106 protein-coding genes (2 of these 106 running past the window's edge) are annotated in these 111,448 nt (G+C 68.2%); 54 read left to right on the top strand and 52 right to left on the bottom strand.

From position 1 onward, the window contains the following. The 5 genes from ahbB to BLW83_RS08910 form a co-directional block, all read right to left on the bottom strand. Window positions 1-747, bottom strand: the 5' portion of a protein-coding gene (ahbB, locus tag BLW83_RS08930; RefSeq protein WP_090847812.1) for a siroheme decarboxylase subunit beta. Its footprint begins 234 nt before the window's first position; the window shows 747 of its 981 coding nt (coding positions 1-747); its start codon is at window positions 745-747; its stop codon lies off the left edge, out of view. After that, window positions 744-1,907: a cytochrome D1 domain-containing protein gene (locus BLW83_RS08925; RefSeq protein ID WP_090847810.1), complete on the bottom strand. Its 1,164-nt coding sequence runs from the start codon at window positions 1,905-1,907 to the stop codon at window positions 744-746. Before BLW83_RS08925 ends, ahbB begins: the two co-directional genes overlap by 4 nt. Next, window positions 1,904-2,191: a c-type cytochrome gene (locus BLW83_RS08920; RefSeq protein WP_245728787.1), complete on the bottom strand. Its 288-nt coding sequence runs from the start codon at window positions 2,189-2,191 to the stop codon at window positions 1,904-1,906. Before BLW83_RS08920 ends, BLW83_RS08925 begins: the two co-directional genes overlap by 4 nt. A gap of 58 nt (window positions 2,192-2,249) precedes the next feature. Beyond that, complete coding sequence (gene cobA / locus BLW83_RS08915) at window positions 2,250-3,035, bottom strand: uroporphyrinogen-III C-methyltransferase (RefSeq protein WP_090847808.1); 786 nt, start codon at window positions 3,033-3,035, stop codon at window positions 2,250-2,252. Window positions 3,036-3,118: 83 nt separating this feature from the next. Further along, window positions 3,119-5,035, bottom strand: a complete 1,917-nt coding sequence (locus tag BLW83_RS08910; protein ID WP_090847806.1) for a nitrite reductase — start codon at window positions 5,033-5,035, stop codon at window positions 3,119-3,121. 167 nt (window positions 5,036-5,202) lie between these two features. Here BLW83_RS08910 and BLW83_RS08905 point away from each other — a divergent pair, with 167 nt between their 5' ends. The 9 genes from BLW83_RS08905 (at window position 5,203) to BLW83_RS08865 (ending at window position 15,285) form a co-directional block, all read left to right on the top strand. Next, entirely contained in the window at window positions 5,203-7,515 is a 2,313-nt protein-coding gene (locus BLW83_RS08905) for a NosR/NirI family protein (RefSeq protein ID WP_090847804.1), read from the top strand. Beyond that, window positions 7,512-8,714, top strand: coding sequence for an NnrS family protein (locus tag BLW83_RS08900; protein ID WP_090847802.1), 1,203 nt, complete (start codon window positions 7,512-7,514; stop codon window positions 8,712-8,714). Before BLW83_RS08905 ends, BLW83_RS08900 begins: the two co-directional genes overlap by 4 nt. Next, the gene (locus BLW83_RS08895) at window positions 8,711-9,607 is read left to right on the top strand and encodes an FAD:protein FMN transferase (protein ID WP_090847800.1); all 897 of its coding nucleotides are present in this window, start codon (window positions 8,711-8,713) and stop codon (window positions 9,605-9,607) included. Before BLW83_RS08900 ends, BLW83_RS08895 begins: the two co-directional genes overlap by 4 nt. Window positions 9,608-9,744: 137 nt before the next feature. Further along, window positions 9,745-10,197, top strand: coding sequence for a c-type cytochrome (locus tag BLW83_RS08890; protein ID WP_090847798.1), 453 nt, complete (start codon window positions 9,745-9,747; stop codon window positions 10,195-10,197). A 16-nt stretch (window positions 10,198-10,213) separates the two neighbouring features. Beyond that, entirely contained in the window at window positions 10,214-11,602 is a 1,389-nt protein-coding gene (locus tag BLW83_RS08885; RefSeq protein ID WP_090847796.1) for a cbb3-type cytochrome c oxidase subunit I, read from the top strand. Between the two features lie 4 nt (window positions 11,603-11,606). Then, the gene (locus tag BLW83_RS08880) at window positions 11,607-12,416 is read left to right on the top strand and encodes a CbbQ/NirQ/NorQ/GpvN family protein (protein ID WP_090847794.1); all 810 of its coding nucleotides are present in this window, start codon (window positions 11,607-11,609) and stop codon (window positions 12,414-12,416) included. A 66-nt stretch (window positions 12,417-12,482) separates the two neighbouring features. Then, the gene (locus BLW83_RS08875) at window positions 12,483-14,441 is read left to right on the top strand and encodes a nitric oxide reductase activation protein NorD (RefSeq protein ID WP_090848154.1); all 1,959 of its coding nucleotides are present in this window, start codon (window positions 12,483-12,485) and stop codon (window positions 14,439-14,441) included. Continuing rightward, the gene (locus BLW83_RS08870) at window positions 14,438-15,004 is read left to right on the top strand and encodes a cytochrome c oxidase subunit 3 (RefSeq protein ID WP_090847790.1); all 567 of its coding nucleotides are present in this window, start codon (window positions 14,438-14,440) and stop codon (window positions 15,002-15,004) included. Before BLW83_RS08875 ends, BLW83_RS08870 begins: the two co-directional genes overlap by 4 nt. Then, a complete protein-coding gene (locus BLW83_RS08865; protein WP_090847788.1) occupies window positions 15,001-15,285 on the top strand; it encodes a hypothetical protein in 285 nt (94 codons plus the stop codon). The genes BLW83_RS08870 and BLW83_RS08865 overlap by 4 nt, the downstream gene beginning before the upstream one ends. 25 nt (window positions 15,286-15,310) lie before the next feature. Here BLW83_RS08865 and BLW83_RS08860 read toward each other — a convergent pair whose 3' ends face one another. Further along, window positions 15,311-16,009: a Crp/Fnr family transcriptional regulator gene (locus tag BLW83_RS08860; protein WP_090847786.1), complete on the bottom strand. Its 699-nt coding sequence runs from the start codon at window positions 16,007-16,009 to the stop codon at window positions 15,311-15,313. Window positions 16,010-16,098: 89 nt separating this feature from the next. Then, complete coding sequence (locus BLW83_RS08855) at window positions 16,099-16,803, bottom strand: glutathione binding-like protein (protein WP_090847784.1); 705 nt, start codon at window positions 16,801-16,803, stop codon at window positions 16,099-16,101. Window positions 16,804-16,896: 93 nt separating this feature from the next. On the opposite strand from BLW83_RS08855, the gene mscL reads away from it, so the two are divergent. Both mscL and BLW83_RS08845 read left to right on the top strand, forming a co-directional pair. After that, window positions 16,897-17,340, top strand: coding sequence for a large conductance mechanosensitive channel protein MscL (gene mscL, locus BLW83_RS08850; RefSeq protein WP_090847782.1), 444 nt, complete (start codon window positions 16,897-16,899; stop codon window positions 17,338-17,340). Window positions 17,341-17,391: 51 nt separating this feature from the next. Further along, on the top strand, window positions 17,392-17,853 hold the full coding sequence (locus BLW83_RS08845; protein ID WP_090847780.1) for an Lrp/AsnC family transcriptional regulator: 462 nt from the start codon (window positions 17,392-17,394) through the stop codon (window positions 17,851-17,853). A gap of 83 nt (window positions 17,854-17,936) precedes the next feature. Here BLW83_RS08845 and rpsU read toward each other — a convergent pair whose 3' ends face one another. Beyond that, complete coding sequence (rpsU, locus tag BLW83_RS08840; RefSeq protein ID WP_011748553.1) at window positions 17,937-18,143, bottom strand: 30S ribosomal protein S21; 207 nt, start codon at window positions 18,141-18,143, stop codon at window positions 17,937-17,939. Between the two features lie 98 nt (window positions 18,144-18,241). Here rpsU and BLW83_RS08835 point away from each other — a divergent pair, with 98 nt between their 5' ends. After that, a complete protein-coding gene (locus BLW83_RS08835; protein ID WP_245728742.1) occupies window positions 18,242-18,901 on the top strand; it encodes a COQ9 family protein in 660 nt (219 codons plus the stop codon). Next, the gene (locus BLW83_RS08830) at window positions 18,901-19,890 is read left to right on the top strand and encodes an NAD(P)H-quinone oxidoreductase (protein ID WP_090848152.1); all 990 of its coding nucleotides are present in this window, start codon (window positions 18,901-18,903) and stop codon (window positions 19,888-19,890) included. Before BLW83_RS08835 ends, BLW83_RS08830 begins: the two co-directional genes overlap by 1 nt. 328 nt (window positions 19,891-20,218) lie before the next feature. Here BLW83_RS08830 and BLW83_RS08825 read toward each other — a convergent pair whose 3' ends face one another. After that, the gene (locus tag BLW83_RS08825) at window positions 20,219-20,851 is read right to left on the bottom strand and encodes a ribonuclease T2 family protein (protein ID WP_090847778.1); all 633 of its coding nucleotides are present in this window, start codon (window positions 20,849-20,851) and stop codon (window positions 20,219-20,221) included. A gap of 160 nt (window positions 20,852-21,011) precedes the next feature. On the opposite strand from BLW83_RS08825, the gene BLW83_RS08820 reads away from it, so the two are divergent. Further along, entirely contained in the window at window positions 21,012-21,746 is a 735-nt protein-coding gene (locus BLW83_RS08820; protein ID WP_090847775.1) for a DUF1013 domain-containing protein, read from the top strand. A 15-nt stretch (window positions 21,747-21,761) separates the two neighbouring features. On the opposite strand, the gene mutS is transcribed toward BLW83_RS08820, so the two are convergent. Beyond that, window positions 21,762-24,389: a DNA mismatch repair protein MutS gene (gene mutS, locus BLW83_RS08815; RefSeq protein ID WP_090847773.1), complete on the bottom strand. Its 2,628-nt coding sequence runs from the start codon at window positions 24,387-24,389 to the stop codon at window positions 21,762-21,764. Window positions 24,390-24,575: 186 nt separating this feature from the next. On the opposite strand from mutS, the gene BLW83_RS08810 reads away from it, so the two are divergent. Further along, window positions 24,576-26,858, top strand: coding sequence for an NADP-dependent malic enzyme (locus tag BLW83_RS08810; RefSeq protein ID WP_090847771.1), 2,283 nt, complete (start codon window positions 24,576-24,578; stop codon window positions 26,856-26,858). Window positions 26,859-26,997: 139 nt separating this feature from the next. Here BLW83_RS08810 and trhO read toward each other — a convergent pair whose 3' ends face one another. Next, complete coding sequence (gene trhO, locus BLW83_RS08805) at window positions 26,998-27,897, bottom strand: oxygen-dependent tRNA uridine(34) hydroxylase TrhO (protein ID WP_090847769.1); 900 nt, start codon at window positions 27,895-27,897, stop codon at window positions 26,998-27,000. 116 nt (window positions 27,898-28,013) lie between these two features. Here trhO and pncA point away from each other — a divergent pair, with 116 nt between their 5' ends. Both pncA and pncB read left to right on the top strand, forming a co-directional pair. Continuing rightward, window positions 28,014-28,604 (top strand): bifunctional nicotinamidase/pyrazinamidase, encoded by a 591-nt coding sequence (gene pncA / locus BLW83_RS08800; protein ID WP_090847767.1) that lies wholly within the window; start codon window positions 28,014-28,016, stop codon window positions 28,602-28,604. After that, on the top strand, window positions 28,601-29,908 hold the full coding sequence (gene pncB, locus BLW83_RS08795) for a nicotinate phosphoribosyltransferase (protein ID WP_177172531.1): 1,308 nt from the start codon (window positions 28,601-28,603) through the stop codon (window positions 29,906-29,908). Before pncA ends, pncB begins: the two co-directional genes overlap by 4 nt. Before the next feature lie 21 nt (window positions 29,909-29,929). Here pncB and BLW83_RS08790 read toward each other — a convergent pair whose 3' ends face one another. Beyond that, complete coding sequence (locus BLW83_RS08790) at window positions 29,930-31,564, bottom strand: NAD+ synthase (protein ID WP_090847764.1); 1,635 nt, start codon at window positions 31,562-31,564, stop codon at window positions 29,930-29,932. Window positions 31,565-31,802: 238 nt separating this feature from the next. On the opposite strand from BLW83_RS08790, the gene BLW83_RS08785 reads away from it, so the two are divergent. Beyond that, window positions 31,803-33,410: an MORN repeat-containing protein gene (locus BLW83_RS08785; RefSeq protein ID WP_090847762.1), complete on the top strand. Its 1,608-nt coding sequence runs from the start codon at window positions 31,803-31,805 to the stop codon at window positions 33,408-33,410. 28 nt (window positions 33,411-33,438) lie between these two features. Here BLW83_RS08785 and uvrC read toward each other — a convergent pair whose 3' ends face one another. The 8 genes from uvrC to BLW83_RS08745 all read right to left on the bottom strand — a co-directional run bounded on the left by uvrC (window position 33,439) and on the right by BLW83_RS08745 (window position 42,340). Next, window positions 33,439-35,322: an excinuclease ABC subunit UvrC gene (gene uvrC, locus BLW83_RS08780; RefSeq protein WP_090847760.1), complete on the bottom strand. Its 1,884-nt coding sequence runs from the start codon at window positions 35,320-35,322 to the stop codon at window positions 33,439-33,441. A 299-nt stretch (window positions 35,323-35,621) separates the two neighbouring features. Further along, a complete protein-coding gene (locus BLW83_RS08775; protein ID WP_281245535.1) occupies window positions 35,622-36,401 on the bottom strand; it encodes an SDR family oxidoreductase in 780 nt (259 codons plus the stop codon). Window positions 36,402-36,505: 104 nt separating this feature from the next. Continuing rightward, entirely contained in the window at window positions 36,506-37,312 is an 807-nt protein-coding gene (locus BLW83_RS08770) for a S49 family peptidase (protein WP_090848149.1), read from the bottom strand. A 463-nt stretch (window positions 37,313-37,775) separates the two neighbouring features. Then, entirely contained in the window at window positions 37,776-39,281 is a 1,506-nt protein-coding gene (locus tag BLW83_RS16080) for a cytochrome c1 (RefSeq protein WP_281245534.1), read from the bottom strand. Window positions 39,282-39,293: 12 nt separating this feature from the next. After that, entirely contained in the window at window positions 39,294-40,619 is a 1,326-nt protein-coding gene (locus tag BLW83_RS08760) for a cytochrome b (RefSeq protein ID WP_090847756.1), read from the bottom strand. A gap of 11 nt (window positions 40,620-40,630) precedes the next feature. Continuing rightward, on the bottom strand, window positions 40,631-41,203 hold the full coding sequence (gene petA / locus BLW83_RS08755) for a ubiquinol-cytochrome c reductase iron-sulfur subunit (protein WP_090848148.1): 573 nt from the start codon (window positions 41,201-41,203) through the stop codon (window positions 40,631-40,633). 250 nt (window positions 41,204-41,453) lie between these two features. Next, window positions 41,454-41,993, bottom strand: a complete 540-nt coding sequence (locus BLW83_RS08750; RefSeq protein ID WP_090847754.1) for an ATP-binding protein — start codon at window positions 41,991-41,993, stop codon at window positions 41,454-41,456. Beyond that, window positions 41,990-42,340, bottom strand: coding sequence for an STAS domain-containing protein (locus BLW83_RS08745; RefSeq protein WP_090847752.1), 351 nt, complete (start codon window positions 42,338-42,340; stop codon window positions 41,990-41,992). Before BLW83_RS08745 ends, BLW83_RS08750 begins: the two co-directional genes overlap by 4 nt. A gap of 81 nt (window positions 42,341-42,421) precedes the next feature. Here BLW83_RS08745 and BLW83_RS08740 point away from each other — a divergent pair, with 81 nt between their 5' ends. Further along, the gene (locus BLW83_RS08740; RefSeq protein ID WP_090847750.1) at window positions 42,422-43,582 is read left to right on the top strand and encodes a thiolase family protein; all 1,161 of its coding nucleotides are present in this window, start codon (window positions 42,422-42,424) and stop codon (window positions 43,580-43,582) included. A 159-nt stretch (window positions 43,583-43,741) separates the two neighbouring features. Here the strand turns inward: BLW83_RS08740 and BLW83_RS08735 are convergent, their stop codons facing one another. Both BLW83_RS08735 and BLW83_RS08730 read right to left on the bottom strand, forming a co-directional pair. Next, window positions 43,742-45,220 (bottom strand): NAD-dependent succinate-semialdehyde dehydrogenase, encoded by a 1,479-nt coding sequence (locus BLW83_RS08735; protein ID WP_090847748.1) that lies wholly within the window; start codon window positions 45,218-45,220, stop codon window positions 43,742-43,744. Between the two features lie 113 nt (window positions 45,221-45,333). Further along, a complete protein-coding gene (locus BLW83_RS08730; RefSeq protein ID WP_090848147.1) occupies window positions 45,334-46,308 on the bottom strand; it encodes a P1 family peptidase in 975 nt (324 codons plus the stop codon). Window positions 46,309-46,537: 229 nt separating this feature from the next. Between BLW83_RS08730 and msrA the strand changes: the two genes are divergently transcribed. Together msrA and BLW83_RS08720 are read left to right on the top strand one after the other, a co-directional pair. Then, window positions 46,538-47,203, top strand: coding sequence for a peptide-methionine (S)-S-oxide reductase MsrA (gene msrA, locus BLW83_RS08725; RefSeq protein ID WP_090847746.1), 666 nt, complete (start codon window positions 46,538-46,540; stop codon window positions 47,201-47,203). Next, complete coding sequence (locus tag BLW83_RS08720) at window positions 47,203-48,084, top strand: 50S ribosomal protein L11 methyltransferase (RefSeq protein WP_090847744.1); 882 nt, start codon at window positions 47,203-47,205, stop codon at window positions 48,082-48,084. Before msrA ends, BLW83_RS08720 begins: the two co-directional genes overlap by 1 nt. 38 nt (window positions 48,085-48,122) lie before the next feature. Here the strand turns inward: BLW83_RS08720 and BLW83_RS08715 are convergent, their stop codons facing one another. The 3 genes from BLW83_RS08715 to ubiA form a co-directional block, all read right to left on the bottom strand. Then, window positions 48,123-48,443 (bottom strand): hypothetical protein, encoded by a 321-nt coding sequence (locus BLW83_RS08715; RefSeq protein WP_090847742.1) that lies wholly within the window; start codon window positions 48,441-48,443, stop codon window positions 48,123-48,125. A 152-nt stretch (window positions 48,444-48,595) separates the two neighbouring features. After that, window positions 48,596-51,013 carry an OmpA family protein gene (locus BLW83_RS08710; protein WP_090847740.1) on the bottom strand — a complete coding sequence of 806 codons (2,418 nt, stop codon included), beginning with the start codon at window positions 51,011-51,013 and terminating at the stop codon, window positions 48,596-48,598. A gap of 63 nt (window positions 51,014-51,076) precedes the next feature. Next, entirely contained in the window at window positions 51,077-52,042 is a 966-nt protein-coding gene (ubiA, locus tag BLW83_RS08705) for a 4-hydroxybenzoate octaprenyltransferase (protein ID WP_245728739.1), read from the bottom strand. Between the two features lie 31 nt (window positions 52,043-52,073). Here ubiA and BLW83_RS08700 point away from each other — a divergent pair, with 31 nt between their 5' ends. Continuing rightward, on the top strand, window positions 52,074-52,817 hold the full coding sequence (locus tag BLW83_RS08700) for a 16S rRNA (uracil(1498)-N(3))-methyltransferase (RefSeq protein WP_090847738.1): 744 nt from the start codon (window positions 52,074-52,076) through the stop codon (window positions 52,815-52,817). Between the two features lie 285 nt (window positions 52,818-53,102). Beyond that, complete coding sequence (locus BLW83_RS08695) at window positions 53,103-53,297, top strand: DUF1127 domain-containing protein (RefSeq protein WP_090847735.1); 195 nt, start codon at window positions 53,103-53,105, stop codon at window positions 53,295-53,297. Between the two features lie 166 nt (window positions 53,298-53,463). On the opposite strand, the gene BLW83_RS08690 is transcribed toward BLW83_RS08695, so the two are convergent. The 3 genes from BLW83_RS08690 to smpB form a co-directional block, all read right to left on the bottom strand. Further along, window positions 53,464-54,648 carry an amino acid aminotransferase gene (locus tag BLW83_RS08690; protein WP_090847733.1) on the bottom strand — a complete coding sequence of 395 codons (1,185 nt, stop codon included), beginning with the start codon at window positions 54,646-54,648 and terminating at the stop codon, window positions 53,464-53,466. Beyond that, window positions 54,649-55,518, bottom strand: a complete 870-nt coding sequence (gene sseA, locus BLW83_RS08685) for a 3-mercaptopyruvate sulfurtransferase (RefSeq protein ID WP_245728737.1) — start codon at window positions 55,516-55,518, stop codon at window positions 54,649-54,651. Window positions 55,519-55,603: 85 nt separating this feature from the next. Further along, complete coding sequence (gene smpB, locus BLW83_RS08680; RefSeq protein ID WP_090847729.1) at window positions 55,604-56,077, bottom strand: SsrA-binding protein SmpB; 474 nt, start codon at window positions 56,075-56,077, stop codon at window positions 55,604-55,606. A 239-nt stretch (window positions 56,078-56,316) separates the two neighbouring features. Between smpB and BLW83_RS08675 the strand changes: the two genes are divergently transcribed. Beyond that, window positions 56,317-57,414 carry a pyridoxal phosphate-dependent aminotransferase gene (locus BLW83_RS08675; protein ID WP_090847727.1) on the top strand — a complete coding sequence of 366 codons (1,098 nt, stop codon included), beginning with the start codon at window positions 56,317-56,319 and terminating at the stop codon, window positions 57,412-57,414. An 83-nt stretch (window positions 57,415-57,497) separates the two neighbouring features. Here BLW83_RS08675 and BLW83_RS08670 read toward each other — a convergent pair whose 3' ends face one another. Together BLW83_RS08670 and dapA are read right to left on the bottom strand one after the other, a co-directional pair. Next, complete coding sequence (locus BLW83_RS08670; RefSeq protein ID WP_090847725.1) at window positions 57,498-57,827, bottom strand: DMT family transporter; 330 nt, start codon at window positions 57,825-57,827, stop codon at window positions 57,498-57,500. 8 nt (window positions 57,828-57,835) lie between these two features. Then, window positions 57,836-58,711, bottom strand: a complete 876-nt coding sequence (dapA, locus tag BLW83_RS08665) for a 4-hydroxy-tetrahydrodipicolinate synthase (protein ID WP_090847723.1) — start codon at window positions 58,709-58,711, stop codon at window positions 57,836-57,838. Between the two features lie 116 nt (window positions 58,712-58,827). Here dapA and BLW83_RS08660 point away from each other — a divergent pair, with 116 nt between their 5' ends. Further along, entirely contained in the window at window positions 58,828-61,203 is a 2,376-nt protein-coding gene (locus BLW83_RS08660) for a lytic transglycosylase domain-containing protein (protein ID WP_090848145.1), read from the top strand. Here BLW83_RS08660 and BLW83_RS08655 read toward each other — a convergent pair. From BLW83_RS08655 to BLW83_RS08640, 4 genes are all read right to left on the bottom strand, one after another. After that, window positions 61,154-62,044 (bottom strand): DMT family transporter, encoded by an 891-nt coding sequence (locus tag BLW83_RS08655; RefSeq protein WP_425433945.1) that lies wholly within the window; start codon window positions 62,042-62,044, stop codon window positions 61,154-61,156. The genes BLW83_RS08660 and BLW83_RS08655 overlap by 50 nt on opposite strands. Before the next feature lie 225 nt (window positions 62,045-62,269). Next, window positions 62,270-63,061 carry an inositol monophosphatase family protein gene (locus tag BLW83_RS08650; protein ID WP_090847721.1) on the bottom strand — a complete coding sequence of 264 codons (792 nt, stop codon included), beginning with the start codon at window positions 63,059-63,061 and terminating at the stop codon, window positions 62,270-62,272. Between the two features lie 74 nt (window positions 63,062-63,135). Beyond that, window positions 63,136-63,948, bottom strand: a complete 813-nt coding sequence (locus tag BLW83_RS08645) for a glycosyltransferase family 25 protein (RefSeq protein WP_090847719.1) — start codon at window positions 63,946-63,948, stop codon at window positions 63,136-63,138. A 168-nt stretch (window positions 63,949-64,116) separates the two neighbouring features. Beyond that, window positions 64,117-65,028, bottom strand: a complete 912-nt coding sequence (locus BLW83_RS08640; protein WP_090847717.1) for a LysR family transcriptional regulator — start codon at window positions 65,026-65,028, stop codon at window positions 64,117-64,119. A gap of 81 nt (window positions 65,029-65,109) precedes the next feature. Between BLW83_RS08640 and metF the strand changes: the two genes are divergently transcribed. Beyond that, window positions 65,110-65,973 (top strand): methylenetetrahydrofolate reductase [NAD(P)H], encoded by an 864-nt coding sequence (metF, locus tag BLW83_RS08635; RefSeq protein ID WP_090848143.1) that lies wholly within the window; start codon window positions 65,110-65,112, stop codon window positions 65,971-65,973. On the opposite strand, the gene BLW83_RS08630 is transcribed toward metF, so the two are convergent. Together BLW83_RS08630 and BLW83_RS08625 are read right to left on the bottom strand one after the other, a co-directional pair. Then, window positions 65,961-67,070 carry a DUF2235 domain-containing protein gene (locus BLW83_RS08630; RefSeq protein WP_177172530.1) on the bottom strand — a complete coding sequence of 370 codons (1,110 nt, stop codon included), beginning with the start codon at window positions 67,068-67,070 and terminating at the stop codon, window positions 65,961-65,963. The genes metF and BLW83_RS08630 overlap by 13 nt on opposite strands. Before the next feature lie 61 nt (window positions 67,071-67,131). Next, window positions 67,132-68,289, bottom strand: coding sequence for a type III PLP-dependent enzyme (locus tag BLW83_RS08625; RefSeq protein ID WP_090847713.1), 1,158 nt, complete (start codon window positions 68,287-68,289; stop codon window positions 67,132-67,134). A 150-nt stretch (window positions 68,290-68,439) separates the two neighbouring features. On the opposite strand from BLW83_RS08625, the gene BLW83_RS08620 reads away from it, so the two are divergent. Beyond that, on the top strand, window positions 68,440-68,871 hold the full coding sequence (locus tag BLW83_RS08620; RefSeq protein ID WP_090847711.1) for an Lrp/AsnC family transcriptional regulator: 432 nt from the start codon (window positions 68,440-68,442) through the stop codon (window positions 68,869-68,871). 62 nt (window positions 68,872-68,933) lie between these two features. Further along, on the top strand, window positions 68,934-71,996 hold the full coding sequence (locus BLW83_RS08615) for a valine--tRNA ligase (RefSeq protein ID WP_090847709.1): 3,063 nt from the start codon (window positions 68,934-68,936) through the stop codon (window positions 71,994-71,996). 65 nt (window positions 71,997-72,061) lie between these two features. Here the strand turns inward: BLW83_RS08615 and BLW83_RS08610 are convergent, their stop codons facing one another. Then, complete coding sequence (locus BLW83_RS08610) at window positions 72,062-73,099, bottom strand: NAD(P)/FAD-dependent oxidoreductase (protein WP_090847707.1); 1,038 nt, start codon at window positions 73,097-73,099, stop codon at window positions 72,062-72,064. A gap of 67 nt (window positions 73,100-73,166) precedes the next feature. On the opposite strand from BLW83_RS08610, the gene mnmC2 reads away from it, so the two are divergent. Then, window positions 73,167-73,808, top strand: a complete 642-nt coding sequence (gene mnmC2, locus BLW83_RS08605) for a tRNA (5-methylaminomethyl-2-thiouridine)(34)-methyltransferase MnmC2 (protein ID WP_090847705.1) — start codon at window positions 73,167-73,169, stop codon at window positions 73,806-73,808. Here the strand turns inward: mnmC2 and BLW83_RS08600 are convergent. The 6 genes from BLW83_RS08600 to BLW83_RS08575 form a co-directional block, all read right to left on the bottom strand. Further along, a complete protein-coding gene (locus tag BLW83_RS08600; protein ID WP_090847702.1) occupies window positions 73,805-74,533 on the bottom strand; it encodes a rhomboid family intramembrane serine protease in 729 nt (242 codons plus the stop codon). The genes mnmC2 and BLW83_RS08600 overlap by 4 nt on opposite strands. A gap of 122 nt (window positions 74,534-74,655) precedes the next feature. After that, on the bottom strand, window positions 74,656-75,513 hold the full coding sequence (locus tag BLW83_RS08595; protein WP_090847700.1) for an alpha/beta hydrolase: 858 nt from the start codon (window positions 75,511-75,513) through the stop codon (window positions 74,656-74,658). Further along, on the bottom strand, window positions 75,510-76,307 hold the full coding sequence (locus BLW83_RS08590; protein ID WP_090847698.1) for a crotonase/enoyl-CoA hydratase family protein: 798 nt from the start codon (window positions 76,305-76,307) through the stop codon (window positions 75,510-75,512). The genes BLW83_RS08595 and BLW83_RS08590 overlap by 4 nt, the downstream gene beginning before the upstream one ends. 4 nt (window positions 76,308-76,311) lie before the next feature. After that, entirely contained in the window at window positions 76,312-77,238 is a 927-nt protein-coding gene (locus tag BLW83_RS08585) for an AEC family transporter (RefSeq protein WP_090847696.1), read from the bottom strand. 69 nt (window positions 77,239-77,307) lie between these two features. Next, window positions 77,308-77,577, bottom strand: a complete 270-nt coding sequence (locus BLW83_RS08580; protein ID WP_090847694.1) for a sulfurtransferase TusA family protein — start codon at window positions 77,575-77,577, stop codon at window positions 77,308-77,310. 7 nt (window positions 77,578-77,584) lie between these two features. Continuing rightward, a complete protein-coding gene (locus tag BLW83_RS08575; protein WP_090847691.1) occupies window positions 77,585-78,082 on the bottom strand; it encodes a DUF2478 domain-containing protein in 498 nt (165 codons plus the stop codon). A gap of 94 nt (window positions 78,083-78,176) precedes the next feature. Between BLW83_RS08575 and mobA the strand changes: the two genes are divergently transcribed. Both mobA and BLW83_RS08565 read left to right on the top strand, forming a co-directional pair. Then, window positions 78,177-78,782: a molybdenum cofactor guanylyltransferase MobA gene (mobA, locus tag BLW83_RS08570; protein ID WP_090847689.1), complete on the top strand. Its 606-nt coding sequence runs from the start codon at window positions 78,177-78,179 to the stop codon at window positions 78,780-78,782. 13 nt (window positions 78,783-78,795) lie between these two features. Beyond that, window positions 78,796-79,692 carry a DMT family transporter gene (locus tag BLW83_RS08565; RefSeq protein WP_090847687.1) on the top strand — a complete coding sequence of 299 codons (897 nt, stop codon included), beginning with the start codon at window positions 78,796-78,798 and terminating at the stop codon, window positions 79,690-79,692. Between the two features lie 62 nt (window positions 79,693-79,754). Here BLW83_RS08565 and BLW83_RS08560 read toward each other — a convergent pair whose 3' ends face one another. Together BLW83_RS08560 and gyrB are read right to left on the bottom strand one after the other, a co-directional pair. Beyond that, window positions 79,755-80,444 carry an outer membrane protein gene (locus tag BLW83_RS08560; protein WP_245728734.1) on the bottom strand — a complete coding sequence of 230 codons (690 nt, stop codon included), beginning with the start codon at window positions 80,442-80,444 and terminating at the stop codon, window positions 79,755-79,757. A 260-nt stretch (window positions 80,445-80,704) separates the two neighbouring features. Continuing rightward, window positions 80,705-83,143, bottom strand: coding sequence for a DNA topoisomerase (ATP-hydrolyzing) subunit B (gene gyrB / locus BLW83_RS08555; protein WP_090847685.1), 2,439 nt, complete (start codon window positions 83,141-83,143; stop codon window positions 80,705-80,707). Window positions 83,144-83,401: 258 nt separating this feature from the next. Here gyrB and bioB point away from each other — a divergent pair, with 258 nt between their 5' ends. The 5 genes from bioB (at window position 83,402) to BLW83_RS08530 (ending at window position 86,385) form a co-directional block, all read left to right on the top strand. After that, window positions 83,402-84,463, top strand: coding sequence for a biotin synthase BioB (bioB, locus tag BLW83_RS08550; RefSeq protein WP_090847683.1), 1,062 nt, complete (start codon window positions 83,402-83,404; stop codon window positions 84,461-84,463). Between the two features lie 217 nt (window positions 84,464-84,680). After that, window positions 84,681-85,040, top strand: a complete 360-nt coding sequence (locus tag BLW83_RS15915) for a hypothetical protein (protein WP_245728732.1) — start codon at window positions 84,681-84,683, stop codon at window positions 85,038-85,040. A 19-nt stretch (window positions 85,041-85,059) separates the two neighbouring features. Then, window positions 85,060-85,344, top strand: coding sequence for an I78 family peptidase inhibitor (locus BLW83_RS08540; RefSeq protein WP_090847681.1), 285 nt, complete (start codon window positions 85,060-85,062; stop codon window positions 85,342-85,344). Between the two features lie 233 nt (window positions 85,345-85,577). Next, entirely contained in the window at window positions 85,578-85,913 is a 336-nt protein-coding gene (locus tag BLW83_RS08535; protein ID WP_090847678.1) for a DUF2794 domain-containing protein, read from the top strand. Window positions 85,914-86,031: 118 nt separating this feature from the next. Beyond that, window positions 86,032-86,385 (top strand): hypothetical protein, encoded by a 354-nt coding sequence (locus tag BLW83_RS08530; RefSeq protein ID WP_090847676.1) that lies wholly within the window; start codon window positions 86,032-86,034, stop codon window positions 86,383-86,385. Here BLW83_RS08530 and BLW83_RS08525 read toward each other — a convergent pair. Further along, the gene (locus BLW83_RS08525; RefSeq protein ID WP_090847674.1) at window positions 86,382-88,247 is read right to left on the bottom strand and encodes an extracellular solute-binding protein; all 1,866 of its coding nucleotides are present in this window, start codon (window positions 88,245-88,247) and stop codon (window positions 86,382-86,384) included. The two genes, BLW83_RS08530 and BLW83_RS08525, sit on opposite strands and share 4 nt — an antisense overlap. A 284-nt stretch (window positions 88,248-88,531) precedes the next feature. Between BLW83_RS08525 and BLW83_RS08520 the strand changes: the two genes are divergently transcribed. Continuing rightward, the gene (locus BLW83_RS08520) at window positions 88,532-89,314 is read left to right on the top strand and encodes a 3-hydroxybutyrate dehydrogenase (RefSeq protein WP_090848141.1); all 783 of its coding nucleotides are present in this window, start codon (window positions 88,532-88,534) and stop codon (window positions 89,312-89,314) included. A gap of 45 nt (window positions 89,315-89,359) precedes the next feature. On the opposite strand, the gene BLW83_RS08515 is transcribed toward BLW83_RS08520, so the two are convergent. Genes BLW83_RS08515 through BLW83_RS08505 form a run of 3 tightly spaced genes read right to left on the bottom strand, consistent with a single transcriptional unit; the run spans window position 89,360 to window position 91,792 of the window. Beyond that, window positions 89,360-89,986 carry an ATP-binding cassette domain-containing protein gene (locus BLW83_RS08515; RefSeq protein ID WP_090847672.1) on the bottom strand — a complete coding sequence of 209 codons (627 nt, stop codon included), beginning with the start codon at window positions 89,984-89,986 and terminating at the stop codon, window positions 89,360-89,362. After that, on the bottom strand, window positions 89,976-90,779 hold the full coding sequence (locus tag BLW83_RS08510; protein ID WP_245728730.1) for an ABC transporter permease: 804 nt from the start codon (window positions 90,777-90,779) through the stop codon (window positions 89,976-89,978). The genes BLW83_RS08515 and BLW83_RS08510 overlap by 11 nt, the downstream gene beginning before the upstream one ends. Next, the gene (locus tag BLW83_RS08505) at window positions 90,776-91,792 is read right to left on the bottom strand and encodes an ABC transporter substrate-binding protein (protein ID WP_090847670.1); all 1,017 of its coding nucleotides are present in this window, start codon (window positions 91,790-91,792) and stop codon (window positions 90,776-90,778) included. Before BLW83_RS08505 ends, BLW83_RS08510 begins: the two co-directional genes overlap by 4 nt. Window positions 91,793-91,974: 182 nt before the next feature. Here BLW83_RS08505 and BLW83_RS08500 point away from each other — a divergent pair, with 182 nt between their 5' ends. From BLW83_RS08500 to BLW83_RS08470, 7 genes are all read left to right on the top strand, one after another. Beyond that, window positions 91,975-92,703 carry a response regulator transcription factor gene (locus tag BLW83_RS08500; RefSeq protein ID WP_090847668.1) on the top strand — a complete coding sequence of 243 codons (729 nt, stop codon included), beginning with the start codon at window positions 91,975-91,977 and terminating at the stop codon, window positions 92,701-92,703. A gap of 55 nt (window positions 92,704-92,758) precedes the next feature. Then, window positions 92,759-93,865: an FIST N-terminal domain-containing protein gene (locus BLW83_RS08495; protein WP_245728728.1), complete on the top strand. Its 1,107-nt coding sequence runs from the start codon at window positions 92,759-92,761 to the stop codon at window positions 93,863-93,865. Further along, window positions 93,865-95,190, top strand: a complete 1,326-nt coding sequence (locus BLW83_RS08490; RefSeq protein WP_090847665.1) for an ATP-binding response regulator — start codon at window positions 93,865-93,867, stop codon at window positions 95,188-95,190. The genes BLW83_RS08495 and BLW83_RS08490 overlap by 1 nt, the downstream gene beginning before the upstream one ends. A gap of 74 nt (window positions 95,191-95,264) precedes the next feature. Continuing rightward, a complete protein-coding gene (locus BLW83_RS08485) occupies window positions 95,265-95,963 on the top strand; it encodes a hypothetical protein (RefSeq protein ID WP_177172529.1) in 699 nt (232 codons plus the stop codon). Further along, complete coding sequence (locus tag BLW83_RS08480; RefSeq protein WP_342707512.1) at window positions 95,960-96,310, top strand: hypothetical protein; 351 nt, start codon at window positions 95,960-95,962, stop codon at window positions 96,308-96,310. Before BLW83_RS08485 ends, BLW83_RS08480 begins: the two co-directional genes overlap by 4 nt. Window positions 96,311-96,392: 82 nt before the next feature. Continuing rightward, window positions 96,393-97,175 carry an SDR family oxidoreductase gene (locus BLW83_RS08475; protein ID WP_090847663.1) on the top strand — a complete coding sequence of 261 codons (783 nt, stop codon included), beginning with the start codon at window positions 96,393-96,395 and terminating at the stop codon, window positions 97,173-97,175. A gap of 73 nt (window positions 97,176-97,248) precedes the next feature. Next, window positions 97,249-97,491 (top strand): plasmid stabilization protein, encoded by a 243-nt coding sequence (locus BLW83_RS08470; RefSeq protein ID WP_090847661.1) that lies wholly within the window; start codon window positions 97,249-97,251, stop codon window positions 97,489-97,491. A 96-nt stretch (window positions 97,492-97,587) separates the two neighbouring features. On the opposite strand, the gene dalA is transcribed toward BLW83_RS08470, so the two are convergent. Next, window positions 97,588-98,103: a divisome-associated lipoprotein DalA gene (dalA, locus tag BLW83_RS08465; RefSeq protein WP_090847659.1), complete on the bottom strand. Its 516-nt coding sequence runs from the start codon at window positions 98,101-98,103 to the stop codon at window positions 97,588-97,590. A gap of 153 nt (window positions 98,104-98,256) precedes the next feature. Continuing rightward, on the bottom strand, window positions 98,257-98,739 hold the full coding sequence (gene iscR / locus BLW83_RS08460; protein ID WP_090847657.1) for a Fe-S cluster assembly transcriptional regulator IscR: 483 nt from the start codon (window positions 98,737-98,739) through the stop codon (window positions 98,257-98,259). Between the two features lie 225 nt (window positions 98,740-98,964). Here iscR and BLW83_RS08455 point away from each other — a divergent pair, with 225 nt between their 5' ends. The 9 genes from BLW83_RS08455 (at window position 98,965) to BLW83_RS08415 (ending at window position 110,501) form a co-directional block, all read left to right on the top strand. Then, window positions 98,965-99,624: an alpha/beta hydrolase gene (locus BLW83_RS08455; protein WP_090847656.1), complete on the top strand. Its 660-nt coding sequence runs from the start codon at window positions 98,965-98,967 to the stop codon at window positions 99,622-99,624. A 183-nt stretch (window positions 99,625-99,807) separates the two neighbouring features. Further along, window positions 99,808-101,022 (top strand): NADP-dependent isocitrate dehydrogenase, encoded by a 1,215-nt coding sequence (locus BLW83_RS08450; protein ID WP_090847654.1) that lies wholly within the window; start codon window positions 99,808-99,810, stop codon window positions 101,020-101,022. A gap of 64 nt (window positions 101,023-101,086) precedes the next feature. After that, entirely contained in the window at window positions 101,087-101,512 is a 426-nt protein-coding gene (locus BLW83_RS08445) for an EamA family transporter (protein WP_090847652.1), read from the top strand. A gap of 79 nt (window positions 101,513-101,591) precedes the next feature. Next, a complete protein-coding gene (gene purQ, locus BLW83_RS08440) occupies window positions 101,592-102,260 on the top strand; it encodes a phosphoribosylformylglycinamidine synthase subunit PurQ (protein WP_090848138.1) in 669 nt (222 codons plus the stop codon). Window positions 102,261-102,358: 98 nt separating this feature from the next. Beyond that, window positions 102,359-104,164 (top strand): sensor histidine kinase, encoded by a 1,806-nt coding sequence (locus tag BLW83_RS08435; protein WP_090847650.1) that lies wholly within the window; start codon window positions 102,359-102,361, stop codon window positions 104,162-104,164. A 15-nt stretch (window positions 104,165-104,179) separates the two neighbouring features. Further along, window positions 104,180-105,508, top strand: coding sequence for a sigma-54-dependent transcriptional regulator (locus BLW83_RS08430; RefSeq protein WP_090847648.1), 1,329 nt, complete (start codon window positions 104,180-104,182; stop codon window positions 105,506-105,508). An 83-nt stretch (window positions 105,509-105,591) separates the two neighbouring features. Next, window positions 105,592-106,437 (top strand): hypothetical protein, encoded by an 846-nt coding sequence (locus tag BLW83_RS08425; protein ID WP_143042795.1) that lies wholly within the window; start codon window positions 105,592-105,594, stop codon window positions 106,435-106,437. Between the two features lie 474 nt (window positions 106,438-106,911). After that, a complete protein-coding gene (locus BLW83_RS08420) occupies window positions 106,912-109,674 on the top strand; it encodes an Rne/Rng family ribonuclease (protein ID WP_090847644.1) in 2,763 nt (920 codons plus the stop codon). An 89-nt stretch (window positions 109,675-109,763) separates the two neighbouring features. Then, complete coding sequence (locus BLW83_RS08415; RefSeq protein ID WP_090847642.1) at window positions 109,764-110,501, top strand: cytochrome c biogenesis CcdA family protein; 738 nt, start codon at window positions 109,764-109,766, stop codon at window positions 110,499-110,501. Between the two features lie 21 nt (window positions 110,502-110,522). Here BLW83_RS08415 and BLW83_RS08410 read toward each other — a convergent pair whose 3' ends face one another. Further along, complete coding sequence (locus tag BLW83_RS08410) at window positions 110,523-111,314, bottom strand: enoyl-CoA hydratase (protein WP_090847640.1); 792 nt, start codon at window positions 111,312-111,314, stop codon at window positions 110,523-110,525. Between the two features lie 59 nt (window positions 111,315-111,373). Between BLW83_RS08410 and BLW83_RS08405 the strand changes: the two genes are divergently transcribed. Continuing rightward, window positions 111,374-111,448, top strand: partial view of a PaaI family thioesterase gene (locus tag BLW83_RS08405; RefSeq protein ID WP_090848137.1) — the 5' portion only. Its footprint extends 336 nt past the window's final position; 75 of the gene's 411 nt are visible here — the first part of the coding sequence; it begins with the start codon at window positions 111,374-111,376; the stop codon falls past the right edge of the window.

Here is a 111,448-nt window from a genome sequence, read left to right as displayed (position 1 = left end):
CGGTTCGATGGCGTGGTCGGGCAGTTGCCAGACCACCATGGCATTTGCGGCCCAGCCCAGCGCGCGGTGGCGCACGATGACGCCGACGCGGGTCAGGATGCGGGCGTCGGCCAGCGCTGTGATGCGGGCGATGATGTCGGTTTCGCTGCGGCCCAGTTGCCCGGCCAGTTTGGCAAAGGGCTGCGCCACCAGTTCCAGCCCGTCCGACAGCGCCTGCATGATCGGGCGGTCGTCGTCGCGCAGCGCGCTCAGATCGGCGTCGCGGTCCAGCCCCAGTGCGACGCGCGGCCCGCGCAACCGAAAGCCAAGGTCGATGTTGAACGGCCGCACCAGCGGCAGCGACAGCACCGGCAGACGCGATTCCGCCTCGATCCGCGCCAGCGACTGCGCCAGTTCGGCGTCCGAGGGCGCGGTGGCGACGAACCACAGGTTCCAGGAATCCTCGCGCAGGTAGGAATGGTTCACGCCCGGCTCGGCGCCCACGATCGCCGCGACTTCCTCGATCCGCGCTTCGGGAATGGCCAGCGCGGCAAGGGTCGAGGCACCGGCCGTGTTCGGCCGGCAGGTCGCGCCCACGCGGCTGATCCGGCCGCAGTCCTGCAAGCGTGCCAGTCGTGAAAGCACGTCGGCTTCGGTCGTGCCCAGCCGCTCGGCCATGGCGGCAAAGGGGCGCGGGACCAGCGGCAGATCGCGCTGGAATTCATCCAGCAGCCGCGTGTCCAGACAGTCGGGCGCCAGTTCCGTCATAGCCCGGTCCGATGCGCGCGGGCGGTAAAGAAGATGCCGGACGGCGCCTGCGCCTCGATCTCGGCCAGTTTTTCATAGGTGCGGCTGTCGTAGATCACCACGCGGTCATCGTCGCGGGCCGACAGCCAGACCTCGCGTCCGCGGGGGGTGAACTCCATGTGCAGGATGCCGTTGCCCGGCTCAAGCGTCTGCTTGACCTCATGCGTCATGCTGTCGATCACCTGCACCTTGCCGTTGTCGGGCGGCGCAAAGTTCACCCACAGTTCGCGCCCGTCCGGGCGGGCGGTGACGAACACCGGCTGGCCCGCGACATCGGTGCGGCCGGTTTCCTGACCCGAGGCCGCGTCCGCCCACAGCACCTGATGCAGCCCCACTGCCGGCAGCGCATAGGTGGCGCCGGCCAGCGTCCAGCCTTGCAGATGCGGCATTTTGTAGACCGGCAGGTCGGGTTCGTTCTTGCCGTAATCGGGCAGGATGCGGCGGGGCGTGGGCGGGTCGGCCCACAGGTCGATGGTGGTCAGCCCCTTTTCCCCGAACAGCCCCACGATATAGGTGCGCCCGTCCGAGGTCAGCAGCGCGTCATAGGGGTTCGCGCCCACGTCCGGGATACGGGTGATCTGCGGGTTCGCGGGGTCCGCGGAATGGTCCAGCAGCCACGCCTCGCCATCGTCCCAGGTGGCGACGATAAAGCGGGAACCGGGCACATCGGCCAGCCCCACGGTTTTCGATCCCATCGGGATTTCCGCCACCGGCGCCAGCGTATCGGCGTCGAGCACATTGACGCCGCCGGGTTCGTAATTCGACACCGCGACCAGCCGCCCGTCGTCGGAAATCGCCCCGCCGATGGAATTACCGGCCTGGATCACGCGGTTTTCCAGCGTGCAGGCGAGGATATCGACCTTGGACAGCCCGCCGTCGCGGCCGAACACATAGGCGTAACGCTCGTCTGGGGAAAAGGTCAGCGAGGCATGGGACAGGTCGCCCAACCCCTCGACCCGGCACAACGCGGCGCGGTCCGACTGGTCCACCACCAGCACCGAGCCGGTGGCGCGTTCGATCACCACGCCCAGATCGCCGGTGCCGCGCAGGGTGGTGCCGTCCTGCGCCAGCGCGGCGGCGGGCGCGATCAGGGCAAGGGCGGTCAGCGTCAGGCGGATCATTCGGTCTTTTCCTTCATCAGATATTCGGCGATCCACAGCGCCTCGGGTTCCGAGATCAGCGGCCGCCACGGCGGCATCGCCGTGCCCGGCACCCCGTCGAGGATGATCAGCGCCAGCCCCTCGGGGTCAAAGCCGGCAAGATCGCCGGGGGTGATCGGTTTGCCAAGCCCCCCCTTCATCGTCAGCCCGTGGCACGAGCCGCAATCCTGGATCACCATATGTTCCAGCTGTGCCTGCCGGGCCGGGGAAACCGCCTGTCCGGCAGGGGTGACCGCGGCGGTCATCGCCGTGGCCAGCCCGACCGACATCACCACTGTGATGGCCGCGGCGATAAGCCCCGTGTCAACCATTGCTGACCACGCGCAGATGGGCGCTGCGCAGGTCGCGGGGCAGCGGCAGCGCCGCGGTCTCATACAGCCCGGCGACGCGGCCGATCATGAACAGCACCGGCGCCTCCATCGGGGCGCGGGCAAGATCGGCGCCGATCTGGGTCAGGTCCGACAGCAGCCGCGTTTCGCGCGGGGTGGTGGCGTGGGACACGGCCAGCACCGGCAGGTCGACGGGCATCCCCGCCGCGATCAGCCGCGCGGCGATTTCGGCCATGTTGCCGGCACCCATATAGACCACCAGCGTGGTGTCGGGGTCGGCAAGGCTTTCCCACGCCAGATCCAGCGTCGCATCCTGCGCGCGGTGGCCGGTGACATAGCGCACGCCGGTCGCCAGCCCGCGATGGGTCAGCGGCACCCCGGTCGAGGCCGACGCCCCCTGCGCCGCGGTGATGCCGGGGATATAGCTATAGGGGATGCCGGCGGCGGCCAGCGCCTCGGCCTCTTCCGAGCCGCGGCCGAAGATCAGGGGATCGCCGCCCTTGAGGCGGATCACGCTGTGGCCCTCAAGCGCCAGCTCGACCAGAATTTCGTTGATGCGGTCCTGCGGGACCGAATGGAACCCGGCGGACTTGCCGACCGGGACGCGGCGCGCGGCGCTGGGCACCAGCGCCATGATTTCGGGGCTGACCAGCCGGTCATGGACGACCAGCTCGGCCGATTGCAGCAGCCTCAGCGCGCGGACGGTCAGCAGATCGGGGTCGCCCGGCCCTGCGCCAATCAGATAAACCTTGCCTGCCATGTCCGTTTTCCCTTGCCGTGCCTGCTGGGGACTGGTGGGGCGCGCAGGCGGTTGCCCGCGCGCCCGGTTTCGCATTCCGACGATCAGTAGACGTCGTTTTGCGTGTTGTAGACGTTGAACTTGCCCGTCGGCGTGATCAGGCGTTCGTCCTTGATCACCTTGACCAGATCAAGCGTCTTGTCGTCGATCACCACGATCGCCGATTCCTGATCCTTGCCGTTCCACAGCGAGAACCAGATCTCGGTCCCTTCCTTGTTGTATTCGCCCTGCACCACGCGCGGCTGTCCGTTGGTGATCTCGGCCATTTCAGCAAGGTTCAGGGTAATGAACTCGGGGTCTTCGTCGGCCTTCATCTCGTCGATCTTGAACACGGCGACCGAGCCCGAGATGTCGGCTTCGGGGTTCAGCGTCGCGTCCACATACAGGTGGTTCGATCCGGGGAAGGTCTTGACGAACAGCGAACCGCCGCCAAGTGCCGGGAAGCTTTCCACGATTTCCCACGCCTGATCCGGGTGCCCTTCGGGGTCGGTCCCGATCAGCGCCACGGAATCGTCGCCCAAGTGCGAGGTCGCCCACACCGGACCATGGTCCGGGTGTTCAAAGTTCGCGCCCCGGCCCGGATGCGGCGTTTCGCCCCCGGTGTCGGTGATCGCTTCCAGCTTGCCTTCCTTGGTGTCGATCACGACCAGCTTGCCGCGCGCGTTCGCTGCGGTGATGAAATAGCGCTTGGTCGAATCCAGGCCACCATCATGCAGGAAACGTTCGGCCTCGATCTCGGTGATCTTGAGGTTCTTGAGGTCGGTATAGTCGACCAGCTGGATCTTGCCGGTTTCCTTGATGTTGACCAGGAATTCCGGGCGGTAATGCGACGACAGGATCGCCGCCACGCGGGGTTCCGGGTGGTAGGTCTGTTCGTCATAGATGTTGCCGCGGGTCGAAACGATCTTGAGCGGTTCGAGCGTGGCGCCGTCCATGATGACATACTGGGGCGGCCAGTATCCGCCGGCGATGGCGTATTTGTCCTCCCAGCCCTCCATCTTCGAGGTCTCGACGGAACGCGCCTCCATGCCGATCTTGATGGTGGCGACGATGGACGGGTCTTCCATCCACAGGTCGATCATATCGACCTTGGCGTCGCGCCCGATCACCAGCAGATAGCGCCCCGAGGCCGACAGGCGGCTGATGTGGACGGCATAGCCGGTGTCGATCACCTTCTTGATCTCGTAGCTGGCGCCGTCGATCAGGGCGATCTGGCCCGCGTCACGCAGGGTGACCGAGAACAGGTTCTCGATGTCCCAGTCGTTCATCTTTTCGGTCGGGCGCTCTTCCGGCGGGACCAGGACTTCCCAGGTGTTGCGCATTTCCGGCATACCCCATTCGGGCGGGCTGGCCGGATCCAGCAACAGATAGTTCGCCATCAGCGTCACCTGTTCCTCGGTCAGGTCGCCCGAGGTGCCCCAGTTGGGCATCCCGGCCGGAGAGCCGTAGGTGATGAAGCTGTGCAGATAGTCAAAGCCCAGTTCGCGCGTCAGGTCCGGCGTCAGTGCCTTGCCGGTGGCGCCGTTGCGCAGCACGCCGTGGCAGCCTGCGCAGCGTTCGAAATAGATCTTGTTGGCGTCGTCGTATTCGGCCTGGGTCAGCGTCGGGACGCCCTCGGGCGAACCGGGAACCGGGATCGATTCCTGAGCCAGCGTGGTCAGCGACGGCTCATACTGGTCCTGCGGCTTCGAGGCGTGGTCCTCGACCTCGCCTTCGGTCGCGGCCTGTTCCGCGGTGGTCTTTGAGGCGCCCGGGGAACGGGGCAGCTCTTTGACCTCGGTATCGGGGCCGGCCTTGGGGCCGCTGACCGCGTTCGGATCCGAATCGGACGCTGCCACTTCGGCCGATTCGGCGGGTGCGGGATCGGCGGTCTGTGCCGACGCGAAACCCGCGGCGAACAACAGTGCCAGTGCCGCAGAGGCCAGGAGCGATGACCTGGCTGTATGGGCTGGGAACTTCATGAAGTCTCTCCGTTTAGCTGGTGAGGCGAAAGGAACTATAACGTTGGCGTGTGCGATGTCCTTGACTTCAGTTAAGGTGAGACCAGCCTGTTGGCGGCACGTTGCATTCGCGTGACGCCGTCCACCATGCCACGGTCGGCGCTGTCTGCAACCTTGACGGAGCATCCATGCAACTACCAGTCCTGCCGCGCATTTTATTCCGTGCCGCCGCTGCAATCCTGCTGGCGGCGCTGGTCTGGGCGGGGTTGTGGGCAGCCGCGGCGCGCGCCGAAATCCCGGCGGCCACGGGGCGGGGGCTGGGTCTTGCCGCCGAAACCGTCGCACCCGCCGTGCCCGATGCCGCGCTGGCCGCAAGGCTGTTCGGGCTGCCCGCGGACAGCCGCATCGTCGTCACCCGGCAGCAATCCACGGCCCCGTCGTGGCGGGTGGATCTTGACGGACGCACGCTGGGGTTGATCGGCTCGACCTGGGAGCTGGCGACTTCCACCGGCTATTCCGGCCGTCCGCTTGAGGTTCTGGTCGCCGTCGCCCCGGATGGCGTGATCGCCGGCGCGCGGCTGATGCGCCATAACGAGCCGGTGCTGACGCTGGGCATCTCGGATGCCGACATCGCGGCCTATGTGGACGGTTTCGCGGGGTATGACACCGCGCAGGCCGCCACCCGCGCCACGGGGCTGCCCGATGCGATTGCGCGGGCGACCGTGTCCACCGGGGTGATCCGCGACGGCATCCTGCGCAGCGCGCGTATCCTGGCCGCGGCGCAGGGCGGGGGCGGGGTGATCGACCGCGTGGCCTATGCGCCCGCCGACTGGGCGGCGCTGGAAACCATGGGCGCGCTGTCGCACGTGCGGGTGACCATGGCCGACGCCGCCGGGGCGCTGGCGGGCGCGCGTCAGCCGGTGACGCCCTCGGACGCGCCGTGGCTTGAGCTGTGGGCGGGGATCATCGACACCCCGACCGTCGGGCAGAACCTGCTGGGCGCGCAGCGGCTGACCGAGCTTGCCGGCGGTCTTGGCCCCGGTGATGCGCTGCTGGCGGTGATGTCGCGCGGGCTGCAATCGCATCGCGGCACGGAATGGCGCCGCTCGGGAAGGTTCGAGCGGATCGAGATCACCCAAGGGTCCGTGACGCTGGTGCCTGCGGCCGAGGATTATACCCCGATCGCCGGTCTGTCGGCCGAGGGCGCGCCCGAGCTCAAGGAAGCCAGCGTTTTCCGCGTCAACGCCGACCCGGAATCCGGCGGGCTGGACCTGACGCGCCCCTTTGCCGTCACCGTTCTGACCGCGCGCGCCGGCCGCGACGGCGATCTGCTGGTCCTGCCCGTCACCGCCGAGGTCGCGCTGCCCGAGCCGTTCCGCGTCACTCCGCCCGCGCCCGAAGAGCCGCTGTGGTTGCAGGCGTGGCAGGAAAAGCAGCCGCAGGTCGTGGTCGTGGGAGTGATGCTGGCGGTGCTGGGGCTGATCCTGTTCGCGCAGGAATGGATCGTGCGCCGCAAGCGGCTGTGGCTGGGGCTGCGGCTGGGGTATCTGGCCACCACGCTGGTGGTGCTGGGCTGGTGGCTTGGCGCGCAGCTGTCGGTGGTGCAGGTGATCGCCTTTATCCACGCGGTGCTGTCGGGGTTCCGCTGGGAAACCTTTCTGGTCGCGCCGCTGATCTTTGTGCTGTGGTCGGCGGTGGCGCTGGGAATGCTGTTCTGGGGCCGGGGCGTGTTCTGCGGCTGGCTGTGCCCCTTTGGCGCGTTGCAGGAACTGGTCAACCAGGCTGCGCAGCGGCTGGGCGTGCGCCAGATCGCCGTGCCGCAGGCGCTGCACGAACGGCTGTGGGTCGTCAAGTATTCGCTGTTCGTCGGGCTGGTGGCGCTGTCCTTTTATTCGATGGAGCAGGCGCTGATCCTGGCCGAGGTCGAACCGTTCAAGACCGCGATCTCCATGCGCTTTCTGCGGGCGTGGCCGTTCGTGCTGTATGTGGTGGCGCTGCTGGGCGCGGGGCTGTTCATCGAGCGTTTCTATTGCCGCTACATGTGCCCTCTGGGCGCCGGGCTGGCGCTGCCGGCGAAGCTCAAGATCTTTGACTGGCTCAAGCGCCGCCCGCAATGCGGCCGCGAGTGCCGGCTGTGCGAGACGAAATGCACCGTCGGCGCCATCGACCCGCTGGGCCGCATCAACGCCAATGAATGCGTGCTGTGCCTGCGCTGTCAGGTCATCATGAACGACGAACACACCTGCCCCGTGCTCAAGCGCCGGGCGCGCGGGGCCGGTGGTGGGGCGGGCGGCGGCGCCGGTGGAGGCATGGGCGGCAGCTTTACCGCGCCGCCGATCCCGCCTGCGCCCTCACCTTCACCCGCGCTTGCGCCCGCATCCCCGCCCGCGCCGCCCCCCGTCGCGCCCACGCAGGTGCCGGCCTCGGCCCATGCGGCCTCGGCCGGGGTGGCGGGGCCGCTGCAACCCCCTTCGTTCCGCTCGCAACAGGAGAGGACATGACCGCCGTGTTCAACGAAAAAACCACCTCTGGCCGCTCGATCATCCTGCAAGAGGGGTGGCGCGTGTTCTTCATGGCCGCCGGGCTTTATGCCGTGGTGGCGCTGGGGGTGTGGCTGGTCTGGGCCAGCGGGCTGGCCGACCTGCCGTTTGCCCCCGGACCCATCGCCTGGCACGCGCATGAGATGGTGTTCGGCTTTGCCTTTGCCGCCATCGCCGGGTTCTTTCTGACCGCGGTGCCGAACTGGACCGGCGCGCAGCCGGCGTCGCCGCGGCTGATCACTGTGCTGGCCGGGTTGTGGCTGGCGGGGCGCGTGGCCGTGTGGTTCGCGATGGTGCTGCCGGCGTGGCTGGTGGCGCTGGTCGATCTGGCGTTCCTGCCGGTGCTGGCCGCGACCATGCTGGGGCAGCTGATGGTCCGGCCCAAGCCGCAGAACCTGATGTTCCTGGGCGTGCTGACGCTGGCCTGGCTGGCTGATCTGCTGGTGCATCTGGACTGGATGGGGCTGGCCGGCACGGAATCTCAGGGCATCCGCGGCGGGCTGCTGACGGTCTGCGCGATGATCGCGGTTCTTGGCGGCCGCGTCACCCCTGCCTTTACCCGCAATGCGCTGCTGCGCGCCAATCCGGGCGCGGCGGTGCCGGTGTCGCGGCCCCGTATCGACATGGCGGGCATCGTGCTGGCGCTGCTGACGGCGCTGCTGGCAACCCTGGGCGCGCCGGACGCCCTGACCGGCTCCGTGGCCGTGGCCGCCGGGCTGGTGGCGCTGCTGCGCCTGTCGGGCTGGAGGGGGTTTGACACGCTGCGCGATCCCATCGTGTGGACCATGCACGCGAGCTACCTGTTTCTTGCGCTGGGCCTGCTGGGCTGGGGGCTGTCGCTGCTGGGGCAGGGGTCCGAGATCGCCGGGCTGCACCTGCTGGGCGTGGGCGCCGTCGGCGGCATGACCCTGTCGATCATGAGCCGGGCGAGCCTTGGCCATTCCGGCCGCCCGATCGTCGCCACGGCCCCGCTGATCTGGGGCTACGTGCTGCTGCCCGTGGCGGCGGGCCTGCGCTGGGCGGCCTCAAGCTGGCCCGAGATGTTCCATTTCATCGGAACCGTGGGGGCGGGGGCGCTGTGGATCGCGGCCTTTGCCCTGTTTGTGGTGGCGCTGTGGCCGGTCTGGACCACGCCGCGCGGCGGAAAGGAAGCGATATGAGCACGACCAGGAACATCCCCCGCCGCCGCTTTCTGGCGCTGGTCGCGAGCGCGCTGGCCCTGCCGGGCGCGCTGGCAAATGCGGCCCCCGCCCGCCATGTCTGGCGCGGCGTGGCGCTGGGCGCCGATGTCGAGCTGACGGTCGAGGGGGGCGATGCCCGCGACGCCCGCGCCTTTTTCGTGAAATCCGAACAGGCGCTGCGCATGTTCGAGCGCAAGTTTTCGCTGCATACCGGGTCCGAGCTGACCCGGCTGAACGCGCTGGGGCGGCTGGCGCACCCCTCGGGCGACATGCTGTCGCTGCTGCAACTGGCGGGCCGGGTGAATCAGGCCACCGGCGGGGCCTTTGACCCCACCGTGCAGCCCCTGTGGCAGGCGCGGCGGCTGGGCCGGGATGAAACCGCCGCAAGCGCGCTGGTCGGCTGGCAGGACGTGCGGGTCACCCCGCAGGAAATCCGCCTTGCCCGCCGGGGCATGGCGCTGACGCTGAACGGAATCGCGCAGGGTGCGGCCACCGACCGGCTGGCCGCGCTTGCCGCCCGCCACGGGCTGCGCGACGTGCTGATCGACGCCGGAGAGATCCGCGCGCTGGGTCCGCGCGACTGGCGCACGCGGATCGAGGCCCCCGGCGGGCAGCCGCTGCGCGAGCTGGCGCTGCGCGACCGCGCGCTGGCGACCTCGGCGGCGCTGGGGACGCGGATCGGGCCCGCCGGCCAGCCGCATATCATGGGTCCGCGCGGGCAGGCGCCGCAATGGGCGTTGGCATCCGTCAGCGCGGACAGCGCCGCGCTGGCCGATGCCCTGTCCACCGCCGCGGTGCTGCTGGACCGCGCCGCCATCGACGAGGCGCTGGCGCGGTTTCCCGGCACAAGGCTGGAGGCTCTGTCCACCTGACCCCCCGGCCGCAACGCCCCCGCCGGATTTCCGACAGAATAAATTTGGAAATGCGCGCCGGTTGACTTTGGGCAAGGTCAGGGGCCACGGTATCGTTATCGTGACCACAGTAGAAATAGCTCGAAGGGACCGCCGCCATGAGCGACGTCATGACCAAGAGCATGGCCCGCAACGTCTTTTACGGCGGGTCATTGTTCTTTATTGCCATATTCGTGGCAATGACCGTGCACAGCCACATCTACGCCGTGAATGTGTCCACCAATCAGGCCACGCTGACCGACGAGGTTGCGGCCGGAAAACACATCTGGGAACGGCATGCCTGCGTCAATTGCCACTCGCTTCTGGGCGAAGGCGCGTATTTCGCGCCCGAGCTGGGCAATGTCATGGTGCGCTGGGGGATGCAGGATGATCCCGAAGGTGCGGCCGATGCGCTGAAAAGCTGGATGCAGGCCATGCCGTCGGGCATCGAGGGCCGGCGCCAGATGCCGAACTATCCGCTGACCGATCAGGAATTCCGCCAGCTCAGCGATTTCCTGGTGTGGGTCAGCACCATCAACACCCAGAACTGGCCGCCGAACGACGCGGGCTGAGCGAGGGACGAAAACAATGAAATATCGGACTCAGAACATAGCCTTCGCCTATTTTGTCGTCGCGATGGCACTGTTTGCCGTTCAGGTCACCATGGGCCTGATCATCGGCTATATCTATGTGCAGCCCAACTTTCTGTCCGAGCTGCTGCCCTTCAACACGGCGCGGATGCTGCACAGCAACAGCCTGGTCGTGTGGCTGCTGCTGGGGTTCTTTGGCTCGGCCTATTACCTTGTTCCCGAGGAAGCCGAGCGCGACATCCATTCGCCGACCCTCGCCTATCTGCAGCTGGCGATCCTGGTGCTGGGCACCGCCGGCGTGGTCGTGACCTATCTGTTCGACCTGTTCAACGGCAACTGGCTGCTGGGGATGGAGGGGCGCGAGTTTCTTGAACAGCCCAAGTGGGTCAAGGTGGGCATCGTCGTCGCGGCGCTGATCTTTCTCTACAACATCACGCTGACGGTGTTGAAAGGGCGCAAGACCGCGATCTCGAATGTGCTGCTGCTGGGGCTCTGGGGTCTGGCGCTGCTGTTCCTGTTCGCATTCTACAACCCCGCCAACCTGGTGCTGGACAAGCAGTACTGGTGGTGGGTCATCCACCTGTGGGTGGAAGGCGTCTGGGAACTGATCATGGCCGCCATCCTGGCCTTCCTGATGCTGAAGCTGACCGGCGTGGACCGCGAAGTCGTGGAAAAATGGCTGTATGTCATCGTCGCCACGGCGCTGTTCTCGGGCATTCTCGGGACCGGGCACCACTATTACTGGATCGGCCTGCCGGCGTATTGGCAGTGGGTCGGCTCGATCTTTTCGAGCTTCGAGATCGTGCCGTTCTTTGCGATGATGGCGTTCGCCTTTGTCATGGTCTGGAAGGGCCGCCGCGACCACCCGAACAAGGCCGCGCTGCTGTGGTCGCTGGGCTGCACCGTGCTGGCGTTCTTCGGCGCCGGGGTCTGGGGCTTCCTGCACACGCTGCACGGGGTGAACTATTACACCCACGGCACGCAGATCACCGCGGCGCACGGGCACCTGTCCTTCTACGGCGCCTATGTCTGCCTGGTGCTGGCGATCATCACCTATGCGATGCCGATCATGCGCAACCGCGACCCCTATAACCAGGTGCTGAACATGGCGGCGTTCTGGCTGATGTCGGGCGGGATGCTGTTCATGACCTTTACCCTGACCTTTGCCGGCACCGTGCAGACCCATCTTCAGCGGGTGAACGGCGAAGGCTTCATGGACGTGCAGGACCAGCTGGCCATCTTCTACTGGATGCGCTTTGGCTCGGGCGTGGCCGTGGTGCTGGGGGCGCTGCTGTTCATCTATTCGATCATGGTGGTGCGGCGCGAGATCTTTACCCCCGGACCGGTGCAGGCCCACAAGGACGGCCATATCGAGCCGGCGGAGTAAGACGATGAACGCTCATGCAACGACAACGAAGGAGGGGGCGGCAGCCCCCTTCTACCTTCCGCAGCGCGACGAGATCGAGATATTCGAGGCCGCGGCCCGCAACGACCTGCCGGTGCTGCTGAAAGGCCCGACCGGCTGCGGCAAGACCCGTTTCGTCAGCCACATGGCGGCGCGGCTGGGGCGCAAGCTTTACACGGTGGCCTGCCACGACGACCTGTCGGCCTCGGACCTGATCGGGCGCTATCTGCTCAAGGGCGGGGAAACCGTCTGGGTGGACGGGCCGCTGACCCGCGCGGTGCGCGAGGGCGCGATCTGCTATCTCGACGAGGTGGTCGAGGCGCGCAAGGACGTGACCGTGGTGCTGCACCCGCTGACCGACGACCGCCGCATCCTGCCCATCGACCGCACCGGCGAAGAGCTGGAGGCCGCGCCCGGCTTCATGCTGGTGGCGTCCTACAACCCCGGTTATCAAAATATCCTCAAGACGCTGAAACCCTCGACCCGCCAGCGCTTTCTGGCGATGGAGTTCGATTTCCCGCCGCCCGAGCAGGAAAAGACCATCGTGATCGAGGAAAGCGGCATCGACGAACGCCGCGCCGCGATGCTGGTCAGGCTGGCCGGCAAGCTGCGGGCGCTGAAGGGGCAGGACCTGGAAGAGGGCGTGTCCACCCGGCTGGTGGTCTATGCGGCGACGCTGATCGCCGGCGGGATGGCGCTGGACCGCGCCATTGCCGCAGCGATGATCGAGCCGCTGACCGACGACGCCGACATCAAGCGCGGGCTGGCCGATCTGGTCGTGGCGGTGCTTGGCTGAACCGATGGGACCGGGGGCCAGCCCCCGGACCCCCGGGATATTTGGATGATGAAGAAAGGCGCAATCATGGCCGCGCGTTTGGACTGGCGCGAGATCGAGCCGTGGGAGCCGGAAGAGACCATCGGCAAGCTGTGGCACGGCTGGGCCAGCGGTTTCGAGGCGATTCCCGAACATGAGGATGCGCGGGTGGCGCTGTCCGAGGTCGCCGGCCGGCTGGCGGTGCTGTTCCGGGGCCTGGGCGGCGATCACTCGATCGAGATGCGCCCGACCGCCGACCGGGTCAGCCGGCACCGGCTGAGCTGGCTGCGCCGGCTGGGGACCGAGGCCGAGGCCGTCCCGCAGGCCGAGTTCGACGGCGGCATTCTGCGGCTTCCAGCCTCGCTGGCGATCCTGCCTGCGGCCGAGGCCAACGGGGCGCTGTATCTGTGGCTGGCCGCCCACGCCGCGCATCTGGTGCTGCCGGAGGATGTGGGCGACGACCCGCTGCGGCGGGATCTTGCGTGGCTGGGATCGGTCCGCGCCACTGTGGCGCGCGTGGCCGGATCGGCGCCGGGGCTGATGCCGCTGTATGACGAGCTGCGCGCGCTGTTGCTGGCGGCGCGGCCTTTGCCCAAGCTGCCCCCGGACGAGGCCGCGGTCGAGGGGGTGGCGCGGCATCTGTTGGGCGACCCCGCGGCGTTGGACGGGCGCGCGGCCGAGATGCTGGCGGCGGTCAATTCGGGCGATCTGTCCGGTTTCGCCGCGGCGCGCGGCTATCAGCCGGTGCGGCCGGTGACCCTGTGGGTCGCTGCCGGCGACGCCAGCGTTTCATCTGAACGGGTTGCCACGCGCGATGCCGACGACGCCGGCGAGGAGCCCTCGGTCGAGGCAGGCGAAAAGACCATCCGCGCGCGCCGCCGCAAGGCCGACGAGGCCAACCGCACCGACAGCCTGATCATCAACAAGTTCGAGGCGATCCTGAGCTGGGCCGAGTTCCTGAACCTTAACCGCCGGGTCGAGGATGACGACGACGACACCGCCCGCAAGGCGCTGGACGATCAGGACGAGCTGGGGCTGGGCCAGATCAGCAAGGCCCCCGCCACGCGGCTGAAGCTGCATCTGGACCTTGCCCCCGAGGACGTGGACCGCGAGGCGATTTCCGGCGTCTTTACCTATCCCGAGTGGGAGGCGCGGACGGGCCGCTATCTGCCATCGCACGCGCGGGTGCTGGACAGCGAACCCGAAACCCCCGCCGACGCCCCCGCGCCCTTTGACGAGGCCGCGCGCCGCCGCATCCGCGCCGTGCGCCGCCAGTTCGAGGCGATGCGGCCGGGGCGTGTGATCACAACCGGCCACCGCGACGGCGAAGAGCTGGACCTGGACGCCACCGTGCAGTCGCGGGTGGGGCTGCTGGTGTCGGGCGACGGCTCGGACCGGATCTGGAAACAGTCGCGCCCGCAGAACCGCGATCTGGCCGTTTCCATCCTGCTGGACGTCTCGCGGTCCACCGAAAGCGCCGTCACCGGCCGCGCGGTCATCGACATCGAACGCGAGGCGCTGGCCGCGCTGGCCTGGGGGCTGGATGCCTGCGGCGATCAGGTGGGGATCCAGGCGTTCTGTTCGCTCAAGCGCGACCGGGTGTTCGTCCATACCTGCAAGCGTTTCGACGAGCCGATGGGGCCCGCCGTCGAGGCGCGGATCGCCGGCTTGCGCCCGGGGTTCTACACCCGGCTGGGGGCCGGCATCCGCCACGCCAGCGCCACGCTGGCCGCGCAGGCGCGCCGGCGCCGGCTGCTGCTGGTCATCACCGACGGCAAGCCCAACGACCTTGACCACTACGAGGGCCGCCACGGCATCGAGGACAGCGCCATGGCCGTGCGCGAGGCGCGCCGGGCCGGGCATTCCGTCTTTGGCATCACCGTGGACCGCAACGGCAAGTCATGGTTCCCGCGTATCTTTGGGCAGGGTGGCCACGCGCTGATCCCGCATCCCGACCGCCTGCCCGAGGCGCTGCCGCAGATCTACCGGCAGTTGATCGGCGCATGACCGAGGCCGTGGACATCCGTCGCAATCCCGGCGGCCTGCCGGGCGAGTTGATCATGTGGGTGCTGATCGTCAGCGAGCTGGCGGTGTTCGGCGCGGCGCTGCTGATCTTTCTGGTGCTGCGGCTAAGCGATCCGCAGGGGTTCGCCGAATCGCAGGCGCAGCTGCACCGGCTGTCGGCGGGGATCAACACCATGGTGCTGGTCAGTTCCGGCTTTGCCGCGGCGCTGGCCGCGCGGGCGGCGGAAACGGGCACCGCCGGCGCCCGGCGCGCGGTGCGCTGGCTGCTGGCAGTGGCGATCGTGCTGGGGGGCGTGTTCCTGCTGCTCAAGGGTATCGAATACGCCGATGCCGCCCGCCGCGGGCTGGGGCTCGAGGCACATGTCTTTTTCACGTTTTACTGGCTGCTGACCCTGTTTCACGCGGCCCATGTGGTGGCGGGGATGGTGATTCTGGCCATCGTCTCGATCCGCGCCCACGCCGATGCGGTCGAGGCATCGGCGCAATTCTGGCATATGGTGGACTTGGTATGGGTGATCCTGTTCCCCGTGATCTATCTGTTGTGAAGCTGTCGTGGTCCGATCCGCTGGTGCGGGCCTGGGTGGCGCTGATGGCGCTGTCGCTGGCGGCGACGGCGGTGGCGATCCTGCGGCCGCAATCGCCGGCATGGGCGGGAACGGCGGCGGGGGCGGTGATCCTGGGGTTTGCCTGGCTCAAGGCGCGGATCATCCTGAACCGCTATCTGGGGCTGGCGTTCGTGCCCGCCGCGCGGCGCGCGTTTGGTGCGGGTCTGGGCGGCTTTGCGGTGGCGGCGCTGGTGCTTTATGCGCTGGGGCAGGCGGGCTGAGCGCGCGAAAGCCTGGGCGGGCGGTTCAGCGCAGCCACGCCTTGGCCGGATCCTCGGCGGTCAGCTGGCGCAGGCGGTCCATGTCCTCGATATGGGCGCGGGCGGCGTCGATGCGCACCCCGTGTTCGCGCAGCCGGGCAAAGGCGCGCGACAGGGTTTCCGGCTTCATCCCCAGCCGCCCGGCAATCAGCGCCTTGTTGTAGGGCAGGGCGACCGAACACTCGCCCTCGGTGCAGGGGGCGAGGTCCAGCAGGAACTCGGCCACGCGCTGCACGCCCGAACGCGCCTTGAGCCCCTCGATCTGCTCGACGAGATGTTGCAGATGCACAAAGGTCGCCGCCAGCATCGAGGTCGCCATCACCGGGTCGCTTTGCAGGTGGTGGCGGATGCGCAGCGCATCCAGCCGCAGCAGCCGGCTGGGGGTGATCGCCTCGGCCGCGACCGGATAGGACAGGCCCCGCAGCGCCACCGCCTCGCCAAAGCTGCGGCCGCGGGTCATGACGCTGACCACGGCCTCGGTTCCGTTGGCGGCGATCCGGTAAAGCTTGATCCAGCCGTCCAGCACGATGAACAAGGCATCGGCGGGTTCGTCCTGCAAGAACAGGGTCTGGCCGGTGTCGGCGGTCTGGATCTGCGAGCCTTCCAGCATCTTTTCCTGCAACGGCGGCGGCAGGTTGCCCAGGACGGCCGATTTCCGGGCGGTTTCCAGTTCGGCAGGCGTCATGGGAACTCCGGCAATGGCAGGGGCGGCGGCAGGGGGCTGCGGGCGGTTCATAGCGGTGCCGGCCCGGCACCGCAACCTTTGCAGGGCGGTCAGGCCGCGCCCACCACCATGCCCCGCTGCACCGCCGGCCGGGCCAGAAAGCGCTGGACCCAGGCGTCGACCACCGGGAAATCCGCATAGCCCACCAGCTCGCCCGCGTCGTAGTTGCGCAGCAGGTTTTCGACCCATGGCGCGGTGGCGATGTCGGCGACGGAATATTCGCCGGTGATCCAGTCGCGCCCCGCCAGCTGGCGTTCAAGCACACCCAGCAGGCGCCGCGATTCGGCCGCGTAGCGATCGCGCGGGCGCTTGTCCTCGATTTCGGCGCCGCGGTAGCGGTGAAAGAAACCCAGCTGCCCGAACATCGGCCCCACGCCCCCCATCTGGAACATCAGCCATTGCAGGGTCTGGTAACGCGCCGCCCCATCCGCGGGCAGCAGCCGCCCGGTCTTGTCGGCCAGATAGATCAGCATCGCGCCGCTTTCCCACAGCCCCATGGGCTGCCCGCCCGGCCCGTCGGGGTCGATCATCGCCGGGATCTTGTTGTTAGGGTTCAGCGACAGGAATTCCGGCGTCATCTGGTCCTGAGGGTCGATGATGCCGATGCGGTGGGCGTCATAGTCCAGCCCCAGCTCTTCCAGCATGATCGAGGCCTTGACCCCGTTCGGCGTGTTCAGCGTGTAAAGCTGGATCACGCCCGCCCGCCGGGGCGGCCAGCGTCGGGTGATCGGAAAATCGCGCAGCAAGTCGGCCATGGTGGCTTGTCCCTTTCGTGGCAATTGCATGGTTTCGCGTCCCTGTGCTAGCCCGAAGCCATCGGCCTGCGGGCGTTCACAAGGGACAGTGTCATGATCAAGGAGTTTCGCGATTTCATCGCCAAGGGCAATGTCATGGACATGGCCGTCGGCATCATCGTGGGCGCGGCCTTTACCGCCATCGTCACCTCGATGGTGGCCGACATCATCAACCCGATCATCGGCATCATCACCGGAGGCACCGATTTCTCGGGCAACTATCTTGTGCTGAACGGGATGGAGCTGCCGGCGGGGGCCTCGCTCAATGCCGCGCGGGATGCGGGGGCGAATGTGTTCGCCTGGGGTGCGTTCATGTCGGCGGTGATCAATTTCTTCATCATCGCCTTTGTGGTGTTCCTGCTGGTCAAGATGGTGAACCGGATCAAGGACGCCGCCGTGCGCACCCAGGTGGCCGAGGAATCCGCCGCCGGCCCCTCGCAAGAGGCGCTGCTGGCCGAGATCCGCGACCTGCTGGCGCAACAGCGCGACCACGCCTGACCCCGGCGCGGCGCCCCCGCGGCGCCGCCCCCTTAGCCCAAGGCCGCCGTGATGGAACAGCTTGACCCGACCGACCGCCGGATCCTGTCCGTGCTGCAACGCGAGGGGCGGATCTCGAACGCCGATCTGGCGGGGCGCGTGAACCTGTCGGCCAGCGCCTGCCACCGCCGCGTGCAGCGCCTGGAAGAGGCCGGATTCATCGCCGGCTATGTCGCGCTGCTGGACCCGCGAAGGCTGGGCCGCACCACCACGGTTTTCGTGGAAATCACCCTGTCGGGTCAGGCGGACGAGCTGCTGGACGCCTTTGAAAAGGCCGTCCGCACCATCCCCGACGTGCTGGAATGCCACCTGATGGCCGGGACCGCCGATTACCTGCTAAAGGTGATGGCCGAGGACACCGACGATTTCGCCCGCATCCACCGCCAGCACCTGTCGCGCCTGCCCGGAGTGGCGCAGATGCATTCCTCATTCGCGCTGCGCACGGTGATGCTGACGACCGCGCTGCCGGTATAGGGGGGGCGGCCCTTGGCCGGCAAAGGTAAACGGCCCCCGCCGCGGGGCGAGGGCCGTTCTGAACCATCCGGTTCGCTGACGCCTTACAGCGCGCCTTCTCGCTGGGCCTTTTTCCGGGCCAGTTTCCGGGCACGGCGCACGGCCTCGGCCTTTTCACGGGCCTTCTTGACCGACGGCTTCTCGAAATGCTGCTTGAGCTTCATTTCGCGAAAGACCCCTTCGCGCTGAAGTTTTTTCTTCAGGGCACGAAGCGCCTGTTCGACGTTGTTGTCGCGAACGCTTACCTGCATGTGGTTGTCACCACCTTCCTGGGCTAGAGTTGAACTTGATTGCAGGACGCGCCCCTTTAGCGCAACGTCCCGCGGATGTCCACCCTGACGGAGGCAAGATGATGCAAAACGAACGCAACCGGCTGCTGGACGCGGCGCTGACCCATGCGCCTTTCGACGGGATGAACGAACGCGCACTGCTGGCCGGGGCGCGCGACTGCGGGATCACGCCGGAACTGGCGCGGGTGCTGTTTCCGCAGGGCGGCGCCGGGCTGGCCGCGGCCTATCACCGCCGGGCGGATGCGGCGCTGGCGCGGGCGATGGCGCTGTCCCCGCCCTCGGGGCGTATCCGCGACCGCATCGCCGGGGCGATCTGGACGCGGCTGATGCTGTCGGACCCGGAACTGGTGCGCGCCGGCACCGCGGTGATGGCGTTGCCGCAGAACGCGGGTCTTGGCGCGCGGCTGATGTGGGAAACCGCCGACACGATCTGGACGGCGCTGGGCGACGGATCCGAGGATGTGAGCTGGTGGACCAAGCGCGCCACGCTGGCCTCGGTCTGGGGGGCGGTGGTGCTTTACTGGCTGGGCGACGCATCGGCGGGGCACGAAGATACTCGCGGCTTTATCGACCGCCGCATCGACGATGTGATGCGCGTCGAAAAGCTCAAGGCCGCCGCCCGCAAGCTGCCGGGGGTCGGTGCATTGGCCGGGCTTGCCACCGGCTGGATCAGCAAGCCGCAGCGCGCCGCCGCGCCCGGCTATCAGAAGGAAGCATGATGTCCATTCCCCATGAAATGCAGGTTATCGAGATCGCCCGCCCCGGCGCCCCCGAGGTGCTGACCCCGGCCCGCCGCCCGGTCCCCGCGCCGGGCGCCGGGCAGATCCTGATCCGCGTGGCCTATGCCGGGGTGAACCGCCCCGATGTGCTGCAACGGCAGGGCGCCTATGCGCCGCCGCCGGGGGCATCTGATCTGCCGGGGCTGGAGTGTTCGGGTCATGTGGCCGCGGTCGGGCCGGGGGTGACGCGCTGGGCGGTGGGCGATGCGGTCTGCGCGCTGCTGCCGGGCGGCGGCTACGGCGAATATGTGCTGACCCCCGCCGACCACGCGCTGCCCGTCCCCGAGGGGCTGAGCCTGGCCGAGGCCGCCTGCCTGCCCGAGACCTGCTTTACCGTCTGGTCCAACGTGGTGATGCGCGGCGGGTTGCAGGCGGGCGAGCGGTTCCTGATCCACGGCGGCTCGTCGGGGATCGGCACCACCGCGATCCAGATCGCCGTGGCGCTGGGCGCGCGGGTCTGGGCCACCGCGGGTTCCGACCAGAAATGCGCGGCCTGCGCGCGGCTGGGGGCGACGGCGATCAACTATCGAACTCAGGATTTCGTCGAAATCATGCGCGCCGAGGGCGGCGCCGAGCTGATCCTCGACATGGTGGGCGGCGACTATGTGGCGCGCAACCTCAAGGCGATGGCCGATGACGGGCGGCTGGTGTTCATCGCGTTCCTTGGCGGGCCCAAGGTGACGCTGAACCTTGCCCCGGTGATGACTCGGCGGCTGACGATCACCGGGTCCACCCTGCGCCCGCAGTCGGATCTGGCCAAGGCGCGGATCGCGGACGAATTGCGCGCCCATGTCTGGCCGATGATCGCCACGGGCAAGCTGCGCCCGGTGATGGATGCCGAATTCCCGCTGGCTGAGGCCGCCGCGGCCCACGCTCATATGGAAGCGGGCGACCATATCGGAAAGATCGCGCTGCGCGTAGCGGGCTAGGCGGGTTTCTGCCTGCCGCCCCGCACCGCGGCGCCCCACCGGCACCGCATCAGCCGGCGGCGCGGCCGGAGCCTCCGGCGGGGATATTTGGGGACAGAAGATGGTCCGGCTCAGACCGGATAAACGGCTGTCCCCAGGCGCACACACCCCGGCGCGGTGCTTGTCCGGCCAGGGTGTGGCATCTCCTGTCACGGTCATCGGCGTCCCCGCCTGTACCGCCCCACCGTTCTGGCAGGAAAAGCTTACGATTCGGTTAAGGAAAATCTTCTGTCGGAAAATATCCTCCAGGGGGTGCGGGGGATGGAAAATCCCCCGCTGCGGCGGTGCTTCAGGGTGCCTCGACCAGCATCGGGGTGCGGCAGTCGCGCCGGATGTCGTGGCCGCAAAGCCTGGGTTCCAGGTCGCGGGTCAGGCAGATGCGGACCTCTTGCAGCCGCCCGTCCTTGCAGGTGACCGTGATGCCGTCGCGGGTCAGCGCGGGGTTCGTCTCGATGAAGGCGTCCTCGATCACCGACGCGCCCAGCCGCATGTCGCGGGGCAGCCGCGCCAGCACCGGCGGGATCGTCACCGTTGCCGCGGCCTCGGTAGTGGCGCGGTAATAATCCGGCCCCGACAGCCCCGAGCAGCGGCCGTGTTTCTGCCACTGATACCAGGCCAGCCCGGCCGAGCCCATCAGCGCCTCCATCCCCCGGCTTTCGCGGCGGGTGGGGTCGCGCTGCGCGGTGGTGCAGAAATCCGGCCAGCCGCGTTCATATTGCGGCCACAGCCCGTGGACGACAAAGCCGCTTTGCCGCCGCGGTTCGCATTGGGGCGCGTCGCCGCCCACGGTCGCGCACCAGCTTGGCGACCAGCTGAGCGACAGCACGTAATAGTCGAAGCTGCCCGCCACGTCCTCCGCCGCGGCTGGCAGGGGCAGCATCAGGGCGGCGCAGATCATGGCGCGAAGAACCGGTCTTTTCATGCGTGCCAGCCTATGCTGCCTGCCTGCGGCGAAAAAGGGGGTTCAAACCACCCCGCCGCGGTCGTATATGAAAGGGTAATTCCACCCGAAATCTGCGGAATGGCCTGTCCCCGGCCGCCCCGGTTTCCCCGGACACAGAGTCATTGCGAAGGAGCAACCCATGAACAAGCCGCTGATGGCCAAGGCCACCGCCGTCTGGCTGGTCGACAACACCACGCTCAGCTTCAAGCAGATCGCCGATTTCTGCGGGATGCACGAGCTTGAGGTGCAGGGCATCGCCGACGGTGATGTGGCGACCGGGGTCAAGGGCTTTGATCCGGTGGCCTCGAACCAGCTGGACCCGGCCGAGATCGAAAAAGGCCAGAAGGACACGGCCTACAAGCTCAAGCTCAAGCACAACCCCGCCGCCGAGGGCGAGGAGCTGCGCCGCGGCCCGCGCTATACGCCCCTGTCCAAGCGGCAGGACCGCCCCGCCGCGATCCTGTGGCTGGTGCGCTTTCACCCGGAACTGGCCGATTCGCAGATCGCGCGGCTGGTCGGCACCACCAAGCCCACCATCACCACCATCCGCGAGCGCACGCACTGGAACATCCAGAACATCCAGCCCATCGACCCGGTGGCGCTGGGGCTGTGCCGGCAGTCGGAGCTGGACGCCGCCGTGCAAAAGGCCGCCAAGTCCCTGCCCGAGGTGATGACGGATGACGAGCGTCGCAAGCTGGTGTCCACCCAGTCCAGCCTGTCGATGCCGGACGAGCCGCGGCTGCCTTCGGCCATTGCCGGGCTGGAAAACTTCAGCCTGACCCGCGACGACGACAAGCCCGAGCCGAATCTGGACGCCGAAAGCTTCTTTAACCTGCCGGGCGGCGATGACGACGAGGACGACGAGCAGCGTTAAGGCGCTGCTGCCCGTTCAGTCGCGCCCCAGCGCCGCCAGCTCATAGACCAGATCCAGCGCCTCGCGCGGGGTCAGCCGGTCAGGGTCGATGTCGCGCAGACGCGCCTCGACCACCGATTCGCGGGCAGGCGCCGCGGGCGGCGGCGGAGGGGCTGCACGAAACAGCGGCAGGTCGTCGATCAGCGCCGCCGGCCGTGCGGCGCCGTCGCGGGCGCCGGCTTCCAGCGCATCAAGAATCTCGCGCGCGCGCTCGACCACCGCCGGCGGCAGCCCGGCCAGCCGCGCCACCTGCACCCCATAGCTGCGGTCGGCGGCGCCCTTTCTGACCTCGTGCAGGAACACCACCTCGCCTTCCCATTCGCGCACGGCAACGGTGGCGTTTTCCACGCCCTCCAGCTTGGCAGCCAGCTGGGTCATCTCGTGGTAATGGGTGGCGAACAGCGCCCGGCAACGGTTGGCGCCGTGAAGATGTTCCAGCACCGCCCAGGCGATGGACAGCCCGTCCCAGGTGGCGGTGCCGCGCCCGATCTCGTCCAGAATCACCAGCGCGCCCGCGTCGGCCTGATTGAGGATCGCCGCGGTTTCCACCATCTCGACCATAAAGGTCGACCGCCCACGCGCCAGATCGTCGGCGGCGCCCACCCGGCTGAACAGCTGCGTGACCAGCCCGACATGCGCGCGCGCGGCAGGGACAAAACCGCCCGCCTGCGCCAGCACCGCGATCAGCGCATTCTGCCGCAGAAAGGTCGATTTCCCCGCCATGTTCGGCCCGGTCAGCAGCCAGATTGCCGGGGTCTGCCCTTCGGTCAGGGCGCAGTCGTTGGCGACAAAGGGCTCGCCCTTGCGCTTGAGCGCCCGTTCCACGACCGGATGGCGCCCGCCCTCGACGACAAAGGCGCGGCTGTCGTCCACGATGGGGCGGGTCCAGCCCTCGCCTGTGGCCAGATCGGCGAATGCCGCCGCCACGTCGATTTCGGCCAGCGCGCGGGCGGTCTGTCCGATGCGGGCGGACTGGTCCAGCACCGCCGCCAGCAGCCGCGCGAACACGGCGCGTTCCAGTTCCAGCGCGCGGTCGCGGGCGTTGAGGATGCGGGTTTCCAGCTCCGACAGCTCGACGGTGGTGAAGCGGATCTGGCTGGCGGTGGTCTGGCGGTGGATGAAGCGCGCGTTCAGCGGCGGGGCGAGCATCTTTTCCGCGTGGGTGGCGGTGGTCTCGATGAAATAGCCCAGCACGTTGTTGTGCTTGATCTTGAGGCTGGAGATGCCCGTTTCGGCGGCATAATCCGCCTGCATCCGGGCGATCACGCCACGGCCCTCGTCGCGCAGGGCGCGGGTCTCGTCCAGTTCCGCATCGAACCCTGCGGCCACAAAGCCGCCGTCGCGGGCCAGTAACGGAGGTTCCGCCACCAGCGCCTGATCCAGCAGGCCGGTCAGTGCCTGATGCCCGACCAGATCGCCCGCGACCTCGGCCAGCAGCCCCTCGGCCCCCGCCAGCATCGCGGCGATACGCTCGGCCGCGGTCAGCCCGGCCCGGATCGCGGCCAGATCACGCGGTCCGCCGCGGTCCAGCCCCAGCCGCGACAGCGCCCGGTCCATGTCGGGAACCGCAGCCAGCGACTCGCGCAGGCGGGCGGTCAGGCGTGAATCCTCGACCAGCACCGCCACCGCCTGTTGCCGGCGATGGATCAGCGCCAGATCGCGCGAAGGCGCCGAGACGCGCCGTTCCAGCAGCCGCGCCCCCGCCGCCGTCACCGTGCGGTCGATGGCTGACAGCAGCGAGCCCTCGCGCCCGCCCGACAGCGCCTGCGTCAGTTCCAGATTGCGCCGGGTCGCGGCGTCGATCTGCATGACGCCGGCGCCGCTTTCCCGGACGGGGGGCGACAGCCGCGGCATCCGCCCGCGCTGGGTCAGCGCCAGATAATCGGCGATTGCGCCCATCGCGGACAGCTCGGCGCGGGAAAACTGGCCGAAACCGTCCAGCGTGCCGACCCCGTAAAGATCGCCCAGCCGGCGCACGGCGGCGGTGGAATCGAAACTTGCCGCCGACAGCTCGGTCAGGGCGGCGCCGGCCTCATGCGCGATGTCGTCCAGCCGCGACCCGTCCAGCGCCAGCAATTCGCGCGGCGCGTGGCGGGCAAGCTCGGGCGCCAGCCGGGGCAGGGGGCAGGGCGCCACCCGCAGCGCACCGGTGGAGATATCCACCCATGCCAGCGCCGCATCATCGCGCACCTGCGCCCATGCGGCCAGAAAGTTGTGCCGCCGCGCCTCAAGCAGCGATTCCTCGGTCAGGGTGCCGGGGGTGACCAGCCGCACCACGTCGCGCGCCACCACCGACTTGGACCCGCGCTTGCGGGCCTCGGCCGGGTCTTCCATCTGCTCGGCGATGGCGACGCGGAAGCCCTTGCGGATCAGGGTCAGCAGATAGGATTCCGCCGCATGAACCGGCACCCCGCACATCGGGATCGGCTGGCCCTGATGGGTGCCGCGCTTGGTCAGCGCGATGTCCAGCGCGGCCGCGGCGGCCACCGCATCGTCAAAGAACATCTCGTAGAAATCGCCCATCCGATAGAACAGCAGCGCCCCCGGATTGGCCTCGCGGATCGCGAGATACTGGGCCATCATCGGGGTCGGCTGGTCGGTCATCGGCGCTCCTTTCCGCTCGCCCCTCTTCTAAGCCGCGGCATCCGCAAAGAGAACCGCCCGCACTCTTTCATCTTGCCCCAAGTATCCCGGGGGTGCGGGGGCTGGCCCCCGCTTGCCATGCCGCACGTTGCGCTTTGCCCCCGGTCCCGGCAAAGCTGGACCAGACACAAGGACGAGAGAGGGACCATGACCGCAAACACCCAGCCGCAAAAGGCGCGAATCACTGCGGAAGAAGCGCTTGCCTATCATCTGGAACCGCGGCCGGGAAAATTCGACGTGGTGCCCTCGACCCCGATGGTGACCCAGCGCGACCTCAGCCTGGCCTATTCGCCCGGCGTCGCGGTGCCGGTGCAGGCCATCGCCGACAACCCGGAAACCGCCTATGACTACACCACCAAGGGCAATCTGATCGCGGTGGTGACGAACGGCACCTCGATCCTGGGGCTGGGGAACCTCGGCGCGCTGGCCTCAAAACCGGTGATGGAGGGCAAGGCGGTGCTGTTCAAGCGCTTTGCCGACGTAAACGCCATCGACATCGAACTGGACACCGAGGATCCGGACGAGATCATCCAGGCGGTGCGGCTGATGGGCCCGACCTTCGGTGGCATCAACCTTGAAGACATCAAGGCGCCCGAATGTTTCATCATCGAGCAGCGCCTGAAAGAGCTGATGGACATCCCGGTCTTTCACGACGACCAGCACGGCACCGCGGTGATCTGTGCCGCCGGGCTGATCAACGCGCTGCATCTGTCGGGCAAGCGCATCGAGGACGTCCGGATCGTGCTGAACGGGGCCGGTGCCGCCGGCATCGCCTGTCTGGAACTGGTCAAGGCGATGGGCGCGCGCCCGGAAAACTGCATCATGGCCGACACCAAGGGGGTCATCTACCAGGGCCGGACCGAGGGCATGAACCAGTGGAAATCCGCCCACGCCGTCGCAACCGAGGCGCGGACGCTGGAACAGGCGCTGGTCGGCGCCGACGTGTTTCTGGGGGTTTCGGCCAAGGGCGCGGTGACGCCCGAAATGGTGGCCAGCATGGCGCCGAACCCGGTGATCTTTGCCATGGCCAACCCCGACCCCGAGATCACCCCCGAGGAAGCCCACGCCGTCCGCCCCGACGCCATCGTCGCCACCGGGCGCTCGGATTATCCCAACCAGGTCAACAACGTGCTGGGCTTTCCCTATCTGTTCCGCGGCGCGCTGGACATCCACGCCCGCGCCATCAACGACGAGATGAAGATCGCCTGCGCCCGCGCGCTGGCCGAACTCGCCCGCGAGGACGTGCCGGACGAGGTTGCGGTGGCTTACGGCCGCAAGCTGGTGTTCGGGCGCGACTACATCATCCCCACGCCGTTTGACCCGCGGCTGATCCATGTGGTGCCGCCGGCAGTGGCGCGCGCGGGCATGGATACCGGCGTCGCCCGCCGTCCGATCATCGACATGGAGGGCTACGTCCAGTCGCTGCGCCAACGCATGGACCCCACCGCCTCGATCCTGCAAGGGATCCACGCGCGCGCGCGCCGGGCGCAGGCGCGGATGATCTTTGCCGAGGGCGACGACCCCCGCGTGCTGCGCGCCGCCGTGGCGTGGCAGCGCAGCGGGCTGGGCCGCGCGCTGGTGGTCGGGCGCGAGGCCGACGTTGCGGAAAAGCTTTCCGCGGCCGGGCTGTCGGATGCGATGCAGGAAATCGAGGTGGTGAACGCGGCCAACTCGCCCCACCAGTCCCGCTATCACGAGGCGCTTTACGCGCGACTGCAACGCAAGGGCATCGACCGCGAGGATGCCGGAAAGCTCGCCAACCGCGACCGCCATGTGTTCGCGGCGCTGATGCTGGCGCATGGGCATGGCGACGGGCTGGTCACCGGCGTCACCCGCAAATCCGCGCATGTGCTGGAACAGATCGGACAGGTGTTCGACGTGCGCCCGCAGGATGGCGCGGTCGGCGTCACCGCGGTGCTGCACAAGGGCCGCATCGTGCTGATGGGCGACACGCTGGTCCACGAATGGCCCGAGGCCGAGGATCTGGCCCTGATCGCCACCCGCGGCGCGCAGGTCGCCCGTGCGCTGGGGATGGACCCGCGAGTGGCGTTCCTGTCGTTTTCGACCTTCGGCTATCCGGTCAGCGAACGCGCCACCAAGATGGCGCAGGCGCCCTTGGTGCTGGACGCGATGGGCGCCGATTTCGAATACGAGGGCGAGATGACGGTGGACGTGGCGCTGAACCCGGAACAGGCGGCGCGCTATCCGTTCAGCCGCCTGACCGGCCCGGCGAATGTGCTGGTGGTGCCGGCGCGACACTCGGCCTCGATCAGCGTCAAGCTGATGCAGGAAATGGCCGGCGCCACGGTGATCGGCCCGATCCTGACCGGCGTGCCTAAACCGATCCAGATCTGCTCGACCACCTCGACGGTGAACGACATCCTGAACATGGCCGCGATCGCCGCAGGCGGGGTGGGGCTGGCGCGGTAACCGCGCCCTCATCTCTGGCCGCACTGCCGCAGGGGTATTTGGACCAGAAAGAAGCACAGCAGAGCGGCGGGCCGAGGGCTTCTTTCTGGCTTAAATACCCATTGCAACGGTGACGCGGGCGCGGCGGGGCGGGGGTGGCTCAGGCGGTGTCGCTTTCCGCAAACAACTCGCCGCGTTCGACCTGGCGCTGCCGGTCACGAAAGCGGGCGCGGTCGGCGTCGGAGTATTCGTCGGTGCACAGGTGGCAGCAGACGCCCTGCTCGTATTCCGGGCGGCGGGTGTCGGCCGGGTCCAGCGGGCGGCGGCAGGCGTGGCACAGCAGATGCCCGCCCGGTTCCAGCCCGTGGGTCAGGCTGACCCGGCGGTCGAACACGAAACACGCCCCGTCCCACATACTGTCCTGCGCGGGAATGTCTTCCAGATATTTCAGGATACCGCCTTGCAGATGCACCACCTCGGCCACCCCTTGCGAGACGAGGAAGCTGGTCGATTTCTCGCAGCGGATGCCACCGGTGCAGAACATCGCCACCCGCTTGCCGGCAAAGCGGTGGGCGTTTTCGGCCCACCAGCCGGGAAATTCGCGAAAGCTCGCGGTGCCGGGGTCAATGGCGCCGCGGAAACTGCCGATGGCGATTTCATAGGCGTTGCGGGTGTCGATCACCACGGTGTCGGGGTCTTGGATCACCGCGTTCCAGTCCTCGGGCGCGATGTGGCGGCCGACGCGGGCGGTGGGGTCGGTGCCGGGCTGGCCCATGGTCACGATCTCGGGCTTCAGGCGGATCTTCATGCGGCCAAAGGGCAGGGTTTCGGCGGTGCTTTCCTTCCACGCCAGCGCCGCGAACCCCGGCCAATCGCGGATATGGGCCAGCACCGTGTCGATCCCCTCGCGCGGGCCGGCGATGGTGCCGTTGACCCCCTCGGGCGCCAGGATCAGCGTGCCGCGCACGCCTTGCGCCCGGCACAGCGCCAGCAGCGGCGCGCGGGCGGCTGCGGGGTCGGCAAGCGGGGCGAAATGGTAAAGTGCTGCGACGGTGAACATGGGCGTGCCGTAATGCGGCCGGGGTGGAAAAGGCAAGTCCCAAGGGATGACGGCGCCCGCCCGTTGACCTTGCCCGGCGGGCTTTCTACGTTTGCCCGTCCGCAGGAGGAAGCGTCATGCGCGCATTGATCGTCGTCGACATGCAGGTGGATTTCTGCCCCGGAGGCGCGCTGGCAGTGGCACGAGGGGATGAAATCATCGCCCCGATCAACGCGTTGATGCCCCGGTTCGACGCGGTGATCCTGACGCAGGATTGGCACCCCGCGGACCACGCCAGCTTTGCCGACAACCACGGCGCCGCGCCTTATTCCACCATGCAGATGCCTTACGGCCCGCAGGTGCTGTGGCCGCGGCATTGCGTGATCGGCTCGGACGGCGCCGCGTTTCATGCGGGGCTGGACCTGTCGCGCGCCGATCTGATCCTGCGCAAGGGGTTCCGGCCGGGGACCGACAGCTACTCGGCATTCTTTGAAAACGACCGCACCACCGCCACCGGGCTGGCCGGCTATCTGCGCGACCGCGGGCTGGATGACCTGCATTTCGTCGGGCTGGCGCAGGATTTCTGCGTTGCGTGGTCGGCGATGGACGCCATGCGGCTGGGGTTCGCGGCCACGGTCATCGAAGCCTCCACCCGCGCCATCGACCTGAACGGCTCGCTGGATGCCGCGCGCACGGCCATGCGCGATGCGGGGGTGACGCTGGCATGATGATCCCCCATATCGACATCGCGACCCGGGTCTACAACCACAAGTGGAAAATCGACCCGATCGTGCGTTCGCTGATCGACACCGATTTCTACAAGCTGCTGATGTGCCAGTCGGTATTCCGCAACCGCCCCGACGTGGACGTGACCTTCAGCCTGATCAACCGCAGCAAATCCATCCGCCTGGCCGATGTGATCGACGAGGGCGAGCTGCGCGAGCAGCTGGACCATGTGCGCAGCCTGTCGCTGGCGCGGGGTGAATCCACCTGGATGCGCGGCAACACATTCTACGGCAAGCGTCAGATGTTCCGCCCGGATTTCATGGAGTTCCTGGAAAACCTGCGCCTGCCCGAATACCAGCTGGAACGCCGCGACGGGCAATATGAGCTGACCTTTCACGGCCGCTGGCCCGAGGTGATGCTGTGGGAAATCCCCGCGCTTGCGATCATCATGGAACTGCGCTCGCGCGCCGTGCTCAAGGATCTGGGCCGGTTCGAGTTGCAGGTGCTTTACGCCCGCGCCATGGCCCGGCTGTGGGAAAAGATCGAACATCTGCGCAAGCTTGGCCCCGAGCTGCGCATCGCCGATTTCGGGACGCGGCGGCGACATTCCTTTCTGTGGCAGGACTGGTGCGTGCAGGCGATGATCGAGGGTCTGGGCGATTGCTTCACCGGCACCTCGAACTGCCTGATCGCCATGCGCCGCGACATCGAGGCGATCGGCACCAACGCCCATGAGCTGCCGATGGTCTATGCGGCGCTGGCCGACAACGACGGCGAGCTGCGGCAGGCCCCCTATCGCGTGCTGGCCGACTGGCAAGAGGAACACGACGGAAATCTGCGCATCATTCTGCCCGACACCTACGGCACGCCGGGGTTTCTGGACAATGCGCCGGACTGGCTGGCGCGCTGGACCGGGATTCGCGTCGATTCCGGCGATCCGGTCGAGATGGCGGAATATGCGATCCGCTGGTGGCAAAGCCGGGGCGAGGATCCGCGGGGCAAGCTGGTGATCTTTTCCGACGGGCTGGACGAACAGACCATCGCCGCGCTGTTTTCGCGGTTTCACGGGCGGGTCAAGGTCAGTTTCGGCTGGGGAACGCTGCTGACCAACGACTTTCGCGGCTTTGTCCCGGGCGACGGCTTGGCTCCGTTCAGCCTGGTGTGCAAGGCGGTGGCCGCGAACGGGCGCCCGACGGTGAAACTGTCCGACAACCCGGAAAAAGCCACCGGCCCGGCCGAGATGATTGCCCGTTACCGCCGCGTGTTCGGAACCGCCGAAGGTCCGCGTTTCGACGTGATCGTCTAGCGCCGGCTCAGCCCGGCCCGTTCAGCCTGGGTCGCGCCACGCATTGACCAGCGGATAATGCCGGTCCGCCCCAAAGGCGCGCGGCGACAGCCGCGGCCCCGGCGCGGCCTGCTGGCGTTTCCATTCGCTGAAGCGGACCAGCCGCACCACCCGGCGCACCGTGTCGGGGTCAAACCCCTGCGCCACCAGCGCGCCGGTGGATTCGTCGCGCTCGATCAGCCCTTCGAGGATCGCGTCCAGCACCTCGTAAGGGGGCAGGCTGTCCTGATCGGTCTGGTCGGGGCGCAGCTCGGCCGAGGGCGGCTTGGCGATGATGGCGGGGGGGATCACCTCGCCCATGGGGCCGCGCATCCAGTCGCGGTGGTTTTCGTTGCGCCAGCGGCAGGTCTGGAACACCCGGGTTTTATACAGGTCTTTCAGCGGATTGTAGCCGCCCGCCATGTCGCCGTAGATCGTGGAATACCCCACCGCGACCTCGGATTTGTTGCCGGTGGTCAGCAGCAGCTCGCCGAATTTGTTCGACAGCGCCATCAGCAGCACGCCGCGCAGGCGGGACTGGATGTTTTCCTCGGTCAGGTCGGGGGTGGTGCCGGCGAAACTGTCGGCCAGCGTCTCGGTCACGGCCTGATGCGGCCCGACAATCGGCAGCGTATCCATGCGGATACCCAGCCGCCGCGCCTGTTCCGCGGCATCGTCCAGCGAATGCTGCGAGGAATGGACCGAGGGCAGCCGCACCGCCCGCAGGTTTTCCGGCCCCAGCGTGTCGGCGGCGATGGTGGCGACCAGCGTCGAATCGACCCCGCCCGACAGCCCCAGAACCGCGCGGCTGAACCCGGATTTGCGCATGTAGTCGCCCAGACCCATGCACATGGCGCGGTAATCCTGTTCCCATTCGTCGGGCTGCGGCGCCATGGTGCCCGGCTCGGCCCGCCAGCCCTCGGGCCCGCGGGTGAAATCGACATGGGCCACCGCATCCTGAAACGGCGGCAGTTGCAGTCGCTTGTGCCCGCCCGGATCCAGCACGAACGAGGCGCCGTCGTGGACCCATTCTGCCTGTCCGCCGGTCAGGTTCAGCTGCACCAGCGGCAGCCCGGTTTCCACCACGCGCGCCACCATATGGCTGATGCGCTGGTCGTGGCGGCTGCGGTGATAGGGGTCGGCTGCGGGGCAGATCAGGATCTCGGCGCCGGTTTCGGCCAGCGTCTCGGCCACTTCGGGCGACAGCGCATCGTCGCCCAGTGTGCAGCCCAGCCGCAGCCCGTCAACCGCAAACGGGCCGCTGATCGGGGCCGGGTCAAAGACGGCGCCGCCGCCATGGCGCAGCACCTGCGCGGTGACGCGCCCGCCTTGCAGCACCAGCCAGGCGTCATGCACCCGCGCGCCCACGCGCCACGGCGCGCCGATGCCGATGGCCGGCCCATTGGCGCAGTCGGCCGCCAGCTTTTCCACCGTGCGGCGGCAGTCGTCCAGAAATCCGCGGTTGCGGGCAAGATCGCCCGCCGGGCTGCCCGACAGGAACCGCGCGGGCAGGGCCAGCATCTGCGCGCCGGCGGCCTGCGCCTGCTGCCACGCCCCGACTGCAAGCGCCGCGTTTCCGGGCAGGTCGCCCAGCGTCGGGTTCAGCTGCGCGATGGTCAGGCGGAAACGGTCGGTCATGGCAGGGGCTCCGTTCAGGGCTGTCGAAAGATAGGGTCTGCGGGGGGCAAGGGAAAGGGTGGCGACACGGTCGCAGGCGGGGGTTTTCCACCCCCGCACCCCCGGAGGATATTTCTGCAAGAAAGAAGCGGGGCAGGGCGGCGGCAGTCTTGGGCTTTGCGCTGGGCTGTGGCTGCGCTAAACCAGCCACAGCAGCGGGCGTGCCCGCCCCCACCTACAGGCTCGAAAGGCTCTGGCGATGAAACCCGCAGTCCTTGCCGCGGCGTTGGCCGGTCTGGCGCTATTCCACAGCCCCGCGCCCACCCAGGCGCAGGCAGCGGTCGTCACCAAGCAGTATGACGACGGCGGCGTCTATGAGGGCACGTTCCGCAATGGCCGCCAGCACGGGCGCGGCAGCTACAGCCTGCCCTCGGGCTATCGCTACGAGGGCGACTGGGTGGATGGCGAGATCCGCGGCCAGGGGCGGGCGGTCTATCCCAACGGCTCGGTCTATGAGGGGCAGTTCCAGGGCGGCAAGCCGCATGGCAAGGGGCGTATTACCTATGCAGATGGCGGCAGCTTTGAAGGCGACTGGGTCGAGGGTGAAATCACCGGCCAGGGCCGGGCCACCTATGCCAACGGCTCGGTCTATGAGGGAGGGTTCGACAAGGCGCTGCACCACGGCAAGGGGGTGCTGACCCAGCCCAACGGCTATCGCTATGACGGCGACTGGGTGCAGGGCGCGCGCGAGGGGCAGGGCCGCATCACCTATCCCGACGGCTCGGTCTACGAAGGCGGGATGCTGGCCGAGATGCGCGCGGGGCAGGGCAAGCTGACCATGCCCGACGGGCTGGTCTATGAGGGCGTCTGGGCCAGCGGCCAGATGTCGGGGCCGGGGCGGCTGGTGCAGCCCTCGGGCGACATCTACGAAGGCACCATGGTCGCCAACCGGCGCGAAGGGCAGGGCCGCGCCACCTATGTCAACGGCGATGTCTATGAGGGGGGCTTTCGCGCCGACAAGCGCCACGGGCAGGGCGTGTTCGCCGGTCAGGACGGCTATCGCTACGAGGGCGACTGGGTCGACGACCGGATGGAGGGCGAGGGACGCATCCAGTATCCCGACGGCTCGGTCTACGAAGGCAGGCTGCGGGCCGACCAGCCCGACGGGCGTGGCCGCATCACCTATCCCGATGGCTCGGGTTATGACGGCGACTGGGTGGCCGGCGTGATCGAGGGGCAGGGCCGCGCCACCTATGCCAACGGCCTGTCCTATGAGGGCGGCTTCAAGGACGCGCGCAACCACGGGCTGGGCACGATGTCCCACCCGGACGGTTATGTCTACACGGGTGCGTGGGCCGACGGGCAGCGCCACGGCGAGGGCGCTGCCACCTATACCGACGGCACCACCTATCGCGGCGGTTTCGCCAATGGCCTGCGCGACGGCCAGGGCGTGCTGATGACCCCCGACGGTTTCCGCTATGAAGGCGGCTGGAAGGCCGGCGAGATCGACGGCGAGGGCATGGCCAACTATGCCAACGGCGACATCTATGAGGGCAGCTTTGTCGCCGGCAAGCGGCAGGGCGCCGGTGTCATGCGCTATGCCAGCGGCCGCGTGACCGAGGGCGAATGGCGCGACGACAAGCTGGCCGAGGATGCGGATGGCTCGAACGGCGCGGCGACTGGCAGCGTTCTGCCTGCCGAGCCAGAGGCTGCGGGTGGTTCGGCAGGTGCAGAGGTTACCGCCGAAACGGACGAGGCTGCGCAGCCTGCGGATGACGGGGGCGCGGACGAGGCGCCTGCTGATGACGCGGGGGATAGTCTGCCCGTCGAGGATGAGGGCGCGGCCGAGGTGCCTGCCGGCGAATGATGCGCCGCCGCGCTTTGGGCGCGCGGCCTCACCCCTCGGGGTGGAAATGGTCGTGGATGGTGCGGGCCAGCGCGACTGAAATCCCCTCGACCGCGTGCAGATCGGCCAGACCCGCGTTCGACACCGCCTTGGCGCTGCCGAAATGCGCCAGCAGCGCGCGTTTGCGGGCGGGGCCGACGCCGGGGATTTCGTCCAGCGGGTTCGCCAGCGCCTGTTTCGTGCGCCGGGCGCGGTGGGTGCCGATGGCCCAGCGGTGGGCCTCGTCCCGCAGGCGCTGGGTAAAATACAGCACCGGGTCGTTCATCGCCAAGGCCTTGGGGCGCATCCCCACGCGGTGAAACACCTCTTTGCCGTGGTCGCGGTCCTGGCCCTTGGCGACGCCGATCAGGGGGATGTCCTCGACCCCCAGTTCCGCCAGAATCCCCGCTACCGCCGACACCTGCCCGGCGCCGCCGTCGATCAGCAGCAGGTCGGGCCATGCTTCGGACGCGCGGTCGGGGTCGTCCTTGAGCAGCCGGGAAAACCGCCGGGTCAGAACCTCGCGCATCATGCCGAAATCGTCGCCGGGGGTGATCTCGGTGCCCTTGATGTTGAACTTGCGATACTGGTTTTTGACCCAGCCCTCGGGGCCGGCGACGATCATGCCGCCGACCGGGGCCGCGCCCTGGATGTGGCTGTTATCGTAAACCTCGATCCGGCGCGGCACCACCGGCAGCTCGAACGCCTCGGCCAGACCTTCCAACAGCCGGCGCTGGGTCGCGCTTTCGGCCAGCCGGCGGGCCAGGCTTTCGCGGGCGTTGCGCAGCGCATTGGCCACCAGATCCGCCTTTTCCCCGCGCTGCGGCACCCCCAGCACCACCCGCCGCCCGGCGCGATCCGACAGCAGCCGCGCCATCAGATCCGCATCCTCGACCCCGTCGCTTAGCAGGATCAGCCGCGGCGGCAGCTTGTCGGCGTAGAACTGCGCCAGAAACGCCTGCATGATCTCGGCCGGCGAATCCGCGCCGCCGGTGCGCGGATAGAAATCGCGGTTCCCCCAGCTTTGATTGCCGCGGATAAAAAACACCTGAACGCAGGCCTGCCCCGCGTCCAGATGCAGGGCGACCACGTCGGCCTCGGGGACGCCCTTGGGGTTGATCGCCTGCACCGACTGCACCGCGGTCAGCGCCTTGATCCGGTCGCGCAGCGCCGCGGCGCGTTCGTATTCCATCGCCTCGGACGCATCGGCCATGTCCGCCGCCAGCCGGGCCTGCACCGCGGTCGAGCGCCCTTGCAGGAACCGCTCGGCATCCGCGACCAGCCCGGCATAATCGGTTTCCGAGATGCGCCCGACGCAGGGCGCGCTGCACCGCTTGATCTGGTAAAGCAGGCAAGGCCGGGTGCGCGAGGCAAAGGTCGAATCCGTGCAGGACCGCAGCAGGAACACCCGCTGCAACTGGTTCAGCGTCCGGTTCACCGCGCCGGCGCTGGCAAATGGGCCGTAATATTCGCCCTTTTCCGATTTCGCGCCGCGGTGTTTCTTGATCTGCGGAAACGGATGGTTGCGGGTGACCAGGATGTTCGGGAACGACTTGTCGTCGCGCAGCAGCACGTTGTAGCGCGGCTTGAGCTGCTTGATGAGGTTCTGTTCCAGCAGCAGCGCCTCGGTCTCGGTGCGGGTGCTGAGAAACATCATGCTGGCGGTTTCACGGATCATCCGCGCGATCCGCACCGAATGACCCGAGGGCCGGGCATAGTTCGACACCCTCGCCCGCAGGTTGCGCGCCTTGCCGACGTAAAGCACCGCACCGCCCGCATCCAGCATCCGATAGACGCCGGGGCTGGAATCGAGCCGGCGGCAGTAATCCGCGATCAGCCGATGGCCGGACAGGGGCGGGGCAGGGCGTTCGGCAGGGGGGGCGGTGTCGTCCATTGCGTTAACAAAGTGATTCCGTTTTCAGCCCGCAAGACGGGGTGGGATGCAAGCAGATATGAGTCCACGGAATCTGTGGATAACTCTGTGGAACGGCTGCGGAACCATGGCGCTCGGATCAGGGATTCCTGATCTTTCCCCGATTTGCCTAAAAAAGAGGCAGTCACGCAACGGGCTGTTTTCTATGATTTTTCTTTCTATCTGCCGCAAGCGGATGATTCCCTTGAAGGTTTCGTGACAATCGCCCGGGCGCGGGGGCGATGGTGGACAAAGTGCCGCGGCGTTATCGCCGGACGTGCCTAGTCGCCGATGATGTCGGGGGTGCGCCAGGCCAGATGCTGGCCACCGTCGACGCAGATCAACTGACCCGTCACCGCCCGCGCATCCAGAAGATACAGCAGCGCGCGCGCGATGTCATCCGCATCGGCGCCGCGTTGCAGGATGGTGGCGGCGCGCTGGCGGGCGAAATGTTCAGCGCTTTGCCGGGCGCCCTGCATGGTGGGGCCGGGGCCGATGGCGTTGACCCGGATTTGCGGCGCCAGCGCTTGTGCCGAGGTCCGGGTCAGCGCCCACAGCCCGGCCTTGGCCAGCGAATAGGTGATGAACTCGGGCGTGGGTTTCAGCACCCGCTGGTCGATCAGGTTGACGATCAGCCCATGGGCCAGCGGCTCGGGGTCCGAATGGGGCAAGGGGGGCAGCTGCCGGGCGAATTCCTGCGTCAGGATGAACGGGGCGCGCAGGTTCGAGCCGACATGCCGGTCCCAGCTGTCGCGGGTGGCGGTGGCGATATTGTCGTATTCAAAGATCGAGGCGTTGTTGACCAGCACCGTCAGCGGCCCCATCGCCGCGGCGACGGCGGGGATCAGCGCATAGGTTGCAGCCTCGTCCAGCAGGTCGGCGCGAAAGATGCGGGCGGCGACGCCAAGGGCGCGGGCCTCGGCGGCGGTGGCCTCGGCCTCGGTTTCCGAGCCGAGGTAATGGATCGCGACATCGTGGCCGCGCCCGGCCAGCGCCAGCACCATCGCCCGCCCCAGCCGGCGCGCGCCGCCGGTGACCAGCGCTGTGCCCCTAACGGCCAAGGGGCAGCCCAAGGATACGGGCGATGACACGGCGGAAACCGGGGCCAAAGGCCAGGGCCAGCGCCACCATGATCAGCAGAAACATAACGACGATCTTGATCATCTCAGCCCCCCGGGGTCAGGCGCGCAAAGGCGGCACGTTCGGCGGCGGCGTCGATGACATCCCCGGCCGAGATGCCAAAACGGCGCAGGAACGGGGTGCGCAGCCCATAGGTCAGGAACTGCACGTCCTTGCCGAACAGCTCGCGCATGACGGGTTCCAGATGGCCGATGCCGTCGGCAAGCCCCAGATCGACCGCCTGCTGGCCGACCCAGACCTCGCCGGTGAACAGGTCGCGGTCGCCCGGCAACAGGGCGCCGCGGCGCGACTGCACCTGATCCTTGAAAGCGGCGTGAATCGGCTCCAGCAGGCGGTGCAGCCGGGCGACGTCTTCGGGGCTTTCGGCGCGGAACGGGTCCAGCCACGACTTGGCGGTGCCGGCGGTGTGGATACGCCGCTCGATCCCGTGGCGGGCGATGAAATCCGCAAAGCCGAAGCTGGACGAAATCACCCCCACCGAGCCGATGACCGAGGACTGATCGACCCAGATCTTGTCCGCCGCCGTCGCCAGCCAATACCCGCCCGAGGCCGCCACATCCTCGACGAACATATGGACCGGAACGCCGTGGCGCTCGGCCAGCCGCCGGATGCGGGCGGCAATCAGCGAGGTCTGCACCGGCGCCCCACCGGGTGAGTTCAGCGCAATCGCCACCGCCGCCGGCCTGCGGCGCTTGAAGGCGCGGTTGAGCAACGGCGCCAGCGCGGTATCGGACAGGCCGATACCGCCGCTGCGGGCCGAGGCGCCGATGGCGCCTTGCAGGCGGATGACGGAAACGACGGGCCGCCGGGGCGACAGAAAAGGGATGCGCATGATCAGGCAGATAAGCTGCGGCGGGGCTTCGGGCAAGCGTCCTCGGGCAGGGTGGCGGTCGCTTGCGCGGCGTGGCGCAGTATTTGCCGCGGTGTCGCGAATGCGGGGGCGCCGTGACCGGCCGGCGCGGGGCCGCGTTGCAGATCCTTGCATCCGGGCGGGGGGGGGCGCGGTGGCATCGCACGGCCGGTGCGGCTGGGGTCTGGCCGGGTTGGAGGATCCGGGCACGGACCCCGACCGGGCGCCGCGGCGGTTGCGGTCTGGCAGGTTCGCGCGACCCGGTGCCAGCATGTGGCCGGCTGGTTCCCATGTGCAGGCGATGACTGCTGCCGCCCGGCAGAAACCGGGCCGGCATGGGGCAGCATGTTCTGCGACGCTTTCGCGCCCCCGCCGGTCGCCTGATCTGAAATGCAAAGCGCGCCCCGATGGGGCGCGCTTGATTGTTTGGGCAAAGCGGCTGCGATCAGCGACCGTCACCGTTTTCGCGGTGCTTTATCGGCCACCACAGGCGCTTGTTGGTCAGATACAGCAGCACCGTCAGCACGATCAGGAACAGCACCGACACCAGGCCGGACTGCTTGCGCTCCATCATCTTGGGCTCGGCGGTCCACATCAGAAACGCCGCCATGTCCTGTGCCATGCTGTCCAGATCGGTGGGCGAGCCGTCCTCGAACTCGACCTGATCGTCGGACAGCGGCGGCGCCATCGAAATCCAGCCGCCGGGGAAGGCGGTGTTTTCATAGAAGGTGGTGCCGGCCTGCTCGGTCTCTTCGCCGGTGTAGCCGGTCAGGATCGAGTAGATATACTCGGGCCCGCCGATACCTTTGAAGAACTGGTTGATTCCGGTGCCGTAGGGGCCGTGGAAACCGGCCCTTGCCTTGGCCATCAGCGACAGGTCCGGCCCCATGCCCTCACCATCGACGCTGGGGAACATGTCGGTCGGCTCGCGCGGGCGCTCGTCGTCCAGTTCCGGGTCGAAGATGGACATCTCGGCCGCATAGGCGCGCATCTGGTCTTCGGGCAGCTGCGGGCCGTTGGGGTCGGACAGTGTGCGCAGCGGCACCAGCTTCATCCCGTGGCAGCCGGCGCAGACCTCGGTATAGACTTGCAGGCCGCGCTGAAGCTGAAGCTGGTCGTATTTGCCGAACGGCCCCTCGAAGCTGAAGGAAACGTCGCGGATGACCTGCTCGATTTCCGCAGCCTCGGTCGCCTCGGCGGCGTCGTCGGCCTGTGGATCGTCCTCGGCGGCGGGTTCTTCCTCGACGGCGGTTTCCTCGTCTGCCGCGGCGTCATCCTCGACGAGTTCTTCCTCGGCGGCTTCTTCCGCTGCTTCGTCTTCGGTCGCTGCGTCCTCGGCGGCGGCGTCTTCGGTCGCCTCGTCCTCGGCTGCCTCGTCCTCGGCTGCCTCGTCCTCGGTCGCTTCTTCTGCGGTGGCGTCCTCTTCGGCGGGGGTTTCTTCGGCCGCTTCCTCTGCGGCCGGTTCTTCCTCGACTACTTCTTCCGCGGCCGCTTCTTCTTCGGCAACGGCCGGCTCTTCGGCCGCGTCTGCTTCGGCGGGGGCCTCGTCAGCCACAGCCTCGTCAGCCGCAGGCTGTTCAGCCGGGGGTTCCTCTGCGGCCGTGGTCTCGGGCGCGGGGGCCTCGACCTCGGCAGCAGGCGCGGCGGCAGGCTCTTCCGCGGGCTGGGCCGAGGTTTCGGCCGCAGCCTCTGCCGGGGCGGCGGCTTGCGCAGCCGGGGCAGTCGCGCTGCTGTCGTCGGCGGCCTGCGGCGTTGCGCCGGCGCCGGTCGTTTCGACCGTGCTGGAGCCGTCGGGCAGGCGGGTGACGGTGGTTCCCGGGCCGGTCGGCGCCGGCACCTGCGTGCCGGGCTGATTCAGCGGAACCGTGACGGTGGTCGTGCTCTGGGCGTGTGCCGCCATCCCGAGGGACAGGGCCGCGACCGCCGTGAGTGTGACGTTTCTCAGGGACATTCGCGCCTCTCCTTACTCGGCGGGGTGGGTGGCGCGACCGTAGTGCGCGTCAAAGTCTTCCTCGATCGTGTTCGGAATCGGCAGCGGCCGCTCGATCACGCCGAGAAGGGGCAGGATCACCAGGAAATAGGCGAACCAATAGGCGGCGCCGGCAAGCGCGATATAGGGATAGATCCCCTCGGCCGGCATCGCCCCCGCCCAGGTCAGGACGACAAAGTCGACGGCCAGCAGCCAGAACCACCACTTGAACTGCGGGCGGTAGCGGCCCGAGCGCACGCGCGAGGTGTCAAGCCACGGCACCAGCGCCATCACGATGATCGCGCCGAACATGGCGATCACGCCAAAGAACTTGGCGTCCACGATGCCGAAGGTGACCCAGTTCACCGCGATTACCACCCAGACATCGGCGGTAAACGCGCGCAGGATCGCGTAGAAGGGCAGGAAATACCATTCCGGCACGATATGCGCCGGCGTGACCAGCGGGTTCGCCTCGATATAGTTGTCGGGGTGGCCCAGGTAGTTGGGCATGAAGCCGATGATCGCAAAGAACACCACCAGGATGATGGACAGGCCCACCAGATCCTTGACGACGAAATAGGGCCAGAAGGGCAGGGTGTCGCGGCGGGCTTCTTCTTTCGAGGTGCGGCGCACCTCGATGCCGGTGGGGTTGTTGTTGCCGGTGGTGTGGAAAGCCCAGAAATGGACCACGACCAGCGCGGCGATCACGAACGGCACCAGATAATGCAGCGAGAAGAAACGGTTGAGCGTGGCGTTATCCACCGCCGGGCCGCCTAGCAGCCAGGTCTGGATCGTCGGACCAACGCCGGGAATGGCACCGAACAGGCCGGTGATCACCGTCGCGCCCCAGAAGGACATCTGCCCCCAGGGCAGCACATAGCCCATGAAGGCCGTCGCCATCATGGCGATGTAGATCAGCATCCCCACGATCCAGGTGATCTCGCGCGGGGCCTTGTAGCTGCCGTAGTAAAGCCCGCGGAAGATGTGGATATAGACCGCCAGGAAGAACAGCGAGGCGCCGTTGGCGTGCAGGTAGCGCAGGAAATACCCGCCGTTCACGTTGCGCATGATATGTTCGACCGAACCGAAGGCCAGGTCGACATGGGGGGTGTAATGCATCGCCAGAACGATGCCGGTGACGATCTGCAACACCAGGCAGAAGGTCAGCACGATCCCCCAGATCCACCACCAGTTCAGGTTCCGGGGGGTGGGAAGGGTGACGAAATCGACGAGCAGTCGCACGATCGGCAGGCGGCGGTCGATCCAGCGTTCGGCTGAGGTCTTGGGTTCGTAGTGATCGGTCGGAATACCGGCAGACATCTTCGCGCTCCTCAGCCCAGCTTGATGGTGGTGTCGTCCAGGAACTCGGCGACGGGAATATGCATATTTTCAGGGGCGGGACCGCGGCGGATACGCCCCGAGGCATCGTAATGCGAGCCGTGGCAGGGGCAGAACCAGCCCTGATAATCGCCGGCGCCATTGCCGATCGGGACGCAGCCAAGATGCGTGCAGACACCGATCTGGACCAGCCAGCGGCCGTCGTCGTCCAGCGTGCGGTTGGCGTCGTCGGCGCTGGACCCCGGCTTGTTGGGGTTTTGCGAAAGATGGTCGATCAGCGTGGCGCTGTCGTCGGCGCGGGCCCGGTCGATTTCCTCTTGCGTGCGGTGGCGGATGAACACCGGCTTGCCCAGCCATTTGACGGTCAGCTGCGTGCCCTCTTCGACGCCGCTGATATCCACCTGGATCGAGGAAAGGGCCTGCACGTCGGCCGAGGGGTTCATCTGGTTTACAAGGGTCCAGGCGGCTGCCCCGGCCGCAACAGCGCCGGCACCGGCGGTCGCGTAATAGAGGAAGTCCCTCCGGGTGGCGCCGTGGTCTCCTGCGTGGTCTTCAGCGTGGGACACGGTCATTCTCCAATTCGGGGCCAGCGCGGGTGGGCCGGGCCGATACGACAGGTCGGGCCGACCGATGGACAGCCCTCGCAGGCGCGTTTCTAGCGGTCAACATTCCGTCAGTCCAGCACCGAGCCGCGCATCCGCTGCCGCATTTGGCCGCAGTGTGGGATTTTCGACGCGCAGGCGACGGGCCGCGGGCGGCGGTTGCGGCCGGCGAATGGGCAAATGCCCGTGGTCGCCGGGCAAGGGGCGGCGGCCGTCATGCGACGACGGTGGTGCCCGCGGGGCGCTGCCCGCCCTCGGCCGGGGGCACGCTGAAACACAGCACGTTGCGCCGGCGTTCGCGGAAATAGAACAGCGACTGGGTCAGGTCGCGGATCATGAACCAGCCAAAGCCGCCCTCGCGCAGGGCTGCGATCTCGGGCAGGGGCATCTGCGCCGGCGTCAGGCAGCACAGCGGCAGCGGGCCGCCATCGTCGGTGACGGCACAGGCCAGCCCGCCGGCGTGCCGCGTCACGGTAAGGTGGATCGTGACGGGGGCGGGGGGCTGCGCGCCGGGGGGGACGGGCAAGACGTGGGGCATGGCGCCCCCGTGCTGGACGATATTGTTCAGCACCTCGGCCATCGCCAGCTCCATCCGGTCCACCGCATCCGAAGGCACCGCCCCCGTGAAACGCGCGCGCAGGTCGACCAGCGCCTGCCGGACTGCCTGCGGGTCCGCAGGAAAGATCCGGTGAAACATCGGCGCCGCGCGGGTCAGGCGGTGGCCGCATGGCGGCGGGGGAATGTCGTCGATCATCTGTCGGCCTCGTCATCCGGGGTCGAGGGAAATCCAGGCTGGTTGCCGTGAATGGTGAACACCGTGTCCATCCGGGTCAGGCGAAAGACCCTGTCCACGTTGGGGGTCAGCCCCATCAGCTCAAGCCGGTGGCCCTCGGGCAGGATGCGGCGGATCGCCAGCACCGCCCCCAGCCCCGAGCTGTCCATGAACTGCACCGGCGTCAGATCCAGCAGGATCCGCGGCCCGTGCCGCGCCGCCACATCGCGCAGCCGGTCCTTGAAGCGGATGGCGATGGCGGCGTCCAGCCGCGGTTCCTCGACCCGCACCCTCACCCCGTCGTCGATCAGATCCGTGTAGAAATGCATACCCGACCCTTGCGGCGAATCCGTCCTTTGGCCCATGGTTAGCCGAAACTCGTTACCAAATCGCAAACAGTCGAGAGTGCCATGCCCGAGGTCTACATCCACGCCGCCGTCCGCACCCCGATGGGGGGAATGCAGGGCGCCCTTGCCCCCTTGACCGCACCCGAACTGGGCGCGACCGCCATCGCCGAGGCGATTTCGCGCGCCGGCGTGGACGGCGCGCAGGTCGACGAGGTGCTGATGGGCTGCGTTCTGCCCGCGGGCCAGGGCCAGGCCCCCGCGCGCCAGGCGGCGCTGGGGGCGGGGCTGCCGCAGTCGGTGCCGGCGGTCACGCTGAACAAGATGTGCGGCTCGGGGATGCAGGCGCTGATGTCGGCCTCGGATTCCATCCGCGCAGGCTCGGCCCGCACCATTGTCGCGGGGGGGATGGAGAGCATGACCAACGCCCCCTATCTGCTGCCCAAGATGCGCGGCGGCGCCCGGCTTGGCCACGGGCAGGTGATGGATTCGATGTTCCTTGACGGGCTGGAAGATGCCTATGACAAGGGCCGGCTGATGGGCAGCTTCGCCGAGGATTGCGCCGCCGAGTTCCAGTTCTCCCGGCAGGCGCAGGACGAATACGCGCTGCGCTCGCTGACCCGGGCCAAGGCTGCCATCGACGAAGGGCGCTTTGCCGATGAGGTGGTGGCGGTCAAGGTCGCGACCCGGGGCGGCGAGACGATGGTGGACACCGACGAACAGCCCGGCAACGCCCGCCCCGACAAGATCCCGACCCTGAGGCCCGCGTTCCGCAAGGACGGCACGGTGACGGCGGCGAATTCGTCCTCGATTTCGGACGGGGCGGCGGCGCTGGTGCTGTCGGACAAGGCCGAAGGCGCCATCGCCCGCATCATGGGCCATGCCGGCCACGCCCAGGCCCCGGCCGATTTCCCCACCGCCCCGGTCCCCGCCGCTGAAAAGCTGCTGGCAAAGCTGGGCTGGGCCAAGGAAGACGTCGACCTGTGGGAGGTGAACGAGGCCTTCGCCGTCGTCCCCATGGCCTTCATGCAGAAGATGGGCCTGTCGCCGGAGGTGGTGAACGTGAACGGCGGCGCCTGCGCGATGGGCCACCCCATCGGCGCCTCGGGGGCGCGCATTGTGGTCACGCTGATCAACGCGCTGCGCCGTGCCGGCAAGAAACGCGGCGTCGCTGCCATCTGTATCGGCGGCGGCGAGGGCACCGCCATCGCGATCGAACTGGTCTGATCACGGCCCGCGCCGGACCGGGGCGCTGCCCCGGACCCCGGGATATTTACACACCAAAGACCGGGCTTGCCGCTTCATGAGGTCTTTGGTGCGGAAATATCCTCGGGGGGAATCGCCGTCAGGCGATGGGGGGCAGACAGCCCCCCTTTTCTTTCCGGCTCAGATCGACAGGCAGACGTATTTCATTTCCAGATAATCCTCGATCCCGTGGCGCGAGCCTTCGCGGCCCAGCCCCGACTGCTTGACGCCGCCAAAGGGGGCGACCTCGGTCGAGATGATGCCGGTGTTCACGCCGACGATGCCGTATTCCAGCGCTTCCTGCACGCGGGTGATGCGGCCGACGTCGCGGGCATAGAAATAGGCGGCCAGGCCAAAGATGGTGGCGTTGGCCTTGTCGATCACCTCTTGCTCGGTCTCAAAGCGGAACAGCGGCGCCAGCGGGCCAAAGGTTTCCTCGGTCGAGACCTTCGCATCGGCGGGAATATCCGTCACCACCGTCGGCTGAAAGAAGGATCCGCCCAGCGGATGGCGATTGCCGCCGGTGACCACCTTGGCCCCGCGGTCCAGCGCGTCGGCGATGTGTTCCTCGACCTTTTCCACGGCGTCCGCGTTGATCAGCGGGCCGGTGGTGGTGCCGGATTCCAGCCCGTCGCCCACATTCAGCCTGTCCACCGCCGCCGCCAGCCGGCGTGCGAATTCGTCATAGACCCCGGCCTGCACATAGATGCGGTTGGCGCAGACACAGGTCTGGCCGTTGTTGCGGAACTTCGACGCCATCGCCCCTTCGACCGCCGCATCCAGATCGGCGTCGTCAAAGACGATGAAGGGGGCGTTGCCGCCCAGCTCCATCGAGCATTTCAGCACCTGGTCGGCGGCCTGGCGCAGCAGGATGCGCCCGACCTCGGTCGAGCCGGTAAAGGTCAGCTTGCGCACCAGCGGGTTTTCGCAAAATTCCTTGCCGATGTCCGAGGACCGGCTGGAGGTCACCACCGACAGGATCCCCTTGGGCAGCCCGGCGCGTTCACCCAGCACAGCCAGCGCCAGCGCCGACAGCGGCGTTTCCGCCGCCGGCCTTGCGACAAAGCCGCAGCCCACCGCCAGCGCCGGGCCGCATTTGCGGGTGATCATCGCGTTGGGAAAATTCCACGGCGTGATCGAGCCAACCACCCCGATCGGCTGGCGCAGCACGGTCAGGCGCTTGTCGGCCATGTGGCCGGGGATGGTTTCGCCGTAGACGCGCTTGGCCTCTTCGCCGAACCACTCGATAAAGCTGGCGCCGTAAGCGATTTCGCCCTTGGCCTCGGGCAGGGGCTTGCCCATCTCGGCGGTCAGGATGGTGGCAAGGTCGTCCTGGTTCTGCATCATCAGGTCGAACCAGCGCCGCATGACCTGCGCGCGTTCCTTGGCCGGGCGGGCGGCCCAGTCCTTCATGGCGCGATGGGCGGCCTCGATGGCGCGGGCGACCTCGGCCCGCGACAGGTCGGCCACGCGGGCGATCACGTCGCCGCGGGCAGGATTTCGCACCTCAAAGGTCGCGCCGTCCTCGGCATCCACCCACTCGCCCGCGACAAAGGCGCGGGTTTCCAGCAACGAGGGGTCACGCAGCAGGGTCTTCAGATCGGTCGAATGGGCGGTCATGGTGTCTCCTCCGGTATGACGGCCGGGTTTCGGTCAGGCGCGACGTGAACACCGGCCGCCGCCATTGTCCAGTGCAACGCATCTGCGGCGCGCCCGGGTCCGCCCGAGGAATTTCAGCGCAGCGCCGCCCGCCAGCAGGGTTGCAGGTCGCCCGGCGCCGGGGCGGCCAGGAACACCGCCCGCGCGATGGCCCGCGCCATGGTGCAGGCGGCGGCATGGCCCAGCCGGAACGGGTCCGCCGCCTTGCGCGCCCCGGTCGAGACCGCGAACACCAGATCCCCGTCGAACGGCGTGTGCGAGGGCACGATGGCGCGAGCGAACCCGTCATGCGCCCCCACCGCCAGCCGGGTCAGCGCCGCCTTGTCCAGCGCGGCGTCGGTGGCGATGATGCCGATGGTGGTGGCCTCGCCCTGCCGCTTTTCCGGCGCGGGTTCATGGCCGGGGTCATAGGGGCCGGACAGGCCGCGGCCGCCGAATTCGTCCCCCAGTTCCCACGGCGCGGCCCAGAACTGCCCGGATGGCGCGGTCACCGACCCCAGCGCATTCACCGCCACCAGCGCGCCAATGGTGGTGCCGTCCTCCAGCACCGCCGAGGCCGAACCCAGCCCGCCCTTCCACTGCGCGGTCAGGGCGCCCGTTCCCGCGCCCTCGGACCCCAGCGCGAACCTCGCCCCGGCCGCATCCAGCGCGCGGCGCCCCAGCGCGGGATAGGGGCTGTCGTCCCAGCCCTTGTCGCCGCCGTTCAGCAGGTCGAACAGGATCGCGCCCGGCACGATCGGCACGCGCGCATCCCCCACTGCAAAGCCGCGCCCCATTGCGCGCAGCCCGGCCACCACGCCCTCGGCCGCGCCCAGCCCAAAGGCCGAGCCGCCCGCCAGCACCAGCGCATCCACCGCATGCACCAGCCGGTCGGGGGCCAGCAGGTCGGTTTCCCGCGTCCCCGGCGCGCCGCCCATCACATGCACGCCGCAGGCGAATGGCGCGTCCGAGGTCAGCACCGTCACCCCCGATTTCAGCGCTGCGTCCGCCGCATTGCCGACAACCAGCCCGGCCACATCGGTAATCAGGTTCAGTGGTCCTGCGCGCATGCCATTCTCCATTATGAAAATATCCCGGGGGCTTCCGAGCGCCCGGAAAACAGTCCGGTGGACTGTTTTCAGCGAGGAAGGCCACGGCAGTGGCCCGGGGGCTGGCCCCCGGTCCGGCCTCGCCACAGCCACACCCCCCGCAGCCTGTCGCAGAACCCGACCGCGGTGCAAGGCGTTGTGAAACCCCGCCCCGCGCCCTAGATCAGGGACCAACCGACAGGAGCCTGCCATGTCCGCACCGATCCACGCCATTTTCGGCCGCCCGCTCGACACCCCCACGCCCAGAGGGTTCGAGGAAATCGTGCTGGGCATGGGCTGCTATTGGGGGGTCGAGCGGCTTTACTGGCAGCAAGAGGGCGTATTCCTGACCGAGGTCGGCTTTGCCGGCGGCACCACCGAGAACCCGACCTATCGCCAGGTCTGCGCCGGCGGCACCGGCCATGCCGAGGTGGTGCGCGTGGTCTATGACCCCAGCCGGATCAGCACCGAACAGATCCTCAAGATATTCTGGGAAAACCACGATCCCACCCAGGGCAACCGGCAAGGCAACGACATCGGCGACCAGTATCGCTCGGTGATCTTCACCACCTCGGACCACCAGCTTGCCGTGGCCGAATCCAGCCGCATCGACTATGACAACCGGCTGGCGGTGGGCGGTTTCGGGCGCATCACCACGCAGATCGCGCCGCTCGACCGTTTCTGGCGCGCACCCGAAGACGACCACCAGCAATATCTGCACAAGGTGCCCGACGGCTATTGCGGGCTGCGCGGCACCGGGGTGCTGGCCTCCAGCGCCTCGGCGGTGCACGAGGCCGCAAGCGGCGAAAGCGACGGAAACCCGGAACCCTCGCCCTCGTCCGCGGGCGGGTCTTCGGTGGCGACGGGGGCGCTGTGATGGCGACCTGGACCGCGTTGACCCATGCGCAGGGCCGCGCCGCCGCCGAGGCGCTGGCCGAGGCGTGCGAGGATGTGCTGACCCCCGAACCCGTCGGCAGCGGCGTGTTCGAGATCGAGGACGGTTCCGACCGCTGGGAGGTGGGCGTCTATTTCACCGAAGCCCCCGATGAAATCGCGCTGGCCCTGCTGGCCGCCGCCCATGACGCCCAGCCCTTTGCCGTGTCGGAACTGCCCGAGGTGGACTGGGTGGCCCATGTCCGCCGCGAACTGACCCCGGTCGAGGCCGGCCGGTTCTTTGTCCACGGCGCCCATGACGCCCACCGCGTCCCCGAGGGCGCCGAATCGCTGTGTATCGAGGCCGCGATGGCATTCGGCACCGGCCACCACGACACCACCCGCGGCTGCCTGCTGGCGCTGGACCGGATGCTGACGGCGGGCGAGGCTCCGCTGCGCGTGGCCGACATCGGCTGCGGCACCGCGGTGCTGGCGATGGCGGCGGCGCGGGTGCTGCCGGGGGTGGTCGTCGCGTCCGACATCGACCCGGTGGCGGTCGAGACCGCACAGGCGAACGTGCTGGCCAACGGGCTGGACGGCCGCGTCGAATGCGTCATGGCCGAGGGGTTTTCGCACCCGCTGCTGCATGACGCGGGGCCGTATGAGCTGATCTTTGCCAATATCCTCAAGCAGCCGCTGATCGAGCTGGCGCCTGACATGGTGCGCCATCTGGCGCCGGGCGGGCGGGCGATCCTGTCGGGGATCCTGACGGCACAGGCCGACGATGTGGCCGCCGCCTATCAGGCCGCGGGCGTCCCGCTGGTGCGCCGCGATGATCTGGGGGAATGGGCGACGCTGGTCGTCGGGCGTCCGGCCACGGGCTGAATTCAGCCCCCCGTTCCGCCCGCTCAGCCCGGGCCCGCTCAGCCGCTGTTTGCCGATGGCGCCAGCTTGCGCTCGATATAGCTGCGCAGCTCTTCGATCTCGATCTGGGCCAGGCGCAATTCGTCCTGCGCGCGGAACGCCGCGTCGCGGGCATCGACCAGCCGCGCCGCCATGTCGTCTTGCGCGTGCGAATCCGCCGCCGGCCGAGGCGGTTCGGGGAACTCGGCGGCGGCGCCGGGCGGCGGGGCGGGGACGGGTTCCTCGGCCGCGCGCAGCGTCAGCCAGCCCGCAAGCCAGCCCAACAGGAACGCGGCGAACAACCCGCCGCCAATGGCGATCATCAACTCGGTCTGGTTCATGGGCCGAGCTTACGCCGCATCCGCCGCGCGGGCGAGAGGCAAGAACCTGCCGCCGGCCCTTGCGGCAAGCCCCCGCCGACCCGCAGGCGAGCTGCCGGAGGGCGTGGCGCGTGATCCTGCCCCGCTGTTCATCGCGCCGTGCAGAACCAATGTCAGCGCGAGGGTCGCGGGGGCGGAGGCGGGGGCGGAGGAGAGGTGCCTGCCGCGGCCGCGCCCTGCGGGCCGGAGGCGTCCGGCGCAGGGGCATCCGCGGGCGAATCATCCTCGGCCGAGGCAGCCTCTGCGGCCGCCGCAGCGCCGTCCTTGGCAGCGACGGCCTGCATCGTTGCAGAACCCTCGGCGGCGGGGTCGCCCGTTCCAGAAGCGGCCTCGGCTGCGCTATCGGGTTCCCCGGCGAGGCTGGCTGCGCTTTGCGCGGTTGTGTCGTCCGCTGTATCCGGGGCCGCTGCGTTGTCGGGCGCCGCTGTTGCTTTGCCGGCGGCATTGCCACTGCCCTCTGCGGCTGTGTCGTCCCCTTGGTTCGCGGCATCGCCGGGGGCGGCATCCTGCTCAGCCGTGTCCGTCGTATCGGCTGCAACGTCCTTGGCGCCGGCGGTGTCGCCCGCGACCTCGCCCGGCTTGGCGTCCGTCGCGGGCTGGGCGACCGTCACGCCGCGGGTGGTGACCTGCGCGGGCGGCTCGGCCGTGACCGGCTCGGGCGAGAGCAGGCGGAACTCGATGCGGCGGTTGGCTTCGCGACCCTCGGGCGTCGCGTTCGAGGCGACGGGCCGGTCGGCGCCGTGGCCGACGGCGGTCAGATGCGCGGTGTCGGCCCCCGCCTCGGCCAGCGCTGCGATCACCGCCCGGGCGCGGTCGGCCGACAGCTTGCGGTTGAAATCGGCCGAGCCCTGCGAATCGGTGTGGCCGCCGACCTCGATCCGAAAGACGGTGCAGTTTTCCATCTGGGCGGTCAGCGATTCGATGCTGGGGGCGACCTCGCCGGCCAGAGTGGCGCGGTTCGGCTCGAACCCGATTTCGGCCTGCTGCATGGCGGTGTTCAGCGCGTCCACGCATTGCTGCCCGCTGGGCAGGCCCAGTGCGGGGTCCAGCCGCGGGTCGTAGCGCAGCGCCAGCTCATAGGCGGCGCCGGTGCCCAGCCGCGCGCCCAGCCTGCGGGCGATTTCGTCGCTGGCCGCAGGGTCGCCGGTGGTGCCGCGCAGCGCGATCAGCGCCGGGGTCACCGTGGCGGTGCCGTGGTCCAGCACGTCCAGCGCCTCGATCGCGGCCATGCCGCGGGCGGCCCAGCCTGCGGGCAGGTCGTCGCGCAGCACCAGCGCCGGGGATTGCGCCGGGCCAAGGCGCGCGGCGGCAAGGCTTGCCAGCGCCGCGCCCATGCGTTCGTCCGGCACCGCGCCGTGCAGCGACACCCCTTGCGGGCCGGTGCCGACGACCAGCCGCAGCGGCCCGTCCCCGTCCTCGTCCCCGCCCCCTTCCCAGTCAGCCTCGTCCGCGTCGGGCGGGGCCAGCGTCGCGGTCAGCACGAAGCTGCGCGGCAGCGCCTGCGCCAGCCGGTCGCGGGCGGCGGGATAGGCGTCGCGCGCCTGCGCGGGCGCATCCAGCACCACCTGTGAATCGGTGATGGTCAGCCGGCCGGCGGGCAGGGCGTCCAGCGCCTCGATCCCCGCGATGGCGACCACCGGCCATTGCGGAGACGGCGCGCCCAGCCCGACCTCGCATTCCGGCGTGCCCTCGACCCCCGCGTTTGCCGCGGCCGAAAGGATGGCGTCGCGGGTGGGGATGGTGTCGGCGGAACAGCGGTCAAGGATGGTGCCGTCGGCGTCGCGTCGGATTTCCAGCGCAAAGGGCGCAATCACCGGGCGCGGGGCGCTGATGCCGGTGACCAGCACCACGCCGGCCGGCAGCGACAGCGACAACGCCTGTTCCAGCCGGGTCTTTTCGGCCTCGCCATTGGTCACGGCGGTGATTTCCACCCGTCCCGGCGTGACCGAGATCTTGGCGCGGGGCATCTGCTCGGCTGCGGCTACGGCAAAAGCGACGGCCTCGTCCCAATGCGCGGGGGCGGGGTGGTCGGCCAGTTCCAGCAGGTCGGTCAGCCGCGAAGGCCCGGCGGCGCGGCCCAGCCGGTCCAGCACCGGGCGGCGCTGCATCGCGCGGGGCGCCAGCCCGATCACCGAGGTGCCGTGTTCGTTGCGCAGGATTTCCAGCCGGAACGGCGGGGGCGCGATCTCGGCCTGGGTGGCGGCGCTGATGTCGTCGCTGACCCGCGCCAGCCCGGTGACGCCGGCTGCCGCGCCCGAGGCGGCAGCCACGGCGCGCAAATGCTGGATCTCATCGGGGGCGGTGCCGGTCAGCCGCACATTCAGCCCGTCGGTCGCGATGCGCGCCCAGCCCAGCGACTGGGCGGCCAGCTCGGCCCGGACCTCGGCATCCAGACGGGATTCGATGTGGGTCGAGGCCCATTGCCCTGCGGCCAGCGCGCCGCCCCCGGCGGCCGCCAGCAGCGCCAGCCCCACCAGCCGGGACCGCCAGCGGCGGGGAGAAGGGGGCGCGTTTCGCCTGGTTTCGGCCATATCGGGAATTTCCTTGTTGTCAGCCGTCCTGCCCCAGATGGGGACGCCCGGACCGCGCCGCAATCAAACCTGGGCGAGCCCCGCCAGCAGCAACGCCCCCGCCACGATCATCCCCGCATCGCGGTTCGCGCGAAACAGCCGCAGGCAGGACGCGCTGTCGTCCTGGTCGAACCGGCGCAGCTGCCACAGCAGATGCGCCGCGAACCCCGCGACCCCCAGCATCGCCAGCACCGCCTGCACCCCCGAGGGCCGGGTTGCCGCGACCGCCGCCGCCAGCAGCAGCACGGAACCGGCGGCAAAGCCCAGCAGCCAGCGCGGGCTGTCCTTGCCGAACAGCCGCGCGGTGGACTTCACCCCGATCAGGGCGTCGTCCTCGGCGTCCTGATGGGCATAGATGGTGTCGTAATGCAGCGTCCACAGGATCCCGGCCGCATAGGCCAAAAGCGGCGCCGGGTGCAGCGTGCCGCCATGCGCGGCAAAGGCCAGCAGCACCCCCCAGTTGAAGGCCAGCCCCAGAAACACCTGCGGCCACCAGGTGAAGCGCTTGGCAAAGGGATAGATCGCCACCAGCCCCAGCGAGGCAAACCCCAGCGCGATCGCCGCCCCGTTCATGGTCAGCAGGATCAGCCCCCCCACTGCCAGCTGCGCCGCCAGCCACAGATAGGTGCCCCGCAGCGTCACCTGGCCGGACGGCAGCGGGCGCGAGCGGGTCCGCGCCACCGAGGCGTCGATGTCGCGGTCGGTGATGTCGTTCCAGGTGCAGCCGGCGCCGCGCATCACCAGCGCGCCGATGCCGCAGGCGATCACCAGCCACAGATCCACCCAGCGCGGCCGGTCGGCGATCATCGCCAGCCCCGTTCCCCACCAGCAGGGCAGCAGCAGCAGCCAGGTGCCGATGGGGCGGTCGGCGCGGCTCAGCCGCAGCCACGGGCGCCATGCGGCGGGTGCATGGCGGTCCACCCAGTTGCCGCCGGGCGCATCCGCGACCATGGCTGTTCCACCGGGGGCGGATGGCGTAACCGGTGGCATGGGATCGTCAGGCTGCATAAGGTCCGCCAGCATGGGAAAGATCAGGCTTTACATAGATCACGGCTTTGCCCCGGGACAACCCGTGCCGCTGGACGCGGCGCAGGCGCATTACCTTGGCGGCGTGATGCGCCAGCCTGTCGGGGCGGAAATCGCGGTGTTCAACGGCCGCGACGGCGAATGGTCCGCGCGCCTGCAATCGCTGGGCAAACGCGGCGGAGAGCTGGGTCTGATCGCCCCCACCGCCCCGCAGGTCGATCCGCCCGATGTCTGGCTGCTGTTCGCCCCGATCAAGAAGGCGCGAACCGATTTCATCGTGGAAAAGGCCGCCGAGCTGGGCGCCTCGCGCATCCAGCCGGTGCAGACCGACCACAGCAACACCGAGCGCATCGCGCGCGAGCGGTTGCAGGCCCATGCGGTCGAGGCCGCCGAGCAATGCGGGGGCACCTTTGTGCCGCCCGTCGCCGATCTGGTGGCGCTGCCGCGGCTGCTTGCCGGCTGGGATCCCGCCCGCCGCATCCTGTGGGCGGACGAGGCGCTGGCGGGGGCCGCGCCGCCCTTGCAGGCGCTGGCGGCGCTGCCCCGCGGGCCATGGGCGATCCTGATCGGCCCCGAGGGCGGCTGGTCAGAGGCCGAGCGGCAGCGGCTGGCCCGGCTTGATTTTGTCCACAGCATCAGCCTGGGGCCAAGGGTTCTGCGCGCCGATTCGGCGGCTGTGGCGGCGTTGACGCTGTGGCAGGCGGTGTTGGGGGACTGGAATCCGCCCCGCGACAAGTGACCGCACTTGTCCTGCCTCGGGCAGTTTGCGCGACAGATCATGTCTTGTTTTGCGGCTTTGCCGGGATATTCCGCGGCGTATAGTCGCCCGAACGATGGAATCTTCGAGCTCTCACGCGGTTGCGAGCCGTCTCGACCCGCCCGTGAGCGGGCCGCGTCATGCGTTTGCTGCATAGCAGCATTCTGGCCCTGTCCGTAGTCGCCCGCCGGATTCCTGCCTATATCACAGTCACTTCCATACCACGCCCGCTGAAATGCGGGCTTTGAAAAGAACAGGTCCAATACAATGTCGGCCATCGATACCATCCGCGCCATTCCGGCAACGCGCCCCGCGGGTATCTTCGAAACCATCGCTGCGACCCTGCGCCACTGGGCCGAGGTCCGTGCGACCCGCAACGAACTCGAGCGTCTGACCGATCGCGAACTCAGCGACATCGGTCTGACCCGGGGCGAAATCGAGCGCGTGGCCCGCGGCATCTGATCGCGGCTGAACGCCAAAGTAAAAAGCCGGGGCGCGCGCGCAACATGCCAGCGAGCCCCGGCTTTTTCATGTCTGCAAGACCGTGCGGCCACCGTCCGAAAAAGGGCCGGGTCAGGGGATCGCCCCGACCCGGCCCTGACCAGCCCGGCCCTGATGTTTTCAGCCGCTAGACGCCGGCCTCGACGATGGCGCGGGCCAGCACCGGCACGCTGTCGCGGTTCAGCCCGGCGATGTTCAGCCGCGAATCGCCGACCAGATAGATGGCGTTGTCGTCCTTGATCTTCTGCACCTGCTCGGGCGTGGCGCCGAGGCGCGAGAACATGCCGCGGTGCAGCTCGATGAAGTCAAAGCGGTCGCTGCCGGTCAGGCTGCGCAGCTCGGCCGCCAGCTGCTGGCGCAGTGACAGCATCCCCAGCCGCACCTGTTCCAGCTCGGCCCGCCAGTCGGCGGCCAGCGCCGCATCCTCAAGGATGGTCTGCACGATCCGCGCGCCGTGGTCGGGCGGAAAGGAATAGGTCTGCCGCCCCAGGAACGCCAGCGCGCCCTGCGCCAATTCCCGCTGCGCGGGGTCTGCCACCTGCACCATCAGCAGCCCGGCGCGTTCGCGGTAGATGCCGAAGTTCTTGGAACAGGACGCCGCCACCAGCGCATCGGGCAGCGAGGACACCACCAGCCGCGTGCCGGCCGCATCCTCGTCCAGCCCGTCGCCAAAGCCCTGATAGGCCAGGTCCACCAGCGGCACCGCGCCGGTGCGTTCCAGGATCGCCACCACCTCGGCCCACTGCTCCAGCGTCAGGTTGGCGCCGGTCGGGTTGTGGCAGCAGCCATGCAGCAGCACCAGATCACCCTTTTTGGCGCGGGCGAGATCTTCCTTCATGCCCTCGAAATCGACGCCGCGGGTGGCGCTGTCGAAATAGCGGTATTCGACGAACGGCAGCCCCATGAATTTCAGCATCGAGACATGGTTCGGCCAGGTCGGGTCGGATACATGCACGGTCAGGTCGGGGTTGCCCATCCGCGCCATCTCGAACGCCTGCCGGATCGCGCCGGTGCCGCCGACGGTGGACAGCATGGCGGTGCGGTCGCTGTCGCGAGTCCTGCCCAGAACCATCGCGGACAGGGCGTCCAGATAGGCGGGCTCGCCCGTCAGCGCGGTGTAGCTTTTGGTGGTCTCGGCTTCCCAGATGCGGCGCTCGGCTTCCTTGACGGCGCGCATGACCGGGGTCAGCCCGGTCGGATCCTTGTAGACGCCCACGCCAAGGTCGATCTTGCCCTGCCGCGGATCGGCGCGGAATTCGCCCATCAGGGCCAGGATCTTGTCAGGGGCTTGAGGCTTGAGGTTGCCGAACATTCAGGCGTCTCCGGTTTCGATCTTGAGGTCGGGGTAGCTGCCCCATTCTGTCCAGCTGCCGTCGTAGACGGACCAGTCGCGCTTGCCCAGCCGTTCCAGCGCCAGCGCAAGGCTGGCCGCGGTGATGCCGGATCCGCAGGTGGTGATCGCGGGGCGCGACAGGTCCACGCCCCCGGATTCGAACGCGGCGCGCAGTTCGGGCACGGATTTCATCGTGCCGTCGTCGTTGTAAATCTGGCCCATGGGGACGTTGCGCGAGCCGGGGATATGGCCCTGGCGCAGGCCGGGACGCGGCTCGGGCTCGTCGCCGCGGAACCGGCCGGCGGGACGCGCGTCGATGATCACATGATCGCCCAGCTTGGCGGCGGCGGCGACCTGGGTCACATCGCGCACCCGCGCCGCCTGCCGCTGCACGGTCATGTGGCGGTCGCGGGTGATCGGGGGCAGATCCTCGACCTCGCGCCCCTCGGCCCGCCATTTCGCGAAACCGCCGTCCAGAACCGCCACGTCGATCTTGCCCATCAGGCGAAAGGTCCACCATACCCGCGCGGCCGAGCGCACGTCCGAGTTGTCGTAGATCACCACCTGGTGCCCGTCGCCGATGCCCATGGCGCGCAGGCGGCTGACGAACATTTCCGGCTGCGGCGCCATGTGGGGCAGGGGGCTGCGGGTGTCGGCGATGGCGTCGATGTCAAAGAACCGCGCGCCGGGGATATGGGCGGCCATGTATTCGGCATGGGCGTCGCGGCCGGTGGCCTCCATGTGCCAGCTGCCGTCGATGATGCGCAGGTCGGGGTCGTGCAGATGCGCGGCCAGCCAGTCGGTGGACACCAGCGTCCTGGGATCGTCCGCTCTGGAATCGTCGGTCACGGCTTCCTCCGTCGTGCTGGCCCGGTTCTTGGGCAGCTTTACCCCGCCCGGCACGGCCCTGCAACGCGCCATGCGCGCAGCACGCTCAGCCCTGTTTCAGCAGCCGCTGCTTTTCGCGGCCCCAGTCGCGCTTGGCCTCGGTCGCGCGCTTGTCATGGGCCTTTTTGCCCTTGGCGATGCCCAGCTTCAGCTTCACCCGGCCCTTGTGGTTGAAATACATCACCAGCGGCACCAGCGTCATCCCCTCGCGCCCGACCGCCTGCCACAGCCGCGCCAGCTCGCGCCGGCTGACCAGCAGCTTGCGGTGGCGCCGTTCCTCGTGCCCGAAGACGCCGGCCTGCTTGTAGGCCGCGATGTACGAGTTGATCAGCCACAGCTCGCCGTCCTCGACGCTGGCATAGCTGTCGGCGATATTGGACTGGCCGGTGCGCAGCGCCTTGACCTCGGATCCGGTCAGCACGATCCCGACCTCGATGTCGTTTTCGATGAAATAATCGAAACGCGCGCGCCGGTTCTCGGCGATCACCTTGTAGTTCGGATCGGATTTTGCCTGTGCCATGATCGGCGAGAGATAGGCAGAGCCGCGCCCGGTGTAAAGCGCCGGTGGGGGCGGCAAGGGGGAAAGGGGCGCTGCCCCTCGCGCCTGCGGCGCTCACCCCGGGATATTTGGGTGATGAAGAAGCGGCGGGGGGGGGTCTTTCTGGTCCAAATACCCATGCGGCCGTGCCACCGGGCGGGGAGGTGGCGTCTTGCCGACAGGACTTGCGGCAAGCGCCGCTTTCGGCTTTCCCTGCCCCCATGACACCGCGCCTTGCCACGATCCCCGCCAGCCTGCCCGATTCGGTCCCCTTCGTCGGCCCCGAGACGCTCGAGCGCCGCCGCGGCGCCCCGTTCTGCGCCCGGCTGGGGGCGAACGAGAACGGCTTTGGCCCCTCGCCCCTTGCCATCGAGGCGATGCGCGCGGCGGCGGCCGAGGTCTGGAAATACGGCGATCCGACGAATCACGATCTCAAGCAGGCGCTGGCGCGGCATTGCGGCTGCGACGCGGGAAATATCGTGGTGGGCGAGGGTGTCGACGGTTTGCTGGGGCTGGCGGTGCGGCTGCTGGTTGATGCGGGCGACCGGGTGGTGACTTCGGACGGGGGCTATCCGACGTTTGATTTCCACGTCGCCGGCTTTGGCGGGCAGCTGCTGCGGGTGCCTTATCGCGACGACATGCAGGATCCCTTGGCGCTGGTCGCGCGCGCGGCCGGCGCCGGCGCGCGCATGGTCTATCTGTGCAATCCCGACAACCCGATGGGCGGCTGGCATCCGCCCGAGGTGATCGAGGCGGCGGTGGCCGCGCTGCCCGCCGACATGCTGATGATCCTTGACGAAGCCTATGTCGAGTTCGCCCCGGCGCTGCCCCGGATCGACCCGGCGGACCCCAGGGTGCTGCGGATGCGCAGCTTTTCCAAGGCGCACGGCATGGCCGGTGCGCGGATCGGCTATGCCATCGGCGCGCCCTCGCTGGTCGCGGCGTTCGACCGGGTGCGCAATCATTTCGGCGTCAACGGCGTTGCGCAGGCGGGGGCGCTGGCGGCGCTGGGCGATTCGGCACATCTGGGCCTGACCCGGGCGCGGGTTGCGGCGGCGCGGGTGCGGATCGCGGAAATCGCGGCGGTGAACGGGCTGGCGGTGCTGCCCTCGGCCACCAACTTTGTCGCGGTGGACTGCGGCGGAGACGGGGATTTCGCCCGTCGCATCGTCGAGGGGCTGGCTGCGCGCGGGGTGTTCGTGCGGATGCCCTGGGTCGCGCCGCAGAACCGCTGCATCCGGGTCAGCTGCGGGCCCGACAGCGAACTCGACGCCTTTGCCGACGCCCTGCCCGAGGCGCTTGCCGGCGCGCGTGGGTAAGCGGTGCGTGCAGAGCACGCACCCTACGGCGCCGGATCATTATATCGTAACCCGTAGGGTGCGTGCTCTGCACGCACCATCCCTCAATGCCCCGCGACCTTTGAAAACCCGTTGATGACCACCACCCCCAGCACGATCAGCGCAATTCCGGCCACCGCAGGCCAGTCCGGCATCTGCCGGAACACCACGATGCCGATGGCGAGGGTCAGGACGATTCCCAGCCCGCTCCAGATCGCATAGGCGATGCCCAGCGGCATGTAGCGCAGCGCCTGCGACAGGAAATAGAACGACGCCAGATAGGCCAGCGCCATGATCGCGGTGGGGACCAGCCGGGTGAACTGCTGCGACAGCATCAGAAACGAGGTGCCGATTACCTCAAGCACGATGGCGACCATCAGGACCGGATAGCCCATGGCGCGCCTCAGATCAGCCCGGCGTGGGCCATGGCGGCGTCGATGCGGGCGCGGGTGGCATCGGTCAGCGGCACCAGCGGCAGGCGCACGGTTTCCCCGCAGCGCCCCAGCCGCGACAGCGCGTATTTCGCGCCCACCAGCCCGGGCTCAACGAAGATCGCGATATGCAGCGGCATCAGCAGATCCTGCACCCGCAGCGCCTCGGCGTAATCGCCCGCGCGGCAGGCGGCCTGCACCTGTGCGACCAGCGCCGGCGCCACGTTGGCCGTGACCGAGATGCAGCCGACACCGCCCTGCGCGTTGAAGCCGTGGGCGGTCGCATCCTCGCCCGACAGCTGGATGAAATCCGGCCCGCAGGTGATGCGCTGGCAGCTGACACGCTCCAGCCGGCCGGTGGCGTCCTTGACGCCGGCGATGCGCGGCAGCTTCGCCAGCTCGCCCATGGTTTCCGGCGTCATGTCGACGACTGAACGCCCGGGGATGTTGTAGATGATGATCGGGCGGTCGGTGGCGTCGTGGACGGCGGTGAAATGCGCGATCAGCCCGGCCTGGGTCGGCTTGTTGTAATAGGGCGTCACGATCAGCAGCCCGTCGGCCCCGACCTCGCAGGCGTGGCGGGCCAGTTCGATCGCCTCTTGCGTGTTGTTCGACCCGGCGCCGGCGATCACCGGCACCCGGCCGGCGGCGTGGCGGACCACGGCCTCGACCACTTTGCGGTGTTCGTCATGGCTCAGCGTCGGGCTTTCGCCGGTGGTGCCGACCGGGACCAGCCCGTTGCTGCCTTGCTCGATCAGCCAGTCCACCAGCCGTTCGAGCGCCGGCCAATCGACTGCCCCCTTGTCGGTCAGCGGCGTGACCATGGCGGGGAGAGATCCTTGGAACATGACTCGATCCTGACGATGCTGTTTGCCTGCGGCATACAACCGCGCGAACGCAATGCCAAGCAGGGCTGCCGCGGATGTGAGTTGCCATGACGCGCCGCCCCGCCCAGATTGCCGCAATGAACCGCGCAAAATTCAGACTGGCCGCGCTGGCTCTTGCGGCCGCCGGCGCCACCGCCGCCCTTGCCCCCGGTGCGTGGGCCGAGGACGGCACGGCGATTCGGCGGGCGCTGGCCGCGGCGGGGGCGCAGGACTGGGCTGGCGCCGCGGCCAGCGCCTTGCAGTCGGGGGCGCTGGCCCTTGATCTGGTGGCGTGGCAGCGGCTGCGTGCCGGGCAGGGGGGATGGGCCGAATACCTCGACTTTGCGCGGCGCAACCCCGACTGGCCGGGGATGGAACTGCTGTATCGCCGGGGCGAGGCTGCGCTGCCCCCCGATGCCCCCGGCGCCGAGGTGCTCGAATGGTTCGGCGAGCGTCTGCCCGAAACCGTTCCGGCCGCGCTGGCATGGATCGCCGCGCAGCCGCGCAGGGGGCGCGCCGATGCCGCCGTGCGGTTCTGGACGCAACCCCTGCCGCTGGACGATCTGGCCGAGGCCGCGTTCCTTGCCGCGCATGGCAAGCCCGTGGCGTCCCATCACGACGCGCGACTGACCGCGCTGCTGGATGCCGGCGAATGGGCGGCGGCCGAACGGATGCTGCCGCGCATCGCACCCGGCCCCACCGCAGATCTGGCCCGCGCGCGCATCGCGGTGCAGGCGAAACGTCCCGGGATGGACGCGCTGATCCTGGCGCTGCCGCAGCCGCAGCGTGACGATGCCGGGCTGGCGCTGGACCGTTTCCGCTGGCGGGTGGCGGCGAAACAGGGCGAGCTGGCGCGCGAGTTGATGCTGGAACGCTCGACCTCGGCCGAGGCGCTGCGCGATCCGGCCGCATGGGCGGGGCTGCGGCGCGACTACGCCCGCGCGGCGATGCGTGCCGGCGACTGGGCGCTGGCCGAGCGTTTCGCCGCCAACCATTTCCTGCCCGAGGACCACGCGGACGCCGTCGATCTGGACTGGCTGGCCGGCTATGCTGCGCTGCGGGCAGGCGCGGGCGACCGCGCGGCCGCGCATTTCGCCCGGCTGCCGGTCGAGGGGCGTTCGGGGATCACCCTGGCGCGCACCCATTACTGGCAGGGCCGCGCGGCCGAGGCACAGGGCGCCGGGCTTGCCGCCGAGGGCGCCTATCTGCGCGCCGCCGCGCATCAGACGACCTATTACGGCCAGCTTGCGGCCGAGCGGATCGGTGTTCCCATGGACGCCGCGCTGATCCTTGCCGGGGCCGACACGCTGCCCGACTGGCGCGGCTCGTCGCTGCTGGGCAACCGGGTGTTTCAGGCCGGGGTGTGGTTGCTGGCGGCGGGTGACGGCGCGCAGGCGCAGCGGTTCTTTCTGCATCTGGCTGCGACGGCGCAACCCGACGACATCCTGCGCATGGGCCGGTTGATGGCCGAGATGCGCCGCCCCTGGGATGCGCTGCGCCTGTCCAAGGCCGCGGCGGCCAAGGGGCTGGTCCATCCGGCGCTGCATTACCCGCTGACCGGGCTGGAACGCGGCAGCTTCGGCCTGCCGCCGGAACTGGTGATGGCGATTGCCCGGCAGGAAAGCGAATTCAACCACACGGTGATGTCCCCGGTCGGCGCGCGCGGGCTGATGCAGGTGATGCCCGAGACCGCCCGGCAGGCTGCGGGCGAGATCGGCGAACCCTTTGAGCTGCCCCGGCTGACGCAGGACGCCGCCTATAACGCGCGGCTTGGCGCGGCCTATCTTGAGGGGCTGCGCAACCGTTTCGGCAACTCGGTCGCGCTGGTGGCGGCGGGGTATAACGCGGGGCCGGGGCGATCGTCGCGCTGGCTGCGCGACTTTGGCGATCTGCGGGCCGAGGCCGGCGCCGACCCGGTGGACTGGGTCGAGATGATCCCCTTTGACGAGACCCGCAACTACGTCATGCGCGTAGCCGAGGCGCTGCCGGTCTATCGCGCCCGCATCGCCGGGCACAGCGTGGGTTTCGTGCCCAGCTGGGATCTGAGCGGCGGGGTTTCCGCCCCGCAGGTCAGGGGGGGGCCGCTGGTGCTGGCGGGCTCTGCCCACCCCCGCCCGACGCCGGCATGGGTCAGCGAGGCTTTCGTGCAGGCCGAGCGGCTGGCGCTGACGGGGGCAGGGGACATCGCGGCCGATCACCCCCCCGCAGACCCCGAGGCGTTGGCCGGGGACGCCCCCCGCCCCGGTCCCCAGATCGCCGAGATCGCCCGCATGATCGGCCCGCCTGCCGTTTCGGCCTCGACCGCGCCGCCGACCCGTCCCGGCCGGACCGACGACGGGGATGCGGATGCGGACGTTGCGCAACCCGAGACCGCCCCGCCCGAAGCCGCCCCGCAAGAGGCCGCCGCCGCGGCCGCCGCTGCGGTCAGCCCGCCGGAGCCTGAAGTTTCACCTGCCGCTCTCGCCACCAGGTGAACAGCCCGGCGGCGGCGATGATGACCATGCCCAGGATCACGTTCAGACCGACAGTCTCGCCCAGAAACAGCAGCCCGATCAGCGACACCCAGATCAGCTGCGTATAGGAATAGGGTTGCAGGCTTGAGGCCTCGGCCAGCGAATAGGCGCGGATCAGCAGATAGTGCCCGACAAATCCGGTCACGCACAACACGGCCATCGGCAGCCAGTCGGCGGGCGCCAGCGCCTGTATCTGCCCGATCCCGACCACGGTGATCCCCGCCGCCCCGGCGATGCCGGTCCAGAACAGGCTGACATTGGCGCCATCGCCGGCCGACACCATCCGCGTCATCAGCACATAGACCGCAAACATCAGCGCCGACAGCAATGGCAGCGCGGCCCATGGCGAAAACACCCGCACGCCCGGTTGCAGGATGATGAGGATGCCCAGAAACCCGACGCCGACCGCCGCCCAGCGACGCCAGCCGACGCGCTCGCCCAGGACCGGGCCCGACAGGGCGACGATGATCAGCGGATGGGCGATGAACACGGCGTGGGATTCCACCAGCCCCAGGTTCACAAAGGCGAACAACATCACCACGATCTCGAACACCAGCAGCAGCCCGCGCGCGATCTGCAACCACGGGTGGCGCGGACGCAGGGCGGCGCGCAGCCCTCCGGGGTGGCGCGCGGCCAGCACGATCACGAACAGCGCAAAGAACCAGTAGCGCAGCATCACGATCAGCACCGGCGGGTAATGCGCCCCCAGATAGCGCGACACCGCGTCCTGCACCGAAAAGATCAGGCTGACGAGACACATCAGCAGGATGGCCAGCGCCGGACGGTCGCCTCGCCCCGTCAGCGGCGGGGGCGGGACGGGCGGGGGCGGAACAGGGGCCGGCGGGAAAGAGGCGCTATGGGGCATCGAAACCAACGAAAGGGCAAAGAAAGGGCCGTGACGGCTTTGCACGTCCGGCCAGCGATTCGCGCTGCGCCCGGGGGCTGTCAAGCCGGCGCAGGGCGGGCCGGGACCAAAGCCCCACCCGCCGGACAGCCGCCCGCCCGAGCCAAAGGCCCGGCCGCCGCCTCAGTCGCGGCTGCGGACGATCGCGGCGAACCCGTCGAACAGCTGGGAATTGGCGCAAACGATGCTGCCGGCGTCGGCAATGGGGCCGTCGAACGGGCGCAGCGGCTCGACGAAACCGCCGGCCTCGCGCACCAGCAGGATGCCGGCGCCCACATCCCAGGCGCGGATGCCGCGTTCCCAGTAACCATCATAGCGCCCGGCCGCGACATAGGCCATGTCCAGCGCCGCCGAGCCCCAGCGCCGCACCCCCGCGCAGACCGGCATCAGCCGCGCCAGATCCTTGAGCGTGGCGGGCAGGGTCTTGCCGGCGCCAAAGGGAACCCCGGTCGCAAAGATCGCGCCGGACATGTCGCGCCGTCCCGACACCCGCAGCCGCTGGTCGTTGACAAAGGCGCCGTCGCCCTTTTCGGCGGTGAACAGCTCGTCCTTGGCGGGGTCATAGACCACGGCGGCCACCACCTCGCCCTTGTGCTCCAGCGCGATGGACACGGCCCAATGCGGCAGCCCGTGCAGGAAATTGGTGGTGCCGTCCAGCGGATCGACGATCCAGCGGCGGGTGGGATCCTCGCCCGGCTCCATCCCGGTTTCCTCGCCTAGCCAGCCATAGTTCGGGCGGGCGCCGCGCAGCTCTTCCTTGATGATACGCTCGGCCTCGCGGTCGGCGCGGCTGACGAAATCGCCGGGGCCCTTGGTGGAAACCTGCAAGTTCTCGACCTCGCGGAAATCCTTGACGAGGCTGCGGCCGGCCTTGCGCGCGGCCTTGATCATGACGTTGAGATTGGCGCTGGCCATCGGTTCCGGTCCTATCTGGGGCAGGCCCGTTTAGTCCGAAGCGGTGGGGAAGTGAAGCGGGGCAAAGCCGACCTTCACGCTCTTTCTGGGTTCGTGGGGGCGGAAGGCTGCTTTGTGAGCTTGTACCTGAGCAGTCTGCTGCCGCGGACGAGAACTCGTGCTGATTCCAGAAACGCCCGATATGGAAGCACCGTGAGGTATCTGTAACGTGGAAGTTTGTAGCTGCGGATGTTGATCTGGATTTGCGTTTCTATCGCAGTTCTCTGGCTGGCGATCGGCGGGTCAACAAACATGGCTTTCCGGCCGCTAAGGAATTCCAGATCGAACGCGATGTCATAGGCCAGTCTCATCGGTAGCAGTGATGCAATCCATGCAGCAGCATTTCTGTTTACGACATATCCGCCGGCGCCCTTTTCTCGACTAAGGCTGATGGAAAGATTGTATCCATCGCCAATTTCCACCGCCTTGAACTTCGGACCGGAATTTACGGTGGTCAGCCGTAAAATATCCCAATGACTGCCAAGCGCTATGGATTGGCCCAGGACTTTTTTGAAGTCAGGCATAATTCTGATGTCATCTTCGAATATAATTGCGTAATTCATATCGCTTTTTAAAAAGTCGTTCATGCAGTTTATATGACTTAGGTAACATCCCACCTCTGGCGGGACAGTCTTTCTGCCGTGAAGAATTTTGTAAGAAATTTCGCTAAATTCTTTTATCGGAAATTTAATTTTATTCCCAATGACGGCGGGCATTCTCTTGTAATTTATACCGGCGTTCCGAAGCTCTTCGTGAGACTTGCGCAACCTTTCTTCTGCGCCGTCCATATTGATGAGATAAGCGCAAATTTTTTTACCGGAGATGATGTTGTCGCCATCACTGTTCATGCTCGGTTTCCGTATGTTTTCCTGAGAAAAACTGACTTTGACCCCCGTCTGTGAAGGGTGACTGTGCAGCTAGTCAAGTCGAAATAGAGTTTTTGGGTATTTTCCAAGGGCTCCGCCCCATGAGTCGTTGCCGCGATTGGACCGGCCATGCCACGGAACTCTCAGGCCTCATTCTGCCGCCTCTAACTTCTGCCCTCGGCTTTCCCGTGCCAGCCGCAGCATGTCCTGCATAAAGGGCTGGTCGCGGTCTTCGTCGCGGATGGCGGCGTAAAGCCGGCGGGTGACGCCGTCCCGGCCCAGGCGCAGGGCGGCAAGATCGGCATTGTCGGCCTCGCGCTGCATCACCCAGTCGGGCAGCACCGCCACGCCGCGGCCCGAGGCCACCAGCAGCAGGATCACGTCGGTCAGCTCGATCTCGCGCACCGCCTCTGGCTGCACCCCGGCCGGGTTGAGGAAATGCGAAAACACGTCCAGCCGCGCCCGGTCCATCGGATAGGTGATCAGGGTTTCGGTCGCCAGATCGGCCGGCTCGGCGAACTCGCGTCCGGCCAGCGGATGCGCGGCGGCCACCGCCAAGAGCGGCTGATAATCGAACAGCGGCTCGAAGATCACCCCCGGCAGTTCCTCGGGGTCCGAGGAAATCACCAGATCGGCCTCGCCCCGCACCAGCGCCGGCAGCGCGGTAAAGGCCAGCCCGGCGCGCACGTCGATGTCCACCTGCGGCCAGCCGTGGCGGAACGCGTCCAGCGCCGGCAGCAGCCAGTTGAAACAGGCGTGGCATTCCATGGCGATATGCAGCCGGCCGACGCGGCCCTGGGTGATGCCGCGGATCTCGGCCTGGGCGGCCTCGACCATGGGCAGCACCTGCCGGGCCAGCGCCAGCAGCCGCAGCCCGGCGGGCGACAGGCGCATCGGCTTGCTTTGGCGTAAAAACAGCGTGGTGCCGGCCTGTTCCTCAAGCGCGCGGACCTGATGGGACAGCGCCGATTGGGTGATGTTCAGCACCTCGGCGGCGCGGGCCAGCCCGCCCTGGTCGTGAATGGCGCGGATCGTCCGCAGATGGCGCAGTTCAAGATGCATGGGATTCATGTGAAACTTGTGCAAGTTGAATTTGTCTCACGCATCGGCGCGTGGCACAAGGGCCGCGAAAGGATGCCCGCCATGACCTTCACCGCCCCTCGCATCAGCTTTGAATTCTTTCCGCCCAAGAACCTCGACCAGTCCTTCAAGCTGTGGGAAACCGCGAATGCGCTGGCGCCGCTGGGGCCGGATTTCGTGTCCGTGACCTATGGCGCGGGCGGCACCACCCGCCAGCTGACGCATGAGGCGGTGACGGCGCTGGCCTCGAACTATGGGCTGAACGTGGCGGCGCATCTGACCTGCGTCGAGGCGACGCGGGCCGAGACCATGCAGATCGTCGACGACTACGCGGCCGCCGGCGTGACCGAAATCGTGGCGCTGCGTGGTGATCCGCCGCAGGGCACCGACCGCTTTCGCCCGCACCCCGACGGTTTTGCCGATTCGGCCGAGCTGATCGCCGCCATCTCTGCGCGCGGCGGGTTCAAGATCCGCTGCGGCGCCTATCCCGAGCCGCATCCCGAAAGCCCGGACAGCGCCGCCGACGTGGCCTGGCTGAAGCGCAAGATCGACGCAGGCGCCAGCAGCGCCATCACCCAGTTTTTCTTTGACGCCGACGTGTATTTCCGCTTTCGCGACGCCTGCGACGCGGCGGGGATCGCGGCGCCGATCATCCCGGGCATCCTGCCGGTGCAAAGCTGGGCGGGCACGAAACGCTTTGCCGCGCGCTGCGGTGCCTCGGTCCCGCAATGGGCGGACGACGCCTTTGCCGCGGCCGGCCCCGAGGGCGAGCGCGCGCTGGCCATCGACATGGCGGCGGGCCTGTGCCGGCGGCTGATCGAGGGCGGGGTGGACCGGCTGCATTTCTATACCGTCAACCGCCCCGAGATGACGCTGGCGGTCTGCAACGCGTTGGGGATCGAGGCGCCAAAGGCTCAGGTCGCCTGATCGGGCGACGGCGGGGCGGGATCGGAGGCTTTCCTGCGCCGCAGCCTGTGGCGCATCGCCCGCAGCCGGGCCTTGATGCGGCCGGGCGCCCGTTCAGGCGCCCCGCGCGGGCTGCGTCGGATGCGTTCGGGGTCAAGGATCAGCGCCGGCCCGCCATAGGGCAGCGGCACCGACGGGTGCAGCCGGTCGCCAGCGGTCCCCACGGTGCGCGGCGCGCGCAGCAAAAACACCCGCCCCCAGCGATACCACGTCCCCATCGAGGGCGCGGTGATGTCCATCGCCAGCCCCTCGCGCCAGTCCGGTGGCAGCGGCAGGCCCTGCGCCGCGGCCTTTTCCAGCATCCAGACCAGCGGGATATTGGCCAGCGGGCGGCATTCCTCGTGCCCGTCCAGCTGGCCGCCGATATCGGCGTGCGAGCCGCGAAACCAGCGCTGCTCGACCCGCCCCTTGGGGTGGTCGGCCCACAGGATCGGAAAGAACGCCGCGCGGGTTTCGTCCAGCGCCAGCGCGTGGGCGCCGAACCGCACATGCGGCGCCAGCCCGTGGCTGTGGAAACGGTGGCTGCCCTCGGTCAGCATCCACAGCAGCGGCAGCCGCACCCCCAGCGCGGCCACGGTATCGAACAGCCCCATCATGTCGATGGGCACATAGGGGTGGCAGCGCCGCCGCAGCCCGGCGCGCACCGCGTCCGAGGCCCCGTCGCGATAGATGCGCCATGCCACCCGGATATTGCGTTCGGTGGCGTGATCGGGGCGCAGCAGCCCCACGCGGGCGATCATCCCGACCAGCGACCGCGCGGCAAAGGCGCCCCGCGAATAGCCAAGGACAAAGATCGGGTCACCGGGTCGCCAGCTGCTGGCCAGCCAGCCATAGGCGGCGGCGATGCGATCCTCGATCCCGCGGCCGGTCATCACCGACCGCCAGTCGTCCCATTGCAGCCCGCGCCCGTAATGCACCCGCAGCGGCCCGGCGGCGGGCGCCGCCCGCAGCACCAGCCGTCTGATCGTGGCGATATGTGTCGCCCGCCGCCCCCGGCGCGATGCGAGCGTTCCGTCCAGCAGGACGACATGGGTAATGGGCGGGCGGTGCAGCGTCATGGTCCCATCATCAACCCGAAACCCTGCGATTCGGTTTACGCCCGCGCCCATGCGCCCGCGACTAATGGAAGCGGCGCACGGTCAGCTGGCTCAGCTCGCCGAACCCGTTGAAGCGGGTGTTGGTGACGGTCGAATAGGCGCCTGCGCCGTGAAAGATGACGTAATCCCCCTCGGCGATGTTTTCGGGCAGCGAGATCTCGCCCGGCAGCCGGTCCACCGAATCGCAGGTCGGGCCAAAGACGACGCGGCCGGGGCCGTTTTCACCGCGCGGCTCGCCCTGCGGGGTCAGCACCTCGACCCGGTCCAGATTGCCGATCACCGGCAGTTCGTTCATCGAGCCGTAAACGCCGTCGTTCAGGAATACCGATTGCCCGTCGCGCACCGCCTTGACGCGGGTGATGATGGCAAAGGCATCGGCGCAAAGCCCGCGGCCGGGTTCGCAGACCAGCACGGGCGCGTCATGGCCAAAGACCCGCGCCGTGGTGCGCCCGATCAACTCGAAGATCGCGCGCAGGTCGGGTTCGACCCCGTGCACCCGCCATGACGGAAACCCGCCGCCCACGTTCAGCCGCCGCGGGGTCACGCCCGCCATGGCGGCGATCTCGGCCGCGGTGCGGATATACTGTTCCCATGCGGCGGGGTCGGTGCATTGCGTGCCGGGGTGGAAGGTCAGCGAGGGCACATAGCCGCGCGCCGCCACCTCGCGCAGCAACTCGGCCGCCAGCTCGGGCGTGGCCCCGAATTTCGAGCCGAAATCATAGGCCGCCCCCGGCACCGGCAGCTTGAAGCGGGGCGAGATCTCGCAGCCCTCGGGGGGCACCTGCTGGAACAGCTTGTCCAGCTCGCTGCGGCTGTCCACCGACCACGCCTTGATCCCGGCGGCCACCGCATGGGCGATTTCGGCGCGCGAACGCACCGGGTTGTGGTAATGCCGCGCCGCATGGGGGGCGAGCCGCCCGATCAGGTCGATCTCGAACGGCGAGGCCACGTCAAAGCCAGTGATCCCCGCCGCAACCAGATTGCGGATCACCGCCGCGTCGGGGTTCGACTTGACCGCATAGGTCACCAGCCCCGGAAACCCGGCGATGAATTCCCGCGCGCGCTGCTCCAGCACGTCGGGCGCAAAGACCAGCACCGGGTGTTCCGGTTGCAGGCTGCGGATGATCTCGGCGGGGTTGTCCCAGACGGTCGCGGCCGGCTGGCCTTCGTCAAGTCCCATGCGCAATCCTTTCATTCCCTGACCGGGGGTATACCACCGCACAACGCGAGACGCGCCCTATGAGGCGCAAATATTACGATTGAAAGGATGGATTGTCGCGTGATCTCGGTTAAAATGATCGAAAGCACCGGCAGATAGACGGGCAAAACCATGGATGAGACCGACCGTGCCATCATTGCGCAGCTTGGACAGGATGCCCGCATGTCGGTCGCGCTGCTGGCGCGGCGGCTGAAACTGGCGCGTTCCACCGTGCAGGCGCGGCTTGAGCGGCTGGAAAGCTCCGGCGCCATCGCCGGTTACACGCTGCGTCTGGGCGAGGCCGCGCGCATCACCCGCATCCGCGCCACCTGCATGTTGACGATCGAGCCGCGCGCGCAGCCCTCGATCCTGGCGCGGCTGCGGGCGCTGCCGGCGGTCGAGCGGGTGCACACCACCAGCGGCCGTGTGGATCTGCTGGTGCAGCTGGGTTGCACCTCGACCACCGAACTGGACGAGGCGCTGGACCGCATCGGCAATCTGGCAGGGGTGCGGTCGTCGGAAAGCCTGGTGCATCTGTCCACCAAGCTGGACCGGGCGGTTTAGGCGCCCTCTTTCCCCGCGGCCCGCGGCTCGTTAAACGGGGGCCAAGCAAGGGGATCTGACGCATGAGCATGGAAAAGACCTTCGACGCCGCCACCGCCGAGGCCCGCATCGCGGCAGCATGGGCGGACAGCGGCGCCTTTGCCGCCGGTGCCAACGCCCGGGCGGGGCAGCCCGCGTTTTCCATGGTAATCCCGCCGCCGAACGTCACCGGCAGCCTGCATATCGGTCACGCGCTGAACAACACCTTGCAGGATATTCTGGCCCGCTGGCACCGGATGCGCGGCTTTGACGTGTTGTGGCAACCCGGGCAGGACCACGCCGGCATTGCCACCCAGATGGTCGTCGAACGCGAACTGGCGAAAGACCCCTCCAACCCCACCCGCGCCGAGATGGGGCGCGAGGAATTCCTGCGCCGCGTCTGGGACTGGAAGGCGCAGTCCGGCGGCACCATCATCGGCCAGCTCAAGCGGCTGGGCGCCAGCCTCGACTGGTCGCGCAATGCCTTTACCATGTCTGGCGCCCCCGGCGCGCCCGCGGGCGAACAGGGCAATTTCCACGATGCGGTGATCCGGGTCTTTGTCGATATGTATGACAAGGGGCTGATCTATCGCGGCAAGCGGCTGGTCAACTGGGATCCGCATTTCGAGACTGCGATTTCGGACCTTGAGGTCGAAAGCCGCGAGGTCGACGGCCAGATGTGGCATTTCAAATACCCGCTGGCCGGGGGCGAGACCTATGAATACGTGGAACGCGACGCCGACGGCAACGTGACCCTGCGCGAGACGCGGGATTATATCTCGATCGCCACCACCCGCCCGGAAACCATGCTGGGCGACGGCGCGGTCGCGGTGCACCCGGATGATGCCCGCTATGCCCCCATCGTCGGCAAGCTGTGCGAGATTCCGGTGGGGCCGCAGGCGCATCGCCGCCTGATCCCGATCATCACCGATGATTATCCCGACCCCGATTTCGGCTCGGGCGCGGTCAAGATCACCGGGGCGCATGATTTCAACGACTATGGCGTGGCGCTGCGCAACGGCATCCCGCTGTATGCGCTGATGGACGGGCGGGCGCGGATGCGCAGCGACGGGCTGTCCTATGCGGAATCCGCCGCTATCGCGACCCGTGCCGCGGCCGGGGTGGATGTGGGCGACGTGTCTGCGGTCAACCTCGTCCCCGAGGATCTGCGCGGGCTGGACCGGCTGGACGCCCGCGCCCGCGTGGTCGCCGCGATCAACGCCGAGGGGCTGGCGGTCACCGACGCCGACGGCAACCCCTATGTCGAGCGCAAGAAGATCATGCAGCCCTTTGGCGACCGCTCGGGCGTGGTGATCGAGCCGATGCTGACCGACCAGTGGTTCGTCGATACCGCCGCCATCGTGCAGCCCGCCATCGACGCGGTGCGCGACGGCCGCACGCGCATCCTGCCGGAGCAGCATGAAAAGGTGTATTTCCACTGGCTGGAAAATATCGAGCCGTGGACGATCTCGCGCCAGCTGTGGTGGGGGCACCAGATCCCGGTCTGGTATGGCCTGAACCTTGCCGCCGACAGCTTTACCGACGACGAGGGCGACGATGCGCTAAGCCCGATCGAGCTGCTGCGGCTGCTGGGCGACGACCAGCTGGTGAAGGCGGGCGATCTGCACCACGCCGCCGCCCATTTCGACGATCTGGTCGAGGCATTCCGCGCCGACATCGCCGGGCTGCCGCATCCGTTGCAGGTCAGCCGCGTGATCGAGGTCGCCGACCGCGAGGCCGCGGTGGATGTCTTTGCGCAGGCGCTGGCCGACTATAACCTGACGCAAGACCCGACGCGGCTGGTCTATCCGGTCTGGCGCGACCCGGATGTGCTGGACACGTGGTTCTCGTCCGGGCTGTGGCCCATCGGGACGCTGGGCTGGCCCGAGGACACCGCAGAGCTGCGGAAATATTTTCCGACCGACACGCTGATCACCGGTTTCGACATCATCTTTTTCTGGGTGGCCCGGATGATGATGATGCAGTTGGCGGTGGTGGGCGAGGTGCCGTTCCGCACCGTCTATGTCCACGGGCTGGTGCGCGACGAAAAAGGCGCCAAGATGTCCAAGTCCAAGGGCAACGTCATCGACCCGCTGGAGTTGATCGACGCTTACGGCGCCGACGCGCTGCGCTTCACCCTGACCAGCATGGCCGCGATGGGCCGCGACCCCAAGCTGGGCCCGAAACACGTCGAGGCGAACCGCAATTTCGTAACCAAGATCTGGAACGCGGTGCGGTTTGCGGAAATGAACGGGGTGTTTGCGGCGCCCTCGGGTCAGCCGCAGCCAGTGCATACCGTGAACCGCTGGATCATCGGCGAGACCGCGCGGGCGCGGATAGCGCTGGACGAGGCGCTGGCGGGCTATCGCTATAACGAGGCCGCGCAGGGGCTTTACGGGTTCATCTGGGGCAAGCTCTGCGACTGGTATGTGGAATTTGCCAAGCCCCTGTTCGATGGCGAGCACGCCGAGGAAACCCGCGCCACCATGCGTTGGGTGATCGAGCAGGCCATCACCATGGCGCATCCGGTGATGCCCTTTGTCACCGAGGAAATCTGGGCGCTGACCGGCAGCCGCGACCGGATGCTGGTGCATGGCGACTGGCCCGAATACGGCGCCGAGTTGATCGACGCCGGTGCCGACCGGCAGATGAACTGGGTGATTGGGCTGATCGAGGATATCCGTTCGGCCCGCGCCCAGATGGGGGTTCCGGTGGGGGCAAAGCTTGACCTGATCGTGACCCAGGCGGATGCGGCCGCGCGCGAGGCGCTGGCGGCGAACGCGCCGCTGATCGAGCGGCTGGCGCGGGTAAATGCCCCCATGGACGGCACGGCCGGGCGCGGGATGATCGCAGTGGCGGCGCCGGGCGCGTCGTTTGCCCTGCCCATCGGCGAGGTGATCGACGCAAGCGCCGAAGCCGCGCGGCTGGAAAAATCGCTGGCGCGCAGTGAAAAGGACGCGGGCGGCCTGCGCGGCCGTCTGGGCAACCCTCGTTTCGTGGAAAATGCCGACGCCGAGGTCATCGAAGAAACCCGCGGCAAGCTGGCGGCGCTGGACGAGGAAATCGCCCGCACCCGCGCGGCGCTGGAGCAGCTGCGCGCGATGTGACACCGGGGTGCCCCTGCGGCGCGCCCCGAGTCGGGTATTTGGGCCAGAAAGAAGCCCTTGCCGGATCAACTGGGGCGGAAGCCTGTCGGGATGCGGTCGGAGTCGTTCAGGATCAGCTCGGCCAGCATCGCGGCGACGGCGGGGGCCATGGCAAAGCCGATCTTGAAGCCTCCGTTGGCGATGAAATGCCCCGGGCGACCGGGCCAGCGGCCGACCAGCGGCGCGCGGCTGGCGGCGCGGGGGCGGATGCCGGCCCAGCGGTCCAGCACCCTTGCCCCGGCCAGTTGCGGGCACAGCGCGCGGGCGCGGGCGATCAGCGCATCGAGCTGGTCGTCGGTGGCGGTATCGTCGCGCCCCGGCTCGCTGGTCGAGCCGATGGCGGTGGTGCCGTCGGCGTGGGGGACGATATGCAGCCCCTCGGCGAACACCTGCGGCGCGTCGGGGGCGGCGTGGGCCAGCAGCGCCGACTGGCCGTGGACCCCGTCGCCGGCCTTGTGGCCGAGGTCGCGGCCCAGATCCGCCAGCCCTTGCGCCCCGGTGGCCCAGATCGCGCCCTGCGGCAGATCCTCGGGGCGCTGGAGGCCGGCTGATTCGACGATCTCGCCGCCGCTGGCGCGGATCGCAGCGGCCAGCGCGGCACAGGCGGCGCGGGGCGAAATCCGGGCGGTGAGGTTGTCGGCGAGCCACAAGCCCGAGGCACTGTCCGGCACCAGCGCCCCCGTGGGCGCATCGGTCAGCGTCATGCGGAAGGGCGCGGGCCAGTCCTGTGCCGCGGCCTGCACGCGGGCGCGCGCCTGAGCCTCGGCCCCCGGGGCCACGGGTTGCAGCCGGCCGCGGCGCGCGTAGCCGGGATCGGTGCCGCCGATGCTGCGCACCGTGTCCCACCAGCGTTCCGCCGCGATCAGCGCGTCCAGCTGGGTCTGTTTCTTGGGGTTCCACGCCCCCGGCGCATGGGGGGATAGCGCGCCGACCGTGCCGCCGCTTGAGCCCGCAGCGACGCGCTCGGCCTCGATCACCGTCACCCGCGCGCCGCGCCGCGCCAGTTCCCACCCGCAGCACAGCCCGAAGATGCCGGCGCCGATCACCGTCAGATGTCTTGCCAAGCCCGGTTTCCCCCGTCATCAGGCTGCGTTGGCAGATGGGGTAGCGCTTATGTGCGGGGACGAAAAGATGCCCGGTGGCGGGGTCGAGTGGCGTGGCGCGGTCCCGGTCTCGAACCGCTTTGACGATCCGTATTTCAGCTTGGCGGGCGGGCTGGAGGAAACGCGGCATGTGTTTCTGGCCGGCAACGATCTGCCCGCGCGGCTGCGGCCGGGGTTCCATGTGGCCGAGACCGGGTTCGGCACCGGGCTGAACCTGTTGGCGCTGGCGCAGCTGGCCGAGGTGCCGCTGCGCTTTACCAGTTTCGAGGCGTTCCCGCTGGACGTGGCCACGCTGGCCCGTGCCCATGCGGCTTTTCCCGAGCTTGCCAGGCTGTCGGCGCAGCTGCGCGCGGGCTGGGGCGCGGCGCGCTTGCAGGTCGGGCAGGTCACGGCAACGGTCATCTTGGGCGATGCGTGCGAAACCCTGCCTGCGTGGCAGGGACGCGCCGATGCGTGGTTTTTGGACGGGTTCTCACCCGCCCGCAACCCCGAGCTGTGGTCGGATACGCTGCTGGCCGAGATCGGTCGCCACACCGCGCCGGGCGGGACATTCGCCACCTATACCGCCGCCGGCCATGTCCGCCGCGCGCTTGAGGCCGCTGGGTTCAGCGTAACCCGCAGCCCCGGATTTGCCGGCAAGCGCCACATGAGCCGCGGCATCCTGCGCTAGGGGCGGCGCACCGGCGGGATGCGGCTGGGGGCAAAGCGGCTGGGCGGATGCGGCGGCTGTCCGTGGGTGCGGGTCCAGAACGCGGGGCCGCCCAGCCACAGGAACCGCGCCAGCGTCAGCACCACCCCGGCCGCAAATCCGCCCGCATGTGCCCAATAGGCGACGCCGCCGCCCGCGCCCGACATGGCGTATCCCGCCGCCAGTTGCAGCCCGAACCAGCCCAGCAGCATCAGCCAGGCCGGCAGGGCGATCACCCGCACCAGCACCACCACGATGACCAGCACATCCACCCTTGCCCGCGGAAACAGCAGCAGATAGCCGCCCATCACCCCGGCGATCGCCCCCGAGGCGCCGACCATCGGCACGCCGGGATCCGGCTCGGCCGCGATCTGCGCCCCTGCCGCGGCCAGCCCGCAGGCAATATAGAACAGCAAGAACCCCAGCCTTCCGAACTGATCCTCAAGATTGTCGCCGAAGATCCACAGAAACAGCATGTTCCCGGCAAGATGCAGCAGCCCGGCGTGCAGGAACATATGGGTCAGCAGCCCCCACAACAGATCCCCCTGCATGACGGCGGCCGGGTAAAGCGCAAGCTCTGTCCACAACCGGGCAGAGGTCTGATCCAGCGGCAGGGTCAGCAGGAATATCGCAACATTCGCCACAATCAGCGCGGGAACGACCACCGGGCGGCTTTGTGAGGGGTTGTGATCTCGGATTGGGAACATGGGGCGTGATGATCCGGGCAGGGCAGGGCAGGGGGCGGGGGTCGGCCCTTGGCCTCATGCCACAAATCCGCGACGCCGCCCACCGCGCGAAAAAACGGGCGCAAAAAGCCGCGCGAACGCCGCTACAGCCCGGCCAGCAGCGCCTCGGTCAGCGGATGGTCGGGCATGGCCAGCCCCGCAACCACGTCCAGATGGTGGCGCCCCGGCTCGACAGTCAGGGTCGAGCGGCGGGGCATCCCGGCCCATGCGGCATGCAGCAGCTGCGACTGCCGGATAAACACCGGCCGCTCATCACCCCCGACCCACAGATGCAGCTCGCACCCCGGCACGGGCAGATGGAACAGAGGGCTTTCCGCGCGCGCGGTGGTGTCGTCCAGCCCCAGGTCGTCGCGCATCGCGGTCAATTGCAGCGGACGCAGGTCGAACAGACCCGATATCGGCAGACAGCGCGCCACCCGCGCCAGAACCGGCGCCGGCAGGGGGCTGTCGCCGCAGACCAGCCGCGCCGCCAGATGCCCGCCCGCGGAATGACCGCTCAGCACGATGGGGCCGGAAACCTCGCCCGCCGCAGCCGTGACCTGTGCAGCGATACGGTCGCGCATCTCGCGCAGGCCCGCGCCGGGCGCCAGCGGATAAGAGGGCAGCAGAACCGCCCAGCCACGCGCCAGCGCGCCCTGCGCCAGATGCGAGAACCACGAGGGGCCGAACTTCATCCAGTAGCCGCCATGGACGAACACCATCAGCCCGCGCGGCTTCCCCTCGGGCAGGTAGAGCTCGGCGTCGCGATGCTCTTTCTTCTGTCCGAAAATATCCCGGGGGCCCGGGGGCTGGCCCCCGGTTCCGCGCAGGCCGTCCCGAAACTCTGCCGCCGCCTGCGCCCAGACATCGGGAAACCCTGCGCCGCCGGGGATATGGGCGATATTGGCATAGGCGTCGTCCCAGTCGGTGATCTGGGCGACGCAGGTTTCGCCGCCGTTCATTCCGGCTTGACCTTGGCGGCGGTGCCCTTGGCAAACGCTTCGAGCCGGGCCTTGGCGGCCTCTTGCGTGTTGACGACGCCGGCGACCACCGCCTCGGCGTAGGCTGCGTCCAGCGCGCTCATGTTCTGCATGTGGCTGATGGCCGAACAGATGGCAAAGTTCGACAGCGGCGGGTTCTGGGCGGCGGCGCGGGCGATCTCATAGGCTTTCGCCTCGGAATCCTCGACCAGATATTGCGCCAGCCCCACGTCCACCGCCTCTTGCCCGCGGTAAAGCCGCCCCGACAGCATCATGTCGATCATCCGCGCCTTGCCGATCAGGTCGGCCACGCGGATGGTGGCGCCGCCGCCGGTGAACAGCCCGCGCTGACCCTCGGGCAGGCCGAAATAGGTGGTCTGGTCCGCGACCCGGATATGGGCCGAGGAGGCCAGTTCAAGCCCGCCGCCGACGACCGCGCCTTTCAGCGCCGCGATCACCGGCACGCCGCCGTATTCCATCTTGTTGAACGCCTCGTGCCAGCGCATGCAGACATGCATGAAATCCGCGGCGCTGCGGTCGGCGTGGTAGTGTTCCACCAGATCCAGCCCGGCGCTGAAATGCGTGCCCTCGCCGCGCAGCACGCAGGCGCGCACGCCCGAACGGGGCAGCAGCGAAAACACGTCCACCAGTTCCTCGATGGTGGCGGCGTCCAGGGCGTTGCGCTTGGACGGGCGGTTCAGCGAGACCGTGGCGATGCCGTCGTCGTCCACCGTGACAGCCAGGTTTTCAAGCCTCAGATCGGACAGGTTGCGCATGGTTTCAGCCTTTCGGAATCAGGTGGATGACATAGGGGATGGTCAGGATGCTGACCCCGGTTGAAACGAGGATCGCGGCCGAGACCCTTTGTTCGGCCAGCTGGAAGTGGTGGGCAAGGATATAGACATTGCCCGCCACCGGCAGCGCGGCGGCGGCGACCATCACCCCCGCGGCCACCGGGTCCACCGCCAGCGCCCATGCGGCCAGCGCCACCGCGGCCGGGTGCAGCGCCAGCTTGGCGGTGCTGAGCCACGCCGCAGGTCCGACCCGCCGCGCCGGGCGATGCGCAAGCGAGGCGCCGATGGCGAACAGCGCCCCCGGCGTGGCCGCACCCCCCAGCAGCGACATGAACTGCGCCGCCGGCTGCGGCAGCGGCAGTTGCAGCCCCGCCCACAGCAGCCCGGCCGCCATCGCGACGATCATCGGGTTGCCGATAATCCCGCGCAAGGCCGGCAGCAGCGTGCCCGCACCGATGCGCCCATGGCGCGCGGCGGCGACGATCAGGGTGATCAGGGTGGTGAACACGACCAGATCCAGCGTCAGCACCATCAGCACCGGCCCGACCGCCGCCGGCCCCAGCAGCACCACCAGCATCGGCACGCCCAGAAACCCGGTGTTCCCGGTCATTGCCGTATGCGCCAGCATCGCGGATTCCGCGGGGCTTGTGCCCCGGTTGCGGGCGATGGCGGCGACCAGCAGCCACACCGCGGCCGAGCCGCCCACATAGGCCAGCGCAAATCGCAGGTCGAACAGCGCCGCGATGTCCAGCTGCGCGGCAAAGCCGAACAGCATCGCCGACAGCGCGAAATAGAACACGAAACGGGTCAGCGCCGCGGTGGCGGGTTCGGAAAACATCCCGATCCGGCCTGCCGCCCAGCCGGTGGCGATCAGCGCAAAGAACGGCAGGGTTTGCAGAAAGATCGCCAGCATGGCGTTCCCTCCTTTTTCCCGGCCGCCGTCCGGCGCGCACAGAACCATTCCCCGCGCGCGGGCGCAAGATCAACCGCGGCGGACCAGATAGCGGCGGGCGCCGTCGGGCAAGGGGGCCGAGAACAGCAGCTCGTGCCCTGCTTCGGCGCAGAAATGCGGCACGTCCAGCACCGCCGCCGCGTCGGTCGCCTCAAGCGCCACCACTGCGCCGGGGGCGAGTCCTTGCAGTGCCCGGCGCAGCCGCAGCACCGGCAGCGGGCAGAGCAGGTGGCGGGCGTCAATCCTGGCCGCCGGGGCGGGGTGCGTGGCCGGGGTCGTCACGGGATCAGGGGCGGGCATCGTTGGCTCAGGCCGCGGCGTCGCGGGGGCGCAGGCACCAGTCGGTGGCGCTGTCCCAGTCCAGCAGCGTGGCCTCGCCGCCGGTGAAATCAAGAAAGCCGGGCAGATAGTCGGGGGCAACCGCGGTCAGCACCGGAATGCCCTGGGCCAGCGATTCGGCGATCACCTCGCGAAAGCCGCGGCCCAGCGATTCCTGCTTGCCGAACTTGTTGAGCAACACCAGATCCGCGCCCGCCAGCGCCGACAGCGCCAGCGCGACGGCGCGCTCCAGCGCGTCCGGGTCCAAGCGGCAGCCGCGCGACCCCGGCCCCAGCGACTGCGAGATACGGATCGGCGCGGTATCCGTGCCCAGCACCGACAGATCCATGTCGCAGGCGCAATCGCCGCCGCCGCTGTTGACCTGCACCGCGCCGCCCAGCCGCAGCCCGCGCCCGGCCAGCAGGCGGGCAAGAGCGGCCATGCGGTCGCTGCCGTCGGTATCGTCGTGGATCACATAGCCCAGCATGGCCGCGATCCTACGACCCGCCCGGCGGCGCGGCAAGCGGGCGCAAGGCCGCAGCTGCTTGCAGCCCCCGCGGCCCCGGCGCAGAGTGCCGCGCATGGACGGAAGGATTGCGGGAATCGTGCTGGCCGGGGGGCAGTCGCGCCGGATGGGCGGCGGCGACAAGGGGCTGCTGGACCTTGGCGGGCAGCCGCTGATCGCCCATGTGATCGCGCGGCTGGGCTGCGCGCGGGCGATCAGCGCCAATGGCGACCCGGCGCGCTATGCGGGGTTTGCCCTGCCGGTGCTGCCCGACAGCATCGCGGGCTGGCCGGGGCCGCTGGCGGGGGTGCTGGCGGGGATGGACTGGGCGGCGGCGCAGGGCATCGGGCGCATCGTCACCGCCGCCGCCGACACACCGTTCTTTCCGCGTGATCTTGCGGCGCGGTTGGCGGGGGTGCAGGCGCCGGTTGCGATGGCCACCTGCGAAGGGCAGGATCACCCCGCCTTTGCTGCCTGGGACGTGGCGCTGCGCGAGGATCTGCGCGCGGCCTTGGCGTCGGGCACGCGGCGGATGCGCGACTGGATGGACGCGCAGGGCGCCGCGCGCGTCGAGTTCGCGGCAGGGCCCGAGGGCGCGGACCCGTTCTTCAACGTCAACGCGCCCGCTGATCTGGAAACCGCCCGTGCGATGCTGGCCTCTGCCGCCGGGCGGGGCGCATGATGAAAGCCCCGCAATGGACCTGAAATCCGCCCTGATGGGCCTGGGCTTTGCGGCGATCTGGGCCTCGGCCTTTACCTCGACGCGGATCGCGGTGGTCGAGATGCCGCCGCTCTTGGCGCTGGTGATCCGCTTTGGCATCTCGGCCGCGATCGCGATGGGGCTGGCCTGGGCGATGGGGCAGTCGCTGCGGCTGAGCCGGGCCGAATGGCGCACGGTGATCGTGTTCGGCCTGTGCCAGAACGCGCTTTACCTGGGGCTGAACTGGACCGCGATGCAGTGGGTCGAGGCCTCGGCCGCGTCGATCATCGCCTCGATGATGCCGCTGATGGTGGCCTTTGCCGGCTGGGCGGTGCTGGGCGAGAAGCTGCGCCGGCAGGCGGCGCTGGGGCTGGTGGTCGGCGTGATCGGCGTCGTCATCATCATGAGCGTGCGGCTGTCGCAGGGGATGCATCTGGGCGGGCTGCTGATGTGCCTGGCGGCGGTGGTGGCGCTGGCCGTGGCCACAATGGCGGTGCGCAACGCAGGCGGCGGCGCGAATGTGCTGATGATCGTGGGCTTGCAGATGGCGGTGGGGGCGGCGGCGCTGGCGCTGCCCTCGGCCGCGCTGGAATGGGGCCGGCCGTGGGAATGGAGCGGGCGGCTGATCGGCGCGCTGGCCTATTCGGTGCTGGTGCCGGGGATTTTTGCCACCTTCATCTGGTTCCGGCTGGTCACGCGGATCGGGGCCGTGCGGGCGGCTGCGTTCCATTTCCTGTCGCCGCCGCTGGGCGTCGCCATCGCGGCGCTGTGGCTGGGGGAAAGTTTTGGCTGGTCGGATGTGATCGGCTCGGCCGTGGTGGCGGCGGGGATCCTGATGGTGCAGCTGGCGCGGGTGCCGCCTGCCGACCCCATCGCCCGGGCCGGCGGCTGAGCGTATGCAAAACGGGCCGCCGGGATGGTCCCGACGGCCCGTGGTGATGCTGTGGCGCCGCGTCAGAAGCGGTAGTTCACGCCCAGCTTGATGTTGGAGTGTTCGGGCGTCGCAACCGAGACACCGGCAATTGCAAGAGCGCCTGTTGGCAGGTCCAGGTCGGTCTTGCCGAAATTGGCATATTCATATTCGCCGGTGATCGACCAGTGCTCGGACAGGCGCTTTTCCACGCCCAGCCCAACGACATAGCCGTTGGCGGTATAATCCACATCGGTTCCCGCGACGTCATAGGTGAAATCGCCCCGCTGCCAGCCGGCGATCCCGTAAAACAGCAGATCGTCCTGAACCAGATAGCCGGCCTTGAGCCGCAGCGCGATCATGTGGTTGACCTTGGATTCAAAGCGACCGGCGTCGAAGTCGAAGGAATCCTTGATGCTGCCGCCGGTGACGCCCAGTTCAGGCCCGTAAACCCAGCGGTCGCGCTGCCAGGCATAGCCCAGCCGCAGGCCCAGATTGGCGCCCGACAGCTCGGCCTTGCCCAGATCCGCGCCCGGCGGGCGGTTGCCGATGCGGTCGTCGCCGCCGAACGCATAGCCCAAAGTCGCGCCGACATAGCCACCCTGCCAGGCGGCGGGGGCGGGGGCGACGACCGGCTCGACCTCGATCATGGGGGCGACATAGCCGCCGGCATGGGCGGCGGGAATCGTGAAAATGGTGGCAGCAGCAGCGGCTGCGATGAACTGGATACGCACGTTTGACCTCGAGTCGAGAAATGCAGGGTGTTTGAGGCTTCTGCCTGTTAACAAAGCCAAAGTTTCATAAAAAGCAGAGATTCACAATAAACCCGTAGCCGCCTGAGCGGCGGACTCTTGCCGCCGCCTTGCCATATTGGCCGCGCTGCGGGTGTTTTTACGGATTTTGGGGCGGTTGCGGCCGGGAGTTTTCGGCAACAGGTTGAATCGGCGGTGAAAAATTTCCCCAACCCGCCGGATTCAGCGCTGTTGCCGGAATGTCACGCGTCGAGGTTTTCGACGCTCAGCGCGTTCTGCTGGATAAAGTCGCGGCGCGGTTCGACCACGTCGCCCATCAGCTTGGTAAAGATGTCGTCGGCCTCGGCCACATCCTCGACCCGGACTTGCAGCAGGGTGCGGGCATCGGGGTCCAGCGTGGTTTCCCACAGCTGTTCGGGATTCATCTCGCCCAGGCCCTTGTAGCGTTGCAGCGACAGGCCCTTTTCACCCTCGGCAAAGATGGCGTCCAGCAGCGAAAGCGGGCCGGTGATCGGCTGTTCGCGGTCGCGGCGGACCAGCAGGGGGCGGCCGGCATAGACCTCGCGCAGGGTTTCGGTCATCTGGCCAAGCCGCCGGCTTTCGGCCGAACGCAGCATCGGCCCGTCCAGCAGCCGCGATTCCTCGACCCCGCGCAGCACTCGCGACAGGCGGATGCCGCCGTCCTGGGTGGGGAGCGAGGTCCAGCCGCGTTCGTATTCTGCCGCGATCAGGTCCAGCCGCTGCGCCACCGCAGCGCCGACGCCCGCTGCATCCTCATCGACGGCGCCGGCAAGCAGCGCCCCGGCGATCGCCGCCTGTTCGGTGATATGGGGCGGGTAATGCGTCGGATAGGCCTGGATGATCCGGCGGGCCAGCCGCGCCTCTTCGACCACGCGGGCCAGATCGGCGCCGCTGATTTCCTCGCCCGAGGCCAGCCGCAGCGTCGTGCCCTCGATTCCCTGCTGGATCAGGTAGTTTTCCAGTGCGGCCTGATCCTTGAGATAGACCTCGGACCGGCCGCGCGCGACCTTATACAGCGGCGGCTGCGCGATATAGAGATGCCCTGCGTCGATCAGTTCCGGCATCTGCCGGAAGAAGAAGGTCAGCAGCAAGGTGCGGATATGCGCGCCGTCCACGTCCGCATCGGTCATGATGATGATCTTGTGGTAGCGCAGCTTGTTCAGATTGAACTCGTCGCGGCCGATGCCGGTCCCCAGCGCGGTGATCAGCGTGCCGATCATGTCCGACGACAGCATCCGGTCGAAGCGCGCCCGTTCCACGTTCAGGATCTTGCCCCGCAGCGGCAGCACCGCCTGATTCTGGCGCGAGCGGCCCTGCTTGGCGGAACCGCCGGCAGAATCGCCCTCGACGATGAACAATTCGGCCAGCGCGGGGTCTTTTTCCTGACAGTCGGCCAGCTTGCCGGGCAGGGACGCCACGTCCATCGCGGTCTTGCGGCGGGTCAGTTCGCGGGCCTTGCGCGCGGCCTCGCGCGCAAGCGCGGCCTCGACGATCTTGCCGACGATGATCCGAGCCTCGGCGGGGTTTTCCTCGAACCATTCGGCCAGTTTCTCGCCCACGAGGTTTTCCACCGCCGGGCGCACCTCGGACGAGACCAGCTTTTCCTTGGTCTGGCTCGAAAACTTGGGGTCCGGCACCTTGACCGACAGCACGCAGGTCAGCCCCTCGCGCGCATCGTCGCCGGTAAAATCGACCTTTTCCTTTTTGGCGATTCCGCTGTCCTGCGCGTATTTGGTGATGACGCGGGTCAGGGCGCCGCGGAAACCGGCCAGATGGGTGCCGCCGTCGCGCTGCGGGATGTTGTTGGTGAACGGCAGCACGTTTTCGTGGTAGCTGTCGTTCCACCACATCGCCACCTCGACCCCGATGCCGTTGCGTTCGCCGGTCATGAAGATCGGATCGGCGATCAGCGCGGATTTCGAGCGGTCGAGAAAGCGCACGAATTCGCGCACGCCGCCTTCGTAGAACAATTCGGTGCGCAGCGGCTCGGCGGGGCGTTCGTCCTCAAGCAGGATGCGCACGCCGGAATTCAGGAACGCCAGTTCCCGCAGTCGGTTTTCCAGCGTCTTGAACTGAAAGTCGCGGTTCAGAAAGGTGCCGTCGGGGCTGTCCTCTTTCGAACTGGCAAGGAACCGCACCTCGGTTCCCTTTTCGCCCGGTGCGGCGTCGCCGACCACGCGCAGATGCTCGACCGTCTCGCCATGTTCAAAGCGGACGAAATGTTCCTTGCCGCCCCGCCAGATGCGCAGTTCCAGCCAGTCGGACAGTGCGTTGACCACCGACACCCCGACCCCGTGCAGCCCGCCCGAGACCTTGTAGCTGTTGGAATCGAATTTTCCGCCGGCGTGCAGCTGGGTCATGATGACCTCGGCGGCGGACACGCCTTCGGTCGGGTGCATGTCCACGGGGATGCCGCGGCCGTTGTCGCGGACCGACACGCTGTTGTCGGCGTGGATCCGGACATGGACGTAATCGGCATGACCGGCCAGCGCCTCGTCGATGCCGTTGTCCACGACCTCGGTCACCATGTGGTGCAGACCCGACCCGTCGTCGGTGTCCCCGATATACATGCCGGGCCGCTTGCGAACGGCCTCGAGTCCCTTGAGAACCTTGATGGAGTCGGCGCCGTATTCGACCGGCTGCGCGGTGGCTGCGCTCATACGTCTTGGTATCCTGCGATTGATGCGCCTCATATAGAGCGCCGGACCGGCAATGTCACGGCAAACCACAAGATTTTGCGGGTTTGCCCGGTTTGCGCGGTGGTTTTCCGCAAATGGCGGGGTTTTCCCGCCGCCGGGCGGGGAAAACCGGGCGGGCCGCGCGGCAGCGGGCAGCGATCGCGCGTGGACAGGCTTTTGCCAGGCTGCTAACCCCCGGTTGCAAACTTGTCTGGACCCACCCCGAGCTGAGAGAACGCGATGAAAGACCTCGACCCTGCCGCCGTTGCCGGCCGCATCCGCTGGACCGCTGACGAGGCAGGCAAGGTGATGGCACTGCCGTTCATGGAGCTGCTGTATCTGGCGCAGTCGGTGCATCGGCAGAACTTCGACCCCAACCGCATCCAGCTGTCGCGGCTGTTGTCGATCAAGACCGGCGGCTGCCCCGAGGATTGCAGCTATTGCAGCCAGTCCGCCCGCCATGGCTCGGGGCTGTCGGCCTCGAAGCTGCTTGAGGTCGAGCGGGTGATCGCCGAGGCACGCAAGGCCAAAGAGGCCGGGGCCACCCGCTATTGCATGGGCGCCGCCTGGCGCAGCCCCAAGGAACGCGACATGGAATCGGTGATCGCCATGGTTCAGGGCGTCAAGGCGCTGGGCATGGAAACCTGCATGACGCTGGGGATGCTGGACGCCGGACAGGCGCAGCGGCTGAAGGAAGCGGGGCTGGATTACTACAACCACAACGTGGACACCTCGGAATCGCATTATTCCAGCGTGGTGACCACGCGCAGCTATGCCGACCGGCTGGACACGCTGGCGGTGGTGCAGGGCAGCGGCATCAAGGTCTGCTCGGGCGGCATCCTGGGGCTGGGCGAGCGGCCGCAGGACCGGGTCGAGATGCTGGTGACGCTGGCCAACCTGCCCGAGCCGCCCGATTCCGTGCCGCTGAACATGCTGATCGCGATTCCCGGCACCCCGCTGGAGGGCGCGGCCCCGGTCGATCCCATCGACTTTGTGCGCACCATCGCGCTGGCCCGGATCATGATGCCGCAAAGCCATGTGCGGCTGTCGGCGGGCCGCACGGGCATGTCGGACGAGATGCAGGCGCTGTGCTTCTTTGCCGGCGCGAACTCGATCTTTATGGGCGATACGCTGCTGACCGCGGCCAACCCGACCGAGGACCGCGACATGCAGCTGCTGGCGCGGCTGGGGATGCAGCCGATGGCGGCCTGGGAACACGCGCCCGACGCCCCGGCCGGGGACGCGCCCGCCGCGCCGCGCATCCTCGCGCGCAAGGACATGCCGGTCCCGATCCTGCGATAGGCGGGGCGCGCGGGCGTTCCGATGCCTGCGCGGGATTTCAGCGGCTTGGCGGGAACGTGATCGCCCGCGCCCTTTCTGCGCGGTGACATTTCCCCGGGCTTGCGCTTGAATGCGGCGACGGCTTTCCGTGCGCGGGGGCAGGGCCTATGATGCGGCCAGCCCGGCGCGCAGAGCGCCGCGCCTGCCCAAGGACACTCGATTCACGAACGGTTGCCCGATGATCAGACTGACCGCCTTTGCCCTGTCTACCCTGACGCTTGGTGCCTGCATGGCGATTCCGTTGCAGACGGCGCCCGTCGCCTATCCCGTGGCCCAGACCGCAGCCCCGGCGTTCGAGCCGGCACCGGCGCAGGTGACAGGCATCGCCGGGTTGCAGTCGCGCGAACCCGATGCCTGCCATGCGGGCGATTATCGCCATGCGATGGGGCAGCCGGGGACGGCGATTGCGTCGCTGGGGGTCAAGCGCGATTACCGGATCGTGGAATACCGCGGGATCGAGCCGCCTGAATACGACCCCCTGCGGATCGTGTTCCGGCTGGATGCGGCGGGCAATGTCCAGACCATCGACTGCGGCTGATCGAAAGGGACCGCCTGCCATGACCCTGTTTGCGAAACTCACCCTGGCTGCATTGCCGCTGGTGGCGCTGACCGCTTGCGTCCAGCCCGAGCCGGCCACGCCCGCGCCGGACGCGGATGCCTGCAACGCCTCGTCCCTGGCGGGGCTGGTGGGGCAGCCATCAACGGTGCTGAAAACCATGCTGCTGCCCGCCGGCACAAGGGTGATCAACCCCGGCGAGCCGGTGACGATGGATTTCCGCCCCGACCGGATGAACATCGAGATCGGCACCGACGGCCGCATCGCCAAGATCGGCTGCTACTGAGCCGGTTGCGGCGGGGTGGTGTCCGACCTGCCCGCGCCATCGCGGCGTCGTCGCCGCATGGGTATTTGAGCCAGAAAGAAGCTCGACGCGCAGGGTTCATGCGCAGCGTCGCTCGGGTGGGCTTCTTTCTGGGGAAAATACCCCCGGGGGGCCGCGCGCAGCGCGGTGGGGGCGGCGCCCCCCGGACCGTTTTCCAAGTTGATCGGGCGCTGTTGTGGTGCCACGTTGAATCCATGACGATCCAGCCCCTGCCCAATTCGCCCCCCGTATCCGATGTCGTGGCCTTTGACCGGCGCGAGCTGGCGGTGATCCTGTCGCTCTATGGCCGCATGGTCGCGGCGGGCGAGTGGCGCGATTACGGCATGTCGTTCCTGCGTGACAGCGCGGTGTTTTCGGTGTTTCGCCGCGCGGCCGAACACCCGCTGTATCGGATCGAAAAGCGCCCCCGCCTGCGTAACGCGCAGGGCATGTATGCGGTGGTGGCCATGGACGGGCAGATCCTGCGCCGGGGCCATGATCTGCCCACGGTCCTGCGCGTGTTCGAGCGCAAGCTGATCCGGCCGGTCTGACGGAAATTTCAACCGGAATCGGGTTCTGCGCGTCTCTCGTTGCAAGGAACTCTGTTCCCGGCGATCAGCTTGAGGCAATAGACTGGGCAGTAAGCCTTGCGATGCAGGAGACGGCGATATGAAATGGACCCATGTTCAGGCGAACTGGAGCGCTTTTTACGAGGCGATTCAGGAAAAATGGGAGGACGTCGATGAGGCGATGCTGGACGAGATCGACGGCGACCAGCGTGAATTTGTCCGCTATATCGCCGAAGTGACCGAGCAGGACATCTCCGAGGCCCGCGACGAGATCAAGGAATGGCTTGCCGGCGAGATCCCGGCCGATGTCGTGATGGACCCGTCCCATGACAACCACTCGATCGCGCTGTCGGGGAAATATGTGTCCGAGGGCGAGGACGAATACGCCGACGACGCCCGATTCGGCGATGACGACGAATACCCTGACGACGGCGACAATCTGGGCCGGGTCTAGTCGGGGCGCGGGGGTTCTTCCCACCACAGATCGGGCAGGAACCCGGGCCAGTCGCCGTAAGCGGTCGGCGTGTCGGGGTAATGCAGCCTGGCGGAATGGGCGATGCGGCTGAGTGGCGAATAGCTGACCGGGATCACATAGCGCCCCGCCGTCAGCAGCCGGTCCAGCGCCCGGACCGCCGCGATATGGGTGTCGTCTTCGGGCGCGTTCACCGCCGCCGCGATCATGGCATCCACCGCCGGATCGCGCACTCCCATCCAGTTGCGCGAGCCCTCTTGCCCGGCACTGGCGCTGCCCCAATACAGCGCCTGTTCATTGCCCGGCGACAGCGACAGGCCGCGTTCATACCAGCTCATGTCAAAGGCAAAGCGGTTGGTGCGCTGGACGTATTGCGCGCTGTCCAGCACCGTGACCCGCGGCACCACCCCCAGCGGCCGCAGCGCCTGCACGTAGATGTCGACGATCTGCTGCATCTCGCTGCCCGCGCGCATGGCGCTGCCGGACTGGTTGAGCAGGATTTCCGGGGCAAACGCCGCGCCGTCCCGATTGCGCAGCACGCCGTCCTGCACGGTCCAGCCGGCCTGTTCCAGCAGCGCCACCGCCCGGCGCAGCGAATCGCGGTCCAGCATCTTTGCCGCGCCCTCGGGCAGGGCATAGCCGTCCAGAGTGCCGGGCAGCAGCTGCTCGGCAAAGGGGGCCAGCAGCTCGGCCTCGATCCCGGTCGCGGGGCCGGGGCGCATCGCAAGGTCCGAGTTGGCAAAATAGCTGGTGATCCGCGGGTCGGTTCCGCCGGTCAGGGTCGCGTTAATGAACTGGTGGTTGAAGGCCAGAATCATCGCCTCGCGCACCCGCCAGTCCCGAAACAGCGGCGAGCGGGTGTTCATCACCAGCCCCATGATCCCCGAGGGCCGGCGGTGCGGGATTTCCGACTTGACCACCCGCCCCGAGGCGACGGCGGGAAACCCGTATTCGGTGGCCCATTTCACCGCCCTGGTTTCGCGCCAGACATCGACCTCGCCGGCCTTGAACGCCTGGAACATGGCGTTGGTGTCGGCGAAATAATCATAGCGGATCACGTCGAAATTATAGAGACCCCGCAGCAGCGGCAGGTCGCGCCCCCAGTAATCGGGATTGCGGCGAAAGCTGATCGCGCGGCCGGGATCGACCCGCTCGACCACATAGGCGCCCGAGCCGATCGGCACCTCAAGCCCCGAGGCGCCGAAATCCGTGCCCTCCCATTGCGCCTTTTTCAGCACCGGCCGCAGCCCCATCAGCAGCGGCAATTCGCGGTCGGGTTCGGAAAACTCGATGCGCAGCGCGTGTTCGCCGGTCTGGGTGATCGCTGCGACCTTGCCCCAGGCGCCGGCATAGCGGGGGTGGCCCTGCGTCCCCAGCGTGGTGAACGACCAGATGACATCTTCGACCGTGACCGGCGAGCCGTCGGAAAACCTCGCCTCGGGACGCAGGGTAAAGGCGACCCAGCTGCGGTCCTCGTCGGTCTCGACCGTTTCGCACAACAGACAATATAACGTGAACGGCTCGTCCAGCGACCGCAGCATCAGCGGCTCGGCCACATGCACCCCCACCGACCACGCCGCATTGCCCTTAAGCACCCAGGGCTTCAGCGAATCGAAACTGCCGGGTTCGGCAAAGCGAATCATCCCGCCCTTTGGGGCGTCGGGATTGGCATAGGGCAGGCCGGGGGCGTCGGCGGAAAGGGCAGGTTTTCCAAACATTGCAAGGGCATGGGACGGCTCTGCCGCACTTGTCAGCGGCATCCCTGCAACAGTCGCCCCCCCCAGAAAGATCACGCGCAAAAACGCTGCAATCGCGGAATCGTTAACGATTTTGAAGATTCGCATGGGTGCGCCTGTCCTGCCTTGTCCGGATTCGATGCCGGCTCTGTGGGAAAAGACTACCGATGCGTTCACCCTGACGCAAACTCGACCCTTGGACTCGCGAAGGCTTGGGCGTATACCAAACACACTGCTCGATAGGTTTCTTGCCTGTATGAAACCTGCCTCATGACTTGCGCCCGCCTTGTGCGGGCGCCTTTTTTTTGCCCGCAGCCGGGGTCGCCGGTTTCTGGCGCAGCTGCCGGCGCCGCGCTATCCTGCCCCCGCAGCAACACGAAGGGGGCGTGCAGATGGTCGAGAAAATCCTGACCGGCAAGACGGCGGTGGTGACCGGATCGAACAGCGGCATCGGGCTGGGGGTGGCGCAGGCGCTGGCCGCGGCCGGGGCGGATCTGGTGATCAACAGCTTCACCGACACCCCCGAGGATCAGGCGCTGGCCGAAAGCCTTGCCCGCGACCACGGCGTCGCCGTGCGCTATATCCAGGCCGACATGAGCAAACCCGCCGACTGCCGCCGCCTGATCGAACAGGCCGGGCGCTGCGACATTCTGGTGAACAATGCCGGCATCCAGCATGTCGCGCCGCTTGAGGATTTCCCGACCGAGAACTGGGACGCGATCATCGCGATCAACCTCAACAGTGCGTTTCACACCACGGCGGTGGCGCTGCCGATGATGCGCAAGGCGGGCTGGGGCCGGGTGGTCAACGTGGCATCCGCGCACGGGCTGACGGCCTCGCCCTATAAATCCGCCTATGTGGCGGCCAAGCACGGGGTGGTGGGGCTGACCAAGGTCACGGCGCTGGAAACCGCCACCGACCCGATCACCTGCAACGCCATCTGCCCCGGCTATGTGCTGACGCCGATCGTGGAAAAGCAGATCCCCGACCAGATGAAGACCCACAACATGAGCCGCGAGGACGTCATCGCCAAGGTGATGCTGCAACGCCAGCCCTCGGGCGAATTCGCGACGGTGGAACAGATCGGCGGCACCGCGGTGTTCCTGTGCTCGGACATTGCCGCCCAGATCACCGGCACCACGATTTCCGTGGACGGCGGCTGGACCGCCCTCTGACCCGGCCGGCGGGGGGTGCGCGCCGCCTCGCCCCGTCTTTGGTGCTCAAATATCCCGGGGGTGCGGGGGCAGCGCCCCCGGCTCGCCCACGTCCAGCGTCGCCGGCGTGCCGCGCAAGCGCAGCGGCTGGGCGCGCAGAAAGGCAGCCTCGGACGGGTCGTGGGTGACCAGCACCAGCCCGGCGCCGCTGTCGTCCAGCAGCCGGGCGGTCAGGTCCAGCATCCGCCCGGCGGTGTCCGCATCCAGCGAGGCAAAGGGTTCGTCCATCAGCAGGATCTGCGGGCGCGCGGCAAAGGCGCGGGCCAGCGCCAGCCGCCGCTGCTGGCCCAGCGACAACTGCCGCGGCCAGGCGGCGTCGCGCCCCTCCAGACCCACTTGCGCAAGCAGCGCCCGCGCAGCGTCCGGCGTGGTGCCGGTCGGCAGGGTGATGTTCTGCAATGCCGTGCGCCATGGCAGCAGGTTGGGTTCCTGAAACACCATCGCCAGCCGCTCGGGCACCTGCCGCAGGCCGTGGAACCGCGTGTCCAGCCCGGCGATGATCCGCATGAGCGTGGTCTTGCCGGCCCCGGACGGCCCCAGCAGTGCCACCCGCTGCGCGGGCGCCAGCTCCAGCGTGATCGGCCCCAGCACCGGGCGGCCGTCGAACTGCTTGCCGGCAAGCTCAAGCCGCATCCTGCCTCCAGCGGTTGGCGCTGTCCTGCCAGGGGCGCAGGATCAGCAGGTCGATCAGCAGCATGACCACGACAAAGGCCAGCGCCCAGGCCAGCACCCGCGCCACGTCGAAATTGGAAAAATGCATGTGCAGCTTGAAGCCGACCCCGTTTGAGCGGCCCAGGAACTCGACCACCAGCACGATCTTCCAGATCAGCGCGATGCCGGACCGGGCGGCGGCGGCGATGGCAGGGGCAAGCTGCGGCAGCACCACATGGCGCAGCCGCGCCAGCGGCCGCATTCCGAACACCCGCGCCATGTCGTCCAGATCGGGCGACAACGCGCGCCCGGCCTCGCGCAGCAGCACCGCGACCACGGGGATCTTGTTCAGCGCGACCGACAGGATCGCGGCGGTCTCGTTCAGGCCGATCCAGATATAGCACAGCACGATCACCACCAGCGCCGGCAGGTTCAGCAGCACCACCAGCGAGGGGTTCAGCCAGCGGTCGGCGGTTGCCGAACGTCCCATCCACAGCCCCAGCGCGCCCCCCGCGACCATCGCCACGGCAAAGGCCGCGAGCACCCGCGCCAGCGTCATGCCGGTGTGGAACCACAGCTCGCCGCTGGCACCCAGTGCCCACAGCCGCCCCAGCACCAGCAGGGGCGAGGGCAGGCGGCGCGGATCGTCCCCGATCGCGGCAAGCGTGGCCCACAGCCCCAGCACCAGCGCGGCCGAGATCAGCCCGGGGGCCAGCGCGGCCCAGCGTGGACGCCGGGCGGGGGTGGCCGGGGCAGGTGGCGTGCGGTCGCTCAAGGCTTGGCGTCGGGGTTCGGCTCGGATTCAGGCGCCCAGAACAGCCCCGAGGGCAGCTCGGTCAGCCCGCCGGTCAGTTCCTCACCGCCCAGCCCGGCCATGACCGCGAACATCTGCTGCGCGGCCTGCGCATCGACGCCATGGCCCAAAGGGATGCCGGCGCGCCAGCGCTCGCGCAGCGCCGTGAACTCGGCGTCGTTTTCGGCGTTCATGATCGGGCGCAGCGCGTCCCATGCGGAATCGTCGGTGGACAGGATGCGCTTGGCCTCGGCCGAGGCTGCGGCCAGCCCGCGCGCCGCCTGCGGGTTCGCCTGAATCCAGCTTTCGCGCAGCACATAGCCCAGCAGCGGCGTGTCGGGGTCCAGCCCCAGGTCACGCGCCGCGGTCACCACGTCGACCAGCTCGCGCGCGCCCCTCGCCTCCATCTTGGCCTGAAAATGCCACAGGTTCACCGCCGCCGCGACCTCGCCCGTCTGGAACGCGTTGAGGATGATGGGCGCGGCGCCAAAGACCTGCCGCGTGGTGTCGGCCAGATCACGGCCGCCGTTCTGGCCGTGTTCGCTGATCGACCAGGCGCGCAGGATCAGCCAGCTCTTGTCCACGGGGCTGCCGCCGACGCCGATGGTCTGGCCCTCAAGATCGGCAAGGCTTTGCACCGCGCTGTCCCCGGGCACCATCAGCCCGCCGACCGCGGAGGAATAGGGCAGGAACACGTAATCCGCCCCCGCCGCGCGCTGCTGCGCCACCCACAGCCAGTCGGAAACGATGCTGTCCACCTCGGCCCCGTGCATCGCCACATGGGTTGCCGGGTTGCCGGCCAGCGCCAGCAGTTTCAGTGTAAATCCATGGGCGCGGTCCAGCCCGTGGGCGCGGATGGTTTCCAGTTCCCACGTCACCGTGCCGCCTTCGAGCGTGCCGACGGTGATTTCGGGCAGCGTATCCTGCGCGGCGGCGGGCAGCGAAAGCCCAAGGGCCAGGCAGGCGGACAGGGCGATGCGGCGCAGCGGGATCATGGCGGAACCTTTGGCAGATGGCGGCGGGACAAGCGTGGCAGCATCCCGCCGGGCTGGCAATCACCGGGGCAGTCTATACCGGCACACGGCTTGCGCGACGGGGCTTTGGTCGTAGACTGGGGGCACCAGGATGCGGCCCGGCGTCGCATCCTTGGTGGGAGGACAACATCATGACCACACCCATGCAGGCGCCGACTTCAGGGGCCAAGGGCGCTGATTCCGCCGCAGGCGCGGGCGCTGCGCGCCGCCGTTCCGCCGATCAGGTGCAGGACATCCTGATCGTGGACGACCACCCGCTGATGTGCGACGCGCTGGCGCTGACGCTCAAGATCAGCTTCGGGCGCAAGACGGTTCGCACCGCCCGCAGTCTTGCCGCCGCGGTCGAACAGATCCGCACCCACGGCGCCCCCGACGCGGTGATCCTGGACCTGAACCTGCCCGACGCCCGCGGGGCCGAGGGCATCGTGACCCTGCGCCGGCAGCTGCCGGATGTGCCGATCACCATGATCTCGGCCGATCTGGAAAACGCGATGATCTCGGCCGCGATGGCGGCGGGGGCGCAGGGCTATATCGCCAAGTCGCTGGGCCGCGAGGCGCTGGTCGACAGCCTGCGCCGCATGTGGGAGGGCGAGCGCATCACCCCCGAGGGCTATGAGCCCGAGGCCGCCGGGTCCGAAGAGGACGCCCGGGCCGAGCTTGCCCGCCGTTTCGCCACGCTGACGCCCCAGCAGATGAAGATCCTGCGGCTGATCTGTCAGGGCAAGGCGAACAAGGAAATCAGCTACGAGCTGTCCATCGCCGAGGCCACGGTCAAGACCCACATCACCGCGATCATGTCCAAGATCAACGCGCGGCGCCGCACCCAGGCGGTGCTGCTGGCCAACAGCGTCCGGCTGTTCGAGCCGGGCTGAAAGGGCCAAGGCGGCGTTGGCGGAACCACGGGCAACAACAGGCGCAGGCGTCCCGGTGGCGCTGAGCGTGGCGGCCGATGACGCCGCGGGCGCGGATGTGCTGGCCGCGGGGCTGGCGCAATGCGACCCGGCGCTGGTGCTGCTGTTTGGCTCGCCCCGCGCCGCGCTGGGGCCGATCGCGCAGCGGCTGGGCGACCTGCTGGCGGGGGTGCGGATCGCCGGCTGTTCCTCGGCCGGGGAAATCGGCGCGCAAGGCTATCAGCGCGGCACCGTCGTCGCCATCGGCTTTCCGCGCCGGTCATTTCGCGCCGGAGCGGTGGCTTTGCGCAACCAGCGGCTGATCCCGGTTTCGGCGTGGCTGTCGCAGCTGCGCCGGCTGCGCGACGATTTCCCGCCGCGCCCCGGCTGGTCGCAATTCGGCATCCTGCTGGCCGACGGCACCGCCAGTCAGGAAGATGTTCTGGTCACCGCGCTGGATGCGGCGTTGCCGGATGTGCCGGTGGTCGGCGGCTCGGCCGGCGAGGGGCTGGATTTCGGCGAAAGCTGCCAGATCCTTGACGGGGCGGTGATCCCGGGCGCGGCGATCTTTGTGCTGGTCGAAACCGAGCTGGCGGTGTCCGAGGTCAGTTTCGCCCACTTCGCCGCAACCGAGAAACGCGCGGTGGTCACCAGCGCCGACCCCGGCGGGCGGGTGATCCATGAACTCAACGCCGAGCCGGCGGCGCAGGAATATGCGCGGCTGGCCGGGCTGGACCCGGCGCGGCTGGACCGGGCCGATTTCGCCCGCCACCCGCTGCTGCTGAAAACCGGGCGCCGCCACCATGTCCGCGCGATCAGCGGCGTGGGGCAGGGGGGCGCGCTGCAACTGATGTCGGCGGTGGAAACCGGGGCGGTGCTGACGCTGGGGCAGGCCGGCGACGTGACCGCCGGTTTCGCCGACACGCTGGACGCGCTGCCGCGGCTGCCCCGGATGGTGCTGGGGTTCGACTGCATCCTGCGCCGGCTGGCGGTCGAGCAGGCCGGCATGACCGGCGCCATGGCCGAGCTGTTCGACCGCTATCGCATCTTTGGCTTCAACACCTTTGGCGAGCAGCTGGGCGCGATGCATGTCAACCAGACCTTTGTCGGCGTGGCGCTGATGGACCCGGACCCGGCCGCGTGATGCTGATCCGCGACGACGACCCCGCCCGCCGCGCCGCAAGGCTGGAGCGCATCGTGTCGGTCCTGATCGACCGCGTGGACCGGCTTGAGGAACGCCGCGGCTCGGCCTGGTCGATGTTCCAGGCCGCCGTCGCGCTGGAACAAGAGGCGCTGGCCCGCACCCGCGATCTGGAACAGGCGCTGGCCGATCTGTCGGAAAAGAACCGCGACCTTGCCGTGGCCCGCGCCGCCGCGGAAGAGGCCAACCGCTCGAAAACCCGCTTTCTGCGCGCCGCCAGCCACGACCTGCTGCAACCCCTGTCGGCGGCGCGGTTGTTTTTGTCGGCGCTGTCGGACACGCAACTGGACCCGTTGCAGCAGGAACTGGCCGGGCGGCTGGCCGGCGCCTTTGAATCGGTCGAAGAGCTGATGCACGCCGTGCTTGACATCAGCCGGCTGGACAGCCAGCGCATCGAGTTCCACCGCAAGCCGGTCGAGCTGGACGCCCTGTTCCGGCGGCTGGGCGCGGAATATGCGCCCATGGCCGAGGCTGCGGGGCTGCGGCTGAGCTTTGTGCCGACCTCGGCGGTGGTCGACAGCGACCCGACCTTTCTGCGTCGGATCGCGCAGAACCTGGTCTCGAACGCGATCAAGTATACCGAAACCGGCGGGGTGGTGGTCGGCGTGCGCCGCCGCTCGGGGCTGGCGTGGCTGGAAATCCACGACAGCGGCGTCGGTATCGGCGAATCCGACCGCCCTCGCATCTTTGACGAATTTCAGCGCGCGGTGCGCGAGGGCGGCCCGCAGGGCATGGGGCTGGGCCTGTCCATCGTGCGCCGCGCCTGCGCCAAGCTGGGTCACCCGGTCGAGGTCGCCCCGCGCCCCCATGGCGGCACCGTGTTCCGGGTGGGCCTGACCCCGGCGGTGTCTGACCAGCGCGGGGGCGATTTTCAGCCGGTGGCGCTGCACGGGCTGCGCGCCCGCGTGGCGCTGATCGTGGAAAACGATGCGGCGATGCGGCGGGGGTATGAGCTGATGCTGGGCGACCGGCTGGGCATGGTGGTGCGCCCCGCCGGCGGCATCGCCGAGGCGCTGGCGGTGATGGGGCAGGATGACCCGCCCGACGTGATTCTGGCCGATTACAATCTGGACAACGGCGACACCGGGATCGGCGCGATCAACGCGCTGCGGGCGGCCGCGGGCCAGCATATCCCGGCGGTGATGGTCACCGCGCAGCGCGGCCCCGGTCCCGCCCGCGCCAGCGCCGAACTGGGGGTGCCGCTGGTCGAAAAGCCGGTGCGCCCCGACGAATTGGGCGCGATCCTGCTGCGCGCCATCTCATCCTGATGGCCGAGACGGCGCGGCGCGGGGTTGGCAGCCACGCGCGCCCCGCCCATGCTGCCGCAAAGAAAGGAGGGCGGATGAGGTATCTTTGCAATGTTCCGGCCATCGGCTTTGCGCGCGGCATGGGGGTGCTGGCACTTGCGCTGGGCGTTCTGCTGTCGCCTGCGCCCGCAGCGGCGGGCGAATCGGCGGGGCTGATCTTTACCGACCGCGGCCCCTGGGCGCTGGGTGACCGCGAGCTGCACTGGCGGCTGGACCACCACGGCCCGGACTCGCCGGCCTTCCGGCAGGTCCGGGGCGGCCGCATCACCCTGGCCGAGATCACCGACCCCTCGGACGGGCAGCCGCTGCTGGAAATCCGCGAAACAGCGGACGGCGATTCGCGGGTGCAGGGGCGTTTCCCGGTGTCCTCTGGCGATCCGGTGGTGGTGTTCTTTCTGGAAAACACCGCCCGCGACATGGCCATGCTGACCGGCGGCAGCCCCTTTTACATCCGCAACCGCATCAAAGAGGCGCTGGCCGACGCCGGCCCGGCAGTCACGGATGCAGACGGGGTCACGGTCGAACTGCGCCCCTTTGCCGGCGACCCCAACGGCGACCGGATGAAGGGGTTTGAAACCTTGCGGCTGCAATTTGTCATGGCGCCCGATCCGGCCCAGCCGATCCGCGCGCTTGTGGCCGAAACCGACGGCCCGGTCGCGGCGGTGTCCCCCCAAGGGATGCCGCCGCAGCCGATCGTGCCTTCCCCCTACCGTCACGCCATGGTGCTGGAATGATGATGCGCGCGGCTTTTCTTGCCTGTTATCTGGTCGTCGGGACGGTGCCGCCCCCCGCCCATGCGCAGGCCGTCAACGACTATCCGACCGAGGCGCGCGTGGAATATGCGCTGGCCTGCATGGCGGTGAACGGGGAATCCCCGGATTCGCTGCGCCGCTGTTCCTGCGCCATCGACGCCATCGCCGATGTCCTGCCGCATGACGCCTATGTGCAGGCGGAAACCGTGTTGCGGATGCGCCAGACCACCGGCGAACGCAGCGCCATGTTCCGCGGCAGCCCGGTGATGGAGGCGCTGGTGGCAGAGCTGCGCCGGGCCGAGGCCGAGGCCGAGATCCTGTGTTTCTGACCCTCGCTTTCTGACCCGGGGCCTTGACCATGTGCCGGCGCGGCGCTTGGTTGCGGGTCACGGTTTTGCATGGGGAACGGCGATGGATCTGGGAATCAGAGGGAAAAAGGCGCTTGTCTGCGCGGCATCGAAAGGGCTGGGCCGAGGCTGCGCCGAGGCGCTGGCCGCCGAAGGCGTCGATCTGGTCATCAACGCCCGCGGTGCTGAGGCGCTGACAAGCACCGCGCAGGCCATCGCCGCGGCGCATGGCGTGCAGGTGATCCCGGTCGCCGCCGACATCACCACGCCCGAGGGCCGCGCGCTGGTGCTCGACGCGCTGGGCGGGCAGGCCGACATCCTGGTGACCAACGCGGGCGGTCCGCCGCCCGGCCACTGGACCGACTGGTCGCGCGAGGATTTCATCAGCGCCATCGACGCCAACATGCTGTCGGCCATTGCGCTGATGCAGGCGCTGGTGCCGGGGATGATGGAGCGGGGCTGGGGCAGGGTGGTCAACATCACCTCGGCTGCGGTGCGTGCGCCCATCGGGCCGCTGGGGCTGTCGAACACCGCCCGGACCGGGCTGACCGGCTTTGTCGCCGGCATGTCGCGGCAGGTGGCGGAAAAAGGCGTCTGCGTGAACAACCTGCTGCCGGGGTTCCACGATACCGACCGGGCGACCGCGCTTGACCAGGGCACGGCCGGGACCGAGGGCATTTCCGCGGCCCAGGCCCGCGCCCGGCGCGAGGCGACCATCCCCGCCCGCGCCTATGGCCGGCCCGAGGATTTCGGCGCGGCATGCGCGTTCCTGTGTTCGCAGCACGCCCGGTTCATCGTGGGGCAGAACCTGCTGCTGGACGGCGGCGCGCTAAGCGCCACCATGTAACCGGAACCGCACCCCACATCGGGGGTTTCCCTTGCTGGCGGCAGACGCCGCCGGCAGCAAAAGGGAACCTTCCATGCCACGCGGAGACAAGGACGCCTATACCGACAAACAGAAACGCAAGGCCGAACATATCGCGGAAAGCTACGAGGACCGCGGCATGTCCGAAAAACGCGCCGAGGAAATCGGCTGGGCCACGGTCAACAAGCAGGACGGCGGCGGCAGGAAATCCGGCTCGGGCCGCGCCTCGACCCATGAGGAACGCTCGAAAGCCGCGAAAAAGGGCTGGGAAACCCGCCGCCGCAAGGGCAACGCCTGAACGCCCGATGTCCGGCGCGATTGCGCTTCTTCATCATCCAAATATCCCGGGGTCCGGGGCAGCGCCCCGGCGCGGCGCTGCCGCAGGCGGGGCGGCTCAGGCCCCGATCAGCATCGTCCACCAGATCTTGCTCGACGGCTCCTGGAACCAGCCCATCCCCAGCTGGCGCGCCGCCGGGTCCATGATCAGGTCGCGGGTGTCGCGCGTTTGCATCCAGGCGTTGAGGGTCGCGATCTCGTTTTCGTAGGTCTCGGAAATATCCTCGCCCAGCAACGCGCCTGCGTAGCCCTGGCGGCGCACCCGGTCCAGCGGCGATGATCCGTCCGAGCCGAAATGCCACGCCCGGTTCTGCGCCGACATGTCGCGGGAATGGGCCATGGCGGCAGCGGCCAGCTGCGGGTTCAGCACCAGCGGCTGCATCCCCTGCTGGCTGCGCAGCAGGTTGATCTGGGCCAGCACCCGGTTGGGGATCTGCGCCTGATCCAGCGGGCCGATGCGATAGGCGGTCGGGATCGGCTGGCCGTCCGGTCCGGTCTGGGGGGCCATCGGGGCGATTGCACAGGCCGACAGCGTCATCAGCGCGATACCGGCAGCAAGGGTCAGCTTGGTCATCTCTTTGCGTCCGTTTCTGGAAATTCCCGGCCGATTATCCGGCGGCACAGCCTGTTTCAAATGCAGGATTGCGTGATCCGGGGCCCCGGGTCACGGGGCGTTGCATCATTGCACCCTTTTTGCCCGACAGCGGCGGCGACCAAGGGCAAGCCGTCATGCGGGCGCGGGTGCGGGCGCGTCGGCCTCGTCCTCGACCGACAGGATCGCGGGCACGGCCGGGCAGGGCAGCAACAGGTTTCCGGCCACATCGGCCAGGGTGTTGCTGTGCAGGAATACATAGACATGCGCCGAAAGCCCCTCCCACAGGCGGTTGCTCAGCGATTGCGCGCGCGTCCCGCTGCTGCCGCCCGAGGCGCCCGCGCCGACATGCAGCGCGCTGACGGTTTCATCGACCGCGCCCAGCACATCGGCGATACGGATGGTTTCAGGGGTGCGTGCCAGCCGATAGCCGCCGCCCGGGCCGCGCACGCTTTCGACCAGCCCCGCCCGGCGCAGCCGCACGAACAGCTGTTCCAGATAGGGCAGTGAAATGTTCTGCCGCCGCGAAATTTCGGCCAGCGTCGTCAGACTGCCCGGGCTGGTGGCCAGATCCACCAGCGCGACCATGGCATAGCGGCCTTTAGTGGAAAGCTTCATCGGTGCCCCCTCGACTGCCTGATCCCTGCGCGACGGTCCGCAGCAGGGCGGCGGGCGTTGACGCCTGCGCAGGCCCTGCGCTAAGCCCCGTCAGGCCGTTTCTTGCGAAAACCCGTCGCGCACACCAGATTGCGGTCTAATGATTGCGTTCTGCTGCGTCAAGGAAACCCGGGCGGGTCGCGGATCGCACCCCGTCCACGCAGCGACCAGCCGATTAGGAGTGTCATGCCCGAGCTTATCTTTCCCGGTCCCGAGGGTCGGCTGGAAGGCCGCTACCATCCGCAACCCAAGCCCGATGCGCCGCTGGCCATCGTGCTGCATCCGCACCCGCAGTTCGGGGGCACGATGAACAACCGGGTGGTTTATAACCTGCATTATGCGTTTCACCGCATGGGCTTTACCGTGCTGCGGTTCAATTTCCGCGGCGTCGGCCGCAGCCAGGGCGAATTCGATCAGGGCGTGGGCGAGCTGTCCGACGCCGCCTCGGCGCTGGATTACCTGCAAGCGATGAACCCGAATTCGAAACACTGCTGGGTGGCGGGGTTCAGCTTTGGCGCGTGGATCGGGATGCAGCTGCTGATGCGGCGGCCCGAGATCACCGGCTTCATCAGCGTGGCGCCGCCGGCGAACATGTATGATTTCAGCTTCCTCGCGCCGTGCCCGGCCTCGGGGCTGATCATCCACGGCACCGCCGACCGCGTGGCCCCCCCCAAGGACACCGAGGGTCTGGTCGGCAAGCTGAGCGAGCAAAAGGGCATCACCGTCACCCACGAGACCATCGAGGGCGCCGATCATTTCTTCCGCGACGATGAGACGCATATGAAGCCGATGATCGATTCGGTGCAGACCTATGTGCGGCGGCGGCTGACCGAAACCACCCGCTGACGACCGGGGGCGCAGCCGGTGGTTGCGCCCCCCGCCCGCCCCAAGCCGCCCCCTTCGCCCGCTGCAACCCGGTTCGCGCCCGGCAGCGGGATAAATGTATACCACGGCATACAAGCCTTCCCCTCGGGCAAGTTCTGGGCTATAGCCGCCGCAGACCGACTTCCACTGCAAAAGGGGCGCCACATGACCAAGATCAAGGTAGACAACCCCGTCGTCGAGCTCGACGGCGACGAGATGACCCGGATCATCTGGGACTTCATCAAGCAAAAGCTGATCCTGCCCTATCTCGACATCGACCTGAAATATTATGACCTGGGCATCGAGCATCGCGACGCGACCGACGATCAGGTGACCATCGACGCGGCCAACGCTATCAAGCAATACGGCGTCGGCGTGAAATGCGCGACCATCACCCCGGACGAGGCGCGGGTCGAGGAATTCGGCCTGAAAAAGATGTGGAAATCGCCGAACGGCACCATCCGCAACATCCTGGGCGGGGTCATCTTTCGCGAGCCGATCATCTGCAAGAACGTGCCGCGTCTGGTGCCGCACTGGACCCAGCCGGTGATCGTCGGCCGCCATGCTTTCGGCGACCAGTATAAAGCCACCGATTTCCGCTTTCCCGGCAAGGGCAAGCTGACGATCAAGTTCGTCGGCGAAGATGGCGAGACCATCGAGCACGAGGTGTTCGACGCCCCGTCGTCCGGTGTGGCCATGGCCATGTACAACCTGGACGATTCGATCCGCGACTTTGCCCGCGCCAGCATGAACTATGGGTTGCTGCGCAACTATCCGGTCTATCTGTCCACCAAGAACACCATCCTGAAAGCCTATGACGGCCGCTTCAAGGATCTGTTCCAAGAGGTTTACGAGGCCGAGTTCGAGGACAAGTTCAAGGCCGCAGGCATCACCTATGAACACCGGCTGATCGACGACATGGTGGCATCCAACCTGAAATGGTCGGGCGGCTATGTCTGGGCCTGCAAGAACTACGATGGCGACGTGCAGTCCGACACCGTGGCGCAGGGCTTCGGCTCGCTTGGGCTGATGACCTCGGTGCTGATGACGCCGGACGGGCAGACGGTCGAGGCCGAGGCCGCGCACGGCACCGTGACGCGCCACTATCGCCAGCATCAGGCGGGCAAGGAAACCTCGACCAACTCGATCGCGTCCATCTATGCCTGGACCGGCGGGCTGAAGCACCGCGCCAAGCTGGACGGCAACGACGCGCTGATGCGCTTTGCCGAAACGCTGGAGCGGGTGACCGTGCAGGCGGTCGAGGACGGCCACATGACCAAGGATCTGGCGCTGCTGGTCGGGCCGGAACAGAAATGGCTGTCGACCATGGGCTATCTGGAAAAGGTCGACGAATACCTGAACAAGGCGCTGGCGGGCTAAGCCGGGCGCAGGCAAAAGCGAAAGGCCGGGTGCTGTCCCGGCCTTTTTCAATCGAGGGGCGGGCATGGTTGGAAGCTGGGTGTTCTGGGCGGTGCTGTCGGCGGTGTTCGCGGCGCTGACGGCGATTTTCGGCAAGGTCGGCGTGGCGGGGGTGGGCGCGGATTTCGCCACCTTCATCCGCAGCGTGGTCATACTGGCGGCGTTGGCGCTGATCCTGTCGGCGACGGGCCAGTGGCAGGGGATCGACGGGATCTCGGGGCGCAGCTGGCTGTTTCTGACCCTGTCGGGGCTGGCGACCGGGGCCAGCTGGGTGTGCTATTACCGCGCGCTCAAGCTGGGCGACGCGGCGCGGGTGGCGCCGATCGACAAGCTCAGCGTGGTTCTGGTGGCGGTATTCGGCGTGGCGTTGCTGGGCGAACGGCTCAGCGCGACCAACTGGGGCGGGGTGGCGATGATCGCCGCCGGCGCGGTGCTGGTCGCCTGGCGCTAGGCGGCCACTTAACACGCGCCTGCAATTGCACTAGATGATCCTTGTCCCCGCCCCTTGGCCCCAGCCGGAGTCGCCCGCCATGAAAGCCGCCGTCATCACCTTTCCCGGTTCCAACTGCGACCGCGACCTTGCCGTTGCGCTTGAGGCCGCCGGCGCCGAGGTGGCGCGGGTCTGGCACAAGGACGACACCCTGCCCCAGGGCACCGACCTGGTGGCGGTGCCGGGCGGGTTCTCGTTCGGGGATTACCTGCGCTGCGGCGCCATCGCCGCGCGTTCGCCCGTCGCCGGCGCGATCCGCGACCATGCCGCGCGGGGGGGCTATGTGCTGGGCGTCTGCAACGGTTTTCAGGTGCTGACCGAGCTGGGGCTGCTGCCCGGTGCGCTGATGCGCAATGCCGGGCTGACCTTTATCTGCAAGGACGCGCCGCTGCGCATCAACTCGCGCGAGAATGATTTCCTGTCGGCCTTTGCCGAGGGCGAGGAAATCAGCCTGCCGGTCGCCCATCACGACGGCAATTACCAGATCGACCCCGAGGGGCTGGCAAGGCTGCGCGCCGAGGGGCGTATCGCCTTGACCTATCGCGGGAAACTGAACGGATCGGTCGCGGATATCGCCGGGGTGCTGTCGGAAAACCGCCGGGTTCTGGGGATGATGCCCCACCCCGAGCGCGCCTCCGAGGCCGTGCATGGCAGCGCGGACGGGGCGCGGCTGTTCCGCGGGTTGATCGATTCCACGGTTGCGGCCTGAGCGCCCTCTGGCCCCGGGTTGCCGTGGGGCGCGCGTCATCGACGGCACGGCCCCTGCAACCGCTTGAGCGGCCTGCCGGTTTTACCTAGATTGCAGTCATGGCAGCCAGCGGCCGAGAGATTGAGCATTACCCGACCGATCCCGCCGCGCAACGTGCCCGCGCGGGGGCGGGGACGCGGCTGGCCAATCGGCTGGGGATTCTGGTGCTGCTGGTCGCGGCCGTGGGCGCGATCTGGTGGACGAACGTCTGGCTGACCGACCGGTTTTCCGAAAGCACCCGCGTGCGGGCCGAACTGCGTTCGGCGCTGTTCACCGGCAACCTGCTGTCGGAATTGCAGCGCACCTCGGTGGTGCCGCTGCTGCTGGCGCGCGACCCGGCGCTGATCGGCTCGCTGAGCAAAAAAGACTATGCGACGATCTCGGCCCGGCTGATCGCGGCGCAAAAGGAAATCGCGGTGGCCTCGATCCGGCTGCTGGATAATTCGGGGCGGGTGGTCGGGGCCACCGACCGCAAGCTGCTGGGCGCCAATTACGTGCTGTCGCCGTTTTACGTCGAGGCGCTGCGCACCAACGACACCGTGTTCACGGTGTCGCCGTCGGACAGCGGCGGGTTCGAATTCGCCTATTCCCGCGCCGTGGTCAGCGAGGGGCGCTCGCTTGGGGTGATCGTGGTCGGCGCCGACCTGGGCCGGCTTGAGCGGTCCTGGGGCGGGATTCAGGATGCGGTGGCGGTCACCGACAGCTCGGGACAGATCATCCTTGCGACGGAATCGCGCTGGCGGGGACGGATGCTGGACGATGCGCTGGCGGTGCGCTCGGCGCCCTCGGCGATCGAGCGGGCCTATCAGGTCACCGCCGACTGGTCGAACCGTCCTGCCGACGCCTATCTGGGCGGCAAGCCGGTGATGCAGACCCAGACCCGCATCCCGTTCCGCGGCTGGCGGATGACCCTGTTCACCACTTACGATTCGATCCGCGACCGGGTGAACACCTTTCTTGCGCTGGAAATCATGGGATTTGCGATCCTGATGGCGCTGGGGTTCTATCTGCTGTCGCGCCGCGCCCGCGTGCAATCCGCCCGCTATCGCCGCGAATCCGCCGATCTGCGGGCGCTGAACACCCGCCTGACCCGCGAGATCGCCGAACGCGAACGCGTGCAGCGCGAGCTACGCGTGGCCGAACAGACGGTGCAGCAAGCGTCGAAACTGGCCGCGCTGGGCGAAATGTCGGCCAGCGTCAGCCACGAGCTGAACCAGCCGCTGGCGGCGATGAAAACCTATCTGGCCGGCTCGCGCCTGCTTTTGGAACGGGGCCGGGAAACCGAGGCGATGACCTCGTTTCAGCGCATCGACGACCTGCTGGACCGGATGGGCGCGATCACCCGGCAGCTGAAATCCTATGCCCGCAAGGGCGGCGAGGCGTTCGAGCCGGTGGACCTGCGCGCCGCGCTGTCCAGCGCGCTGACCATGATGGAGCCGCAGCTGCGCACCCGCCGCGTGCGGCTGCAACGCAGCGTCCCGTCCCAGCCGGTGATGGTGTTTTGCGACCGCATCCGGCTGGAACAGGTCATCATCAACCTGGTGCGCAACGCGCTGGACGCCACGAAATCCGTGCGGGATGCGTCGATCGAGCTGGTGGTGACCCGGCTTTCACACGCGCATTTGTCTGTTCGCGACAACGGTCCCGGCGTAGACGATCTGGAAAAACTTTTTGAACCCTTCTGGACGACCAAGAGCCCCGGCGAGGGAACCGGGCTGGGGCTGGCGATCTCGTCGGGGATTGTTGCCGATTTTGGTGGCAGGCTGACCGCACATAACCGCCAGGGCGGGGGTGCGGTGTTCGATGTCGAGCTGCCGTTTTACGAACCTGCCCGGCATGGCGCAAAGCCGTTGGCTGCCGAGTGACGAAAGGATGATGGCATGACGCAGACGATGACCGTGGCGGTTGTGGACGACGAACCGGACATGCGCGAATCGATCAGCCAGTGGCTGACACTGTCCGGTTTCACCACCGAGGTGTTCGCCAGCGCCGAGGATGCGCTGAAGGTGATCGGCCCCGACTGGCCCGGCGCGATCATCACCGACATCCGCATGCCCGGCATGGACGGGATGGCGTTTCTCAAGCGGCTGATGGGGCAGGATTCGGCGCTGCCGGTCATCATGATCACCGGCCACGGCGACGTGCCGATGGCGGTCGAGGCGATGCGGCTGGGGGCCATGGATTTCATGGAAAAGCCCTTTAACCCCGACCGGATGACCGAGCTGGCGAAAAAAGCGTTGCAGGCGCGGCGGATCACGCTCGACAACCGCGCGCTGCGCCGTGACCTGTCCGAGGGCCAGCAGGTGATGTCGAAACTGGTCGGCACCAGCCCCGCGATGGAGCGGCTGCGCGAGGATATTCTTGATCTCGGGCAGGCCGACGGCCATGTGCTGATCGACGGCGAGACCGGCACCGGCAAGACGCTGGTCGCGCATGCGCTGCACGCGGTGGGGCCGCGGGCCTCGCGCAAGTTCGTGCCGATTTCCTGCGCCGCCTATAACGACGAGGCGCTGGCTACGCGGCTGTTCGGCCCCGTCGAGGACGGTCTGCCCGCGGTCGAGGAAGCCCGCGGCGGCACGCTGTGTCTTGAGGATATCGAGGCGCTGTCGGACCCGTTGCAGGCCCGGCTGCTGGCCTTTATCGCCGATCAGGGCAGCCCGGCCGAAAGCCGGATCATCGCCATCTCGAACGCCCGTGGCGAGGGGCGTCGGGCCGAGGACAGCCTGCGCCCGGACCTGTTCTACCGCCTGTCCGCGCTCAAGATCACCCTGCCGCCGCTGCGCCAGCGGGGCGAGGATATCCTGGCCCTGTTCACCCGCATGACCGAACAGTTCGCTGATGAATACGGCTGCGAGCCGCCGCAGATCACCGCGCAAGAGGCCGCGCAGCTGTTGCAGGCCCCCTGGCCGGGCAACGTGCGCCAGCTGATCAACGTGGCCGAGCGCGCGGTGCTGCAAAACCGGCGCGGCACCGGCTCGATCACCTCGCTGCTGCTGGGGGACGGCGAAGAGGCGCAGACCGATGCCACAACGACCGAGGGCAAGCCGCTCAAGGAATATGTCGAATCGTTCGAGCGGATGCTGATCGACAACACCATGCGCCGCCACAAGGGCTCGATCAGCGCGGTGATGGACGAATTGTGCCTGCCGCGCCGGACCCTGAACGAGAAAATGGCGAAATACGGGCTGAGCCGCGGCGATTACCTGTAGCTTGCGGGGCCTGTCGAAAGGACAGGGCGATTTCCGGTCGCAGTGCTCTCGTTTCTGTTACCCTGACGGGAAAGGGGACGGGTATGATTGGACGAATCGTTCTGGCGATGCTGTTTCTGGCGCTGGCCGGGTGCAAATACGAAAGCACCGCGGACCTGAGGTCATCGGCCACGGTCTATCCGGTGACCGGGGCTTATCCGCCGGGGGAATATCTGTTCCAGACGGCCGAACAGGACGCCATTCTCGCGCTGATCGTCGGGCAGGAACAGGCGGTTCTGGCCTATCAGTTGCAAAGCTGGCCGCCCATGTCGGCGCGGGCGGTGGCCGTGCTGGGGTCGGACAGTTTCCCCGAGCGCACCTATGTCGCCATGGCCCCGGCCGAGGCGACCGCAGATCAGCAGGCTGAAAGCCTGGTCTTTCAATATTTCCCGTTCTCATTCTGGGAAACGCATGTGGAGTGGGTGCAGCCGCCGGCTGTGACCCGTGTCGCGGACATCGAGGATCTGGCGCGGCATCTTTCGGCCCCCGGGACCAAGCGTGTGTCATTTGCGCTGGTCGCCGAGCAGGACCGGCCGGCGGTTCTGGCGCGATTCCAGGCGTTGCAGGAGCAGGGAAAGGGGGGCGCGGCTCCGGCTCCGGCCCCGGTTGCGCCGCCTGCCGCCTTGCCGCCGACCGTGCGCGGGCTGTCGGTCGGGGACGGCGTGCATGTGCAGGGGGTTCTAAGCGATTCACCCTCGATCATCCAGGAGATCGACCAGGCCGGCGGGCGGGTGAAGGTGCGGCGGATGTCGGATGGGGTTTCGGAATGGGTCTCGGCCGACCGGCTGATCTCTCGCGATGAATCGACCTTGAACGATGTGGCGCGGGCAGGGACTGTGATAGGCGTTTTTGCCTGTCTGATTAACCCCGAGCTTTGCAGCAATCCGTAGGCCCGGGGCGGGGCCATCACGAAAGAGATGGGCTTGAGGGCAGTTTCGCATTGAAATCGGGGATGCCCTGCCCCTATGTTCACCCCATGCGGGTGCGGTTGTCCGATCTGGCGACCATGCGCCGCAGCCAGTTTCGCAGCGTGGTGTCGGCCGTGGGCCCCGAAAGGGGGCAACAGGCCGGGTCGCGCGAAAGAAAGCCGGTCCTCAGGCGTGTCCTTGCGATGCGGCGGGCCATGAATATCAGCCGTCGCGGCGGGCCCAGCGGGTCCGTATGCGGCCAAAAGGAAACAGACGCGATGGATCGCGCAAGGCAAGGTGACGCAAGGGGGTGGCGGGAATTGTTCCCGTCCGCCCTTTTTCCCGTTGGGGATGCCGCCTGCTCTGCCGTGACCGTGGCGTCCGCATCATGTCGCAGCCCCGTCAGCTATCCCTGTCGCATGACAGACCCCGACGGGCTGTGTGAAAGAACACTACATGGCAAAGAAGATGCTGATCGACGCCACCCATCCCGAGGAAACCCGGGTGGTCGTGGCGGACGGAACCAAGGTCGAAGACTTTGATTTTGAAACACTGAACAAGCGCCAGCTGGCCGGAAATATCTATCTGGCCAAGGTCACGCGGGTCGAACCCTCGTTGCAGGCGGCCTTTGTCGATTACGGCGGCAACCGCCACGGCTTTCTGGCCTTTGCGGAAATCCATCCCGATTACTATCAGATCCCCGCCGCCGACCGCGCCGCGCTGATCGAGGAAGACCGCGCCGCCGCCGCCGAGGCCGAGGCCGACGAGGGCGCGCAGGAACGCCGCAGCTCGCGCAGCCGCGGACGTGGCCGCAACGGGTCGCGCGACGGCAGCCGGGACGGGGCGCGCGGCGACGAGCGCGCCGAACGCGCGGTGCAGGATGATGCGGTGACCCGCTCGGACGCCGTGCCGGGGATGGAGATCATCGACGCCGCCCCCGCCGAAGAAACCGCCGCTGCCGAGGATACGGCTGCGGACACGCAGGTCGCGGCCCCCGAAAACACCGAGACCGGCGCGGCAGAGATTGCGGCCGCCGCGTCCGCGCAGGCCGCGCCGGAAGCGGCCGGCTCGGCCGATGAAACGGATGCCGACGACCACGGCGACGACCACGGCGATTCGGACGACGACATCGAATCGATCGCCGAAGAGGACGTGGCCGAGGAAATCCGCCCCTCGCGCAAGCCCCGCGCCCGCCGCTACAAGATTCAAGAGGTCATCAAGGTCCGGCAGATCATGCTGGTGCAGGTGGTCAAGGAGGAACGCGGCAACAAGGGCGCCGCGCTGACCACCTATCTAAGCCTCGCCGGCCGCTATTGCGTGCTGATGCCGAACACCGCGCGTGGCGGCGGGATTTCGCGCAAGATCACCAATGTCGCCGACCGCAAGAAGCTCAAGGATATCGCCTCGGATCTCGAGGTGCCCTCGGGCGCGGGGCTGATCATCCGCACCGCCGGCAGCCAGCGCACCCGCAGCGAGATCAAGCGCGACTATGAATATCTGATGCGGCTGTGGGAACAGATCCGCGAACGCACTTTCAAGTCGATGGCGCCCGCGCCGATCTACGAAGAGGGCGACCTGATCAAGCGCACCATCCGCGACCTTTACAGCAAGGAAATCGACGAGGTGCTGGTCGAGGGCGAGCGCGGCTGGCGCACCGCCCGCGATTTCATGGCGATGATCATGCCGACCCACGCCCGCAGCGTTAAGCATTACACCGACCCCACGCCGCTGTTCGCGCGCTATCAGGTGGAAAGCTACCTTGCCGGAATGTTCAATCCGGTCGTGCAGCTGAAATCCGGCGGCTACATCGTCATCGGCATCACCGAGGCGCTGGTGGCCATCGACGTGAACTCGGGCCGGGCGACCAAGGAAGGCTCGATCGAGGAAACCGCGACCAAGACCAACCTTGAGGCCGCCGACGAGATCGCGCGGCAGCTGCGGCTGCGCGACTTGGCCGGGCTGATCGTCGTCGATTTCATCGACATGGATGAGCGCAAGAACAACGCCGCCGTGGAAAAGCGTTTCAAGGATGCGCTGAAAAACGACCGCGCGCGGATCCAGGTCGGGCGGATTTCCGGTTTCGGCCTGATGGAGATGTCGCGCCAGCGGCTGCGGCCGGGGATGCTGGAATCGACCACCCAGCCCTGCGCGCATTGCCACGGCACCGGGCTGATCCGGTCCGACGATTCCATGGCGCTGACCATCCTGCGCGCCATCGAGGAAGAGGGCACCCGCAAGCGTTCGCGCGAGGTTCTGGTCAAGGTGCCGGTCGCGGTCGCCAACTATCTGATGAACCAGAAACGCGACCATATCGCCCGGATCGAGGCGCGCTATGGGCTGTCGGTGCGGATCGAGGCCGACCCGGGCCTGATCTCGCCCGATTATTCGCTTGAAAAGTTCAAGACCGCGACGCGCGCGATCCCTGATCATTCCAGCGCCGCCTTGTCGGTCGATGCCAGCCTGATGGCCGAAATCGACGAATCCGACAACTCGTCCGAAGACGAGGCGCTGGACGCCGAGAACCTCGCCACGCCGGACGATGGCAACGGCGATGACGCGGCTTCGCCGACCCGCCGCCGCCGTCGCCGCCGTCGGCGGAACGGTGACGAATCGAGCGACGAGGATCACGCGGCGCAATCCGGCGGGGACGACGATTCGGACGCAGATCAGGACGACGCGGCAGACGCATCCGAGGCTGGCGCCGCAGATGCAGACGAGGCTGCGGCGGAAAAACCCGCCACGGGGCGTTCGCGCCGTTCGCGTTCACGGTCTCGGTCGCGCCGCAGTTCCGAAGACCAGCAGTCCGGCGACGGGCCGGCCGTGATCGACGAAAGCCGCGATGCCCCGGCGGGCCAAGGCGCGCCGGTCGAAACCGGCGGCATCCCGGCCAATGCCGACGGGCTGGGCGACGACCTGTTGGGTGGCTCGCCCGGCGATGACGCGGCAGACCTCGCACAGCCAGGCGCGGCCGAGCAGGTAGCTGAGCCGGTGGCCGAGGCAGAGAGTGGGGCAGAGGGCGAGCCGGGCGAAGCTGCGGATGAGACTGCGGCGGATGCCAAAGCAGGGACCGCCGCGGCCGAAACCCCGGCAACCGCTCGGCCCGAACCGGAACCCGAACCCGAGGCAGAGCCGGCGGCAGCCGAGCCTGCGCCGATCAGGGCCGAGCAGCCGCGGGAACTCGCGCAGCCCAAGCGCCGCGGCTGGTGGTCGGCCGGCTGATCCGGCTGCTGCGCACATGACGCCACTGTGACCATTCGTTGCGGGGCCGGGGTCTTCCCCGGCCCCGAAGTTTTCGCCAAGGTGCCGCCATGTTTGGAATTGAACTCGTCGATGCCGCCATCCTGCCCGCCATGCTTGTCGCGGTGGCGGCCGGGATCCTGTCGTTCCTGTCGCCCTGCGTGCTGCCGATCGTGCCGCCGTATCTGGCCTATATGGCCGGGGTGAAGGTCTCGGATCTGCGCGAACGCCAGCGCAGCGCGGTGCTGCCGGCGCTGTTTTTCGTGCTGGGGCTGTCCACGGTGTTTCTGCTGATGGGCTATGCGGCCTCGGCCTTTGGGCGGGCGTTTTTGCAATATCAGCCGTGGCTGGTGACGATCTCGGGGATCTTCGTGATCGTGCTGGGGCTGCATTTCCTGCATGTATTCCGCATCCCGATCCTCGATCGCGAGGCGCGGCTGGACACCGGGGACAAGGGCGGCTCGGCGCTGGGGGCGTATTTTCTGGGGCTGGCCTTTGCATTCGGCTGGACGCCGTGCATCGGGCCGCAGCTGTCGATGATCCTGACGCTGGCCGCGACCGACCCCGCGCGCGGGACCACGCTGCTGGGCACCTATGCGCTGGGGCTGGGCATCCCGTTCCTGCTGTCGGCGATCTTTATCGAGCGCTCGATGGGGCTGATGAACCGGCTCAAGCGCCACATGGGCGCGATCGAGCGGGTGTCGGGCGTGTTGCTGATCGCGGTGGGCCTGTTGCTGCTGACCGGCTGGATGGGCGTCATCAGCTATTGGCTGCTCGAAACATTCCCGGCGCTGGGGCAGATCGGCTAGACCCGCCCGCGGCAGCCGCCCCTAGTTTGCCCAGGACGGCGGCCGCTTTTCCAGAAATGCGTTCAGCCCTTCGTCGGTTTCCGGCAGCATCATGTTTTCGCACATCGTCGCCCCACCCGAGCGATAGGCCTCGGCCAGTGACAGCCCCTGCTGTTCGCGAAAGGCGCGCTTGCCCAGCCGCACCGCGCTTGGCAGTTTCGAGGCCACAAGCTGCGCCAGTTCCATCGTGCTGGCGGCAAGCTCGGCCGCGGGCACGACGCGGTTGACCAGCCCCAGTTCGCGGGCGCGCGCCGCGTCCATGAATTCGCCCGTCACCAGCAGCTCGAAAGCCGCGCGGGGCGGGATGGCGCGGGTCAGGGCAATCATCGGGGTGGTGCAGAACAGCCCGATGTTGATCCCGTTCACGCCGAAACGCACGCCCTCGGCCGCGACCGCCATGTCGCAGCTGGCGACCAGCTGGCAGCCGGCGGCGGTGGCGATGCCCTGCACCTCGGCGATCACCGGCTGGGGCAGGGCGGCGATTTTCTGCATCACCTGCGCGCAATCGGCAAACAGCGTTTCATAAGCGGCGCGGCCGCCGTCCGCGTCGCTGCGTGCCGCCTGCATCTGCCGCAGGTCGTGGCCGGCGGAAAACGCCTTGCCCTCGGCCGCCAGGATCACCGCGCGCACGGTATCGTCCGCGGCGATCCGGTCCAGCGCCTGCCCCAGCGCCGCCAGCATCTCGGCGGACAATACGTTGTAATTGGCGCCGCCGGTCATCACCAGCCGCGTCACCGCGCCATGGTTTTCCTGTCGGATCAAGCTGTCGGGCATTGTGTCCTCCGTCCCTGCTGGCCAGAGTGTAGGGCGCAACGGCAAGGGGGGAAAGCATGATGCAAGCGCATGAGATCGAGGCGTTTCTGGCGCGCGAGTTTCCGCAGGTCAGCGGCTACAGCGTGACCGGGATG

The organism is Paracoccus alkenifer (genome assembly GCF_900108405.1).
Lineage (GTDB): Bacteria > Pseudomonadota > Alphaproteobacteria > Rhodobacterales > Rhodobacteraceae > Paracoccus > Paracoccus alkenifer.
The sequence above is the reverse complement of the archived record's forward strand: the minus strand, read 5'-3'. Positions and strand labels throughout refer to the sequence as shown.

What these genes read in the sequence shown, in the direction of transcription:
- BLW83_RS08925 (WP_090847810.1), bottom strand. Translation starts at nt 1,907, where the DNA reads ATGATCCGCCTGACGCTGACCGCCCTTGCCCTGATCGCGCCCGCCGCC.
- BLW83_RS08920 (WP_245728787.1), bottom strand. Translation starts at nt 2,191, where the DNA reads ATGACCGCCGCGGTCACCCCTGCCGGACAGGCGGTTTCCCCGGCCCGG.
- cobA (WP_090847808.1), bottom strand. Translation starts at nt 3,035, where the DNA reads ATGGCAGGCAAGGTTTATCTGATTGGCGCAGGGCCGGGCGACCCCGAT.
- BLW83_RS08910 (WP_090847806.1), bottom strand. Translation starts at nt 5,035, where the DNA reads ATGAAGTTCCCAGCCCATACAGCCAGGTCATCGCTCCTGGCCTCTGCG.
- BLW83_RS08905 (WP_090847804.1), top strand. Translation starts at nt 5,203, where the DNA reads ATGCAACTACCAGTCCTGCCGCGCATTTTATTCCGTGCCGCCGCTGCA.
- BLW83_RS08900 (WP_090847802.1), top strand. Translation starts at nt 7,512, where the DNA reads ATGACCGCCGTGTTCAACGAAAAAACCACCTCTGGCCGCTCGATCATC.
- BLW83_RS08895 (WP_090847800.1), top strand. Translation starts at nt 8,711, where the DNA reads ATGAGCACGACCAGGAACATCCCCCGCCGCCGCTTTCTGGCGCTGGTC.
- BLW83_RS08890 (WP_090847798.1), top strand. Translation starts at nt 9,745, where the DNA reads ATGAGCGACGTCATGACCAAGAGCATGGCCCGCAACGTCTTTTACGGC.
- BLW83_RS08885 (WP_090847796.1), top strand. Translation starts at nt 10,214, where the DNA reads ATGAAATATCGGACTCAGAACATAGCCTTCGCCTATTTTGTCGTCGCG.
- BLW83_RS08880 (WP_090847794.1), top strand. Translation starts at nt 11,607, where the DNA reads ATGAACGCTCATGCAACGACAACGAAGGAGGGGGCGGCAGCCCCCTTC.
- BLW83_RS08875 (WP_090848154.1), top strand. Translation starts at nt 12,483, where the DNA reads ATGGCCGCGCGTTTGGACTGGCGCGAGATCGAGCCGTGGGAGCCGGAA.
- BLW83_RS08870 (WP_090847790.1), top strand. Translation starts at nt 14,438, where the DNA reads ATGACCGAGGCCGTGGACATCCGTCGCAATCCCGGCGGCCTGCCGGGC.
- BLW83_RS08860 (WP_090847786.1), bottom strand. Translation starts at nt 16,009, where the DNA reads ATGACGCCTGCCGAACTGGAAACCGCCCGGAAATCGGCCGTCCTGGGC.
- BLW83_RS08855 (WP_090847784.1), bottom strand. Translation starts at nt 16,803, where the DNA reads ATGGCCGACTTGCTGCGCGATTTTCCGATCACCCGACGCTGGCCGCCC.
- mscL (WP_090847782.1), top strand. Translation starts at nt 16,897, where the DNA reads ATGATCAAGGAGTTTCGCGATTTCATCGCCAAGGGCAATGTCATGGAC.
- BLW83_RS08845 (WP_090847780.1), top strand. Translation starts at nt 17,392, where the DNA reads ATGGAACAGCTTGACCCGACCGACCGCCGGATCCTGTCCGTGCTGCAA.
- rpsU (WP_011748553.1), bottom strand. Translation starts at nt 18,143, where the DNA reads ATGCAGGTAAGCGTTCGCGACAACAACGTCGAACAGGCGCTTCGTGCC.
- BLW83_RS08835 (WP_245728742.1), top strand. Translation starts at nt 18,242, where the DNA reads ATGATGCAAAACGAACGCAACCGGCTGCTGGACGCGGCGCTGACCCAT.
- BLW83_RS08830 (WP_090848152.1), top strand. Translation starts at nt 18,901, where the DNA reads ATGTCCATTCCCCATGAAATGCAGGTTATCGAGATCGCCCGCCCCGGC.
- BLW83_RS08825 (WP_090847778.1), bottom strand. Translation starts at nt 20,851, where the DNA reads ATGAAAAGACCGGTTCTTCGCGCCATGATCTGCGCCGCCCTGATGCTG.
- BLW83_RS08820 (WP_090847775.1), top strand. Translation starts at nt 21,012, where the DNA reads ATGAACAAGCCGCTGATGGCCAAGGCCACCGCCGTCTGGCTGGTCGAC.
- mutS (WP_090847773.1), bottom strand. Translation starts at nt 24,389, where the DNA reads ATGACCGACCAGCCGACCCCGATGATGGCCCAGTATCTCGCGATCCGC.
- BLW83_RS08810 (WP_090847771.1), top strand. Translation starts at nt 24,576, where the DNA reads ATGACCGCAAACACCCAGCCGCAAAAGGCGCGAATCACTGCGGAAGAA.
- trhO (WP_090847769.1), bottom strand. Translation starts at nt 27,897, where the DNA reads ATGTTCACCGTCGCAGCACTTTACCATTTCGCCCCGCTTGCCGACCCC.
- pncA (WP_090847767.1), top strand. Translation starts at nt 28,014, where the DNA reads ATGCGCGCATTGATCGTCGTCGACATGCAGGTGGATTTCTGCCCCGGA.
- pncB (WP_177172531.1), top strand. Translation starts at nt 28,601, where the DNA reads ATGATGATCCCCCATATCGACATCGCGACCCGGGTCTACAACCACAAG.
- BLW83_RS08790 (WP_090847764.1), bottom strand. Translation starts at nt 31,564, where the DNA reads ATGACCGACCGTTTCCGCCTGACCATCGCGCAGCTGAACCCGACGCTG.
- BLW83_RS08785 (WP_090847762.1), top strand. Translation starts at nt 31,803, where the DNA reads ATGAAACCCGCAGTCCTTGCCGCGGCGTTGGCCGGTCTGGCGCTATTC.
- uvrC (WP_090847760.1), bottom strand. Translation starts at nt 35,322, where the DNA reads ATGGACGACACCGCCCCCCCTGCCGAACGCCCTGCCCCGCCCCTGTCC.
- BLW83_RS08770 (WP_090848149.1), bottom strand. Translation starts at nt 37,312, where the DNA reads ATGCGCATCCCTTTTCTGTCGCCCCGGCGGCCCGTCGTTTCCGTCATC.
- BLW83_RS16080 (WP_281245534.1), bottom strand. Translation starts at nt 39,281, where the DNA reads ATGTCCCTGAGAAACGTCACACTCACGGCGGTCGCGGCCCTGTCCCTC.
- BLW83_RS08760 (WP_090847756.1), bottom strand. Translation starts at nt 40,619, where the DNA reads ATGTCTGCCGGTATTCCGACCGATCACTACGAACCCAAGACCTCAGCC.
- BLW83_RS08750 (WP_090847754.1), bottom strand. Translation starts at nt 41,993, where the DNA reads ATGATCGACGACATTCCCCCGCCGCCATGCGGCCACCGCCTGACCCGC.
- BLW83_RS08745 (WP_090847752.1), bottom strand. Translation starts at nt 42,340, where the DNA reads ATGCATTTCTACACGGATCTGATCGACGACGGGGTGAGGGTGCGGGTC.
- BLW83_RS08740 (WP_090847750.1), top strand. Translation starts at nt 42,422, where the DNA reads ATGCCCGAGGTCTACATCCACGCCGCCGTCCGCACCCCGATGGGGGGA.
- BLW83_RS08735 (WP_090847748.1), bottom strand. Translation starts at nt 45,220, where the DNA reads ATGACCGCCCATTCGACCGATCTGAAGACCCTGCTGCGTGACCCCTCG.
- BLW83_RS08730 (WP_090848147.1), bottom strand. Translation starts at nt 46,308, where the DNA reads ATGCGCGCAGGACCACTGAACCTGATTACCGATGTGGCCGGGCTGGTT.
- msrA (WP_090847746.1), top strand. Translation starts at nt 46,538, where the DNA reads ATGTCCGCACCGATCCACGCCATTTTCGGCCGCCCGCTCGACACCCCC.
- BLW83_RS08720 (WP_090847744.1), top strand. Translation starts at nt 47,203, where the DNA reads ATGGCGACCTGGACCGCGTTGACCCATGCGCAGGGCCGCGCCGCCGCC.
- BLW83_RS08715 (WP_090847742.1), bottom strand. Translation starts at nt 48,443, where the DNA reads ATGAACCAGACCGAGTTGATGATCGCCATTGGCGGCGGGTTGTTCGCC.
- BLW83_RS08710 (WP_090847740.1), bottom strand. Translation starts at nt 51,013, where the DNA reads ATGGCCGAAACCAGGCGAAACGCGCCCCCTTCTCCCCGCCGCTGGCGG.
- ubiA (WP_245728739.1), bottom strand. Translation starts at nt 52,042, where the DNA reads ATGCCACCGGTTACGCCATCCGCCCCCGGTGGAACAGCCATGGTCGCG.
- BLW83_RS08700 (WP_090847738.1), top strand. Translation starts at nt 52,074, where the DNA reads ATGGGAAAGATCAGGCTTTACATAGATCACGGCTTTGCCCCGGGACAA.
- BLW83_RS08695 (WP_090847735.1), top strand. Translation starts at nt 53,103, where the DNA reads ATGTCGGCCATCGATACCATCCGCGCCATTCCGGCAACGCGCCCCGCG.
- BLW83_RS08690 (WP_090847733.1), bottom strand. Translation starts at nt 54,648, where the DNA reads ATGTTCGGCAACCTCAAGCCTCAAGCCCCTGACAAGATCCTGGCCCTG.
- smpB (WP_090847729.1), bottom strand. Translation starts at nt 56,077, where the DNA reads ATGGCACAGGCAAAATCCGATCCGAACTACAAGGTGATCGCCGAGAAC.
- BLW83_RS08675 (WP_090847727.1), top strand. Translation starts at nt 56,317, where the DNA reads ATGACACCGCGCCTTGCCACGATCCCCGCCAGCCTGCCCGATTCGGTC.
- BLW83_RS08670 (WP_090847725.1), bottom strand. Translation starts at nt 57,827, where the DNA reads ATGGGCTATCCGGTCCTGATGGTCGCCATCGTGCTTGAGGTAATCGGC.
- dapA (WP_090847723.1), bottom strand. Translation starts at nt 58,711, where the DNA reads ATGTTCCAAGGATCTCTCCCCGCCATGGTCACGCCGCTGACCGACAAG.
- BLW83_RS08660 (WP_090848145.1), top strand. Translation starts at nt 58,828, where the DNA reads ATGAACCGCGCAAAATTCAGACTGGCCGCGCTGGCTCTTGCGGCCGCC.
- BLW83_RS08650 (WP_090847721.1), bottom strand. Translation starts at nt 63,061, where the DNA reads ATGGCCAGCGCCAATCTCAACGTCATGATCAAGGCCGCGCGCAAGGCC.
- BLW83_RS08645 (WP_090847719.1), bottom strand. Translation starts at nt 63,948, where the DNA reads ATGAACAGTGATGGCGACAACATCATCTCCGGTAAAAAAATTTGCGCT.
- BLW83_RS08640 (WP_090847717.1), bottom strand. Translation starts at nt 65,028, where the DNA reads ATGCATCTTGAACTGCGCCATCTGCGGACGATCCGCGCCATTCACGAC.
- metF (WP_090848143.1), top strand. Translation starts at nt 65,110, where the DNA reads ATGACCTTCACCGCCCCTCGCATCAGCTTTGAATTCTTTCCGCCCAAG.
- BLW83_RS08630 (WP_177172530.1), bottom strand. Translation starts at nt 67,070, where the DNA reads ATGACGCTGCACCGCCCGCCCATTACCCATGTCGTCCTGCTGGACGGA.
- BLW83_RS08625 (WP_090847713.1), bottom strand. Translation starts at nt 68,289, where the DNA reads ATGGGACTTGACGAAGGCCAGCCGGCCGCGACCGTCTGGGACAACCCC.
- BLW83_RS08620 (WP_090847711.1), top strand. Translation starts at nt 68,440, where the DNA reads ATGGATGAGACCGACCGTGCCATCATTGCGCAGCTTGGACAGGATGCC.
- BLW83_RS08615 (WP_090847709.1), top strand. Translation starts at nt 68,934, where the DNA reads ATGAGCATGGAAAAGACCTTCGACGCCGCCACCGCCGAGGCCCGCATC.
- mnmC2 (WP_090847705.1), top strand. Translation starts at nt 73,167, where the DNA reads ATGCCCGGTGGCGGGGTCGAGTGGCGTGGCGCGGTCCCGGTCTCGAAC.
- BLW83_RS08600 (WP_090847702.1), bottom strand. Translation starts at nt 74,533, where the DNA reads ATGTTCCCAATCCGAGATCACAACCCCTCACAAAGCCGCCCGGTGGTC.
- BLW83_RS08595 (WP_090847700.1), bottom strand. Translation starts at nt 75,513, where the DNA reads ATGAACGGCGGCGAAACCTGCGTCGCCCAGATCACCGACTGGGACGAC.
- BLW83_RS08590 (WP_090847698.1), bottom strand. Translation starts at nt 76,307, where the DNA reads ATGCGCAACCTGTCCGATCTGAGGCTTGAAAACCTGGCTGTCACGGTG.
- BLW83_RS08585 (WP_090847696.1), bottom strand. Translation starts at nt 77,238, where the DNA reads ATGCTGGCGATCTTTCTGCAAACCCTGCCGTTCTTTGCGCTGATCGCC.
- BLW83_RS08580 (WP_090847694.1), bottom strand. Translation starts at nt 77,577, where the DNA reads ATGCCCGCCCCTGATCCCGTGACGACCCCGGCCACGCACCCCGCCCCG.
- BLW83_RS08575 (WP_090847691.1), bottom strand. Translation starts at nt 78,082, where the DNA reads ATGCTGGGCTATGTGATCCACGACGATACCGACGGCAGCGACCGCATG.
- mobA (WP_090847689.1), top strand. Translation starts at nt 78,177, where the DNA reads ATGGACGGAAGGATTGCGGGAATCGTGCTGGCCGGGGGGCAGTCGCGC.
- BLW83_RS08565 (WP_090847687.1), top strand. Translation starts at nt 78,796, where the DNA reads ATGGACCTGAAATCCGCCCTGATGGGCCTGGGCTTTGCGGCGATCTGG.
- gyrB (WP_090847685.1), bottom strand. Translation starts at nt 83,143, where the DNA reads ATGAGCGCAGCCACCGCGCAGCCGGTCGAATACGGCGCCGACTCCATC.
- bioB (WP_090847683.1), top strand. Translation starts at nt 83,402, where the DNA reads ATGAAAGACCTCGACCCTGCCGCCGTTGCCGGCCGCATCCGCTGGACC.
- BLW83_RS15915 (WP_245728732.1), top strand. Translation starts at nt 84,681, where the DNA reads ATGATCAGACTGACCGCCTTTGCCCTGTCTACCCTGACGCTTGGTGCC.
- BLW83_RS08540 (WP_090847681.1), top strand. Translation starts at nt 85,060, where the DNA reads ATGACCCTGTTTGCGAAACTCACCCTGGCTGCATTGCCGCTGGTGGCG.
- BLW83_RS08535 (WP_090847678.1), top strand. Translation starts at nt 85,578, where the DNA reads ATGACGATCCAGCCCCTGCCCAATTCGCCCCCCGTATCCGATGTCGTG.
- BLW83_RS08530 (WP_090847676.1), top strand. Translation starts at nt 86,032, where the DNA reads ATGAAATGGACCCATGTTCAGGCGAACTGGAGCGCTTTTTACGAGGCG.
- BLW83_RS08525 (WP_090847674.1), bottom strand. Translation starts at nt 88,247, where the DNA reads ATGCGAATCTTCAAAATCGTTAACGATTCCGCGATTGCAGCGTTTTTG.
- BLW83_RS08520 (WP_090848141.1), top strand. Translation starts at nt 88,532, where the DNA reads ATGGTCGAGAAAATCCTGACCGGCAAGACGGCGGTGGTGACCGGATCG.
- BLW83_RS08515 (WP_090847672.1), bottom strand. Translation starts at nt 89,986, where the DNA reads ATGCGGCTTGAGCTTGCCGGCAAGCAGTTCGACGGCCGCCCGGTGCTG.
- BLW83_RS08505 (WP_090847670.1), bottom strand. Translation starts at nt 91,792, where the DNA reads ATGATCCCGCTGCGCCGCATCGCCCTGTCCGCCTGCCTGGCCCTTGGG.
- BLW83_RS08500 (WP_090847668.1), top strand. Translation starts at nt 91,975, where the DNA reads ATGCAGGCGCCGACTTCAGGGGCCAAGGGCGCTGATTCCGCCGCAGGC.
- BLW83_RS08490 (WP_090847665.1), top strand. Translation starts at nt 93,865, where the DNA reads ATGCTGATCCGCGACGACGACCCCGCCCGCCGCGCCGCAAGGCTGGAG.
- BLW83_RS08485 (WP_177172529.1), top strand. Translation starts at nt 95,265, where the DNA reads ATGAGGTATCTTTGCAATGTTCCGGCCATCGGCTTTGCGCGCGGCATG.
- BLW83_RS08480 (WP_342707512.1), top strand. Translation starts at nt 95,960, where the DNA reads ATGATGATGCGCGCGGCTTTTCTTGCCTGTTATCTGGTCGTCGGGACG.
- BLW83_RS08475 (WP_090847663.1), top strand. Translation starts at nt 96,393, where the DNA reads ATGGATCTGGGAATCAGAGGGAAAAAGGCGCTTGTCTGCGCGGCATCG.
- BLW83_RS08470 (WP_090847661.1), top strand. Translation starts at nt 97,249, where the DNA reads ATGCCACGCGGAGACAAGGACGCCTATACCGACAAACAGAAACGCAAG.
- dalA (WP_090847659.1), bottom strand. Translation starts at nt 98,103, where the DNA reads ATGACCAAGCTGACCCTTGCTGCCGGTATCGCGCTGATGACGCTGTCG.
- iscR (WP_090847657.1), bottom strand. Translation starts at nt 98,739, where the DNA reads ATGAAGCTTTCCACTAAAGGCCGCTATGCCATGGTCGCGCTGGTGGAT.
- BLW83_RS08455 (WP_090847656.1), top strand. Translation starts at nt 98,965, where the DNA reads ATGCCCGAGCTTATCTTTCCCGGTCCCGAGGGTCGGCTGGAAGGCCGC.
- BLW83_RS08450 (WP_090847654.1), top strand. Translation starts at nt 99,808, where the DNA reads ATGACCAAGATCAAGGTAGACAACCCCGTCGTCGAGCTCGACGGCGAC.
- BLW83_RS08445 (WP_090847652.1), top strand. Translation starts at nt 101,087, where the DNA reads ATGGTTGGAAGCTGGGTGTTCTGGGCGGTGCTGTCGGCGGTGTTCGCG.
- purQ (WP_090848138.1), top strand. Translation starts at nt 101,592, where the DNA reads ATGAAAGCCGCCGTCATCACCTTTCCCGGTTCCAACTGCGACCGCGAC.
- BLW83_RS08435 (WP_090847650.1), top strand. Translation starts at nt 102,359, where the DNA reads ATGGCAGCCAGCGGCCGAGAGATTGAGCATTACCCGACCGATCCCGCC.
- BLW83_RS08430 (WP_090847648.1), top strand. Translation starts at nt 104,180, where the DNA reads ATGACGCAGACGATGACCGTGGCGGTTGTGGACGACGAACCGGACATG.
- BLW83_RS08425 (WP_143042795.1), top strand. Translation starts at nt 105,592, where the DNA reads ATGATTGGACGAATCGTTCTGGCGATGCTGTTTCTGGCGCTGGCCGGG.
- BLW83_RS08420 (WP_090847644.1), top strand. Translation starts at nt 106,912, where the DNA reads ATGGCAAAGAAGATGCTGATCGACGCCACCCATCCCGAGGAAACCCGG.
- BLW83_RS08415 (WP_090847642.1), top strand. Translation starts at nt 109,764, where the DNA reads ATGTTTGGAATTGAACTCGTCGATGCCGCCATCCTGCCCGCCATGCTT.
- BLW83_RS08410 (WP_090847640.1), bottom strand. Translation starts at nt 111,314, where the DNA reads ATGCCCGACAGCTTGATCCGACAGGAAAACCATGGCGCGGTGACGCGG.